General features: G+C 46.4%; 115 protein-coding genes, 1 pseudogene and 3 riboswitches (1 of these 119 only partly in view). Of the genes and pseudogenes, 72 read left to right on the top strand and 44 right to left on the bottom strand.

All coding sequences use genetic code 11. The features are described from left to right. From MJB10_RS21975 to MJB10_RS21950, 6 genes are all read right to left on the bottom strand, one after another. On the bottom strand, positions 1-208 hold the 5' portion of the coding sequence (locus MJB10_RS21975; RefSeq protein WP_314798478.1) for a hypothetical protein. It extends 11 nt beyond the left edge of the window; the window shows 208 of its 219 coding nt (coding positions 1-208); it begins with the start codon at positions 206-208; its stop codon lies off the left edge, out of view. A 78-nt stretch (positions 209-286) separates the two neighbouring features. Beyond that, on the bottom strand, positions 287-754 hold the full coding sequence (locus MJB10_RS21970; RefSeq protein ID WP_314798475.1) for an Hsp20/alpha crystallin family protein: 468 nt from the start codon (positions 752-754) through the stop codon (positions 287-289). 87 nt (positions 755-841) lie between these two features. Further along, on the bottom strand, positions 842-1,135 hold the full coding sequence (locus MJB10_RS21965) for an alpha/beta-type small acid-soluble spore protein (protein ID WP_314798473.1): 294 nt from the start codon (positions 1,133-1,135) through the stop codon (positions 842-844). Between the two features lie 17 nt (positions 1,136-1,152). Next, entirely contained in the window at positions 1,153-1,596 is a 444-nt protein-coding gene (locus MJB10_RS21960; protein WP_314798470.1) for a GtrA family protein, read from the bottom strand. Positions 1,597-1,599: 3 nt separating this feature from the next. Further along, entirely contained in the window at positions 1,600-2,613 is a 1,014-nt protein-coding gene (locus MJB10_RS21955) for a glycosyltransferase family 2 protein (RefSeq protein WP_314798468.1), read from the bottom strand. 133 nt (positions 2,614-2,746) lie between these two features. Beyond that, the gene (locus MJB10_RS21950; protein ID WP_314798466.1) at positions 2,747-2,845 is read right to left on the bottom strand and encodes a YjcZ family sporulation protein; all 99 of its coding nucleotides are present in this window, start codon (positions 2,843-2,845) and stop codon (positions 2,747-2,749) included. 202 nt (positions 2,846-3,047) lie between these two features. Between MJB10_RS21950 and MJB10_RS21945 the strand changes: the two genes are divergently transcribed. Together MJB10_RS21945 and MJB10_RS21940 are read left to right on the top strand one after the other, a co-directional pair. Then, the gene (locus MJB10_RS21945; protein ID WP_314798465.1) at positions 3,048-3,686 is read left to right on the top strand and encodes a futalosine hydrolase; all 639 of its coding nucleotides are present in this window, start codon (positions 3,048-3,050) and stop codon (positions 3,684-3,686) included. Between the two features lie 3 nt (positions 3,687-3,689). Next, entirely contained in the window at positions 3,690-4,526 is an 837-nt protein-coding gene (locus tag MJB10_RS21940; protein ID WP_314798463.1) for a 1,4-dihydroxy-6-naphthoate synthase, read from the top strand. 138 nt (positions 4,527-4,664) lie between these two features. Here the strand turns inward: MJB10_RS21940 and MJB10_RS21935 are convergent, their stop codons facing one another. Further along, a complete protein-coding gene (locus MJB10_RS21935) occupies positions 4,665-5,621 on the bottom strand; it encodes a D-2-hydroxyacid dehydrogenase (RefSeq protein ID WP_314798460.1) in 957 nt (318 codons plus the stop codon). Positions 5,622-5,642: 21 nt separating this feature from the next. Beyond that, positions 5,643-6,647, bottom strand: coding sequence for an RluA family pseudouridine synthase (locus MJB10_RS21930; protein ID WP_314798457.1), 1,005 nt, complete (start codon positions 6,645-6,647; stop codon positions 5,643-5,645). 184 nt (positions 6,648-6,831) lie between these two features. On the opposite strand from MJB10_RS21930, the gene MJB10_RS21925 reads away from it, so the two are divergent. Continuing rightward, positions 6,832-7,452 (top strand): hypothetical protein, encoded by a 621-nt coding sequence (locus MJB10_RS21925; protein WP_314798454.1) that lies wholly within the window; start codon positions 6,832-6,834, stop codon positions 7,450-7,452. 21 nt (positions 7,453-7,473) lie between these two features. Here MJB10_RS21925 and MJB10_RS21920 read toward each other — a convergent pair whose 3' ends face one another. Next, complete coding sequence (locus MJB10_RS21920; protein ID WP_314798451.1) at positions 7,474-7,965, bottom strand: substrate-binding domain-containing protein; 492 nt, start codon at positions 7,963-7,965, stop codon at positions 7,474-7,476. After that, a complete protein-coding gene (locus MJB10_RS21915) occupies positions 7,860-8,501 on the bottom strand; it encodes a LacI family DNA-binding transcriptional regulator (protein WP_314798447.1) in 642 nt (213 codons plus the stop codon). Before MJB10_RS21915 ends, MJB10_RS21920 begins: the two co-directional genes overlap by 106 nt. 152 nt (positions 8,502-8,653) lie before the next feature. Between MJB10_RS21915 and MJB10_RS21910 the strand changes: the two genes are divergently transcribed. Continuing rightward, the gene (locus tag MJB10_RS21910) at positions 8,654-9,997 is read left to right on the top strand and encodes an FAD-dependent oxidoreductase (protein ID WP_314798443.1); all 1,344 of its coding nucleotides are present in this window, start codon (positions 8,654-8,656) and stop codon (positions 9,995-9,997) included. Between the two features lie 182 nt (positions 9,998-10,179). On the opposite strand, the gene MJB10_RS21905 is transcribed toward MJB10_RS21910, so the two are convergent. Further along, on the bottom strand, positions 10,180-10,578 hold the full coding sequence (locus MJB10_RS21905; RefSeq protein WP_314798440.1) for a VOC family protein: 399 nt from the start codon (positions 10,576-10,578) through the stop codon (positions 10,180-10,182). Between the two features lie 173 nt (positions 10,579-10,751). Here MJB10_RS21905 and MJB10_RS21900 point away from each other — a divergent pair, with 173 nt between their 5' ends. The 4 genes from MJB10_RS21900 (at position 10,752) to MJB10_RS21885 (ending at position 15,027) form a co-directional block, all read left to right on the top strand. Continuing rightward, on the top strand, positions 10,752-10,976 hold the full coding sequence (locus MJB10_RS21900; RefSeq protein ID WP_314798437.1) for a hypothetical protein: 225 nt from the start codon (positions 10,752-10,754) through the stop codon (positions 10,974-10,976). Between the two features lie 104 nt (positions 10,977-11,080). Beyond that, on the top strand, positions 11,081-12,844 hold the full coding sequence (locus MJB10_RS21895; RefSeq protein WP_314798435.1) for a B12-binding domain-containing radical SAM protein: 1,764 nt from the start codon (positions 11,081-11,083) through the stop codon (positions 12,842-12,844). Positions 12,845-12,937: 93 nt separating this feature from the next. Further along, a complete protein-coding gene (locus MJB10_RS21890) occupies positions 12,938-13,363 on the top strand; it encodes a pyridoxamine 5'-phosphate oxidase family protein (RefSeq protein WP_314798433.1) in 426 nt (141 codons plus the stop codon). A 164-nt stretch (positions 13,364-13,527) separates the two neighbouring features. Further along, on the top strand, positions 13,528-15,027 hold the full coding sequence (locus tag MJB10_RS21885; protein WP_314798431.1) for an IMP dehydrogenase: 1,500 nt from the start codon (positions 13,528-13,530) through the stop codon (positions 15,025-15,027). A 65-nt stretch (positions 15,028-15,092) separates the two neighbouring features. Here the strand turns inward: MJB10_RS21885 and MJB10_RS21880 are convergent, their stop codons facing one another. The 3 genes from MJB10_RS21880 to MJB10_RS21870 form a co-directional block, all read right to left on the bottom strand. Further along, entirely contained in the window at positions 15,093-16,058 is a 966-nt protein-coding gene (locus tag MJB10_RS21880) for a type I phosphomannose isomerase catalytic subunit (RefSeq protein WP_314798428.1), read from the bottom strand. A gap of 75 nt (positions 16,059-16,133) precedes the next feature. Continuing rightward, a complete protein-coding gene (locus tag MJB10_RS21875) occupies positions 16,134-16,706 on the bottom strand; it encodes a class I SAM-dependent methyltransferase (RefSeq protein WP_314798425.1) in 573 nt (190 codons plus the stop codon). A 199-nt stretch (positions 16,707-16,905) separates the two neighbouring features. Continuing rightward, entirely contained in the window at positions 16,906-17,868 is a 963-nt protein-coding gene (locus MJB10_RS21870) for a TIGR01212 family radical SAM protein (protein ID WP_314798422.1), read from the bottom strand. Between the two features lie 170 nt (positions 17,869-18,038). On the opposite strand from MJB10_RS21870, the gene MJB10_RS21865 reads away from it, so the two are divergent. Next, complete coding sequence (locus MJB10_RS21865; protein ID WP_314798419.1) at positions 18,039-18,686, top strand: WGxxGxxG family protein; 648 nt, start codon at positions 18,039-18,041, stop codon at positions 18,684-18,686. 138 nt (positions 18,687-18,824) lie between these two features. After that, on the top strand, positions 18,825-19,583 hold the full coding sequence (gene trmB / locus MJB10_RS21860) for a tRNA (guanosine(46)-N7)-methyltransferase TrmB (protein ID WP_314798417.1): 759 nt from the start codon (positions 18,825-18,827) through the stop codon (positions 19,581-19,583). A 71-nt stretch (positions 19,584-19,654) separates the two neighbouring features. Here trmB and MJB10_RS21855 read toward each other — a convergent pair whose 3' ends face one another. Both MJB10_RS21855 and MJB10_RS21850 read right to left on the bottom strand, forming a co-directional pair. Beyond that, complete coding sequence (locus tag MJB10_RS21855; protein ID WP_314798414.1) at positions 19,655-20,782, bottom strand: MGDG synthase family glycosyltransferase; 1,128 nt, start codon at positions 20,780-20,782, stop codon at positions 19,655-19,657. Positions 20,783-20,785: 3 nt separating this feature from the next. Further along, on the bottom strand, positions 20,786-21,313 hold the full coding sequence (locus tag MJB10_RS21850; RefSeq protein WP_314798412.1) for a phosphatase PAP2 family protein: 528 nt from the start codon (positions 21,311-21,313) through the stop codon (positions 20,786-20,788). Positions 21,314-21,892: 579 nt separating this feature from the next. Here MJB10_RS21850 and MJB10_RS21845 point away from each other — a divergent pair. The 4 genes from MJB10_RS21845 to rplT all read left to right on the top strand — a co-directional run bounded on the left by MJB10_RS21845 (position 21,893) and on the right by rplT (position 24,504). Next, positions 21,893-23,128, top strand: a complete 1,236-nt coding sequence (locus tag MJB10_RS21845) for a glycosyltransferase family 2 protein (protein ID WP_314798409.1) — start codon at positions 21,893-21,895, stop codon at positions 23,126-23,128. Between the two features lie 230 nt (positions 23,129-23,358). Next, entirely contained in the window at positions 23,359-23,859 is a 501-nt protein-coding gene (infC, locus tag MJB10_RS21840; protein ID WP_167067530.1) for a translation initiation factor IF-3, read from the top strand. A gap of 30 nt (positions 23,860-23,889) precedes the next feature. Then, positions 23,890-24,093: a 50S ribosomal protein L35 gene (rpmI, locus tag MJB10_RS21835; RefSeq protein WP_314798402.1), complete on the top strand. Its 204-nt coding sequence runs from the start codon at positions 23,890-23,892 to the stop codon at positions 24,091-24,093. 51 nt (positions 24,094-24,144) lie between these two features. Next, positions 24,145-24,504, top strand: coding sequence for a 50S ribosomal protein L20 (gene rplT / locus MJB10_RS21830; RefSeq protein ID WP_028553998.1), 360 nt, complete (start codon positions 24,145-24,147; stop codon positions 24,502-24,504). Between the two features lie 52 nt (positions 24,505-24,556). On the opposite strand, the gene MJB10_RS21825 is transcribed toward rplT, so the two are convergent. From MJB10_RS21825 to MJB10_RS21815, 3 genes are read right to left on the bottom strand one after another with little or no spacing between them, the layout of a single operon-like run. Continuing rightward, entirely contained in the window at positions 24,557-25,660 is a 1,104-nt protein-coding gene (locus MJB10_RS21825; RefSeq protein WP_314798390.1) for a GerAB/ArcD/ProY family transporter, read from the bottom strand. 27 nt (positions 25,661-25,687) lie between these two features. Then, complete coding sequence (locus MJB10_RS21820) at positions 25,688-26,902, bottom strand: Ger(x)C family spore germination protein (protein WP_314798387.1); 1,215 nt, start codon at positions 26,900-26,902, stop codon at positions 25,688-25,690. Between the two features lie 24 nt (positions 26,903-26,926). Then, a complete protein-coding gene (locus MJB10_RS21815) occupies positions 26,927-28,456 on the bottom strand; it encodes a spore germination protein (RefSeq protein WP_314798384.1) in 1,530 nt (509 codons plus the stop codon). A gap of 503 nt (positions 28,457-28,959) precedes the next feature. On the opposite strand from MJB10_RS21815, the gene ilvB reads away from it, so the two are divergent. The 9 genes from ilvB (at position 28,960) to MJB10_RS21770 (ending at position 38,782) form a co-directional block, all read left to right on the top strand. Further along, the gene (gene ilvB, locus MJB10_RS21810; protein WP_314798381.1) at positions 28,960-30,705 is read left to right on the top strand and encodes a biosynthetic-type acetolactate synthase large subunit; all 1,746 of its coding nucleotides are present in this window, start codon (positions 28,960-28,962) and stop codon (positions 30,703-30,705) included. Continuing rightward, the gene (gene ilvN / locus MJB10_RS21805; protein WP_314798379.1) at positions 30,705-31,193 is read left to right on the top strand and encodes an acetolactate synthase small subunit; all 489 of its coding nucleotides are present in this window, start codon (positions 30,705-30,707) and stop codon (positions 31,191-31,193) included. Before ilvB ends, ilvN begins: the two co-directional genes overlap by 1 nt. A 134-nt stretch (positions 31,194-31,327) precedes the next feature. Beyond that, positions 31,328-32,320 (top strand): ketol-acid reductoisomerase, encoded by a 993-nt coding sequence (gene ilvC, locus MJB10_RS21800; RefSeq protein ID WP_314798376.1) that lies wholly within the window; start codon positions 31,328-31,330, stop codon positions 32,318-32,320. A gap of 121 nt (positions 32,321-32,441) precedes the next feature. After that, positions 32,442-33,989: a 2-isopropylmalate synthase gene (locus MJB10_RS21795; RefSeq protein ID WP_314798374.1), complete on the top strand. Its 1,548-nt coding sequence runs from the start codon at positions 32,442-32,444 to the stop codon at positions 33,987-33,989. 31 nt (positions 33,990-34,020) lie between these two features. After that, positions 34,021-35,217 carry an aminotransferase-like domain-containing protein gene (locus tag MJB10_RS21790; protein WP_314798373.1) on the top strand — a complete coding sequence of 399 codons (1,197 nt, stop codon included), beginning with the start codon at positions 34,021-34,023 and terminating at the stop codon, positions 35,215-35,217. A 718-nt stretch (positions 35,218-35,935) separates the two neighbouring features. Then, a complete protein-coding gene (locus MJB10_RS21785; protein WP_314798369.1) occupies positions 35,936-36,397 on the top strand; it encodes a DUF2269 family protein in 462 nt (153 codons plus the stop codon). Between the two features lie 206 nt (positions 36,398-36,603). After that, the gene (leuB, locus tag MJB10_RS21780) at positions 36,604-37,683 is read left to right on the top strand and encodes a 3-isopropylmalate dehydrogenase (RefSeq protein WP_314798367.1); all 1,080 of its coding nucleotides are present in this window, start codon (positions 36,604-36,606) and stop codon (positions 37,681-37,683) included. 160 nt (positions 37,684-37,843) lie between these two features. Then, positions 37,844-38,392: a peroxiredoxin gene (locus MJB10_RS21775; RefSeq protein WP_314798366.1), complete on the top strand. Its 549-nt coding sequence runs from the start codon at positions 37,844-37,846 to the stop codon at positions 38,390-38,392. A gap of 81 nt (positions 38,393-38,473) precedes the next feature. After that, positions 38,474-38,782 carry a glycine cleavage system protein H gene (locus tag MJB10_RS21770; protein WP_314798363.1) on the top strand — a complete coding sequence of 103 codons (309 nt, stop codon included), beginning with the start codon at positions 38,474-38,476 and terminating at the stop codon, positions 38,780-38,782. On the opposite strand, the gene MJB10_RS21765 is transcribed toward MJB10_RS21770, so the two are convergent. From MJB10_RS21765 to MJB10_RS21745, 5 genes are all read right to left on the bottom strand, one after another. Next, a complete protein-coding gene (locus MJB10_RS21765; protein ID WP_314798360.1) occupies positions 38,779-39,084 on the bottom strand; it encodes a hypothetical protein in 306 nt (101 codons plus the stop codon). The genes MJB10_RS21770 and MJB10_RS21765 overlap by 4 nt on opposite strands. A 206-nt stretch (positions 39,085-39,290) precedes the next feature. Then, positions 39,291-41,255 carry a glycoside hydrolase family 15 protein gene (locus MJB10_RS21760; RefSeq protein WP_314798357.1) on the bottom strand — a complete coding sequence of 655 codons (1,965 nt, stop codon included), beginning with the start codon at positions 41,253-41,255 and terminating at the stop codon, positions 39,291-39,293. A 179-nt stretch (positions 41,256-41,434) separates the two neighbouring features. Continuing rightward, positions 41,435-44,443: a 1,4-alpha-glucan branching protein domain-containing protein gene (locus MJB10_RS21755; protein WP_314798354.1), complete on the bottom strand. Its 3,009-nt coding sequence runs from the start codon at positions 44,441-44,443 to the stop codon at positions 41,435-41,437. Further along, positions 44,444-45,046: a DUF4912 domain-containing protein gene (locus MJB10_RS21750; protein ID WP_314798352.1), complete on the bottom strand. Its 603-nt coding sequence runs from the start codon at positions 45,044-45,046 to the stop codon at positions 44,444-44,446. It lies immediately after the preceding gene. Between the two features lie 83 nt (positions 45,047-45,129). Further along, entirely contained in the window at positions 45,130-45,342 is a 213-nt protein-coding gene (locus MJB10_RS21745; RefSeq protein ID WP_314805811.1) for a hypothetical protein, read from the bottom strand. Positions 45,343-45,534: 192 nt separating this feature from the next. Between MJB10_RS21745 and MJB10_RS21740 the strand changes: the two genes are divergently transcribed. Then, positions 45,535-45,957, top strand: a complete 423-nt coding sequence (locus tag MJB10_RS21740) for a hypothetical protein (protein WP_314798350.1) — start codon at positions 45,535-45,537, stop codon at positions 45,955-45,957. Between the two features lie 99 nt (positions 45,958-46,056). Here MJB10_RS21740 and MJB10_RS21735 read toward each other — a convergent pair whose 3' ends face one another. After that, positions 46,057-46,830: a LytR/AlgR family response regulator transcription factor gene (locus tag MJB10_RS21735; protein WP_314798347.1), complete on the bottom strand. Its 774-nt coding sequence runs from the start codon at positions 46,828-46,830 to the stop codon at positions 46,057-46,059. A 245-nt stretch (positions 46,831-47,075) separates the two neighbouring features. Between MJB10_RS21735 and MJB10_RS21730 the strand changes: the two genes are divergently transcribed. Beyond that, on the top strand, positions 47,076-47,642 hold the full coding sequence (locus tag MJB10_RS21730) for a hypothetical protein (protein ID WP_314798344.1): 567 nt from the start codon (positions 47,076-47,078) through the stop codon (positions 47,640-47,642). Here MJB10_RS21730 and MJB10_RS21725 read toward each other — a convergent pair. Then, on the bottom strand, positions 47,610-48,251 hold the full coding sequence (locus MJB10_RS21725; protein WP_314798341.1) for a helix-turn-helix domain-containing protein: 642 nt from the start codon (positions 48,249-48,251) through the stop codon (positions 47,610-47,612). The two genes, MJB10_RS21730 and MJB10_RS21725, sit on opposite strands and share 33 nt — an antisense overlap. Before the next feature lie 196 nt (positions 48,252-48,447). On the opposite strand from MJB10_RS21725, the gene sigI reads away from it, so the two are divergent. The 4 genes from sigI (at position 48,448) to MJB10_RS21705 (ending at position 53,300) form a co-directional block, all read left to right on the top strand. After that, positions 48,448-49,236 carry an RNA polymerase sigma factor SigI gene (sigI, locus tag MJB10_RS21720; RefSeq protein WP_314798338.1) on the top strand — a complete coding sequence of 263 codons (789 nt, stop codon included), beginning with the start codon at positions 48,448-48,450 and terminating at the stop codon, positions 49,234-49,236. 19 nt (positions 49,237-49,255) lie between these two features. Then, positions 49,256-50,599, top strand: a complete 1,344-nt coding sequence (locus MJB10_RS21715; RefSeq protein WP_314798335.1) for an anti-sigma factor domain-containing protein — start codon at positions 49,256-49,258, stop codon at positions 50,597-50,599. Between the two features lie 142 nt (positions 50,600-50,741). Beyond that, positions 50,742-51,755, top strand: coding sequence for an aldo/keto reductase (locus tag MJB10_RS21710; RefSeq protein WP_314798332.1), 1,014 nt, complete (start codon positions 50,742-50,744; stop codon positions 51,753-51,755). A 33-nt stretch (positions 51,756-51,788) separates the two neighbouring features. Beyond that, complete coding sequence (locus tag MJB10_RS21705) at positions 51,789-53,300, top strand: leucyl aminopeptidase (protein ID WP_314798328.1); 1,512 nt, start codon at positions 51,789-51,791, stop codon at positions 53,298-53,300. A 111-nt stretch (positions 53,301-53,411) separates the two neighbouring features. Here the strand turns inward: MJB10_RS21705 and MJB10_RS21700 are convergent, their stop codons facing one another. Continuing rightward, entirely contained in the window at positions 53,412-53,966 is a 555-nt protein-coding gene (locus MJB10_RS21700; protein WP_314798326.1) for a hypothetical protein, read from the bottom strand. Between the two features lie 140 nt (positions 53,967-54,106). Here MJB10_RS21700 and MJB10_RS21695 point away from each other — a divergent pair, with 140 nt between their 5' ends. Continuing rightward, a complete protein-coding gene (locus MJB10_RS21695; protein WP_314798324.1) occupies positions 54,107-55,390 on the top strand; it encodes an MFS transporter in 1,284 nt (427 codons plus the stop codon). Continuing rightward, positions 55,387-56,307, top strand: coding sequence for a Gfo/Idh/MocA family protein (locus MJB10_RS21690; RefSeq protein WP_314798320.1), 921 nt, complete (start codon positions 55,387-55,389; stop codon positions 56,305-56,307). The genes MJB10_RS21695 and MJB10_RS21690 overlap by 4 nt, the downstream gene beginning before the upstream one ends. Positions 56,308-56,777: 470 nt before the next feature. On the opposite strand, the gene gcvPB is transcribed toward MJB10_RS21690, so the two are convergent. Both gcvPB and gcvPA read right to left on the bottom strand, forming a co-directional pair. After that, a complete protein-coding gene (gene gcvPB, locus MJB10_RS21685) occupies positions 56,778-58,256 on the bottom strand; it encodes an aminomethyl-transferring glycine dehydrogenase subunit GcvPB (RefSeq protein ID WP_314798317.1) in 1,479 nt (492 codons plus the stop codon). Next, positions 58,253-59,611 carry an aminomethyl-transferring glycine dehydrogenase subunit GcvPA gene (gene gcvPA, locus MJB10_RS21680; RefSeq protein ID WP_314798314.1) on the bottom strand — a complete coding sequence of 453 codons (1,359 nt, stop codon included), beginning with the start codon at positions 59,609-59,611 and terminating at the stop codon, positions 58,253-58,255. The genes gcvPB and gcvPA overlap by 4 nt, the downstream gene beginning before the upstream one ends. A 174-nt stretch (positions 59,612-59,785) precedes the next feature. On the opposite strand from gcvPA, the gene MJB10_RS21675 reads away from it, so the two are divergent. Beyond that, positions 59,786-61,114 (top strand): IS3 family transposase, encoded by a 1,329-nt coding sequence (locus tag MJB10_RS21675; RefSeq protein ID WP_314798311.1) that lies wholly within the window; start codon positions 59,786-59,788, stop codon positions 61,112-61,114. Between the two features lie 39 nt (positions 61,115-61,153). On the opposite strand, the gene gcvT is transcribed toward MJB10_RS21675, so the two are convergent. Continuing rightward, entirely contained in the window at positions 61,154-62,215 is a 1,062-nt protein-coding gene (gcvT, locus tag MJB10_RS21670; protein ID WP_314798307.1) for a glycine cleavage system aminomethyltransferase GcvT, read from the bottom strand. Between the two features lie 94 nt (positions 62,216-62,309). Beyond that, positions 62,310-62,423: riboswitch (glycine riboswitch) on the bottom strand. 1 nt (position 62,424) lies between these two features. Beyond that, positions 62,425-62,521: riboswitch (glycine riboswitch) on the bottom strand. A gap of 163 nt (positions 62,522-62,684) precedes the next feature. Here gcvT and gcvH point away from each other — a divergent pair. From gcvH to MJB10_RS21600, 14 genes are all read left to right on the top strand, one after another. Then, on the top strand, positions 62,685-63,074 hold the full coding sequence (gene gcvH / locus MJB10_RS21665) for a glycine cleavage system protein GcvH (RefSeq protein ID WP_314798305.1): 390 nt from the start codon (positions 62,685-62,687) through the stop codon (positions 63,072-63,074). A gap of 24 nt (positions 63,075-63,098) precedes the next feature. Continuing rightward, positions 63,099-63,695, top strand: a complete 597-nt coding sequence (locus tag MJB10_RS21660) for a sulfite oxidase-like oxidoreductase (RefSeq protein WP_314798302.1) — start codon at positions 63,099-63,101, stop codon at positions 63,693-63,695. A 123-nt stretch (positions 63,696-63,818) separates the two neighbouring features. Continuing rightward, the gene (locus MJB10_RS21655) at positions 63,819-64,046 is read left to right on the top strand and encodes a spore germination protein (RefSeq protein ID WP_314798300.1); all 228 of its coding nucleotides are present in this window, start codon (positions 63,819-63,821) and stop codon (positions 64,044-64,046) included. Between the two features lie 135 nt (positions 64,047-64,181). After that, entirely contained in the window at positions 64,182-64,427 is a 246-nt protein-coding gene (locus MJB10_RS21650; RefSeq protein ID WP_314798296.1) for a hypothetical protein, read from the top strand. A 212-nt stretch (positions 64,428-64,639) separates the two neighbouring features. Continuing rightward, positions 64,640-67,033 carry a hypothetical protein gene (locus tag MJB10_RS21645; protein WP_314798294.1) on the top strand — a complete coding sequence of 798 codons (2,394 nt, stop codon included), beginning with the start codon at positions 64,640-64,642 and terminating at the stop codon, positions 67,031-67,033. Between the two features lie 158 nt (positions 67,034-67,191). Then, positions 67,192-67,971 (top strand): tyrosine-type recombinase/integrase, encoded by a 780-nt coding sequence (locus tag MJB10_RS21640; protein WP_314798292.1) that lies wholly within the window; start codon positions 67,192-67,194, stop codon positions 67,969-67,971. A 56-nt stretch (positions 67,972-68,027) separates the two neighbouring features. Beyond that, a complete protein-coding gene (locus tag MJB10_RS21635) occupies positions 68,028-68,312 on the top strand; it encodes a tyrosine-type recombinase/integrase (RefSeq protein ID WP_314798291.1) in 285 nt (94 codons plus the stop codon). Between the two features lie 746 nt (positions 68,313-69,058). Continuing rightward, positions 69,059-69,574, top strand: coding sequence for a hypothetical protein (locus MJB10_RS21630; RefSeq protein WP_314798288.1), 516 nt, complete (start codon positions 69,059-69,061; stop codon positions 69,572-69,574). Positions 69,575-69,843: 269 nt separating this feature from the next. Continuing rightward, positions 69,844-70,362 carry a hypothetical protein gene (locus MJB10_RS21625; RefSeq protein ID WP_314798285.1) on the top strand — a complete coding sequence of 173 codons (519 nt, stop codon included), beginning with the start codon at positions 69,844-69,846 and terminating at the stop codon, positions 70,360-70,362. A 271-nt stretch (positions 70,363-70,633) separates the two neighbouring features. After that, positions 70,634-71,059: a hypothetical protein gene (locus MJB10_RS21620; RefSeq protein WP_314798284.1), complete on the top strand. Its 426-nt coding sequence runs from the start codon at positions 70,634-70,636 to the stop codon at positions 71,057-71,059. A gap of 962 nt (positions 71,060-72,021) precedes the next feature. Further along, complete coding sequence (locus tag MJB10_RS21615; protein WP_314798282.1) at positions 72,022-72,441, top strand: hypothetical protein; 420 nt, start codon at positions 72,022-72,024, stop codon at positions 72,439-72,441. Positions 72,442-72,680: 239 nt separating this feature from the next. Continuing rightward, positions 72,681-73,379, top strand: a complete 699-nt coding sequence (locus tag MJB10_RS21610; RefSeq protein ID WP_314798280.1) for a DUF4145 domain-containing protein — start codon at positions 72,681-72,683, stop codon at positions 73,377-73,379. 2,287 nt (positions 73,380-75,666) lie between these two features. Then, a complete protein-coding gene (locus MJB10_RS21605; RefSeq protein ID WP_314798277.1) occupies positions 75,667-76,269 on the top strand; it encodes an HAD family hydrolase in 603 nt (200 codons plus the stop codon). A gap of 241 nt (positions 76,270-76,510) precedes the next feature. Beyond that, on the top strand, positions 76,511-77,443 hold the full coding sequence (locus MJB10_RS21600) for an RES domain-containing protein (RefSeq protein WP_314798274.1): 933 nt from the start codon (positions 76,511-76,513) through the stop codon (positions 77,441-77,443). 44 nt (positions 77,444-77,487) lie between these two features. On the opposite strand, the gene MJB10_RS21595 is transcribed toward MJB10_RS21600, so the two are convergent. Then, positions 77,488-77,658: a hypothetical protein gene (locus MJB10_RS21595; RefSeq protein WP_314798272.1), complete on the bottom strand. Its 171-nt coding sequence runs from the start codon at positions 77,656-77,658 to the stop codon at positions 77,488-77,490. A 1,315-nt stretch (positions 77,659-78,973) separates the two neighbouring features. Between MJB10_RS21595 and MJB10_RS21590 the strand changes: the two genes are divergently transcribed. The 4 genes from MJB10_RS21590 to MJB10_RS21575 all read left to right on the top strand — a co-directional run bounded on the left by MJB10_RS21590 (position 78,974) and on the right by MJB10_RS21575 (position 82,889). Continuing rightward, positions 78,974-79,360 carry a hypothetical protein gene (locus MJB10_RS21590; protein ID WP_314798268.1) on the top strand — a complete coding sequence of 129 codons (387 nt, stop codon included), beginning with the start codon at positions 78,974-78,976 and terminating at the stop codon, positions 79,358-79,360. 986 nt (positions 79,361-80,346) lie between these two features. Further along, positions 80,347-80,751 carry a VOC family protein gene (locus tag MJB10_RS21585; protein ID WP_314798265.1) on the top strand — a complete coding sequence of 135 codons (405 nt, stop codon included), beginning with the start codon at positions 80,347-80,349 and terminating at the stop codon, positions 80,749-80,751. An 886-nt stretch (positions 80,752-81,637) separates the two neighbouring features. Further along, complete coding sequence (locus MJB10_RS21580) at positions 81,638-82,114, top strand: hypothetical protein (RefSeq protein WP_314798262.1); 477 nt, start codon at positions 81,638-81,640, stop codon at positions 82,112-82,114. 232 nt (positions 82,115-82,346) lie between these two features. Continuing rightward, positions 82,347-82,889 carry a GNAT family N-acetyltransferase gene (locus tag MJB10_RS21575; protein ID WP_314798259.1) on the top strand — a complete coding sequence of 181 codons (543 nt, stop codon included), beginning with the start codon at positions 82,347-82,349 and terminating at the stop codon, positions 82,887-82,889. Between the two features lie 239 nt (positions 82,890-83,128). Here MJB10_RS21575 and MJB10_RS26760 read toward each other — a convergent pair whose 3' ends face one another. Together MJB10_RS26760 and MJB10_RS21570 are read right to left on the bottom strand one after the other, a co-directional pair. After that, positions 83,129-83,395, bottom strand: coding sequence for a type II toxin-antitoxin system RelE family toxin (locus tag MJB10_RS26760; protein ID WP_397386551.1), 267 nt, complete (start codon positions 83,393-83,395; stop codon positions 83,129-83,131). After that, positions 83,379-83,612, bottom strand: coding sequence for a hypothetical protein (locus MJB10_RS21570; RefSeq protein ID WP_314798256.1), 234 nt, complete (start codon positions 83,610-83,612; stop codon positions 83,379-83,381). The genes MJB10_RS26760 and MJB10_RS21570 overlap by 17 nt, the downstream gene beginning before the upstream one ends. A 313-nt stretch (positions 83,613-83,925) precedes the next feature. On the opposite strand from MJB10_RS21570, the gene MJB10_RS21565 reads away from it, so the two are divergent. The 11 genes from MJB10_RS21565 to sdaAA all read left to right on the top strand — a co-directional run bounded on the left by MJB10_RS21565 (position 83,926) and on the right by sdaAA (position 93,004). Next, on the top strand, positions 83,926-84,366 hold the full coding sequence (locus MJB10_RS21565; protein WP_314798254.1) for a hypothetical protein: 441 nt from the start codon (positions 83,926-83,928) through the stop codon (positions 84,364-84,366). 866 nt (positions 84,367-85,232) lie between these two features. Then, the gene (locus tag MJB10_RS21560) at positions 85,233-85,883 is read left to right on the top strand and encodes an HAD family hydrolase (protein WP_314798252.1); all 651 of its coding nucleotides are present in this window, start codon (positions 85,233-85,235) and stop codon (positions 85,881-85,883) included. Between the two features lie 265 nt (positions 85,884-86,148). Then, positions 86,149-86,712 carry a hypothetical protein gene (locus MJB10_RS21555; RefSeq protein WP_314798250.1) on the top strand — a complete coding sequence of 188 codons (564 nt, stop codon included), beginning with the start codon at positions 86,149-86,151 and terminating at the stop codon, positions 86,710-86,712. 280 nt (positions 86,713-86,992) lie between these two features. Continuing rightward, the gene (locus tag MJB10_RS21550) at positions 86,993-87,700 is read left to right on the top strand and encodes a hypothetical protein (protein ID WP_314798247.1); all 708 of its coding nucleotides are present in this window, start codon (positions 86,993-86,995) and stop codon (positions 87,698-87,700) included. A 215-nt stretch (positions 87,701-87,915) separates the two neighbouring features. Continuing rightward, positions 87,916-88,638 (top strand): hypothetical protein, encoded by a 723-nt coding sequence (locus MJB10_RS21545; protein ID WP_314798244.1) that lies wholly within the window; start codon positions 87,916-87,918, stop codon positions 88,636-88,638. Positions 88,639-88,910: 272 nt separating this feature from the next. After that, entirely contained in the window at positions 88,911-89,225 is a 315-nt protein-coding gene (locus MJB10_RS21540) for a hypothetical protein (protein WP_314798242.1), read from the top strand. 88 nt (positions 89,226-89,313) lie between these two features. Then, a complete protein-coding gene (locus tag MJB10_RS21535) occupies positions 89,314-89,466 on the top strand; it encodes a hypothetical protein (protein ID WP_314798240.1) in 153 nt (50 codons plus the stop codon). A gap of 632 nt (positions 89,467-90,098) precedes the next feature. Then, complete coding sequence (locus MJB10_RS21530) at positions 90,099-90,719, top strand: hypothetical protein (RefSeq protein WP_314798238.1); 621 nt, start codon at positions 90,099-90,101, stop codon at positions 90,717-90,719. 210 nt (positions 90,720-90,929) lie between these two features. Then, positions 90,930-91,331, top strand: coding sequence for a hypothetical protein (locus MJB10_RS21525; protein ID WP_314798235.1), 402 nt, complete (start codon positions 90,930-90,932; stop codon positions 91,329-91,331). A gap of 111 nt (positions 91,332-91,442) precedes the next feature. After that, complete coding sequence (sdaAB, locus tag MJB10_RS21520; RefSeq protein WP_314798231.1) at positions 91,443-92,138, top strand: L-serine ammonia-lyase, iron-sulfur-dependent subunit beta; 696 nt, start codon at positions 91,443-91,445, stop codon at positions 92,136-92,138. Beyond that, positions 92,120-93,004 carry an L-serine ammonia-lyase, iron-sulfur-dependent, subunit alpha gene (sdaAA, locus tag MJB10_RS21515; RefSeq protein WP_314798229.1) on the top strand — a complete coding sequence of 295 codons (885 nt, stop codon included), beginning with the start codon at positions 92,120-92,122 and terminating at the stop codon, positions 93,002-93,004. The genes sdaAB and sdaAA overlap by 19 nt, the downstream gene beginning before the upstream one ends. Before the next feature lie 70 nt (positions 93,005-93,074). On the opposite strand, the gene MJB10_RS21510 is transcribed toward sdaAA, so the two are convergent. Genes MJB10_RS21510 through MJB10_RS21490 form a run of 5 tightly spaced genes read right to left on the bottom strand, consistent with a single transcriptional unit; the run spans position 93,075 to position 98,180 of the window. Beyond that, the gene (locus MJB10_RS21510; protein ID WP_314798227.1) at positions 93,075-94,007 is read right to left on the bottom strand and encodes a TauD/TfdA dioxygenase family protein; all 933 of its coding nucleotides are present in this window, start codon (positions 94,005-94,007) and stop codon (positions 93,075-93,077) included. Between the two features lie 24 nt (positions 94,008-94,031). Then, a complete protein-coding gene (locus MJB10_RS21505; RefSeq protein WP_314798224.1) occupies positions 94,032-95,378 on the bottom strand; it encodes an LLM class flavin-dependent oxidoreductase in 1,347 nt (448 codons plus the stop codon). Positions 95,379-95,401: 23 nt separating this feature from the next. Further along, entirely contained in the window at positions 95,402-96,235 is an 834-nt protein-coding gene (locus MJB10_RS21500; protein ID WP_314798223.1) for an ABC transporter permease, read from the bottom strand. After that, on the bottom strand, positions 96,228-97,112 hold the full coding sequence (locus tag MJB10_RS21495) for an ABC transporter ATP-binding protein (protein ID WP_314798220.1): 885 nt from the start codon (positions 97,110-97,112) through the stop codon (positions 96,228-96,230). Before MJB10_RS21495 ends, MJB10_RS21500 begins: the two co-directional genes overlap by 8 nt. 27 nt (positions 97,113-97,139) lie before the next feature. Further along, positions 97,140-98,180 (bottom strand): ABC transporter substrate-binding protein, encoded by a 1,041-nt coding sequence (locus MJB10_RS21490; RefSeq protein WP_314798217.1) that lies wholly within the window; start codon positions 98,178-98,180, stop codon positions 97,140-97,142. A 175-nt stretch (positions 98,181-98,355) separates the two neighbouring features. On the opposite strand from MJB10_RS21490, the gene MJB10_RS21485 reads away from it, so the two are divergent. The 5 genes from MJB10_RS21485 to MJB10_RS21465 all read left to right on the top strand — a co-directional run bounded on the left by MJB10_RS21485 (position 98,356) and on the right by MJB10_RS21465 (position 106,262). Further along, positions 98,356-99,576 (top strand): helix-turn-helix domain-containing protein, encoded by a 1,221-nt coding sequence (locus tag MJB10_RS21485; protein ID WP_314798214.1) that lies wholly within the window; start codon positions 98,356-98,358, stop codon positions 99,574-99,576. A 77-nt stretch (positions 99,577-99,653) separates the two neighbouring features. Further along, positions 99,654-101,708 carry a molybdopterin-containing oxidoreductase family protein gene (locus MJB10_RS21480; protein ID WP_314798212.1) on the top strand — a complete coding sequence of 685 codons (2,055 nt, stop codon included), beginning with the start codon at positions 99,654-99,656 and terminating at the stop codon, positions 101,706-101,708. A gap of 182 nt (positions 101,709-101,890) precedes the next feature. Next, positions 101,891-105,292 carry a cadherin-like beta sandwich domain-containing protein gene (locus tag MJB10_RS21475; RefSeq protein WP_314798209.1) on the top strand — a complete coding sequence of 1,134 codons (3,402 nt, stop codon included), beginning with the start codon at positions 101,891-101,893 and terminating at the stop codon, positions 105,290-105,292. 68 nt (positions 105,293-105,360) lie between these two features. Beyond that, positions 105,361-106,068 carry a DNA alkylation repair protein gene (locus MJB10_RS21470; protein ID WP_314798207.1) on the top strand — a complete coding sequence of 236 codons (708 nt, stop codon included), beginning with the start codon at positions 105,361-105,363 and terminating at the stop codon, positions 106,066-106,068. A gap of 8 nt (positions 106,069-106,076) precedes the next feature. After that, positions 106,077-106,262, top strand: a complete 186-nt coding sequence (locus MJB10_RS21465) for a hypothetical protein (RefSeq protein WP_314798203.1) — start codon at positions 106,077-106,079, stop codon at positions 106,260-106,262. Here the strand turns inward: MJB10_RS21465 and queF are convergent. Beyond that, complete coding sequence (queF, locus tag MJB10_RS21460; protein ID WP_314798200.1) at positions 106,259-106,759, bottom strand: preQ(1) synthase; 501 nt, start codon at positions 106,757-106,759, stop codon at positions 106,259-106,261. The genes MJB10_RS21465 and queF overlap by 4 nt on opposite strands. A 10-nt stretch (positions 106,760-106,769) precedes the next feature. After that, positions 106,770-106,813, bottom strand: a riboswitch (PreQ1 riboswitch). A 75-nt stretch (positions 106,814-106,888) separates the two neighbouring features. Further along, positions 106,889-107,446 carry a DJ-1/PfpI family protein gene (locus MJB10_RS21455; protein ID WP_314798197.1) on the bottom strand — a complete coding sequence of 186 codons (558 nt, stop codon included), beginning with the start codon at positions 107,444-107,446 and terminating at the stop codon, positions 106,889-106,891. Positions 107,447-107,610: 164 nt separating this feature from the next. Between MJB10_RS21455 and thyA the strand changes: the two genes are divergently transcribed. Together thyA and MJB10_RS21445 are read left to right on the top strand one after the other, a co-directional pair. Beyond that, a complete protein-coding gene (gene thyA, locus MJB10_RS21450) occupies positions 107,611-108,405 on the top strand; it encodes a thymidylate synthase (protein WP_314798194.1) in 795 nt (264 codons plus the stop codon). A 17-nt stretch (positions 108,406-108,422) separates the two neighbouring features. Further along, positions 108,423-108,905: a dihydrofolate reductase gene (locus MJB10_RS21445; protein WP_314798193.1), complete on the top strand. Its 483-nt coding sequence runs from the start codon at positions 108,423-108,425 to the stop codon at positions 108,903-108,905. Positions 108,906-108,964: 59 nt separating this feature from the next. On the opposite strand, the gene MJB10_RS21440 is transcribed toward MJB10_RS21445, so the two are convergent. From MJB10_RS21440 to MJB10_RS21430, 3 genes are all read right to left on the bottom strand, one after another. Continuing rightward, entirely contained in the window at positions 108,965-109,591 is a 627-nt protein-coding gene (locus tag MJB10_RS21440; protein ID WP_314798191.1) for a YcnI family copper-binding membrane protein, read from the bottom strand. 129 nt (positions 109,592-109,720) lie between these two features. After that, positions 109,721-110,374 (bottom strand): response regulator transcription factor, encoded by a 654-nt coding sequence (locus tag MJB10_RS21435; protein ID WP_314805810.1) that lies wholly within the window; start codon positions 110,372-110,374, stop codon positions 109,721-109,723. Between the two features lie 8 nt (positions 110,375-110,382). Next, entirely contained in the window at positions 110,383-111,186 is an 804-nt protein-coding gene (locus MJB10_RS21430; protein ID WP_314798188.1) for a sensor histidine kinase, read from the bottom strand. Between the two features lie 171 nt (positions 111,187-111,357). Here MJB10_RS21430 and MJB10_RS21425 point away from each other — a divergent pair, with 171 nt between their 5' ends. From MJB10_RS21425 to phnE (MJB10_RS21410), 4 genes and pseudogenes are all read left to right on the top strand, one after another. Next, entirely contained in the window at positions 111,358-112,389 is a 1,032-nt protein-coding gene (locus MJB10_RS21425; protein ID WP_314798187.1) for a HoxN/HupN/NixA family nickel/cobalt transporter, read from the top strand. A gap of 170 nt (positions 112,390-112,559) precedes the next feature. Then, entirely contained in the window at positions 112,560-113,333 is a 774-nt protein-coding gene (gene phnC / locus MJB10_RS21420) for a phosphonate ABC transporter ATP-binding protein (protein WP_314798186.1), read from the top strand. After that, a pseudogene (phnE, locus tag MJB10_RS21415) lies at positions 113,330-114,088 on the top strand (phosphonate ABC transporter, permease protein PhnE); the annotation flags it as partial. The gene phnC and the pseudogene phnE (MJB10_RS21415), both read left to right, overlap by 4 nt. Before the next feature lie 36 nt (positions 114,089-114,124). Then, positions 114,125-114,904: a phosphonate ABC transporter, permease protein PhnE gene (phnE, locus tag MJB10_RS21410; RefSeq protein WP_314805808.1), complete on the top strand. Its 780-nt coding sequence runs from the start codon at positions 114,125-114,127 to the stop codon at positions 114,902-114,904. A 62-nt stretch (positions 114,905-114,966) separates the two neighbouring features. On the opposite strand, the gene MJB10_RS21405 is transcribed toward phnE (MJB10_RS21410), so the two are convergent. Next, positions 114,967-115,194 (bottom strand): hypothetical protein, encoded by a 228-nt coding sequence (locus MJB10_RS21405; RefSeq protein ID WP_314798183.1) that lies wholly within the window; start codon positions 115,192-115,194, stop codon positions 114,967-114,969. Between the last annotated feature and the right edge of the window lie 149 nt (positions 115,195-115,343).

Below are 115,343 nucleotides of genomic sequence, written 5' to 3'. Positions count from 1 at the left end.
GTTTATGCAAGGGGAAGTCAAATGTATCACGATCGAGAACGGCATGATTCCCTCCGATGACGACATTGCGCTCACCTGCGACCGCCCCTAGACCTTGATTTACCTTGACCGAATGCCGTCTGCCGCTAATATGATTCGTCCCCTTATTCACGCTAGCTAAGTCTGCTACATCATCAATGTGAATGGATTGAAATTGAATACGAACCATCGTCCCACCTCCGAATCTCTTCCCTTGCACGATTGCTCTCTTATTTATATGGGGACAAAGGCGGAATCATTTCTTTTTTCACGTAAATTGGATCGGAATCATTTTCTCGCCATCTGGCGGGGCAAGCGGAATACGAATTATGAGCAAACCATTGTGATACTGGGCTCGCATCCCATCGATCAAAGCGCGGCCAGGCAAACGAAGAGCTCGCTCGAAGGAGCCGAAATACCGTTCAGACAAGCGCATTTGCTCATCACTAACGCCATACGGACGTACGAGCATCCCGCGTATAAGCAAAGATTGGTCACGAAAGGAAAGTTGGATGTTCTCAGGTGAGGACAAGCCAGGTACCTCAGCGACCACAACGAGTTCTTGGGGGGTTTCATACATATCCACTCTCGGACCCGTTAGCGGAATTAGACTGGCAATATCCTGCCAGAACTCAGGGCCCAGCACATCGCCGGCTTGCGCCGATAACCCTTTCCAATCGGGCTTTGACGAACGGTTACCTGGAGGATTCATGGCCATCATCACCTGACTTTGCAATAAAAAAAGTAGCGCTGCAAGCAGCATGCTACTAGTTTATGTGCATAGACAGATTGTATATGACTGAGTGAGCCGAACGTCCTCGTCTCATTGACGAGATGTAGGCTTGTTGGCTAGCTGCTCCTGCGCCATCCGCACCAATTCACGGACCATGGCACCGCCGATCGGACCGCCGACGCGGCCAGCATCTTCTGAGCTCAATCCCCCGTTATAGCCTTGCTGCAGTGGAACGCCCAATGTACGGGCGACCTCATATTTCACCAGATCAGGGCGCTCAGGATTCACGGCATATCCTTGATTTTGCATGACATGAGCTTTGAGTAATCCTAGTCCGTGTTCAGATCCGGGCACCATGGCACGATTTCGTCTTCTTCTTGACATCACGATCACCTCAGAGGTTAGGATGCCCTGTCGGTTTTCGAAATAGTACGGAAAGTGAAATATTTATGCCCCGCATAATTGCCAATCGTGTACAAGCCATTCCCTGCCAGAATCGCGCCGTTATGCAGCCATCCAGGTTGAGCCTCTGGCCAATAGGCGCCAATCGCCACTGCCATGAGCCAACTAGCCCCATAGGAGAAGCCATAGCAGACCAAAATCACAAGCCCGAATTTCCACCAATTGCTCCCTATGCTCGCCGTAGAACGAAACGTAAACGTACGATTTAGAATGTAGCTCACGACGGCACCGATCCCATTACCTGCAAACGTGGATATCCAATAATTCAGATGCAAAGCATTGAAAAAAACGAAGCTGGCCGACAAGCCAACCAGCGTATTCAAAACACCGACTAGCAGGAAACGAACAAAGCTGCCAGTTAACAACGTTGTGACTGTTCTCATCGGTTACCGCCTTGCCCCCGCTGGCTGCTTGAGAGGTGAAGGGACCTCGTCCACATCTCGCGCAGACTCCATCAGGGCTTTCTCGATCACGAAGAGCGGACGATGCTTCACTTCTTTATAAATTTTGCCTATGTATTCGCCGATCAAACCGAGCGCAAGCAGCTGTACGCCGCCGATGAACCATACCGAAAGAATGAGCGATGTCCAGCCTGTGACATTGGCGCCTAAAATTTTCCCGATAATTGCATACAGGGCAGCCACAACACTGAGCGCGAAGAGCAGAAAACCCATGACCGTGACGAAACGAATCGGTGTTACGCTGAAGGAGGTGATGCCATCGAAGGCAAAAGCCAGCATTTTGCGCAGAGGGTACTTGGATTCACCAGCGAACCGTTCTTTACGAGCATAATAGACCTGCGTGGAGGGAAATCCGAGCAACGGTACTAACCCGCGCAGAAATAAATTGACCTCTTGAAATTTCTCCAAATTATCAAGCGCACGCTTGCTCATCAAGCGGAAATCAGCGTGGTTGTAGTGAATTTTGACACCGAGGGACGTCATCAGTTTATAAAAGCCTTGGGCCGTTGCCCGCTTGAAGAATGTATCGGCTGAGCGATCCTGACGGATGCCATAGACGATATCAAAGCCTTCATGGAACTTCACGAGAAACTCCCGTATGACAGAAGTGTCATCCTGCAAGTCCGCATCGATAGATACGACACAATCGGAGTACGATTTGGCATGTAAGAGTCCTGCGAGCAGGGCGCTTTGATGACCCGCATTTTTGGCCAGCTTAAGCCCTGTAATAAAGGTGTTGGAGGCATGGAATCGCTCGATGAGCGACCAAGTGGCATCTTTACTGCCGTCATCTACGAACAACACTGTACTGCCGTGAGCTACGAGTTCATCTGAGATTAAACCATCTAAAACCTCGCTTAATTGAAACACCGTTTCTGGAAGTACTTCTTCTTCGTTATAACAAGGGACCACGATGGTCAAAATCGGTTTATGCACCATTCCTCGTCTCCGTCCTGAATAGGTAATAGGAAAATCAATCGCTTAAGATTGCATTATAATTATAGCCTAAAAAGACGGAAAAAAGGTAGCGGCTGGAACGGATATCATCGCTCCAGCCGTAATGGTTATTCAATTACCAACCAAAGCCGAACGTGCTAAGCACGATAACCAAGAGGACATAAAGAACGAGAACTACTGCAGCGCTTGAACCAGTACCGCAACCACAACTCATGTTAATCCCTCCCTTCACAAAATTACTATATGTCATGTGACCAGAAGAAGTATGGATGAATGTCCTGCCTGTTAAATAAAAAATTGGGTAACGTGTCCTAATTGTTGGGACAGGAGTGGAGCTAATTGCAAGCGTGAAAGTTTCCTAATCCCTTTTCCTCATGTACAATACAGCTTAAAGAAGTGAAAAGGGGAATCGTTGTATGCGTATACTTGTCATGACAGCAGTGGCGCCTGAACGGGATGCCATTCAGCGGGGTCTTGGGCAGGATAACCGATTTGAATTTGCTTTAGCAGGTGTTGGTATTGCAGCCGCAGCGGTGCATGGAGCTATTGAGGTAGCTAAGGCTGACTATGATCTGCTCATTATTGCGGGCATCGCCGGCGGTTTTGTGGGACAAGCGGGGGTAGGCTCAATTGTTGTCGCCAGCGAGATTATCGCCGCTGATCTCGGTGTTGAGCTGCTGGACGGCTTCAGCAGCTTGGATGAGCTGGGCTTCGGCTCGACGCGCATCAGCGTCGAAGGTGAGCTGGCCCAGCGCGTGACGGCGGCGCTGCAAGCCGCGGGGTTGCAGGCGCAAGCGGCGCCAGTGCTGACGGTGGCGACGGCCACCGGCACGGCGGCTACTGCTGCTGCGCTGGCTCAGCGCGTGCCTGGCGCTGCGGCCGAAGCCATGGAAGGCTTCGGCATTGCGACAGCTGCGCAGCAGCGCGGGGTGCCTGTGCTGGAGATCCGCGCGATCTCCAACGCGGTCGGACCGCGCGACCGCGACGCCTGGCGGATCGGCGACGCTTTGAAAGCTTTAGAAGCAGCGGGCAAAGTTTTAGCGGAGGTGCTTTAAACGATGAAAATAGCGTTCTCACCGTGTCCGAACGATACGTTTGTGTTTCACGCCTGGGCGCACGGGCTTATCCCAGGCGCACCAGATTTGGATGTCCTCTACGCGGACATCGATATTACGAACCGCCTGGCCGCCGAAGGCACAGGCCCTGACGTGCTTAAGATCTCTTATGCAGCCCTGCCTTGGGTGCTGCAAGAGTACGCCCTGCTGCCCTGCGGCGGCGCCTTAGGCCGAGGCTGCGGCCCGCTTGTGCTCACAAGCGGGGGTGAGACGGACCCAGCCGCACTGAGCGGCCGCCGGGTCGCAGTGCCGAGCGAGCGCTCGACCGCGTACTTACTGTTCCGCCTCTGGGCGGAACAGAATGTGCCTGGCGGCGTAGGCGAGATCGTGGTCATGCCGTTCCACGAGATCATGCCCGCCGTGCGGGACGGCCTCATCGATGCCGGCCTTGTGATTCATGAAGCGCGATTTACATACCCGTCGTACGGGTTAGCGCTTCTAACGGATCTGGGCAGCTGGTGGGAGTCCGACACGGGGCTGCCAATCCCGCTGGGCGCCATCATAGCGCGGCGCTCGATGGATCTGAAGGCGCTCGCAGGCTGGGCTCGCGCCTCCGTCGAATACGCGTGGGCGCATCCCGACGCTTCGCGTGACTATGTGATGCAGCACGCGCAGGAGATGGACCCGCAGGTCGCGCAGCAGCACATCGACCTGTACGTCAACGAGTTCACCGCTGAGCTCGGCGAGAGCGGCTATGGCGCCGTCTTGACCTTGCTTCAGCGTGCGGCAGAAGCGGGGCTAGTGCCGCAGATGGATTATGCGGCACTACTGAAAACATAAAGCAGAAAGGCTCCCCATACGGTAACAAGTATTTTACTTGTTTACCGGATGGAGAGCCTATTTATTTATCCTGCGGAATGTATCATTCGGCCCCGAATTAATCGAAAAAATCGATTAATTCGCCACCACGCCGCGTCATCACCCAATCACATTCCTTGGCGCGCCTCCTACAAACCCGCGCACATTCTCCACCGCGACTCGCATCAATCTAGCACGCGCTTCTTTCGTCGCCCATGCGATATGCGGGGTGATAATCACATTTTTGGCATGGAGCAACGGATTATCTGGCTTCGGTGGCTCAATCGTGAGCACATCTAGACCCGCTCCAGCAATGCGGCCTTCGTTCAACGCCTGCGCCACATCTTCCTCATGAAGAAGCCCGCCTCTGGCGGTATTAATAAGCAGTGCCGTCCGCTTCATCCAACCAATGCGCTCTGCATTGATCAACTCGGTCGTCTCTGATGTCAGCGGGCAATGCAAACTAACAATATCGGCCTCCCGCAGCAAATGCTCCAACGAGACCCACTCTATACCCGCCACAGGTTCGGGAACACGTCTTCCGCTGCCTGCAGCAATGACTCTCATCCCCATCGCTTGAGCGATCAGTGCGGTTTGCATGCCAATTTGGCCGAGGCCGATGAGGCCAAGGGTTTGTCCGCTCAACTCCACCAACGGGGAGACGCTATAGCTGAAATCGATCGACCCTGTCCAATCGCCTTGCAGCACACTATCACTGTGGCGCTGCACGCGATGGCAAAACTCCAAAATCAACGCAAAAACCAACTGCGCAACGGAATGCGTACTGTAAGCAGGGACGTTCGTGACAAGAATGCCTTTCTCTTTTGCAGCAGAAACATCGACAATGTTGTAACCTGTTGCGAGAACTCCCACATAGCGCAGCTTGGGCAGAAGTCCTAATGTCCTCGCAGTAAGCGGCGTCTTGTTCGTTAGTACGACATCCGCATCCGAAGCGCGATCCACAATGTCGGACTCCGCCGTCCGATCATAAACAGTCAAGCTCCCAAGGGATTCCAGCCCGCTCCAATCCAAATCCCCAGGATTTAACGTATATCCATCAAGCACAACAATGTTCATTCGGTTGCTCTCCTAGCTGCTTTATTTTTTCACACCTGGCTCTTTAAAAGGATTCAAGAATGCCTTCGGAATGTGCGTCTCAAACCGCATCAATTGGCCCGTCGTCGGGTGTATGAAGGCGAGTACTCGCGCGTGAAGACCGAGTCGATTGATCTCCTTGGATTTGGAGCCGTACTTTTTATCGCCAGCCACAGGATGCCCGATGTCTTGCATATGTACGCGAATTTGATTTTTACGGCCTGTTTCGAGATTGACTTCCAACAGAGAGAATTGCTTGTTAGCCTGCAGTGTCGTATAGTGCGTCACGGCATGCTGACCGTCGTTCGGGTAGGGGGTGGAGAACATTTTCAGCGATTTCGGATTCTCCTTGAGCCACGAAGAGATGGTTCCCTCGGGTTTGCGCACCATACCTTCAACCAAAGCTACGTATGTCCGTTCTTTCACGCTCTCCTGCCACGTATTTTGCAGATGCTGCTGAACCGCTTCGTTTTTCGCAAACATCATGACACCAGAGGTGTCCCGATCCAATCGATGAACGACGAAAATTCGACCCTTCGGATCATGATTCCGAACATGCGCAGTCAGTTGGCGGTAAGCGGTAATTTGGTTCTCCTTATCATCCGTCGCGATCGAGAGAAGACCAGCATCCTTCTGAATGACAATCACATCCTGATCCTCATGGAGAATGGTCATTCCCGCAAGTGGGATATCCTCGACCACTTTTTCCTTCGAAATCGTGACGATCTGCTCAGGCTGCAAAGGGTAGTTATACGCTGTAACCGATTTGCCATTCACTGCGACTTGCCCGCGGGCAAGAATTGCTTTCACTGCGTTGCGGCCGAGGCTGGACAGCTTATCTAACAAGAAAGGAAGCAGCTCGCTAGGCTCCTTGACAGTGTATTGGCGTGTATTGGACTCTGGGCTGCTTTTCGTTTTGGCCCCTTGAGGTGTGTGCGATTTATGTTGGCCTGCCTTAGGCTTCTGGCCGCCTTGAGTTGTTGAACGTGAACTTGGCTTTTTGTGCATGGTGATGACCTCCTAATTACGATCGCTTACCTTCCGGTCAGATCTTTCAAGCTTCAATATACCATGTTCAGAAAAGCAAATGAAATGATTGGATGTATCAAGTTATCCTATATTCCCAACTATTTCCATGTTATGATAAGCGAGAAGTGTTTATTTTTAAAAATGTGAAGGAGCGAATCTTGCCATGATGGAATATGCACTAAGAAAAGATAAACTTACGGAAGTTCTGAAGCGCTCACTTCTCGTATCAGGTATCCCCTTAATGATTCCGATACTCTTTTTTTTCACATTTGCCTATCGAAAGGATTCGGATTTACCTGACTTTCTTCAGTATGTCTTTGTCCTCCTGTTTGTGTATTATCTTTATAAAGCAGTCCGCAATTTATTAAAAGTAAGAAGAGATTGGTATTCTTTTCGCATCGTATTATCCGATCAATCCCTTGTCAAAAAGCAACGTAATGTACCAGATACGACGCTCTCTCTGAATGATATCACCCGAATTGTCCAAGTGACGGGCGGCCTTTCAGTGGAAGCAAGTTGTAATGGAAGTTACGTATTTATCCCGAGTCACATAGAAAATTACGACGTGTTAGTTGAACGGTTGAGACCTCTTTGTGTGATCGAAACAAGCCCAGTCAGTTCGGTTGGCGTGCCCGCCGAGTTCGCATTGAAGCAGCATCAAACGTTAAACTCAACGTTAACCTCCATCTTCAAAAAGTTCCTGTGGGGCATTGGCATCATCGCAGGTATTTTCCTGCTTTTTTTTCTAGCGATCGCTGCTCTAATCTTCTTCCTATCTCATTAAGAGCCGCACAACACATAAAATCTATACTAACCTCTGTATCGTACTCCCCGCGAAAAAATCCCCCTGCAGCCGCACATGCTCAAAAGGCAAATGCGGATTGGCAATCCGCCAGAGCATGCGATCCGCTGCGCGGTAACCAGCCTCACGAATCGGCAGCTGCGGACGAGAGCAGAGCGGCAGCGTGTCGCTTTGCTCATTGAGCAGCGCGACGAGCGAAACTTCCTGCGGCACCCGAACCCCTAACCGACGCAGCGTATGGTAGACAGGCGCTGCTTCCTCGTCAATTCCGCAGATCACAGCCGTCGGCTTGCGCGTCTCATACAACCTTTCGAAATCCTTCAACCACCCCTCAGTCCCATCGCGCTCAATGGCGTGTTCCTTTGACTCCACTGGGTTGCCAGCCTCTTTCATCGCTTCCGCAAACGCCTGCCATCGAATAACAAAACCGCGTTGATCCAACGCATCCCCAACATAAAGAATGTTGCTGTGCCCCATCCGCACGAGCCTGCGCACCGCTTGAAACACCGCCTCATACACATCCCAGATGACACTATCCACCTTGGACTCTGGCGGGGGAAATTGAGCAGGATGCGAGGGAGGGGCAGCTCCAACAGTTTCTGCTCCAGTAGATCAAGGTTCATTCGTGGCGCGATAAAAACCCCCTCCGCATAGGGGAGCCCTTGCTCTTCGGCCCAATCCTCGAATTGAGAAGGTTTCAACTGAGGAGGGATGAGTATTGGTTGCACCGTGTGGCCGAATTCCATGAAGCGTTCATGCAGGCCTTGCAGCAGCAAACGATTGAAGTTCAAGGATTGCTTGTTTTGAATTAGTACGAACCTGCGCTGCACGACTGGGTATGGTGAAATATGATCCAATTGCAGCGTCTGTTTCTGATCCTTCGTCATGTAACCGAGCTCGCGTGCGAGCCGAAAAACTTCACTGCGTGTCTGCTCCGACATGCCGGGCAATCCGCGCAGCGCTTTGGAAACCGTTTGTATCGTTAGACCGAGCCCATCTGCTAGATCGTGGAGCGTTACTCGTTTGCGCATCTGATGGAGATATCTCCTTTTCGTAAGCAAGTTGTAACTCAAATTTTAAACTAAATTTAAACTAAAAAGAAGGTTAATTTTAAACTACACTGAGAGAGGAGCAAGGAATTGAGATAGTGATGAACCTAAAGGGGCAGAAGGAGCGAAATCAGATGAGCAAACGAATTGAGGCAGATGTAGTTGTAGTTGGCGGGGGTCCAGCAGGTGTGAATGCAGCGATAGCAGCAGGGCGAAGCGGAGCTAAAACTGTTCTTATAGAGAAATACGGATTTATCGGCGGGATGTCGACGGCAGCGCTTGTGTATCCTTGGATGACGTTTCATACAACAGAGGGCAAACAGGTGATTGCGGGGCTTGCGCAAGAAATTATTGATCGTCTCATGGCGATGAATGCGTCACCAGGCCATTTGCGCGATACCGTTGGATTCGTGAATACAATAACCCCGTATCATCCGGAGATTTACAAGGTGCTGGCTGTTGATATGCTAAAAGAGGCGGGCGTTAAGCTGCTTTTCCATAGTTTTGTGGATCAGGTTGAAACGGTCGATAATCGCATACAATCCGTTCAATTAACGTCCAAATCAGGTCGAATTGATGTTAGTGCCAAAGTGTTTATTGATACGACGGGGGACGCTGATCTCGCTTACCTGTCGGGAGCGCCATGCTTGAAAGGGCGTGATGGGGATAAACTCACACAGCCGATGACGATGAAGTTCCGAATGCGCGGTGTGGACTTGGCTGCCGTAAAGCAGTACATGATCGATCACCCAGATGAGTTTTATAAAAAGACGCCGTTCTCCGAGCTCGCTGATCTCCCTCTGTCTGGTGTCCTTGGCTATTTCAAACATTGGAAGGAAGCGAATCTTCCGATCAATCGGGACCAAGTACTGTTCTTCACAGGTCCTGAAGACGACGAAGTGTTGGTTAATACGACGCGTGTGCAGGGGCTTGATGGCACCAATGTAGAAGATTTGACCGAGGCTGAGGAGTTGGGCCGCAAACAGGTGCTGATGGTTGCTGATTTTATGCGAAATAACTTGCCTGGCTTTGAAAAAGCCTCCATTTCCAATGTCGGCGCACAAATTGGTATCCGTGAGACGCGCCGGATTGACGGCGTGTACGCGCTGCAAGTGGAGGATGTGGTGCAAGGCCGCCATTTTGATGATGTCATTGCGCGGAGCGGCTATCCGATCGATATCCATGATCCGTCTGGCAAGGGCGTAACTGCAGCTTGGGTGAATGGTGATGGCGCCTACGACATCCCTTACCGCTGTCTGCTCCCGCAAAAAATCGAAAACCTGCTCACCGCAGGCCGCTGCATCTCCACCACGCATGAAGCGCTGGCGACGACGCGTCTTACGCCAAGCTGCATGGCAACTGGGCAAGCGGCAGGTTCCGCAGCGGGGCTGGCAGTGAAGTATGGCGTGCTTCCAGCGGACATTGATGTTGCTGAGCTGCAAGCGGTCTTAGAGAAAGACGGAGCTTTGTTGAAATAAGGAAGAGGATGAAATCCAGCTACTGCCCCTGCTTCCGCTGCATTCGCAGTCGAAACAGGGGAGGGGCTGGATTTTTTGGCATTGTGTGTCGCGAGCCTCCCAATTTGGGAGGCTCAGGAGACTTAGGTAGCAAATTTGCACCTGAGCCGCCCAATTCAGGCACCTCAGCTTCACTTCCGCCCCTACAACCGAACACCGATTTCCCAATGGTAGCCAAAGGGGTCAACCACCCGCCCAATGCGCCAACCGTATCCCTCGCTCATCGCTGCGATCTCAGTTGCGCCAGAAGCAAGCGCCCGCTCAAATAAAGCATCTGGATTGTCGAGGGTGACAATCAAGCGAAATGAACCTTGCCGGACATACTCGGCGTCGAACTCAGGGTCCTCTTGCAGCCAGAACTCCGCGCCTAGCACGGAAAGATGAACAATGACGAGATGACCGTTATCATCTTCTAGTCGATACAGCTCACTCGCTCCGAAAGCCGACTTGTAAAAATCCGCAGCTTTGGCGGCATTATTTACCGCAAGCCACGGTGCAATTGATGCTTGTGGTACTGCTGAGTTTTCTCCAAGTATACTCATCCAAATCCTCCTATAAGTTGATATTGTCTAAGATCATCTTACCATCATTCTCGGCCAACACCGCATCTTTCTCCCACCTGAGCTAAGCCCGAGCCCGAATACACCCGCCAATTTCAGGGAACACTAGCCTGTACAGGCTATCATCCATCCTACTAGAAAAGGCGGGCAATCCCATGCTTTTATACCAGTTAACGCAGTGGTTTGAAGAACGCACATCCTTGCAACAGGCGCTGCAGCAGGGTCCAACAGAGAACACCAGCGAAATCCATCAGCGCATTCAAGCCGTTGAGCAGCAACTCATCTCCCACGCGGAGCGCTGGAAGCAGGCGATCGAAGAAGCTTCTTACTTACAATTTCCGTACGAAGCTCCGCATTTGGACGACGATATGGTGCTTTAGCTCTTGAATCTTTGCTTGAATCTCTGCTTCTGCCTTTGTATTTCCTTGGTTTTCGTGTAGAATTAGAAGGCACGATAACCCAGAATAAACGAGGTTTTAGGAACATGAAAGTACTTGTATCTACACTGAATGCCAAATTCATTCATACCTCCTTGGCGCTGCGCTACCTGAAAGCGTTCTGCGAGAAGGATTTCGATGTTGAAATTTCGGAATATACGATTAAAGATCCCGTCATGAATGTCGTCTCTGATATTTATCAGAAGGCGCCAGATGTGTTGGGCTTTTCGTGTTATATATGGAACATTGAAGAAACGATTCATATTATCAAAATGATCAAAAAAATCCGTCCCGAGATCCTCATTGTCCTTGGCGGGCCCGAGGTTTCGTATGACACCGACTACTGGATGAACCGTATCCCTGAGGTCGATTTCATTGTCATGGGCGAAGGGGAAGAAACATTCCACCAACTGCTAACAGAGATTTCAACAACGCGCAAATACCACTTTGTCTATGGCCTTGCCTATCGCAAAGAGCAAGAAGTCGTGCTTATGCCAAGCAGACCGAAGCTGAAGCTGGACGATATCCCATCACCGCATCGCTTTAAGGAGGACCTTCCGAGCCTAGCCAATCGTGTCGTATATTTCGAGACAAGCCGCGGCTGTCCGTTTTCTTGCCAGTTCTGCCTATCGAGTATTGAGGTGGGTGTGCGGTATTTTGACATGGAGCGAACAAAGTCAGATCTGCTGTACCTTATCGACTCAGGCGCGAAGCTGATTAAATTCGTGGATCGGACGTTTAACATTAAGCGGGACTATGCGATGGAAATTTTTGATTTCCTCATTCAGAATCATCGCGGCGTCGTATTTCAATTTGAGATTACCGCGGACATTATGCGACCTGAAGTGCTGGACTATTTAGCTGAAAATGCCCCTCCGGGTACGTTCCGTTTTGAAATTGGAGTGCAATCGACCAATGACACAACGAATGAACTCGTCCAGCGCCGACAAAATTTTGCTAAGCTCAGCCGTACCGTGTCCAAGGTGAAAAACAGCCTCAAAATCGACCAGCATCTCGATCTAATCGCAGGACTGCCGGAAGAGGACTACAACTCGTTCCGTAAAACGTTCAACGACGTGTTCGAGCTAGGTCCTGAGGAGCTGCAACTCGGTTTCCTCAAAATGCTGCGCGGTACCGGCATGCGCAACGATGCGCATAAATACGGCTACGTATACATGGACCATGCGCCTTACGAGATTCTTGGCAACGACATTTTGCCATTTACCGATCTCATTCGTATCAAGCGCGTCGAGGATGTGCTTGAGAAGTACTGGAACGCCCACCGGATGGATCATACGGTAAAGCATTTAATCGCGAATGAGTTCGCGTCCGCATTCGACTTTTTCCAAGAATTCGGGGACTTCTGGGAAGGCCGCGGGTGGCAGAAGATCGGGCATCAGCTCGAAGATTTGTTCACACGCTTGCGCGAGTTCCTACTCAATCGCAGCACGAAAAACCTGCACATCATCGAAGGCTTGATGAAGCTCGACTACTTCCTCGGCCATAAATATAAGCCACGCAAAATCTGGTGGGACTTCACCTTGGAGAAGTCCGAGCAGAATGCGTACCTCAAGCTGATCGCAGAGCAGCCTGAGCTCGTGAGCGGAGACTTTCACAGCCTCCGCATCAACGAGAAAGACCTGCACAAGCATGCCATGCTTGAGGTCATGCCGTTCGCTTTGCAGACGTACCTGCAAAGCGGCGTCATCGACGAAAGCAGCCGCGAGCTGCTCGTCGTGCACTTCCCGCCAGACGCGCAGAAGGCCGCGTCCTACTACACGATGCCGCTGCAGCAGCTGGCGACAATTTAATTTTTCATGCCCCTCACGGCCGCCGTGAGGGGTATTTTTCGCCCAATCTGGGTAATCTAGGGTAGTTCATGCAAATTGAAAGGAGATGTCACAATGATTGAAACAAAATACACACAGCTTGAAGAACAAATCATCCAGGTGCTGAGCGCCAATCCGGTTTGCTCCTTCGCGACAGTGGACGGCGACAAGCCCAAGGTCCGTTATATGGCCTTACTTCATGAAGGAATGACCATTTATTTAACGTCTAGCCGCAACACAGATAAGGTAGAGGAAGTAGCCGCGAATCCGCATGTCCACATTCTGGTGGGCTTTGACGGCAAGTCGACGCCGTATATTTTACAAATTCAGGCTACGGCCACGATCTCATCCGATAATGCGCTTCGTGAGAAGCTCTGGAAGGATGACATGAAGCAATGGTTCGAGGGTCCTCATGACCCTAACTATATCGTGCTGGACATTACACCAACCCGTATTGAGTATTCCAAAGAAGGTTCCGAGCCGCAAATTTGGACAAAATAAAAGATAATTCGGCTAGATTACCAGCCTTCTGAACATTTCCCTGAAAAACCCATTGACCACAGGTGCCGTTCAGTGATAAGATTTATAAAATTTATCTGTGGATCAATCAAATGAGAGACTTTGAGCTACACTCAAAGATCCCTATATTAGGAGGAAATTGTAAAGTGGCTACGTATTATATGGAACCGTCGCGTACGTTTAGTGAGTTTCTGTTGATTCCTAACCTGACGACGAAGGCATGTACACCTGCGAATGTGAAATTGAAGACACCACTAGTTAAATTCAATAGGGGTGAGGAGCCGGCAATCTCATTGAATATCCCGTTTTCTTCTGCTGTCATGCAAGCTGTATCCGATGATGGAATGGCGATTGCTTTGGCGCGTAGTGGCGGGATTTCGTTTATTTTTGGCTCGCAATCGATTGAGTCAGAAGCTCAGATGGTGCGCAAAGTCAAAGGGTACAAGGCTGGTTTTGTTGTAAGCCGCTCCAACTTGACGCCAGAACATACGCTCAGTGATATACTTGCTTTGAAAGAGGAGACAGGCCACTCTACAGTTGCGATTACAGACGATGGCACAGCGAACGGAAAATTGTTAGGCATCGTTACGGGCCGTGACTACCGGAAAAGCCGCGATTCCCAAGAACGCAGAATTTCGGAGTTCATGACACCGTTTGAGAAATTAGTATACGGCAAGTCTGGCATTACGCTTTCGGAAGCGAATAACCTGATCTGGGATCATAAGTTGAACTGCTTGCCGATCGTGGACGAGAATGGCAATCTGGATACACTTGTGTTCCGCAAAGATTATGATGAGCACAAAGAGAATCCCATGGAGCTTCTCGATAAGAACAAGAGTTACATTGTTGGTGCGGGTATCAATACGAAGGATTATACAGAGCGAGTTCCTGCGCTTGTTGAAGCTGGCGTAGACATTCTTGTTATCGATTCTTCAGACGGTTACAGCGAATGGCAGCGTGAGACGGTGCAGTATGTGAAGCAGAATTTTGATGTGAAAATCGGTGCGGGGAACGTTGTCGATCGTGAAGGCTTCCTCTACCTGGTGGAGTCCGGTGCGGACTTCGTCAAAGTGGGAATCGGCGGCGGTTCGATTTGTATCACGCGCGAGCAGAAAGGGATTGGCCGCGGCCAAGCATCTGCTATCATGGAAGTGGTTGAAGCGAGAGACGAATACTTCAGAGAAACAGGCACATACATTCCGATTTGCTCCGATGGTGGTATTGTACACGACTACCACGTGACATTGGCGCTGGCTATGGGTGCAGACTTCGTAATGTTGGGCAGATATTTCGCTCGTTTCGATGAGAGCCCAACTAGAAAGCTGAAAGTCGGCAACAATTTCGTGAAAGAATACTGGGGCGAAGGCTCCAACCGTGCTCGGAACTGGCAGCGCTATGACACTGGCGGCAAGAGCAAGCTTTTATTCGAAGAAGGCGTCGATTCCTACGTTCCATATGCGGGAAGTTTGCAGGAGAACCTGGACAAGACACTAGGTAAAATCAAATCCACCATGTGCAATTGCGGTTCGTTGACGCTGGACGAGCTCAAAAACAATGCGCGGATCGCGCTTGTTTCGGCGACGAGTCTGGTTGAAGGCGGCGCGCATGACGTTATCCTGAAAGAAAGCAGCCTTTCGGAAGAATAGGCCAGCCTAAATAAAAAGCTCTCTGACCATGCCTTTAAGGCGGGATCAGAGAGCTTTTTCATTTGTTATGGCAGATAACTGCGAATGACAGTCATGCTGCCTTCTAAGCAATAGCTGCCCAAATCAGCAGGAAGCAAGAAGCAGTCGCCAGGTTTTGTTGCGATTTGACCATCAGACCATTGAAGCGTTCCGTTGCCGTCCGCAATCACAAGGATTACGAAGCTGTCAGGAGTTGTAGTAAGCTCCCATTGTGGACCTACAAGTCCTTTTTCTACCGTGAAAAAAGGAGAGGACGCAAGCGTCAACCATGTGCCTGGTTCTGTCAAATTGGTTTTCATCCGCGTAGAGCCTGAGCCTTCATAGGCGATCACGTTAAGGGAATCCTCGATGTGCAGCTCACGCATTTTGCCATCCAAGCCTGGACGGTTATAGTCATACAAGCGGTAGGTCGTATCGGAGTTTTGTTGAATTTCGGCTACCAGAACACCCGCGCCAAGCGCATGTACCGTTCCAGCAGGTATGTAGAAAGAATCGCCAGCTTCAACAGGAACTTCTTGTAAACAGTCCATAATGCGGTTCTCCGCAATGGCGTCTGCAAGGCTTTCACGTGTTACGCCTTTATTCATCCCGTAGATGATTTTGGCACCTGGTTTCGCATCGAGAATGTACCACATTTCTGTTTTGCCTAGCTCACCTGGAGCAAGGTTCTCATAGTGATCGTTCGGATGAACCTGAACGGAGAGATCGTCTTCACAATCGAGCAGTTTGATTAGAAGCGGGAAACGACCATTTTTCTCGGAAAATCCTTTTGTACCGAACAGAGTTTTGCCGTAGTTTTCACGAATTTCATCTAGACCTAATCCTGCCAACTCGCCATTAACGACCTTCGTTGTGCCGTTCGGGTGATCTCCAATCATCCAGCCTTCGCCAATCGCGCCTTCTGGCAGCTCAAAGCCAAATCGTTCAAGGGTTCTGCCTCCCCAAACACGTTCTTTCATCTCTGGTTGAAATTGAAGCGGGTATGATTTCATAACGATCCCTACTTTCCCCTAGTCTCTTTATACAATCAGCCTATGATAATTACTCTCTAGCATTATATCATGCGGCTATCTTTTTTCTAGAGCTAAGAGATAGGGAGCGGATGCGCTGCGATTGGCAAATTGATACCGCAGCACTTGGAATGCTGCGAGCGGAAGAGCGGAAGCCCAGCGTTCCACCGCCGCGGCTTCTTCGGATCCGCCATCGTGCCCGCTGTACAGCACGATGGTCACGATGCCGCCTTTGCGCAGCAGGCGGAGCGCAGCTTCAAGAGCAGGAATGGTCGATTCCTGCTCGGTGATAATGCTAGTCTCGGCTCCTGGCAGGTAGCCGAGGTTAAACGTGACCGCCGCGACCTTGCCGTGGCGGTCTTGCGGCACCGCCGCTTCCATGAGCGCATGGCTGCATAAGCTCATGACTACGTGCGCGTCTGGCGATTCTTTCGCCAGACGCTGCCCCGTTTGATCCAGCGCGGCCTGCTGGATGTCGAAGCCGTACACGCTGCCGCGTGGGCCGACGAGCTTCGCCATAAAGGCGGCGTCTACGCCAGTGCCCAGCGTAGCGTCAATGACCGTGTCGCCAGGCTGGACACGCTGCTGGATGAGTTGATGTGCATAACTCAGAACAGATACGAAACCCATATATAAATACCTCCAATGTTAGGTGATCGTGTGAATTGCAGTCAGATCGGGCCCTAACGACGCACCAAGGCGCCATGCGCTCTACTTTAACGCCCAAAAAAGCGTTAAAGCTCTCGCTCTGCCCGTCCTGCCTCTCAGCCGCCACAGCTCTTCGCTCTACGGAAAAAAGAGCATCCTGCTCCAGAATGCTCATTTCGGCTTATTTAACATCCTTCCCCGCCCAATACTTCCCTTGCCACGTATTTCGCTCTATCAGCAGCTTATCGAACGCGTTCAAAACTTCCCATTTCTTCAAACTCCACATCGGTCCGATCAGCAGATCCCGCGGCGCATCGCCCGTGAGGCGATGAACGATCATCTCTGGCGGCAAAATCTCAAGTGTGTCGACAATCAGTTTCACATATTCATCCTTCTCTAAAAACTGCAACAGACCTGCTTCGTACTGCTTCACCATCGGTGTTTTGCGCATGAGATGCAGCAGATGAATTTTGATGCCCTGCACATCCATTTGGGCTACGGCTTTACCCGTGTCCAGCATCATCTCGTGCGTCTCGCCAGGCAAACCATAAATGATGTGCGCGCAGACGCGGATATTATGTTTGCGCAGCTTAGCTACGGCGTCGAGATAGCACTCACTATCATGGGCGCGATTGATAAGCTCGGAGGTGGATTCGTGCACGGTTTGCAGTCCCATTTCCACCCACAGATACGTTCGTTGATTCAACTCAGCTAGATATTCGACAACATCGTCAGGTAAGCAGTCTGGTCGTGTGGCAATTGATAAGCCGACAACGCCAGGTTGTTTCAGAATCACTTCATAATACTCACGCAGCTCCTCTACAGGCGCATACGTATTCGTATAGGCTTGGAAATAGCCGATATAGTTGGCCTCGGGCCATTTTTGATGCTGAAGATCCCTAATTTTATTAAATTGGGTAACAAGGTCGTCGCGGCGGCTTCCTGCGAAGTCTCCTGATCCGCGTGCGCTGCAGAACGTGCAGCCGCCGGTCGCGATTTTGCCATCGCGGTTGGGGCATGTGAATCCAGCGTCCAGCATAACTTTGAACACTTTGCCGCCAAAAGCTTCGCGCATTTCGTAATTCCATGTATGGAAACGTTTATCTCCCCAAAGTTGAGGCGATTCCTGAATGATTGTAGACATGGGTTGTATCCTTTCTATCCTTGCATCGCTATTCTTACCCTTTTATTGTATCGAAATTCAAGCATGAAAGCGACCCCTGCCTTTCCAACAAGTCCCCCGATAAAACCTTCTTCAAGGGAGCAAGATAACAAAGCACCACAATTACAGAGCTGAGAGGGGAAATGGACTACATGAAAAAGTTTCGTACGATAACTTTGGCGGTAGCATTGACAACAGCTTTAAGTATGGGGGCGGTAGGCGCACAAGCAAGTACGTTGAGTATGAACGTAGATACGGGAAATTCAGGCAGAACAACGACAGCACCGATTGGTACGCTTGGGACAGGGACGGGGTCTACGACAATCACGGGAACAGGAACAACAACGCCATCGGGCTATACGGGCAGCAATTATGATGCGACTGCTCCAGGCATGGGGCTGGGGACAGGTGTAAATACACCGAATTTTAGCGGAAATGGAACTACGGGCAATTATAATGGCAGTCTGACAACGCCGAATACGTATTCTGGCTATGGCACGACAAGAGGCACAGGTGTCATGGATCATATCAATGGATTTGGCACGAACGTAGGAGATAAAGCAGAAGATGTAGCTGAAAGGGCCCAGAGAGGCGTCAATCGCAGCGTGAATACGGTAGATAGGATGAGTACGAAGAGCTTATCTACGACACCTCCTAGCACTTATGGTACCTCTTACCGAGCATATTCAACAACGGATACATCCAAAGGGATGAACTGGGGATGGTTAGGTCTTCTTGGGTTGTTAGGTCTGTTTGGTATGAGAAGCAGCAACCGAGGTAGAGACGAAAGCTATAGATAAACCGAATTAACAGTTCTCAAGCACCTTCCATTCTGGAGGGTGTTTTCTTTCATAGATAACTAGGAAAGCTTTGATTTTTTTCATAGAATCGACTATGATTTGTATTCGATAGCATGTTCGTGTAGGAGGCAATGATTAATGCGTTTACGGGGTAGAAAAGGAATTAGAGAAGATATTGAACGTCAAAAGGAACTCGTTGTACTCAATGCCAAAGATTTTAAAGGCAAATGGGCCGAGTTATTCGGAAACAATAACCCGATTCATGCTGAGCTTGGCATGGGCAAAGGGCGTTTCATTAGTGAAATGAGCAAGAAATATCCGAACATCAATTTCATTGGAGTCGACATGTATGATGAGCTGATTCGGAAGGCAAGTGAGAAGGCGAAAGCCGCACACGAAGTAACTGCAGATGAAGAAGGCGTACTCAGCATTCCGAATCTACGGTTGATGCTTTTCAATATTGAGCACATTGAAGAAGCATTTGCAGAGGGTGAGCTGGAGCGCGTTTACTTGAACTTCAGTGATCCATGGCCGAAGAAAAAGCACGCACGCAGACGATTGACGCATCCAGGATTTGTGGCGAAATATCAACAAATTTTAAATGCAAAAGGTGAAATTCATCTAAAAACCGATTCCCAATCCTTATTCGAGTTCTCCTTGAATTCCTTCGCGGATATGGGGCTTAGAATGCGCAATATTTCGCTGAATCTTCATGTGGATGGCATTCATCCGGATCATGTCATGACCGAATACGAAACGAAATTCGCGGGTCAGGGCATGAACATTCACCGCTGCGAAGTGGTCATTGGACAAGATGCGCTTGCTGCTCATCAGCAATCTTTGCAAACAGCGGCATCTACAGCAGCAGCCGATCAAGAGACAGATACTGAAGAATGAATACAAACAGACTATTTCTGGCCGCCGCGCAGGCAGTTCAGAGTATAGTCTGTTTTTTGTTAATGGCCTAATTATCCAAGCAATTGAAGAATGACTTCTGAACCATCACCCGCGGGGAGACTGTCCTTTCGATGGTTATTCGAAGTACGTTTCGCCTGCACATCGGCAAATTGGCACGCCAGCATCGTTAACCAATTGGAAATCGTATCGGCCGATTGAATGGTTTCACCGAAACCGTGCCGTGTAAAATAGTGCACATTCTCTTCCTCTTGGCCAGGAATCGGATCATAGAACAACATAGGAATGGACTTGGCAAGTCCCTCTGAGCAGGTCATGCCTCCCGGCTTGGTAACAAGCAGGTCGGAAACCTCCATCAGCTTGCCAATCTCTTGTGTAAACCCTAGCAGATGAATATTCGGATGACAATAACGTGGATCTCCCGCGAGTTTGGCGCGTGCTTTTTCATTTTTACCTAGGCAAAAGATGAATTGGATCTGGTCCCGCCAGATCAGGAGATGCTCGCTCAAGGAATCGCCGCCTATGAGTCCCCATCCTCCACCCATCACAAGGACCGTCGGTAAGGAGGAGAGACCGAATTGCTGCCGAATGAGAGCCTTATCATGAACCTCCCTAAAGCTAGGGTGAACGGGAATGCCTGTGATTTCGACATGCGCTGGAGCAACCCCATGTACTAACAGCTTGTGTTTAACGTCCTCGGACGACACCATATATTTGTTTACTTCTGAGCTGACCCAAGTTCCATGCACATCATAATCGGTAATTACCGTGCATAGCGGAATGTGTAAGCCTGCCCGTTTCAATCGGGATACGACCACACTTGGAAATGGATGCGTGCACACGATAGCTTGCGGTTCCCACTGTCTAATAAACGCAGCTGTTTGTGCATAGAAAATGCGATGCAGAGCTAACTGTGTCAAGGGATTAAGCTTCTTCTGGTACTGTGAGCGATATAAGCGGCCATACAGCTTTGGTTGCGTGGAAATCGTTTTCTTATACGCGCTGAAAATCCACGGAGCCAGTGTGGGGTGAAGGAAGGCGCCAAGCTCTACAACAAGTGTCTCGATGGCGGAGCAGCGCAGCTCCAAGGAGCTGGCAAGTGCATACGCTGCTTGTGTGTGTCCCGCGCCGAAGCCTTCCGATAGGATGAGTACTCGTTTTTTTTGTGAACCCTTTTCCATGGTTTACCCCCAGAATGCGACTGTGGCTAATGAAGCGGTTGTACCAAGCAAGCATCCAACGATGCAGTCAGACGGATAATGCAGTCCGAGATAGATTCGTGATGTACCGACAATGAACGCTAGTGGGATCAGGATGAGCCCTGACAAGGGAAAGGCGAAGACGATCGGAACCATGAGTGAAAAAATAGCCGTGGTATGCCCCGAAGGGAAGGAGTGATCGGTTAAAGGATTTTTGTACGTGATCGTCTGAGGGTGGACGAGATAAGGGCGGAGTCTAGGGTAACGCTTTTTCATAATGGCGACTGGAATATGGCTGATGGTTAAGGCAAGCAACGCTTGAAGACCTGCAACTCGCAGGGAATCATGACCGAAGACAGCCAAGCACAAAGAGATCATAATGGTGGCGGTAGCGCCGCCTAAATGTGTGATTCTCGTAAAGAAATGGTTGAGATAGTTGTGTTGAATACGTTGATTAACGAAGTGGAACAAGCGTGTTTCATGATGCTGAAGCCAATGCACGACTTTGCTCATGAGAAGCTGCCTCCCTCTAGTTGGAGTTTCTATTCTCATTTCATTGTAGGTAGGAAATGTTAGAAGAAGATTAACCCTATGATAAATTTTTGGCGTTCCAAATTAATGTTGCACTAATCTAGCGTTAACATTTCTATGGTAGTATGACATCTAATTAACCAAACTTCGCACGGAAAGCATACGTCTATTCTTCTAGTGTCCCCCAAATGATGAACTTCTATCCGACGACGGACTCTAACCAACTTTTCGAAGCGAATAGTGTGATGGTTATTCCCTCTCATATAATCGGTTGTTCGTCTAAATGGTGAACTTTTCGTACACAATAGATGAAAAACGATGAAAACAAGACATTTTCGAACCGATTCCAAGCGCACGCTCTATTCGGCGACTGCGAACCTGCCAAATTTCAAAGAACTGGCGCTTTTTCGAAGTATGCTGGCTTTGACAAATAGGAGGAAAGAGAGGAAAATCAAAAACGATTGTTTTCCCGTTTGCTTAGACAACTGTATGACCTGTACATAAAAGCACGAGGCATATAAAAAGAGAGCTAACGTGCATAAAAAAAGGGGGACTTGTTTTATGTTTGACAAGATCATGCTGGCCGTTCAGATGTTTCTGGCCGTGATTGCAGCGTATCAGCTGTTTCTAACATTTTTTGGTTGGTATCGACCGAAAAACAAAAAGATGTATGCACCGCAGAAGTCGTTTGCTGTTTTGGTTGCCGCTCACAATGAGGAGCAAGTCGTTGGCGCATTGATTGAAAACCTGAAAGCTTTGGATTATCCGAAAGAGCTCTTTGACATTTTCGTCATCTGTGACAATTGTACGGATAACACGGCTGACATTGCGCGCCACCACGGCGTGTACGCGATGGAGCGCCGCAATCCGAACCTGCGAGGCAAGGGATATGCGATTGAATGGATGCTCAAAGAGCTTTGGAAGCGTGAGAAGCAATATGACGGAATCGTCATGTTTGACGCGGACAATCTGGTGGGCACAGATTTCTTAATTCATATGAACAATGATCTATGTTCAGGCTCCCGCGTGATTCAAGCTTATCTGGATACCAAAAATCCAAATGATTCCTGGATCACAGGCTCCTTTGCAATCTCGTACTTCTATGCGAATCGCTTTGTCCAAACGCCGCGTTCAAACCTCGGACTTGCGAATTATCTTGGCGGTACAGGGATGTGCTTCGATTCCAATTTGTTGAAACAGATCGGTTGGCGAGCAACAAGCCTTGTTGAGGATCTCGAGTTCTCCATGCGCTGTATTCAAATGGATATCAAGCCTACATTCAATTACGATACGCGTGTGTACGATGAAAAGCCGCTATCGTTTAATGCTTCCGCTAAACAGCGTTTGCGTTGGATGCAAGGCCACTTTGAAGTGGCTAAACGTTTCTTCTTCCCATTGTTGTGGCAGGGGATCAAAACGGGAAGTTGGATGAAAATTGATGCCGCCATTTATTCGGCGAATGTATATAATTTCTTCTTCGGTGCTATCCTAACGGTTATGCTATGGATCCAATCCATGACATCCCACGGGACGGCAGACTCAGCCTTGGTTCATGTGAATCCTGTAGTGATTAATTCACTGAGTTTGGCCATCTATGTGCTGCTTCCAGCGTGCATGCTGATTGAAAAGGCACATAAGAAGACGTATAAATATCTGTTGCTGTACCCGATTTTCATGCTTTCTTGGTGGCCCATCACGTTCTATGCTTTCTTCACGCAAAACAACAAGCAATGGAGCCACACCGAGCATACGCGTGTTATTCGATTAGATGAAATGAAAAGCAAACAAGTGAGTTGACTTTTTTTTCACGGGATGATATTATATTTCAAGTAAAAGCAGAAGCGCCCGCTTCTCACCTGACTAACGTATCGTTGGCTGGTCTGAATGAATCATCATGTACATGAAATGGGTTTGTCATGAACCTGTTATTGATGAAGATGTGGGCCCACTAGCGCCCACATCTTTTTTATATTTGTGAAAGAGATTTACATACTTTATGGAGGTGGAACACAATTAGCAAAGACCATATGATTAACGATGAGATTCGTGTGAAGGAAGTACGCCTGATTGGGGCGGACGGAGAACAACTCGGGATTACACCGATTCGCGAAGCTCTTCAAATTGCACTTGACGCGAACCTTGATTTAGTAAACGTTGCACCGACGGCGAAGCCGCCTGTCTGCCGCATTATGGATTACGGCAAGTTCCGTTACGAAACACAGAAGAAAGAAAAAGAAGCTCGTAAGAACCAGAAGATCGTGGACATCAAGGAAATCCGCCTCAGCGCGACGATTGATGAACATGACTTCCAAACGAAGCTTCGCAATGCAGTCAAGTTCCTTGGCGATGGCGATAAAGTCAAAGCCAGTGTCCGTTTCCGTGGTCGCGAAATCGCGCACTCGGAGATTGGCCGCAGAGTACTTGAGCGTCTTGCAACTGAAACTGCTGACATTTCCTCGCAGGAGCGCGCTCCGAAGCTTGAGGGAAGAAGCATGATCATGATCTTAACGCCGAAAGCAACAACTTAGGCGGTATACTAAATTAGGAGGAACAACACCATGCCGAAAATGAAAACACACAGCAGCCTGAAAGGTCGCTTCAAAATTACGGGCACAGGCAAAGTGATGAGATACAAACAAGGTAAGAACCACTTGCTTTCCGGTAAATCATCCAAGCAAAAACGCGTTTTGTCCACGAACCCAACAATGGCTCCTGGCGATGTACGTCGTTTGCAACAACAGTTGACACTTATCAAAGGTTAATTTCCAACAACAAATCGAACATCATTTATATATCCCAGGAGGTAGTTCACAATGGCAAGAGTCAAGGGCGGATTTATTCGCGCTCACCGTCGTAAGAAAATTTTGAAATTAGCAAAAGGTTATTTCGGTTCCAAACACCGCTTATTTAAAACAGCTAAAGAACAAGTAATGAAGTCTTTGGTTTATGCATACCGTGACCGTCGTCAAACGAAACGTAACTTCCGTAGACTTTGGATCACTCGTATCAACGCTGGTGCTCGTCAAAACGGCTTGAGCTACAGCAAATTGATGCACGGCCTGAAATTGGCTGGTATCGAGGTTAACCGTAAAATCTTGGCTGACCTAGCTGTTAACGATTCCAAAGCGTTCAACGATTTGGCAACAGCTGCTAAAGCGAAAGTAAACGCGTAAGCTTGGCTTTACGCCTTGGAGAGCTTGTCCCCGTTAGGGGGCAGGCTCTTTTTTATGCTTCAGGCGATGATTGCGGCGCCGGGATTTTGCGGATTTTGAGGAGAATATACATCATAAGCGGGATGATCACTTGAAACAGCGGATACACCTTCACGCTCACGATTAAACCGAGCCACGTATGGTAGGTGTAATTCGGTTCGAGGAAGGAAGTGATGAAGATGATGCTGCCGATCAGGAGCAGCCAATACCGCTTGGAGATCGCGGGGCATATATGCGCCATCGCATACACGGAGCCCCAATAGAAGGTCGTCATTTTAACAAATAAGCCTAGAAAAAGCAGTAACGTAACCAGCACATCAAGTCGTTCGAAAATATCGCCTACCTCAATAAGCTGAACCATTTCCAAGAGGGGGAGTGTACTGTTAGAGGCTAGTGTCGTTCCGAGCACAACAATATTCAGGATGTTCATGAAGATTAAGAAAACCGAAACCGACGTATAAGCGGCGAGACTTAGTCTCTTAATTTTTTGATCTCTAGGCAGCATGTGCCAGACCATAAAGAAGATCACCGTCTGACCGAAGGGGAAAGATACGATGTCTGGAAATGCTGCTTTGAGAACGGGCGTAGGCCCATTTTCCATGATGGGCAGCAAGTTGTCGAGATGAATTAATCGGGCGATGCAAATAAGGAAGATCAGGAAGCCGTAGCTGAACGCAACGATGGGCAGCAGTGCCTCTGTCACGCGAAATAAGGTTTCCACACCCATCACAATGGCATAAAACGCTAGCAAAAGGATGATAAACATCGTGATGTATTTGGGTGTGGTGCTAAGCAAGGTTAGATTGGCAATCTCACCAAAGTCACGAACATTTCGCATGGATTCATAGGCAAAATAACAGGCAAACCAGACACCTAGGCTGGTGCCAAGGATACGTCCGAAGCAAATCTTCAGCAGACCGATGAGGTCTTGATCTCTTGCCTTTTGCTGTATGGAGAGAAAGAGCAGGAGGAGTAAGAAGCCGGCAATGGCTGCAGCGGACATGGACAACCAAGCATCTTGTTTCGCACTGCTGCCTAACGCAAAGAGCGGTGTACTGCCAATTTCAAACAAAACAATCATCACAAATAGCTGAAATCGACTTATCTGGTTGATCAAATCTTCTCCCCTCCGTCCGTCCGATAACTACTCTTCGCCACCTTTAATGATCTCTCTGTATGCTTTGCCGCTCATACCGATTCTTGCAATTTTCACATCGACTTGGGGATCCATTTGGAGGTTGGCGAATTGCTGATCCCAGTCAGGCTTTAATTGGCGCCAACGTGTAGGGTCATGTTTGTGAATGAGATCGGCGAGATGAAAGATATCTACTTTCTTTTTAATGGCTGCCTGAAAGGAGTTTCCCATAATTCGGATAATTTCTGCACCAGCCGCTTGCTCGATCGCTTGAATATCTTTGGGTTGCGTAGGATCGGTTGGACACGCATTCTCGACAATATTACCAATTGCCTTGACATGGACTTGCATCATTAAGGGGCCATGATCAGAGAAGATTGGCTTTAATTTCGTTTTGGCGTGGTCAAATCGAATCGCCATGCGATACTCTGTGCTTTCTTTCGAGCATCCGAAGTAGAGCGTTGTTTTTTTAATTTGATTCGTGATCCAGTTATTACCGTATTCCTCATCCTTCGTAAACCAACCGACAAGCTTGTCCTTTTTGAAAATAGCGGTTCTCCCGAGTTTCAATTTATTCGGGAACGACGTGTTCTTCAGGGAGGCAATTGTGTTGTTATCGCCTTCGCCTGAGATGATGATTTCGGGTATCAAGGTGTAAGGTGCATCACTCGAGGATCCCATCATGAGTTGATAAAGCTTGACCTGCTTATTGTTAGAGCCGTTGTTATCCTCGTTACGAATCATATTCTGGATAGCTGAACCAGGAACTTTCTCTAGCGGGATAATTTGTTCCAGTATTTTTCGACCCTCGCCTCCCGTGACCAGAAGGTTCACAGTCTCGCGGGAATCGGGGTTGCGCAGATAGACATCCAACAGCTGAGAGATGCCATGCTCGGCGGCCTTTTCACCTATAATGACGATGCGATTATGGGCGAAAAATAAGGACCGCGGCATTTCCAGGCTCGACTTTTGCACGGTACCGCGAATCGTCCCGCCGCTTGTAGAGAAGACCATAACAGGGGCTTGTTGCCCCGAATTTCCTCCCGTATTCGTTATCGATTGCGGAATGACGACTTGGTAGGAAACCGTCCATACTTTGCCATCCCAATCAATCGCGGTGGCGGACGTGATGGCGAGTTGATTTAACTCTTTGCGGTCCCAGCACCCTGTGAGGAGTAAGCAGGTCGTCAGAAGAAGCAGGCATCGCTTAAGCGTTGGGCTCATATCGATAACCTCCAGCAAGATGTCTTACAAGCGATTTTTCGGGGGTGGTGAAGGCTTATCGTAAGGCTTTTGTCTCGTTCTGTTCGTTTTACTTAGCGGTCGAACCATCGCTAACCAGCGTGGTACTCGAATGAAGGTATCCAACAGTCGAGTCATGACTAACGGCGCAATAGGTGTCAGATAGGGAACCCCGAAGGAGCGAAGAGACGCGAGATGAATCAAAATAGCCATACAGCCTGTCAAGATGCCGAATAAGCCAAAGGTGCCCGCAAGCAGCATTAAACCGAAACGGATTAATCGAGCAGCTACGGCCATATTTAAGGCTGGTGTAACAAAATTTGATATCGCTGTAAATGAGACGATGATGACCATAGCAGCGGATACTAAGCCGGCTTGTACCGATGCTTGCCCTAGCACCAACGCCCCGACGATCGAGATGGCCGATCCAATGACACGCGGCATGCGAACCCCGGCTTCACGAAGCACCTCGAACGTGATTTCCATGAGAAATGCCTCGGCAAGCGCAGGCAGGGGAACGCCTTCCCGTTGCGCAGCTAAACTGATAAGCAGCGTTGTCGGCAGCATTTCCTGGTGAAACGTAGTAATGGCAATATAGAGAGCAGGAAGCAGCATTGAGACGAAAAAAGAGATATAGCGGATGATACGGATGAACGTCGCGATGTCAAAGCGCTGATAGTAGTCTTCACTCGATTGGAGAAATCGAAAAAACGTGACTGGCGCTTGAAGTACAAAGGGAGTCCCATCCACCAAGATGGCGATTTGTCCTTCCAATAACCCAGCAGCTGCCGAATCGGGCCGTTCCGTATTCATGATGGTTGGAAAAGGAGAATACGTAACGTCCTCGATGTATTCTTCGAGGTAGCCGCTTTCTAGCACACTGTCTGTATCGATACGGGCTAGGCGCTGTCTCGCTTCTTCGACGACCTTGGGATCTGTGATCCCCACTAAGTAAGCAATAACCACTTCGGTTTGGGTGACTCGTCCTATGTGTAAGCTGAGGAAGCGGAGCTGCGGAGACCGGATTTTCCTGCGAATTAGCGCCGTATTTGTACGCAAATCCTCCGTGAAGCCTTCTTTGGGTCCCCTTACCACCGTCTGCGTTTGAGGCTCATCGACCGCACGCTTTTCCCAGCCCGCAGTACCAGCAATAAGCGCTTCGTTATAGCCGTCCGCAAATAGAATAGTTTTGCCTTCGAGCAGAGCAGAAACGATTGTATCGCCATCAAAGCTGAGTGACAAATCGCTGATTGTGATTGCCTGGCACAGTAAGTCATGAAAACAGATATCTTGCCGCCAATAGCTCTCATTTTCTTGAGAAGAGAGCAGGGGTTTCGTTATATGTTCATTAATGATGTCATACTTTACAATTCCCTCGATGTAAAACATTGCAACCCCATTGGTGTCAGGATAGACGCCTAATTCGAATTGACGGTAGTTCATATCGGAACTCTCGCCTAGTTGCTGTTTCAACCATTTCACATTATCTTGCAAGTTTGTTGAGAGGGGGAAAGGGACTTGTAGAGACGGGTTCATGGATGGCCTCCTCAGAACTTTCCAAAGAATTGGTATTATCTTCTCTCCATCTCTATTTTTTTATTCGAAAGTTCCTATTGACTATTGTGATGCAGATGCATATAATAATCTTTAATCATACGAATGAATCGCTATGAAGAGGAAGAAGTAATAAGGGCACTTATGAGCAGAGAGCGTTGGACTTGCTGAAACCATCGCCTTAATCCCTTACGTACGAAGTCACCTCGGAGCTGTTTTCCTGAAACATGTCGAGTATCTGCATGTACTAGGGAGAATCGGAAGAGCACACGTTATCGTGCTGAGGGTAATGTTCATTCATGAACATACCTGCTAAGGTTATATGCTGTGAGGCATGTAGCAAATTTGGGTGGTACCACGGAAGCTTAAACCCCTTTCGTCCCGTTGAACACGTGTAGTGCGTGTCTGGGATGAATAGGGGTTTTTCTTATTTTCAAGGCATGGTAGACAATGACAGGAACTGACTTTTCGAGAGGAGGATCACAATGAATGTTCAAACTGAACCAAAACGCTCTAAAGAAGAACTAATTGATAAGCTGACGCAGCCAGACCTGATTACGGGTTCCGAAATTTTGCTAAGAAGCTTATTGCTGGAGGGTGTGGACTGCGTCTTCGGATACCCAGGCGGCGCTGTATTGTACATCTATGATGCAATGCATGGTTTTGATGATTTCAATCACTTGTTGACAAGACATGAGCAAGGCGCAATTCATGCGGCTGACGGCTATGCGCGTTCAACAGGCAAAGTTGGTGTATGTATCGCAACGTCCGGACCGGGGGCTACAAACCTTGTCACGGGGATTGCTACAGCATATATGGATTCTGTTCCTCTAGTTGTTATTACGGGTAACGTGGCAACGAACTTCATCGGTACGGATGCTTTCCAAGAGGCTGACATCACGGGCATTACTATGCCAATTACGAAGCACAGCTACTTGGTCAGAGACGTGAAAGATCTGCCTCGTATTATTCATGAAGCATTCCATATTGCGAACACAGGTCGTAAAGGCCCGGTTCTCATTGACATTCCTAAGGATGTCTCCGCTCATAAAACGATATTTAAACCTGTTACTGAAGTTAACATTCGTGGATACAATCCAACGGTGCAGCCGAACAAAATGCAGGTTGATAAATTGATTAAAGCGATTGAGGAAGCTGAACATCCGATTATCTTAGCAGGTGGCGGCGTTGTATATGCCGATGCTTCTAATGAATTGATCGAATTTGTAAATAAAACACAGATTCCTGTTGCGACGACCTTGCTTGGCCTAAGCGGCTTCCCAAGTGCGCACGAGCTATGGCTCGGCATGCCGGGGATGCATGGTACGTATACAGCGAATACGGCGATTCAGAATGCGGATCTGATCATTTCGATCGGCTCACGTTTCGATGACCGCGTGACAATGAACTTGAACGGCTTCGCGCCTAAAGTGAAAACGATCGCACACATCGATGTGGATCCAGCTGAAATCGGGAAAAACGTGAAAACGGACATTCCTTGTGTTGGCGATGTGAAAGCCGTACTGGAGTATGCGAATACGAAAGCCAAACCTGCGAACAACGCAGCTTGGATCGCGGAATTGCAAGAAAACAAAGTGAAATTCCCGTTGAAATACGATCAAACAGAAACGGAACTCAAGCCACAATTCGTTGTAGAAATGATTAGCGAAACAACCAAAGGTGAAGCGATCATTACAACGGACGTTGGTCAGCATCAGATGTGGGCTGCACAGTTCTACCGTTTCAAGAACCCGCGATCCCTCGTAACTTCTGGTGGTTTGGGTACAATGGGCTTCGGATTCCCATCCGCGATCGGCGCTCAAATGGGGAACCCTGATAAATTGGTTGTTTCTATTAACGGTGACGGCGGCGTTCAGATGTGTGCGCAAGAGCTTGCTATCTGTGCGATCAACAACATTCCGGTGAAAATCGTCATCATCAATAACCAAGTTCTAGGTATGGTTCGTCAGTGGCAAGAAATTATCTACGAGAACCGTTATAGCCACATCGATCTAGCTGGCAGCCCTGATTTCGTGAAGCTTGCAGAAGCTTACGGTGTGAAAGGTCTGCGCGCAACGACGAAGGAAGAAGCGAGAAGAGTATGGCAGGAAGCGCTCGATACGCCGGGGCCTGTCGTTATTGATTTCGTCGTACCAAAGGGTGAGAACGTGTTCCCGATGGTTAAAGCGGGCGATACAATTAGTGACATGTTAATGGGGGATTCGGAATAATGACAACTAAACATACAGTTTCCGTACTCGTAAACAATCAGCCTGGTGTCCTGCAACGTGTTTCTGGCTTGTTTGGACGCAGAGGCTTTAATATTGAAAGCATCACTGTAGGAGAGTCCGAAGAAAACGGACTTTCCCGGATGGTTATCGTAACCACAGGCGATGATAATACACTTGAGCAAATTTCGAAGCAATTGTATAAATTGGTTGACGTGATCAAGGTTGTTGATTTGAGTGCCAATCCTATGGTAGCTAGGGAGCTTGCATTGATCAAGGTAAATGCAGAGCCGATCATGCGTCCAGAAATTCTTGGCATTGTTGAAACGTTCCGCGCTGCGGTCGTGGATATCGGACCTGCTTCTCTGATTGTGCAAGTTGTTGGAGATTCCGATAAAATTGATGCGATGGTTGAATTACTTCGTCCATATGGCATTCGTGAACTTTCCCGTACGGGCGTAACCGCGATGATTCGCGGCTCCGTGAAATAAGTAGGCAGTAAGCTTCATCAGCAGTACCTCCCCTTGAGTAGGGGTTTCAGCGGAGTACCACGGTAAATCGTTGAAACACCCACTCAAGGGGTAGATAAAACGGATTCATCATATCAAAGGAGGATTTATTCGAAATGGCAGTTACTACTTACTATGAAAAAGATGCAGACTTAGCGGTACTTAAAGGAAAAACGATTGCAGTGGTTGGTTATGGTTCCCAAGGACACGCACAAGCACAAAACTTGCGTGACAGCGGACTAAATGTAATTATCGGTCTTCGTGAAGGCCGTTCATGGAACACAGCTAAAAATGATGGTTTCGAAGTTGTATCTGTTGAAGAAGCAGCACGTCGCGCTGATGTAATTCAAATTTTGATGCCGGATGAAACACAAGCTCGCGTTTACAAAGAGTCCATTCAACCGAACATGAAAAAAGGCGCAGCTTTGATGTTCTCCCACGGCTTCAACATTCATTTCGGACAAATCGTTGCTCCTGAAGGTACAGATGTATTCTTGGTAGCTCCTAAATCCCCTGGTCACATGGTACGTCGTACGTACGTTGAAGGCTTTGGTGTACCTGGCTTGATCGCAATCGAGAGAGATGCGACTGGCAATGCAAAAGCAATTGGTCTTGCTTATGCAAAAGGTATCGGCTGTACACGTGCAGGCGTTATCGAAACGACTTTCAAAGAAGAAACAGAAACTGATTTGTTCGGTGAGCAAGCAGTACTTTGCGGCGGTGCTTCTGAACTAGTTAAAGCTGGTTTCGAAACATTGGTTGAAGCAGGCTATGCACCTGAAATGGCTTACTTCGAGTGTCTGCACGAGTTGAAATTGATCGTGGATATGATGTATGAAGGCGGACTTGCTTCCATGCGCAGCTCCATCTCCAACACAGCTGAGTACGGTGACTATGTAACAGGTCCTCGTATCATCACTGCTGAAACGAAAAAAGCAATGAAAGCAGTTCTTTCCGATATCCAACAAGGTAAATTCGCTCGCGACTTCATCTTGGAGAACCAATCCAACTTCGCATTCATGAACGCAACGCGTCGTAACGAAGCTCAACATCCGATCGAAGTTGTTGGCGGTCAATTGCGTGAAATGATGCACTGGATTAAAAAATAAGAAATAGCCATCATTAAAATTATAGCTGTACATTCCACAGGGAGTGATTGAGGAGAATTTCCCAATTGCTCCCTGTGAATACTATAACGACTAAGAAAACTTACTTTCAGGAGGTGACATGGTGCGTAAAATTTATATTTTTGATACAACGCTGCGTGATGGTGAACAATCGCCAGGAGTGAATTTGAATACACAGGAGAAGGTCGAAATCGCGTTACAGCTGGAGAAACTGGGCGTAGATCGCATGGAGGCTGGTTTCCCTGCGGCATCCCTAGGTGACTTGGCAGCTGTGAATGCAGTCGCGAGAGCGGTTAAGAATGCTTCGGTTATTGGCTTGTCTCGTTCCAGAGAGCAGGATATCGAGGCTGTGCGTGAAGCGCTACAAGGTGCGCAGGATCCATGCATCCATCTCTTCCTTGCAACATCTCCGATTCATCGTCAGCATAAGCTGCGTATGGAGAAACACCAAGTGCTGGAAACAGCTGAAGCAGCGATCAAATATGCGAAGAAATATTTCAGCAAAATCGAGTTCTCCCTCGAAGATGCTGGACGTACGGAGCTGGACTTCATCGCTGAAGTGACCAATATGGCCATTCGCGCTGGCGCATCTGTCGTGAATATTCCAGATACGGTCGGGTATATGACCCCTTACGACTACGGTAATATCTTCAAAATGCTGAAGGAAACGGTTCCAGGTATTGAGAAAATTCAATTGAGCGCGCATTGCCATGACGACCTCGGCATGGCGACAGCGAACGCGCTCGCGGCTGTACTGAATGGTGCCGATCAAATCGAAGGCACGATTAACGGAATCGGCGAGCGAGCAGGGAACACCTCGATCGAGGAAGTCGTCATGGCGCTGGAAACACGCCAGGACTTCTACCAAGCGAAAACATCGCTTGTGTTGAACGAGATCTACCGCACTAGCCGTCTTGTCAGCAAGCTGACAGGCATGGTGGTTCCAGGCAACAAGGCGATTGTTGGCGCTAACGCTTTCGCGCATGAGTCTGGCATCCATCAGGATGGGATGCTCAAAGAGAAGACAACGTACGAGATTATGTCTCCAGAAACGATCGGCGTGAAGGAAAGCAAGCTCGTCATGGGCAAACACTCCGGACGTCATGCCTTCCGTGAGAAGCTTATTGATCTCGGCTACGAGCTGGGTGAGGAGCAGGTGAACGTGGCTTTTGCCAAGTTCAAGGATTTGGCTGACCGTAAGAAACAAGTCGAAGACGAAGATATTCGCGCGTTGATCGAAGAGAAATTGATCGAGACGCCGGAAGTGTTCGCGCTCGGCACGCTTCAAGTCGCTTACGGCAACCAAATGACGCCAACCGCAACCGTTCATGTTCGCATGCAAGATGGCAGCGAAGTAGCGGAGAGCGCAGTAGGAAATGGTTCCGTCGATGCGATTTATAACGCGATCGATAAGGTAACGAAGGAAAACGTTGAGCTGGATGACTATTCCATCAAATCCGTCTCTCACGGGAAAGATGCGCTTGGTGAAGTTCACGTCGTACTAAAGCAGGATAACATCTCTGTTCAAGGGCGCGGAATTTCAACTGACATTCTAGAAGCCAGCGCGAAAGCGTATTTGGACGCGGTGAATCGACTGTTAGATAAACGCAATAACCCGACAAGCAACAGAAGCAACGTCACGTTAATATAATCGCTAGCAATGCGAAAGGATGCGGCCCCGTATGAAATATCGATTTTCTAAATCGTTGGAAGGCTTTTCCTCATCAGCAGTAAGAGAAATTCTTAAGCTGACGCAGGGAAGCTCGATTATTTCCTTTGCTGGCGGACTGCCTGCTGAAGAATATTTCCCATTAGACGCTGTCAGCGATGCGTTCAAAAGGGTTGTAGAAGGCGGCAAATCTGCGCTGCAATATGGTTTGACTGAGGGATATAAGCCGCTGCGTGAATCCTTATGTAAGCGTATGGCGGCTAAGAACATGATCGTGACGCCTGATGAGATGTTGTTAACGACAGGTTCGCAGCAAGCGATCGATCTTTTGACTCGCGTGTACATTGACGAAGGCGATGTAATTCTTGTTGAACGTCCGACGTATTTGGCAGCGATCCAAGTGTTCCAAGCCAAAGGTGCGAAAATCTACTCCGTTGATAGCGATAGCGACGGTATGATTCTCGATGATTTGGCGGCCAAAATCGCGAAGCATAATCCGAAAATGGTCTATGTCATCCCAACCTTCTCCAACCCAGCGGGTCGGGCATGGAGCTTGGAGCGTCGTCAAGGCTTGCTAGATATTTGCCGCGGCGCGGATGTGCTCATTCTGGAAGATGACCCGTACGGGGAAATCCAGTTCGATGAGAGCGAAAGCTATCCGACAATCTTCTCGCTTGGCGGTAAAGCTGAGGGTGGCAATGTCGTGTATACAAGCACATTCTCCAAAACCGTTGCACCAGCTTTCCGTACGGGTTGGGTGATGGGCGACGAGTCGATCATTCGTCAAGTTGCTCGTTTCAAACAATCCGCGGATCTGCACTCTTCAACGATTGATCAGCAGACGCTGTATCATTTGCTTGAGCATTTTGATCTGGACGCACATATTTCCTTAATTCGTGAACAGTATCTGGATCGGATGAAGTTCATGTCAGGGCTGCTCGCTGAGTTGAACTGGCCTGGCCTGAAATATGAAGAGCCGAAAGGCGGCATGTTCATTTGGGTCGAACTTCCTGAGCAAATTAATGCTGCGGAATTGTTGAAAATCGCGGTCAAAGAGGGCGTTGCCTTTGTTCCAGGTGCTACCTTCTACGCGGAAAATCCACAGTACAACACAATGCGCTTGAACTACACGCACACAGACCGTGAAACGACGGTTCTAGGCATGCAGAAACTGGCGAAAGCGATGGAAGCTTATTTGCAAAATGCCTAGGGCATGAGCGAATCGGCAGCGCACGATTTGATAACACCCAAAGCTCATGGGCTTTGGGTGTTTTTTGCGTGCATCTGCGGCGCAGGGGGTACAGCCGCGGCAGTGGCGGGCGTCGACCCCAGCGCACCTGCGCGCCAATAAGGCCCCCGAGGGGACTTAAGGGTGCTGCACTGCCGCGACGCTCCCTTACCTAACCATCTGGAAGGAAAATGCTGGGTGCAACTGATAGGACCTGATTCGTTGCTGGCCTTCACCTACGGGAATCAAAAGTTCTTTTTCTTTCATCTTATGGAGGATGTTCCGTGACTTCTTAGTCCCGAATCGGAAAAGTTTCAGACACATGCGGGGAGAAATTGCTTGCCCACGCGATAGTGCTAATCGACAAATCTCTTTTTCGATAATAGTTAATTTCCCGAATTGTTCCTGATCCCTAGGCTGTTCGTTGAAATACTTTCCAAGCGTCTGGTACAATGCTGTTGTATAAATGTCTCATAAGATTTATCGCATATGACAATGTTCAATCTCGCCACTTTTTCAGAAACGTAAAGAGCCGCTCCCTAGCATCATGAAATAATCGAGTTAGAAAATTTGATAAAATCTTAATCTGAGTTTTGGAAAAAATATCCATAAATGGTGTGTGCCCACATAGAAAAACGAGAGAACGGATTGTATCTTTAACATTGTGTTGTTTTTATTTTACATAGTATCGAGAGGGTGGATGAATGTGAAGTTTCTTGTTCTGATTCATGTGTTATCGGCGATTATTGGGGTGGGCCCAACATTTTTTGCGCATGTGCTGCTTCGGAGAAATCAAACCTTAGAGGAACTGCGGATGTCCTTACGGGTCGGCAGGCGATTGGAGATTTTCCCGAAAATCGGCGGTTCGATCGCGGTGCTGAGTGGACTGTTGCTGATTTGGCTGGGCGATTACGGTTCATTCATGCAAATTTGGCTGCTTGGATCGCTTATCGCATATGTGTTGATTCAGATTATTGCAATCGGCTTTGCGACGCCTAACCAGAAAAAGCTGGGTGGCTGGGTACTGGATCCTACGAATCTGCAGGAAACGGCACTGCCAGGTGATCAGATCTTGCTATGGGCGAAGGCGCGAAATTACTTTTATGCCGCATCGACGGTGGGAGTCATTTTATTCATTTTCATGATACTAAAGCCAAGCTAATTAGCGTTATCCTGCCTCTTTACACTACTGTTCGTTGAAGGAAGGTGTAAGAGGTTTTTCTTTTTCATGTTTTATAGGTAAAAACTATTAAAGTGATAGATTTTATATCTAAAGTAGGGTGTCTAGTTATGTTACAATGGTGTCAGGATAGAATGAAAGAATAACGAACGAACTAGGTTTGCTAAAATAAGGAGTGAATGATTGTCATGGCAGATGTGAAAAAAATCGCGGTAATCGCTGGGGACGGTATTGGTCCAGAAGTCGTTGCAGAAGCAGAAAAAGTATTGAAACGTACCGAAGAATTGTTCGGCTACCAATTTGAAACAGAGCATGCGCTATTCGGCGGTATTGCGATCGATGAGAAAGGCACACCTCTTCCTGAAGAAACATTGAAGGTTTGCCAATCCGCAGACGCAGTTCTTCTAGGCGCAGTTGGCGGTCCGAAATGGGACAACAATTCCAAGGAGCTTCGTCCTGAAACAGGTCTTCTCGGTATTCGTAAAGCGCTTGGCTTGTTCTCCAACATCCGCCCTGCGTTCATCTTCGATTGCTTGAAAGAAGCTTCCACGTTGAAACCAGAAGTTCTTGAAGGAACTGATTTGATCGTCGTGCGTGAATTGACTGGCGGTATCTACTTCGGTGAGAAATTCCGTCGTGAAACGGCAAATGGTCAAGAAGCGGTTGATACTTGTGCTTACAACGTAAACGAAATCGAGCGTATCGCGCGTCAAGCGTTTGAGATTGCACGCACACGTCGCAAGAAACTTGCTTCTGTTGATAAAGCGAACGTTCTTGAAACTTCCCGCTTGTGGCGTGAAGTGGTCATCCGTGTTTCGGCTGACTACCCAGATGTAGAGCTTGAGCACGTATTGGTTGATAACTGTGCGATGCAATTGCTTCGCCGTCCGTCCAGCTTCGATGTTATCGTAACTGAGAATATGTTTGGTGACATTTTGAGTGACGAAGCAGCTATGTTGACAGGATCCATCGGTATGTTGGCATCCGCTTCCCTTGGTGAAGGCAGCTTCGGTTTGTACGAGCCAGTACACGGATCTGCGCCTGATATCGCGGGTCAAGGTATTTCCAACCCAATCGCAACGATCCTATCTGTTGCCTTGATGTTCCGTTTGACTTTCGGCTACCACGAAGCAGCCGATTCCATCGAACGTGCGGTAGCAGAAGTACTAGACGCTGGACACCGTACAGGTGATATCGCTGTCGATAAGAGCAAAGCGATCGGCACGATTGCAATGGGTCAATTGATTGTAGACGCAATGCGTAAATAATAAACAAAACTCGCACTCTCGCAGGCAGAAATGCTGGAGGATGCGAGTTTTATTTTTTAAAATAATTATTATCTAATATACGATCTAATTATTGACTTTCAAGTAGGTGGATGGTACCATTTTATACGAATAAAGATAGATTTGAGGAGGAATTATACCCATGGCAGAGCGTTTGGTTGGTAAACAAGCTCCTGATTTTACAATGGAGACAGCTACAGGTGATGGCACAGGTTTTGGTAAAGCATCTTTGTCTGATTACAAAGGAAAATGGTTAGTTCTTTTCTTCTACCCATTGGACTTCACATTCGTATGTCCAACAGAAATTACAGCACTTAGCCATGCAGCTGACCAATTCAAAGCATTGGACACTGAAATTCTAGGTGTTTCCATCGACAGCATCCATACACACAAAGCATGGATCAACACACCGGTTAATGACAACGGTCTTGGCAAATTGGCGTTCCCACTTGCTGCTGACATTACGAAATCCGTTGCTCGTGATTACGGCGTTCTAATCGAAGAAGAAGGTATCGCGCTTCGCGGTCTTTTCATCATCGATCCAGAAGGCGAATTGAAATACGAAGTTGTTAACCACAACGACGTAGGCCGCAGCGTAGAAGAAACACTTCGTGTGCTTCAAGCGCTTCAATCCGGCGGATTGTGCCCAATGAACTGGAAACCAGGCGACAAAAACTTGGTTGTTAAATAAGTTTTAACTACATAGGAAGGCCCCTCAGGTTAGCATGCGAATGCGGGCTGAGGGGTCTTTCTTCACTGAGGAGATAACAGGATGGATGTGATTACAACGGAAGATGTATTTTGGATTCGCCGAGAAGGAAATGAGGCCGTGATTGGTCTGTCTGAGCATGGGCTAGAGAAGTGGGGGATGATTCTATACATTGAGCTTCCTGAAAAGGGTGCAGAGCTAACCAACGGTGGCTTTCTCGGCTCTTTAGAAACAGCGACCCACGAATATGAGTTATTATCGCCCGTGTCAGGGAAAGTAATTGGGGTAAACATGTTGCTGGAACGGGCAACGATGCTGCTGTATGAATCGCCGTATGAGAAAGGCTGGCTATTTCGGGTAGCGTTGAATTAGTCCCCGCCACCACCGCCTCCTCCATCGCCGCCACCACCGCCAGAATCTCCGCCTCCGCTGCTCCCGCCACTGCTGTCGGAGTGACCATGACTGTCATGACCGCCATGATGTTGATGATGGTGGCCTCCGTGGTGATGGCGGTTCTCGTAAGAAGAATCACTCATGAAGCCGCTTGAGCTGCCAGAGTCGTAATGGCTATCTCCTTGTCTACGCCCATTCTTCTTATGAGAACCTTGAGAGAAGGCTGAAATTAGAGTTAGAATGGCTATCGCAATAAAGAAAAAAAAGATGAAACTCCCCATCGTGGACGCCTCCCTTCATAAATAAATCCATTTAATCGAAATTCATCGCTAATTCCAGCGAAATTAGATACATGTTTTCCATCTAAATAGTAGCTTTAGGAGCTGCATTCCTATATAAATGCTAGTATGTCGGCTGGGTTGATTACCACACACCACTTACAAAAAAATGCCGCCCTCCATAAGAGAGCGGCCGATGAAACAACCTATTATTTCCCTGAAAGTTGCTTATATTTGTTGAGATACTTCACAACGGTGAGCACGTAAGTCGCATGTGACCAGGTGAGCGGTGCAACAGAGACAGGCTCGCCAGAGAATGGATCTAACTGCTCGGATAACACGCCGCTTTCCATCGCATGCTTGACGACCCATTCGAGCGTTTGGCGAGGTGCTTCAAGATCGGCGATCGTTTTGGCGTACTCGATTTCCCATTCGGCAATCCAGAGTGTACAGATGATCCACGGATTCCCAGGCACTTTATCGATATCGGTGGAACGTTGGAAATAATAATCATGATGATAACGGGCGGAGCCGCCGACTTCGGTTTTGATCATGAGGCCAGCTTTATTCGCTTGCATCGTACTTACGACACGCGGGTCGTCAGCAGGCAATACGCCAAATTCGAAGATCCCGTACACGGAGCTTTCCAGCGTCATATCTTTGACCCACGCGCCGTCCTCCATACACAAGCCGCGAACGAAGCGCTGTTCCCCTTCATCCCATAGATGCTTGAGGATACCTGATTTAATTTTCTCCGCCGTATGCTTGTAACGATTACTCCGCTCTTCATCTCCGAAGAGATTACTGAAGTTCGAAGCCGCGATTAAGCCGCCATACACAGCAGAAGCTGTGAACGTATAAATCCCGTAACGCTCCTCCCACAGATCGTAACTCGGCTTCGGCAAGTTCAACTCTTGATCAATGTACGTGGACATGAATCGAGCTGCCCGACGAATAAGGTTGCGATAAAGCGATTGAGCGAATTCGAGGCTCCCATTCTTCTGGAAATCCTGCCAGAGCGCGTACAAGACAAGGGCTGTTTCATCTTCTTGAATCGGAAGCTGCACACGACCTGAATGAATATAAGGATGCCAGCTGGAGCCTACCGTGCCATCGGGATTGTATTTATGATGCAAATAACCTTCAGGTGACAGCACATTGGCGCAGAAATTGAAGAACGGGATGATCATCCCTTGGTAACCTGCCATCGACATGGAGTAAGCGATGAGCGCGCCGTCGCGAGGCCACATGTAGCTATAATGGTCGCGGTTGCTTTGCATGATGTCGGAGTCGTTCGCAGCGATAATAGCACCATTCACATCGGTTTGCGTGCGAACGAGCAGGAGGCTTTGTTTGAATAGTCGTTGGACCTCTGGTTTAAGATCGAAATAATCGCGATCAATTTTGTTAGCCCAGCGCTGCCAGTACACCGTTACGCGGTCGAGCAGCTTGCCAGGATGACTGTCTTTGACATAGGCGTCGAGCTTCTTGACTTCCTCTAAATTTTTGCCTGCGCCCATCCAGTAGTAGAGTGTTTGGTCGCCATTCGGCGGGACGAATAAACGGAAGGAGATCGTACTATCGACGGAGCCTTGTGCGATGGCATTCCCCATGAGGTGGCCATCCTCGGCGTCGCGCCAAGTACCTTCTGCGTTGTAGAAACGTTTGACACCTGTTGAGTATTGATAAATTCCCTCAGTGCCAGTACTGCCGTTAAACATGAAATAACGGTCTTTTTTATAATGAAATACGGTGTTCGTCGCAGGATAATAGGCCGCTGTGTCGCCAACTTCTGTCTCATTAATGAGCAAGTCTTGGTTGAAGAACATGCGGACTTCGCGAACCGTATTCGTGTGATTCGTAATGTGAATCCGTTTCAAATAAATATCCTCACGCTGGTGAACGCCGTCATTCATAAGCAGGGTAATACCGAGCCCTGGATGTGTAGCGGTCACTTCAGTGACGAGAGAATCTTCGACATAAGCGAGCTTGAATTGCCACTCAGGGGCATTCAACCATGCGAAGTCTCCATCCACCCATACACCAACACGGCATTGATAACCGCCAATATGGTTAAGCTGGCCTACGAAAGGATAGTACAGATCTCGCATGTAGGAATGCTGATCGAGGTTAATAAGGAATTTTCCATTTCCGATGACCAGATGTCTTGGCAATACAATCACTTCCCCACTTGTTTGTTTGATCGCGCAATTCAGCTCAGGCCAAGAGGTCTGAACGATGGAGCACAAGTCTTGCCAATAGGTTACCTAATTCTGACAAAGGAATCAATGATTCTTTGAAAAATTTCTGAAAATTCTTACTGGTCGCGCTTTCATTTGGTACAGATATCCAATTACTTCATTATTTCCTTCGGAGGCGTGGTGCTAAGGGATGGTGGCCGTTGGTCAGATCGTACTCGCTCATACAGCTCAGTTGTCAAAGAACCGATACGTGCCCAGTCATACATTGGATAAAGCGACTGCAAAGCGTTAGAAGCAAGTGCTTCAGCGACAGCAGGTTGCTCGAAAAGTTGAATGATATGCCGCGCTAAGGCGTCGCTATCATGGGGAGGGAATGTGCAGCCATTGCTGCCGGTGTTGACAATTTCCTTGAGACCGCCAACCTCAGAGGCAATCAGTGGCGTTCCACTAGCCATCGCTTCTAAGGCGACCAATCCGAACGGCTCGTAGAGGCTCGGGAAAATGCAAAGCGCAGCTGCCTCCAGTAGTATGTTTTTATCATTTTCATCTAGAAAGCCTGTGAACAGAATTCGCTCGTGATTAGGGGACGCAAGCGCCTCCAACGATTGTCGTTCAGGGCCTTCTCCAGCGATGATTAACGTCGTATCTGGGAATCGTTCCAGTACTAGCGGCATAGCAGCTAGCAGCGTGTGTACGCCTTTTTCATAGACAAGTCTCCCAAGAAAAGCAAGGAGCCGAGAGGAGCCGTTAACGCTGCTAATCGCCTCGTGAAGAAGCCGATTCGTCGCCTGATCGGTCTGTTTAGGCTTGCGGAAAGATGAAACCCCATTCGGGATGGTTGTGATTTGATGAGCGGGCAGATGAAAAAGTGTTCGAACTTCCTGCTGCATGGCGTGACTGCACACAATAACGTGGTCAGCAGTTTCTGTTAATTTACTTTCAAGTGTATGAATTCGCTTCTGCAAAGGTGATTCGAGCTTCCCGCGATTTCGACCTATTTCTGTGGCGTGTATCGTCGCAAGGAGAGGGACCCCTAGTTCCTGTTTAACGGACTGAGAGGCATAATACACGAGCCAATCGTGAGCATGAATGAGATCGATCTGAAGCCCCTGCCGGGATAAGGCAAGTACAACGTCTGTAAAGGCTAAATTCATTTGAAGGACGCGGTCTAGGAAATGAAGCGTATCCGCTGTCGGTAAAGCGGCAGCCCGATGAATATGGACACCCTCAACGACTTCATAAGAGGAACATCCGTGAGCTTGGCAGGTTACGACGTGGACGGTATGTCCCTCAGAAGCGAGCTGTTGCGATAAGTCACATACGGCTCTTGCGAGGCCGCCGATCACATGGGGCGGATACTCCCAAGCGAGCATAAGAATGTGCAAATGATGAGCGCTGGATGCTGTAAGAGCGGCTGTCACAGCGACTTCTTGCAGCGGTAGCGCGGTAGGTGTGCTCAAAGTTGACCCAGACGCGTTATGACTTGATGAATGGCCTAAAAACAGTCGGTAATCTAGCTCGGGCAGGAACGGAGACTTTCGCTCCAAGGCATGTACGAGTGTGGACAACTCCTTGTCGGAGGTAGGTTTTTCTAATATATGTAAAATAGAATGGCACCCCGCAAGATGCGTTTCAATGCGCTTCGTTGCGTAAGAGGTTACCGTGTCTGCGTCGAGAATAAACGTCCAATCGCTGCTCTGCGCGAGCATGAGCTCTCGCGCGGCTTGGTTCAGCGCCCGCAGCTGCAAGCTGCTCAGCGCTGCAGGATCACGGTGCCGCTGCGCAGCCTGCACCATCCGGTCCTCCGCGGCGTGCAACCGCGGCGTCACCCACTGGCTGCGCGGCTGCAGCCAGACATCGGCGTAGCCGCCGCGACCCCAGCTCGACACGGGAAGCGTAGCTTCCGTGGTCGGCGCATGGGCGGCTGCGTAGCCGCCAAGCGTAGTCGTGGACACGACTACGCCATCATCGCTGCGCGCGGCGAGGCCGCGCAGCACAGCTTCCAGCCACTGGTGGCCTTCGTACCACCAGTGCCCAAACAGCTCGGCATCGTAGGGACATACGATGACCGAGGGCTGCGCAGACGCAGAATCCGCTGCGTCTGCATCAAGACTCGAGCGCCGCTCCTCGAGGCGGCGCACCTGCGCCACCCGGCTGGCGATGAAATGCTCAGCATGGAGCTGAGCTTTCAACGCGGCGCGCGCCGGGTCGTAGGGAACTTTGGCGTCACCCTTGCCGGTGACGCTGTAGTACTTGAAGCCCGTGTTGATGCGTGCGCCAGTAGGCAGCACATAGGGCTTCAAGTACGCCCACTCGGCCCCGCCGTGCTGGCCGAGGTCGTGTCCAATATCGCGATAATAGTCGCGATAGTCAGGGTCGCCGGGGTATCCGGCCTCGGCGCTCCAGACCTGGGCGCCGGCCTCGGGGTCCCGGGCGAAGGCACAGGCGCCGCTTGCTGTGCGCAGCGGCAGCCCTGCGTGATCCGCTGCTTCATCCTGCAGCGCGAGCGTATGAGCGTGAGTGTCCACAACGAAGTAGTGAAGATCCAGTTCGCGGAGATGAGGCTCCAGCGAAGGAGTATAGCCACATTCCGGCAGCCAAATGCCAGAAGGGCTGCTACCAAAATGGCGGCGGAATTCGTGCACCGCGGCCTCGAGCTGTGCACGCATCACGGCATCATTCTTGACTAATGGCAAGAAGGCATGCGTCGCGGCGGACGTAATGAGCTCTAAGCAGCCTGTACTGCTTAAACTGCGGAACTTGGCAATGAGATCGCCATGCAAGCGATCATAGAGCAGATGGAGCCGATGGTAGTGATCGGCGTACAGCTTGGCTAAGGGGCCGAAGTGTTCATCCCCCCATAGCCGAATAACTTCACGTTGTCCCAACTCACAGAGAGTCGAGAGATGCTTGCGCAGCCTCATGTGAAGCCGGGAGTCCTCAAGCATAGCTAGCAAAGGCGGTGACAGTGAAAGAGTAAGCTGGAAGGGCACACCATCTTCGATAAGCCGATCCATCATGTCAATGAGCGGCAAATACGTATCGACAACCGCTTCGAAAAACCAACGTTCTTCAAGCGTAACCTCAGTTGCTGAGTGACGCACATAGGGAATATGAGCGTGCAAGAGCAGAGCAACATAACCTTGGACGGATGAACTCAATTACGTATCGCCTCCGGATTCCGTATCTAGCGAGTAAGCAGGCTTCGGTACATAAACCGAATAAGCTGAGAAATACGCGTGTGCATCAGGCGTGCGTTGCTTGACGACAAGGGTCGCAGGGAGATAGATGTAAGGTGAGACAACACCAACTGCAGATGAGGTTTCCCTCCAGTCGCCAGTTGGCGTTTCAATGGTATTGGAATGGAGCAGTGGAAGAAATTGACCTTGCTCATTATGAATGCCGAGACTTGCATAATAGGTACGTCCTGGGCATAAACCTCCGATAAAACATGATTCGCCTTGCGGCAGTGGAAGTTCTAAGATGCTCCCAATGGCTGGATCATCGGTGTTCTCAGCGTCCAGATCATCCGAAAAGGTATGAAAGCGTAACGCGGGGCTGAGCTCGCGCCAGTCTTTGTCATAATGCTCCTTCAGGAGCCTTTGTTTGCTTGATGAAAGTTGCCAATAAATAAATTGCGTAGAAGGGGATCGCACTAAGAAATGCAGTGTATCGCGATCAATTTGGAATAAAGGAGATTGGATAGAAATCAGACTCACCTTTTCTAGGGCATATGGAAATACGAAGGAGAACCATGCCAGCAAAACCTATCTCCAATTGTAGCATATGCGCCATATAAACCAAAAATCTCCACCCATCGAAACAGGAGGAGATTACTTGCAAATCTTCACTTCGTTGAAATGTTGCCCTCCATGAACCTACTTTCCGTAAGTCTCATTAAAGAGTCATACCGATTGGCCGATGAGAAGACCAACAAATACTCGTCTTGTTTGACATTGGTGTAAGAGGCCTTGAATCCGGTATGATACTGGACTGTCATGCTGGAGGATTGATCGTCATACTGCACAAAAGCAATCTGTCTGGAAACACTCGGAATCATGTTCACGCCGCTCTCCCCTTCACTTTAAAGAATTCGAAAACCACGTAATGGATCGATCTCTACAATATTTATGCTTATTCACACACATTTAGAATGATTTGACATAAGCTAGCTCTCATACGAAAAAGGAATTTCACACATTTGTAACGAATATATTAAAATAATCCGGGTTTATGAATAGGAGGGAATTCCATGAGCTTTTGCTGTGGAGCCAGTATGATTGGAACGAAAGGTACTTTGAAGCATATCCGTACACAAATTCACAATGTGCCCATTCTATTCTGTCCGGTGTGTCACCATATCGAGGTTCACTATTTGGTGGAAAACGAGTACGAAATTCTTGCCGAATATGCCCATGGCGATGGTGCGGTGGAGGTTGATTTCATCGAGTATGTCGATGGGAAGGATCATCTGCTGCATGATAATTGTGTGAATCACGAAGGCGAAGAGCCGATGGATATCGTACGATGTCAAATTGACATGGCGTTGGATTTGCTAGGCTTCGCGAAATCGATCGAGGATCAGGAATGGCAGGATCAACTGATGAAACGGTTGAAAATGCTGAGCGCGCGCCGCGATAAGCTAAAAAATAAAAAAACCTCCAAAAATTCATAGAGGTTCGATGATATCGAAACCTCCCGTTCATGGATAGGGTGCTGCGGAATTGACCGTAGAAGCCCATCCACGAACGGGAGGTTTTTTGCTGCATCATAATTATTTCAGTTCCTGCAATAACTTGGCAAAATCCTTTTGCAAATCACGGCTCAAAGGGATGGTGACCGACGTATGATTCAAATGTATCAGGAATCGGCGTGATGTTGGGAACCCGCTTTCCTTCACGAAGGAAACGACATGCCTTAGATTCACGAGAAAACCTTTGAAGGGACTAAACATATGTGGTGTGCTTTGCGCCAAAATTTCCGACAGATTGGTGCTGGATTCCATCTGAGCCCCGTTGACAAGATGAATCCGCGATAAGCGTTTCTCTTCCTTTTCAACATACAGAATAGCATCTTCTGAAATGGGGAGCTCTGATTTCTGACTTTTAACCGTGATCCAGGTGGACGCAGGTGCTGCTTGCTCTTGCAGTGAACGGCTTCGATCTAATTGAATCTGAGCTATGGTCTTCCGGATCGCAGCTTGGAATTTAGGCAGTATGACAGGCTTGGACAAAAAGTAAACCGAATCAAGATCGTGAAAGGCAGTCAATATATGATTTGTATCCGTTGTTCCGCTTACCATAATCACCTTCGGATGATAGCCTGCCTTCTGGATGGCTTGAACAACGGAGATACCGTCCATGTACCCTTCGAGACCAATATCCATCAGCAGGATATCGGGCTGCAGTTTATCATACACTTTTAGAAACTGCTCCCCATCGGGCATGATGCAAAGTACTTGCAAGCCGCATTGCTGACAGTAGCTTTCTAGCATTTGGCCAATCCAATAATTATCTTCTACAATGGCAACCGTGAAAAGGTGTTCCATTGATTGCTTTCACTCCATTCCTTACCGAAACATGACAAACTAGTGTCAACTGATACACAGAAACAGCCAACTTAGTCCAATTTACATGCAAAATTAACAATATGATGTATATTCAAATAAATGTAACATATCGTGGCAGTATGGTACAAACACATTGTTAAGAAATGAGGGACTCACAGTTGTTTACATGGGTGAAATGGATAACCGCACTTATGTATGTTTTTCCCATAATAATATGTGCACTGATGTTATTTCGACTTCGTATGAAGCCGTATTGGAAACAGATTTTGGCAACAGGACTTCTAGGATCCTTCGTTCTGCTTCTAAATACTTCACCCCTGCTCATTATAGGTATCCTGTGCGTATTGCTGAAGCTTGTCTGGCGTTATCGACTGGTACCAGCACTCCTGATCGCGCTTTCAGGCTATATCATAACGGCCATCCTAGGTACTTGCGTCCTGGTTTGTATGGAAATGATGAAAGTTGTTTCGTATCCTGAAGTGATGAACCGCCCCGTAGATGTCATTTTGATTCGAATTATTTCGCTGCTGGCCAAATGTGCCTTTTTCTTCACACTCTCTAAGTTTAGGCTGGGATTCACTTTTTTATCCAACTATACAAGTATTCCGTTCACACGAGAGAATGCAGGTGTATACTCGTTTATTCTAGTTGTATTGCTTGGAATTGCTTATCGACATGTATATCCTAACAGTGCTTACAGTGTAATAATGCCCATACAGATGCTAATTATGGCAACATTGCTTTTCATTTACGCTACGTTAAGTAAAGAAATTAGCTTTCATCGGAGATGAAGCGATTGTCGATGAATGGCTTACCATATGTCCATTATTTGCAGCAACGTGATCTAAGATCGTCTGATGATATTTCTTTTGCGGAATAGCCGCTGCCACAATGCATGGCGCATTTTCATAGATGTCGAAAAAAAGTTTGCCTTCTGATGGGGCATACTTTTTTATTTTTTTCAGATTTACAAAAAGGTGATTATCCAACTTCACGAAGTGCTGCTCAATTAAAGTTTCGATGAAAGACGTGAATGCGACGAGTGACTCCACTCTTTCTTCTTTCATGCCGTCTGCTGAGACATAAAGGATGGTCTGAATGCCAAACTCCACATACCAGACTTGATCTATTTGAATTTCAGGTGTGGAAGCCCATGTGACCGCTTCTTCTAAATAACCTGCTTTTTTTAATAAATCCGTATATGGATATTGATAGGCATGTGCTAGTTTTCTTAAAGTCTCAGGGGATGGCTTGATGATGTCATTTGTGGTACGATTACGCCCTAACTCCAGATCCCTAATGTAGGCGTGAGATAAACCGCTTTTATTTGCTGCTTTCCGTAGTGATGCTTTGCCTCTTAACGTTTCGAGGAACTTACCAAACTGATTGTTTGCTTCCATGTGAAACACCCCCTATCTTAATATTATAAAGGATTCATAAAGTAATTGAAACCGTAACCAAGGGTTTATTTGCCAGTAGGTGCTCATTTGGTGATCTATGTTATAATGAATCAGCATTTTATTTCAGATTTTATTCGGAAGTACCCCCTGAATTTAACTACTTAGGGACGAAACTACTATACTGTGAGGTGGAAAGGTGCTACTGGTACTATTCAAGAAGTTTCTGGGAAATAAAGAGTCCCACGGAAAAGATGAACCACAGGCCTCTTCCCTTGAGGTCATCATACATCAAATCCAATCAGGAGACCTACGACTTCGGAATCAATTTATTGCAGACTATCAGCCATACGTGGCTAAAGTAACAAGTCGATTCTGCAAGCGATTTATTGATCCAGCAAGAGATGATGAGTTCAGTATTGCTTTAGCCGCTTTTAATGAAGCTATTAACCAGTATTCCTCCGTGATGGGCAGGTCATTCTTAGGCTTTGCTGAAACGGTGATTAGGCGAAGATTGATTGACTTTATCCGTAAGGAACAGAGATTTAAAGGGCAGATTCCTTACAGTTCCTTCGATCAAGAGGATGAAGAAGATAATCTGATGAATCCGATCGAGGTCCATCAAGCCATTGAAGCTTATGAGAAACAGAAGGGTCTGGAAGAAAGACGGAGCGAAATTATTGATTTCAACCGCTGCTTAAGTGATTTTGAGATTAGTTTCTCGGAATTAACCGATGCCTCCCCCAAGCACGATGATTCGAGGCAAATGCTATTTGGTATTGGCCGAACACTTGCACACGACGCAGAGCTTATGCGCACTCTGCTGACGAAGCGACAGCTGCCAATTAAGGAGTTGCTCGAGCAAGTTCAAGTATCAAGAAAAACGTTGGAGCGAAATCGTAAGTACATTATTGCTATTGCACTTATTTTTAATGGTCCTTATCCGTATTTACGGGATTACTTACATATTCGCGATGAAGAAAGTTGAACGAAGGGAAGAACAGCGCATGAACAAGGGGATTGTAATGGAACTAAGCGAGAACTCCATTATTGTAATGAACGCTGAGGGGCGGTTTGAGAAGCTACCAAGGGGGACTCGCAGTTGTGAATTGGGAGAAGAGATTCTATATGCACCTGTGAAACGTCGATTACGCGTTCCGCAGATGGCCATTTTGTCGGGATTGGCAGCAGCGATTGTGGTATGTTTTGTATTAGTTTCAACGTTGACAGGAAACGGGCCTGGCAATAGTGTCGTTGCCTACGTAACGATCGATATTAATCCTAGCGTTGAAATTGGGATTGATAACAAGGAAGTTGTACGTGACTTGCATGGCTTGAATAGGGATGGAGAACAGCTGATTGAATCACTTGTGTTTGAGGGCAAATCACTTGCAGATGTCACCTCTGCGATTTTGGATAAGGCTGAACAAGGGGCCCTCGCGAAAGGTGAAGGAGATATTATTATCTCATCCACGGTTGTTGGTCCTAAGTCAAATGTCAATGATGAGGCGATTGCGTCGAAGCTGAAGGCGCAGGTAAATAAGCACATCGAGGACAGTCATCCAGACCAAGTGAAAAATTTCGAAGTTCAAGCGTTCGCTGCGCCGCAAGAAGTTCGCAAAGAAGCGCAAGCAAGCGGCATATCCGCTGGTAAATATGCGATCTATCTCAATGCGATGGATAATGGTGTGAAGGTATCCCTAGATGATATCAAATCCACATCCATCCATAATCTTGCCAAAGAAAACGGCGGCATTCAATCTTTCGTGAAGCCTGATCGTCCGATTGATAAAAATTCCTTGGAAAGACTGCTAGCGGATGAGAAATCTGGCAAGCTGTCGGAGAGAGTCCAGCAGATGGCGGAGAAGTCTGGATCGAATAACGGTTCGAATAAGGACAACGAGAAAGACAAGAACAACAATGGGAAAAACAGCAACAATGGCAATAACACAGGGAACACGTCCCATGGTCAAGTAACCAAGCCAACGGCAACACCGAAAAATAATCGGGATGATAGCAACAAGAACGACAACAACGGCAGAAATAATAGCAATGATCGTAATTCCAACAATAAAGATAATAAAGACAATAGTAAGGATGATCGCTCGTCGACCCCAAAGTCCGATCGGAAGAACGATGATGATGACGACAATGACAAGAAGTCATCCCTTACGAGCAAGCCAACACCAACCCTTAAGGCTACGGTTAAACCGACCATCAAGCCCACAAGCAAACCGATGGCAAAGCCAACGCTAACGCCTAAGGGCGATGGCAGATTTAACGGGATATCTTGGGGCTGGGGAAATGATGGTCGAACCCTTCGAGACATCACGGACTGGAAAAAGAATTGAATTTCGGCTAATTGGCTGAAAAGAGGAAGCATCTAAGGCGGAATGCCTTAGATGCTTTTATCTGTTCCTATGTGTAGGAAAATGGAAAGTGGAACAGAGTTGTATTACAATAAGTGTAATCAACCTAAGGGGGAATTAGGTCTTGCGATATTCGACGTTCGGTAAATCCGGTTATCAAGTTTCATCATTAGGTTTCGGGGCCATGAATTTACCCGGTGTGCCCATCGAGCAAGCTAGAGAAACGCTGAATTATGCCTTGGATCACGGCATTAACTATATAGATACAGCAGCAGCTTATCGCAATAGTGAAGAAATAATTGGGGAATGCATTTCCCATCGTAGAGATGAGTATTTCTTAGCGACGAAAACAGGGGCTCGCGATTATGCTACGGCAAAGGCGGAAATTGAGCGAAGCTTAGTTCGAATGAAGACGGATCATGTGGATTTGCTGCAAATTCATTATGTCAACGATGTCAAGGAATATAAAAAGGCAATGGAACCCGGCGGCGCCTATGAGGCAGCGATAGAGGCTCAGCGCGAAGGCAAAGTGCGTTTTATCGGTATTTCCGGGCACCGACCCGATCTGTTGGTGAAATGGATTTCCAAGGGGCAATTCTCGCAAATTTTATTCCATTTGAACTTGGCACAGCCTTTTGCCTTAGATGAACTGATTCCGAAAGCGACGGAAATGGATCTGATGAAAGTGGCCATGAAACCTCTATCCGGCGGCTTTATTCAACCTGTGGATCGAGCGATTCGCTATCCCTACAGCCAAGATGTCCATGTGACGATATCCGGGATGATCAGCATTAAGGAAGTGCAAGAAAACCTGGCAGCGCAAGAACAAGAAGTGGGTCCAGAGGAACGTCTGGAGCTGGAGCAGTTGGCGCGTGAGCTTGGCGAGCATGATTGCCGACGCTGCAACTATTGCTCCTGTCCGCTGGAAGTATCGATTCCAGATGTCATGATCGCAAGTAAATTCCGGGAGAAATTTGGGTTGCTGCCGAAGGGCGATGGTTTTTTCCAACGTCAGAAGGACAGAATAATTGGCTGCGCGGATCATGACCCGTGCAAAGAGACCCCGATCTGCGAAGCGAAGTGTCCGTATCAATTGCCGATGCAATCTGTGGTGCAAAAGGCGGCTTCGTTTTATTAATTGAAAATTAGATGAGAGTAGGGACATCTTTCGATGTTTACAAAAGTGACGGATATAACAACGGGTGTATACACTTCGTTGATGGATAATCGATCTGGGGCAGACGCTATTCTCGTCTGCCTCACCGAAGATGAGCTGCGCCAGGACGGCGTCCTCGGCCAGGCGCAGCTAGATCAAGCCCTTGCGCGCATGCGCGACAAGGGGCTATTCACCGGCGCCTCAGGCGAGCTCGAGGCGCTGCCGACTCACGGGCTGCTGCCGTACGCGTACATGCTCGTTGCGGGGCTCGGCCCCGCAGCCTCACGCGATACGCTGCGCGCAGCCGCGGTGTTTGCAGCGCGCCAGATGCTCGCGCTGCAGTTCGAGCGCTTGGCGGTGAAGCTGCCAAGCGGCATCGACAGCCGGTCAGCCGCGTTGGCGCTGACCGAAGGGCTGCTGCTCGGTACGTACCGCATCGCGGCGTACCGCAAGAACGACCCGGCGCGCGCGGAGCTGCGCCAGGCGGTGTTGCTTGCCGAAGCGGCTGCGGATGCAGCGCTTGTGGCGAGTGCGATCGCAGCCGCCGAGGCGGTTGCGGAGGGCACGAACTATGCCCGGGATCTGACGAACCTCCCGGGCAACAAGCTCGTACCGGCTTCCCTCGCGGAGGAAGCCGTTCGTCTTGCCCAGCACTATGGCTTCGCCTGCGAAGTGCTGGATGAGCACGAGATCGCCGCCCGCGGGATGGGCGGCCTCACAGCAGTCGGCGGGGGCAGCGTGCACCCGCCCCGCATGATCACCCTGCGTTACACGGGTGATCCAGACAATGCCGCCGACGTGCTGGGCCTCGTCGGCAAGGGTGTGACCTTCGATACCGGCGGTATCTCGATGAAAAAGCCCGACGGCATGGAAGAAATGATCAGCGACATGGGCGGAGCCGCTACATTGCTGGGAGCCCTGCACGTCGTGGGCCAGTTGAAGCCTAAGGTCAACTTGGTTGTAGTCATTCCAGCTGCGGAGAATATGACGTCGGGAACAGCTTATCGTCCAGGCGATATCGTGACGATGCTGAGTGGTCATTCCGTGGAGGTGCTTAATACCGATGCGGAAGGTCGTATTATTTTGGCCGAGGGAATTACGTATGCCAAATCACTAGGGGCGAATCGACTCATTGACGTTGCGACGTTGACAGGAGCGATTCTGATCTCCTTTGCAGATATTGCGACAGGAGCTGTAACCAATGAAGATGCGTTCTTGCAGCCGCTCCTTGGAGCAGCTGGCCTTGCTGGCGAGAAAGTTTGGCAATTGCCCAACTATCCCGAATATCGAGCCATGCTGAAGAGCGATGTGGCGGATATCAAAAATGCCACCTCCTCCGACCGCTGGGCTGGCGCGATTACAGCTGGACTGTTCATTGGCTATTTTGCTGAGAAAACGCCATGGATCCATCTCGATACTGGCGGCACCGCATGGCTGTGGTCAGCAAAAGGGATTGAACCCAAAGGAGCCACTGGCGTTATGGTCCGGACGTTAGCTGCGTATTTGTGCGGTGAACAACTCCAATAACACGATTGCTAAACAAAAAAATCACCCGCGTTGGGCAACTCTCCACCTGCTATAAGGAGCAGGCGGAGAAGTCCAACGCTGGGTGATTTTTTTCGTGAAGGTTATTCAATTCTAAGCGCCAACTTGTCGTCCAACAGAAGCTGGATGCTTATGATTGGATTGTTGCAGCTCTTGAATATCCGTAATGCGAATAATGAGGCGGTTCACTTCATTTGTTGTATAAGAGAGCTGCTCAGAGCGTTCTTGTAATTGCGCTAAGGAAATGCCGATCCAATTCTTCTTGCTGCGGTGCTTCAGCAGGTCATATTTGAGAACTGTCAGTGTCGCCGCATAAGGATCAGGCTTGACATACACATCTTTCATTTTATCTGCGAGATTAAAAAATAGCATACCGCCATTCCACTTCACATAGCCAGGTTCAAAAAGGATGACTAAGAAATCGGAATCGCCTCCGTCCTTATTCTCCATCGTGAGGAGGCGAACAGCGCCGCTGGATTTCGGTTTAATATATTGGTTGGAACGTATATCTGGGAGGAACGGTACGATTAGCAATGGAAAAACACTCGCGATATACAAATAAATGGTTGACTGAAACGAGAGAGAGAGTACAATGAAAGTCAAAAAGAGCAACGATGTTGCGAGTAAACCGATAAGTTTAGATTTCATATGGTTACGATGATCCCGCCTGACATGATAGATTAGGTAATCACTCTATTTTACCATAAGCAACCCATAGGTTGTAAACTATTAGATACTTCCACGCGATTAGACATCTTGCTAGACTCAACAAAGGAGGGTGTAGGCCTATGAAACATTCCGTTCTGAACATGCTTAAGCCGAAAAAGAAAATGTCCACCTATCGCAAAAGCTTATTGGTCGCGACATTCGAAGGATTTCCCGCAGTCATCATCTATCAATTATTAGGCGGCCCTTTCTTAACGGGCTATTTGATTTATTTGGGGGCAACATCAACGGAGATCGGCTTTATCTTGGCAATTACGACTGTCGTCAATATCGTTCAAATTGCGATGGCTGTTGTTATGCAAAAGTTTCGAAACCGCAAACGCATGCTCATTATTTTCGGCTCCATGCATCGGGTGCTTTGGTCGTCAGTGGGGTTAATTCCTTTCGTCCTGCCGCATGAATATTGGGTGGTTACCTATATTATTTTATATACCGCTGCTCACTTGGGGAATGCCGCTGCGGGAATTGTCTGGACCTCCCTCATTAGCGATGCGGTACCGGGACCGATTCGGGGGCGGTATTTTGGACTGCGCAACACCATTCTCGGCGGCGTCAGCTCGTTGGCTCTTTTTGCCGGTGGCCAAATCTTGGACCGATACCCTGGGGAGCAAGGCTTTAACTATATTTTCATGATTGTCAGCGTTTGTGTAGTGTTGAATATCGTGGCTTACTTCCTATATCCGAACCCACCTTTTGAGCCTTCAACGGCGTCAAATCCAGTAGGGATGATCCGAAAGCCCTTGATGGATCGCGCCTTTCTAAAAGCCATTATTTTTCTAGCGAGTTTCCTGTTCGTGCAAGGACTTACCGTCCCGTTGTTCTCCTACGTGATGTTGAAGCTAATGAACATTTCCTACGGCACAGTTTCCTATATTACAGTTGTACACACACTAGTCATGATGGCTAGTTATTACGTCTGGGGCAACTTAAATGCGCGCTTCTCCGCACAAACGCTTTTGTTATGGTCACTACCCATTATCGCGTTGGCCTGCTTGTTATGGGGAGCGATTGCTTTCATTCCAGCAGTTGTGGTGCTGTATGCGGTCCATATTGTATTGGGCATTGGCCTTGGTGGCTTCAATCAGATGGTTTTCGCGTTCACCATCGGAGACACACCGAAAAGTGAAAGACCCATGTATATTGCAACGTATTCGGCAATCACGGGATTTGCGGCTTTTCTAGGACCCGTTGCTGGCGGGAAAATTTATGCGCTGATTGCAAATGAACCCCTGTGGGTTCAGGTATATGGGGTCTCTACACTGGTTGGCGCGATTCTGCTTCTACTTGGTTTGACCATAGGGCGGTTCGTATTACGAGCTCAAATAAGGAGTGACATTTCTATATGAGTAGAAAAAGAATAGGCCTCATCGGCTTAGGTGATATTGCACAAAAAGTATACCTACCACTGCTATCTGTCCACGATGGCGTGGAGCTTGTGGGGATTACGAGCTCTACGGCGGCAACAGTTGAACGTTTGCAAAAGAAGTATCGCGTCCCGTTTGGAACGACCGTCTTGGAGGAGCTTTTGGCGCAGGGGTTGGACGCTGTCTTCGTACATAGCCCGACTCCTACGCATTATGGTATTGTGATGGCCTGCTTAGCTCATGGCGTTGCGGTGTATGTAGATAAGCCGCTTTCCTATACATGGGCGGAATCAGTAGAGATGGCGGCTTATGCGGAGCGAAAAGGCGTGCTGCTCGCAGCAGGCTTCAACCGCCGCTTTGCGCCGCTATATGTAGAGGCGAAGCAATGGCTGCAGGAATCAGGCGGTTTTGACGTGGCTTCGGCCGTGAAGCATCGGACCAAGCTGCAGGGTCATGGTGCCAAAGAGACTTTCTACGACGATTTGATCCACATGCTGGATCTTTTGCTTTGGCTGGGCGAGGCGCCTTATGAAGTAAAAGCATCACAGCAGCACGTGGACGGGAGCGGTAAGCTGCTCCATGCCTCTGGGATGTTGGGGTTTGGCACGAAGGTGGGCTCCTATAGTATGGTGAGACAAGCTGGCGTTGATTTGGAAAAAGTAGACCTGCACGGCAGTGGAAGATCCGTCGAGGTGACGAACCTTGAGTCAGCCGTCTTCTACGATCGACAAGCCGCTCCGCGCCTGCGTACCTTCGGCAGCTGGGACACCGTGCTGGAGCGCAGGGGCTTCGCAGGCGTCGTGCAGCATTTTATCGATAGCTTGGACAATCCTCAAAGTTGCAGCATACGCGCAGATCTTGTGTTGGAGTCGCACCAATTGGTGGAGCGGCTTATCTAGGGGCGGGAGCGTGGTGCACTATCCCATAGGCTCAGAAGTGAGTGGGAAGCTTGGTGATCTGAGTGAAGGGGACAGTGTGAATAGGTCGGAACATGGTGCACTATCCCTAAGGCTCAGAAGTGAGTGGGAAGCTTGGTGATCTGAGTGAAGAGGATAGTGTGAATAGGGGCAGGAGCATGGTGCACTATCCCATAGGCTCAGAAGTGAGTGGGAGGCTTGGTGATCCGAGTGAAGGGGATAATGTGAATAGGTCGGAACATGGTGCAGTATCCCTTTGGCTCAGAAGTGAGTGGGAAGCTTGGTAATCTGAGTGGAGAGGATAGTGTGAATGGGTGGAACATGGTGCACTATCCCTAAGGCTCAGGAGTAGCTGTAAGTTAGCTGGTCTGAGCGAAGGGGATAGCGCGAATAAAAGGCAGCAAGCACATGGTCTCCATGTGGTTTGCTGCCTTTATTAGTTCTTGTTTGATTTAACCGCAGGTACAGTTCAACACGGGCTTCCGCGCAGCCAATGCCTCATCCATACGACTCACGACGGTGGTGTAGGGGGCATTTTTAACCAAATCGGGATTCTCCTCGGCTTCTTGCGCGATGGCGATCATGGTATCAACGAAGCTGTCGAGCGTCTGTTTGCTTTCTGTTTCGGTCGGCTCAATCATGATGCATTCCTCCACGCTAAGCGGGAAGTAGATGGTTGGCGGATGGTAGCCGAAGTCGAGCAGTCTTTTGGCAATATCGAGTGTACGGATGCCGAGTTTCTTCTGGCGGTTGCCCGAAAGCACGAACTCATGCTTACAGAAACGAGGATGCGGTACATCAAAATATGGCGTTAAGCGAGCCAGCATATAGTTGGCGTTAAGCACGGCATACTCGGATACTTTACGTAGTCCTTGAGGGCCTAAGGTGCGGATGTAGGTATAGGCGCGCACGAGAATGCCGAAGTTGCCGTAGAAGCCTTTGACGCGGCCAATCGATTGCGGGTAGTTGTTGTCAAAATAGAAGCTGCCGTCCTCCCCCTTGGCGATAAGCGGTGTTGGCAGGAACGGAATGAGCCGTTCCTTGACGCCGACTGGACCTGCGCCAGGTCCACCGCCGCCGTGCGGGGTGCTCATGGTTTTGTGCAGGTTGAGATGGACGACGTCGAAGCCCATGTCGCCAGGCCGCGTGATGCCCATAATGGCATTGGCGTTGGCCCCGTCATAATAGAGCAGTCCGCCTGCGGCATGCACGATTTCGGCAATTTCGACGATCTGTTCTTCGAACAGACCGAGGGTATTCGGATTCGTCAGCATGAGTGCAGCGGTGTCGGGTCCGACAGCACGGCGCAGCTCCTCCAGATTGACAAGACCACGTTCATCCGATGGGATTGTGACGGTTTGGAAGCCTGCAACTGTTGCACTGGCAGGGTTGGTGCCATGCGCGGAATCCGGGCAAATAACTTTCGTGCGGTGTTCGCCGCGGCTTTCGTGATACGCACGAATCATCATGAGTCCCGTCCATTCGCCATGAGCGCCAGCTGCGGGCTGAAGCGTCACTCTGTCCATCCCCGTGATCGCTTCAAGATCATGCTGAAGGTTATAAAGCAACTCAAGCGCCCCTTGAATGGAGGATTCTGGCTGATACGGATGGATGTGGGCAAAGCCTGGGAAGCGGGCAACGTCTTCGTTGATCTTGGGGTTATATTTCATCGTGCAGGAACCTAGCGGGTAGAAGCCATTATCTACGCCGAAGTTGCGACGAGAGAGTGCTGTATAATGGCGTATGACATCGACTTCGTATACTTCTGGCAGATCAGGCGCAGCTTTGCGCTGGAATTTGGCAGGCAGCAGTTCATCCAGATTTTGCTCAGGTACATCTGATTCCGGCAAGGAATAGGCGACACGACCAGGGTGGCTCATTTCAAAAATAAGTGCTTTCCCGCTAGAAGCGGCGGCGATCGATGGGTTCATACAAGTTCCTCCAATGCAGCTGCGAAGTTCTCGATATCCTCACGTGTACGTTGCTCTGTGACGGCGATTAACATATGGCCTGCCAGCTCTGGATAGTCGCGGCCGAGATCGTAGCCGCCGATGATGCCTCGCTGGAGGAGCTGCTCGTTCAGCTCCGTGATGTTCGTGCCGTCTGGGAACTTGACGGCAAACTCATTGAAGTAGCTGCCAGCGAACGGCAGCGACAATCGATCCGAGGCGGCGAGGAGGTTCGCCGCGTAGTGGGCTTTTTGGACGTTGAGTTTGCCAACGTCCTGGATGCCTTGCTTGCCCATCGTGGACAAGTACACGGATGCGCAAAGCGCGAGAAGCGCCTGGTTGGAGCAGATGTTTGACGTGGCTTTCTCACGTCGGATATGCTGCTCCCGCGCTTGGAGCGTAAGAACGAAACCGCGTTTCCCAGCGCGGTCGACGGTTTGACCCACGATGCGCCCAGGCATGCGGCGCATCAAGCTCTCCGCGACGGCGAAGTAGCCGCAGCTCGGCCCGCCCAGCGCAGCTGGGATGCCGAGCGGCTGGCAGTCGCCGACGACGATGTCAGCGCCGAGCTTGCCTGGCGCTTCGAGCAAGCCGAGCGTGAGCGGATTCGCGCTCACGACGAGCAATGCGCCCGCGCCGTGCGCGAGCGGGCGGGCCGCCGCGACATCCTCCAAGCAGCCGAAGAAATTCGGCGATTGGAGGATGACGGCCGCGGGCTCGTCGCTCGCGATCTTGGACGCGAGGTCGCCAAGGTCCGTTACACCTTCGGGTGTAACGGCGATCTCGACGACGTCCAAGTTCAGCCCGCGGGCGGTCGTGCGCAAGACAGCGCGCGCCTCGGGGTGCACTGCGCGCGATACGAGCAGACGGCTGCGCTTCGTCGCTCCGCTGGCTAAGGCGCCTGCTTCGGCCAGCGCCGTCGCGCCATCGTACATCGAGGCGTTCGCTACGGCCATGCCGGTGAGCTCACAGATGTACGATTGAAATTCGAAAATCGCCTGCAGCTCCCCTTGGCTGATTTCCGGTTGGTAAGGCGTATACGCGGTATAGAATTCGGACCGCGAGATCACATGATTAATCACCACGGGGAGGTGATGATCGTAAATGCCAGCGCCGAGGAAGCTGGCGTAGCGCTGGAAGTCCGCGTTGCGCCCCGCAAGCTCGCGCATATAGCGGAGCAGACCTTGCTCGCTGAGTGCCTCGCCTACTTGCAGCTCACCTTGAAATCGGACTCCCTGCGGAATGTCTTGAAATAGCTCTTCCATGGAGGAAATGCCGATGGCACCTAACATTTCCTGTTGATCCTGTTCGGTAATCGGTAAATAACGATGCTTCATGACGTACAAGCTCCTTCCAGCCTTAGGGGGATATAGGATTCGCGTTTAGCGGTTTTTGCGATAAAAAGGGGTAGCCACAACTAAACTGGTACCCATGTACTAGACACTTTGAAAAAAAGTGTTTAGTGTATGGGTACCTTTTTGTATACTTGAGTGAACAGTGGGGGCGAGCTTATGAGTAAAAAACACTTTAATCATATCGAACGGGAGCAATTAACGAACAACCGATATGTCTTACGAGTCAGTGAAAAATCAATTACGTATTCAGATGAATTCAAACGTTTGTTCATCGATCAGTACCTGTTAAAGAGAACGCCTAGAGAGATATTTGAATTATGTGGGTTTCATGTGGAAGTCCTCGGGTTGAAGCGTATTGAACAGTGTGCAGATCGATGGAAGAAAGCCTACGAGAAAGACGGAATCATTGGACTTGCAGACTCACGTAAAGAAGCCGTGCTGCGTCCTTCAAGACGTGCCTTGTCGCCTGATGAGATCATTGCTAGACAAGAAGCGAAGATTAGACTTTTGGAGGCTCAATTAGAATACGTAAAAAAGTCAGACAGGAACGAAAGGAGGCTGTTAGCAAACGGGGAAAACCTAAACCAAAGTGAGTGTTTCAAACTGATTCAAGAGGCTGCCCAGCAAGGCTTGGGGCGAATGACACGTTACTTTTGCCAATTGCTTAATGTGTCTCGATCTGGGTTTTACAATTACCTGAACTCTGCGGACAAGCGCCAGAAGCGTGCGCTGGCGGACGAGCAAGCAGGTGCGCTCATTAAGAAAGCTTTTAACCGAAAAGGCTACAAAAAGGGCTCCAGATCCATTAAGATGACGTTGGAGAACGTATATAATACCTGTTACAACCTGAAGCGTATACGAAGGCTCATGAAAAAATTTGACCTCGTATGTCCTCATCGAAAGCCTAACCCGTATCGGCTTATGGCCAAAGCAACACAAGAACACCGCACGCTTCCCAATAAGCTACAGCGGAATTTCAAGAAAGGAATTCCAGGTCTTGTGCTGCTCACCGACATAACCTATCTTCCGTATGGCAAATCGCAGACGGCTTATTTGTCGACTATTTTGGATGCCTCCACAGGAGAGCTTCTAGCACATACCCTCTCCGAATCCCTCCATTTGCCACTAGCAACAGGAACCATTGAAACGTTAATGAGGCAGAGGCGTTTGAAGCTCCATAAGGATGCCTTCATTCACTCGGATCAAGGGAGCCATTACACGAGCCCGACCTACCAGAAATTATTGAAGACTAAAGGCATTGGACAATCAATGTCAAGACGAGGGAATTGCTGGGACAATGCCCCACAGGAGTCCTTCTTCGGTCATATGAAAGATCATGTAAAGAGCTTAAACTGCACAACTTTGGTAGAATTGCAACGAGAAGTTAACCGATATGTTCATTATTACAATCATCACAGATACCAGTGGGGATTAAAAAAGATGACTCCTGTACAGTACAGGAATCATCTCTTAAGTGCAGCATAGCTTCCTTTTTTTCAAAGTGTCCTTGACTAAGGGTTCAGTTTAAACAGCCGCCTTCACCTGCGCGCCTCTAATTTCAACATAGACTTCGGTTCCGAGTTCACTATAAGCGGTATCAATAAGTGCAAGCCCCACATTCGTTTTGTACGTTGGGGATTGAGTTCCTGTCGTGATTTCGCCAATCTGCTTCCCATTAGCGTGTACGGTGTAATGGGGGCGAGGGATGCCCCGTTCACGCATTTCGATGCCGACGAGCTTGCGCGGCACGCCGTTTTCCTTCTGCGCCTGAAGCGCGTCGCGGCCAATGAATTCTCCCTTATTCAGTTTGACAAAAGGGGAAAGCCCCGCCTCAAGCGGCGTGATCTCTGGCGATAGCTCCTGCCCGTATAATGGAAGGCGCGCCTCAAAGCGCAAGGTATCCCTGGCGCCCAGTCCGGCCGGAATGAGCCCATGGTCCGTGCCGGCCTCCAGCACCATTTTCCAAAGCGTAATCGCATCCGCCTGATCCACATACAACTCGAATCCATCTTCACCCGTGTAGCCTGTGCGGGATACCAGCGTTGTGACAGGGCCAATCTTCACGTCCGGCAGGAAGTGGAACGTTTTCAAGGTGTCTAGTGGAGCGTCGGTTAATTGGGCTAAAATCTGTTCAGCCTTTGGACCTTGCAACGCCAGCAAAGCGGTTTCATCCGAAGCGTTGGTCAGCTGTACGCCGTCGGTGACATGCTGCTGCAGCCAGGCGATATCCTTCTCGATATTGGAGGCATTGATGACGAGCATATAATTTTCCTCGCCGAGCTTATATACGAGCAGATCATCAACCACGCCGCCATTGTCATAGCAAAGCAGACTGTATTGGCATTGGCCTGGCGAAAGCTTCGCCACATCATTGGTCGTTAGCCGCTGTAAAAAAGCGAACGCATCTGGCCCTTGGACACGGACCTCGCCCATATGCGACACATCAAAAAGCCCCGCCTGCCCCCTGACAGCGTCATGCTCTTTCTGAATGCCAGTGAACTGCACCGGCAGTTCCCAGCCCCCAAAATCAATAATTCGCGCGCCATGCTCCGCATAAATCGGGTAGAGCGGTGTTCGTTTCCCCATGTGTGAACCTCACTTTCGATCAACTTATTGTCCGGGTGTCATTTTCAGAAAACGCAAAAAAGAGCAAAACGTATGCAACCCAAACATACCTTTTGCCCCTGTCCTTTGTACCTGAGAGTTGCCTAGATCGGATCGTTGCGTCCGTCCAGTTTCCCCTTGGGTGTTCAATTCCCTCGTCATCGACGAGATCATGAAGCTCTCCAGAGTCGCGTCCGACACAGGTCCTTTTGCCTGAGAGATTCACCGCTATGGGCTTACTCCTTCGGCGCTGCCAACTTACTCCGCAGTCTCTCCCTGTATCATCATTCGCATATTTAATTAACATTATTATATTCATTATGCGCCTAATTCGGTGTTATTTGTCAACAGTAACTTTTGGTGAAGGGGAGAGCGGACATCCTTCTTGACTTTGATGTTCCCAGTAGATTAAGCTAAAAGCAAAATTTGTAAGTAAGTGAGGCGTAGACTGATGAGCAACGTACAAGCCAATTTGTTATACACCAAGGAACATGAGTGGGTTGAGAAGCTTTCGGATACGGTAGTTCGCATTGGTATTACGGATTTTGCCCAAGATCAGTTGGGGGATATTGTCTTTGTTGAGCTTCCGAAAGTCGGTGCGGCTGTTACGGCGAATGAGAGCATTGGCAGTGTGGAATCGGTTAAAACGGTTTCTGATATTTTCTGCCCTGTATCTGGCAAGGTAACAGCGGTGAACGACACGTTGGAGGGCTCGCCTGAGCTAGTCAACAATGCTTCCTATACGGAAGGCTGGATGGTTGAGGTAGAAATTTCAGGCGCAGATGCGCTGGAAGGCTTGTTAACGGCAGCGGAGTACGGTGCTTATATCGGCAACGACTAAGGTTCCAAGGATGGAGGAAGATCCATGCAATTCGGGCAAAAGGGTCCTCGGGATCCGAATGATCGTGTCCCTCCTGGGCAAACGCTGACACAAGGCTGGCCTGTGCTGCACTATGGGTCTGTGCCCTACTATAACGACATGAGCAAATGGGATTTGCGCTTGTTTGGCTTAGTGGAGGAAGAGGTTACCCTTTCATATAAGGCTTTCATGGCGCTTCCGCGTAAGGAGTTCACCAACGATATCCACTGTGTGACAACTTGGTCCAAGCTGGATAATGTGTGGGAAGGCATTGCAGTCTCCGAACTCATGCAACTCGTGAAGCTGAAACCGGAAGTGACACATGTGATGCTGCATGCCGAGCATGGCTGGACGACGAATTTGCCGCTGGCGGACTTCTTGTTGGAGACGTCCTTCCTCGGTATCCGGCATAATGGCGTGCTGCTGACACCGGACCACGGTGCACCGGTACGGATGGTGGTACCGCATCTTTACTTCTGGAAAAGCGCTAAATGGCTGCGAGGCATTGAGTTCATGGCGAAGGATAAGCCAGGGTTTTGGGAGCGAAACGGGTATCATATGTACGGCGATCCATGGAAAGAGGAAAGGTACGATTTCGATTAGTACGAAATAGAAGTGACCCACTAAGGAGACCAACCTAGAAGTGGGTCACTTTCTTTTGTCCAAGTGACCAATAGGCACCCCAGCACATACAATGGTCTAGAGTTGAAAGGAAGTGTCTGGAGCATGCCAGCAATCATAAATGGTGGACTCAAAATCCTCAACGTCACTCAGGGCTCGAACGTCCAGATCGGCGATACCTTTGTTATTAGCCTAACGAGCAGCTCCAAAATCTTCGCGGGAGCCAACTCATTTTCACCGGGGGATAGCTTTGGCAGTTTGCAGAATGTACTGAATGGCAGCACGAATACCGTGGATCCTGATGTCGTGGATACGCCGAATACAACGGTATAGCGGAATTGGCTGACTTCCATAAATTGGACGATTCTTCGACCGTCGATGACGGTCTTAAAGTGAAATGGCGTTTCGAACGGTATACAGAACGTGAGAACGTACAACCATTTCATCGATAAATAGGGGTCGAGCAGCTTGTTAAAACAGAAATTAATTCGTGTATATATGGAAAATGTCATCTGGTTCATCCCTGTGGTTATACTGATTGCGGGAACGAATCCTTCCGTTAAAGAGAGTGTGTGGTGGAAAGTACTTGGTTTTGTACTTTTTATGGGGATTGTTCTTCTTTGCATACGTTCATGGCGTGAAGCGCATCGTGAACAACGCATTGAGGAAAGGCGCTATAACCATGAACCTATTGTTTTAAAACAGTTTAATTAAGGAAAAAGGTATAACACAACAGCCCTGCCGCAGTGAATGCGAGCAGGGCTGTTTTAGCTTCAATTCATCGAAGCTCCTTCAGTGAAGACATGTTATCTAATAAAGCTATCCGGCGAAAAAGTGTATATTGAGAAGCTAGCCTGATGTCCTTATGATCATCATGTAATGGAATACGAAATCGACGCTCATTTGGGGAAAAGGGTGTAATAAAAGTGAGAAACAAATTGTCTTTTCTTAGTTTTTGGTCCATCAACGATGCGTTGAACTTGGAGCAGCTGAAAGCGCAACTGGATGAGCTTCGAGTAGCAGGGCTGGATGGGGTTATTTTTCATCCTCGGTTTTATCCGAATGAACCTGTTTATATGAGTGAGGCTTATCTTCACATCCTCTCGGATTTGATAATGTATGCTAAACAGACGGGAATGATCTTCTGGCTTTATGATGAGAATGGCTGGCCTTCAGGAACTGCTAGCGGTGAAGTGATTAAGAGATTGCCAGACTCTACGTGTAAGTTCGTTAATTGGAATTTTGATGAGGGTGGAGGGCTGGTGTTCGGAGAGAAATCGGCTGTCTCCTCGTTAGATCCACTCGCTACAGCTACGTTCATCGAAATTACGCATGAAGGTTATCGGAAAGGTTTGCGTCCAGAAGCTTTTGATTATGTAACAGGCTTCTTCGCGGATGAAGTCGCTTTTCTTGATGGCCATGGCATCACGGTCAAAACAGGCGCGGTCCCTTGGGACGATCGTTTCCCTACGCAATATGAAGCGAAATATGGCGAAGCGCTGCTTCCGCAATTGCCGCTGCTGTTTACAACAGGCGAAGGGGATGAGAAATTTCGTGTTAGGTATTGGGAGATGTTGACGGACGTGCTTGTCTCGAACTTCTATCAGCCTGTCGCCGATTGGTGCAAGAAGCATGGCAAGAAATTTACAGCCCATCTGAAAGCGGAGGAAAGTCCGTTCTTTCAGCTATCCTATAGCGGTTCTGCATTTCAGGTGTTGCGCTGCGTTGAAACGCCAGCCATTGATGCGTTGGAGCGTTACCCTGGCAACAACTTCTATCCGCGCATTGCACATTCCATTGCGATGCAGCAAGGCAGAGAAGGCTCGCTCGTGGAGGCTATGGGCGGCAGCGGGTGGGGCGTTTCGCCCGAATCGTTCACCAACTACGTAATGTGGCTTGCTAGCCATGGCGTGGATCATTTCGTGTTTCACTTGAATCAGCTCAAGCTTACAACGCAAGCGATTCAAGATTGGCCACCTTCCATGCCTTGTCATCTCACTTGGAAGGAAGCTTTTCCAAGCTTGCTCGCCTCCATTCAGGAGCAGGCAGTCAGGTTGCCAGATTTGAGAAAGCAGCCAGATGTGCTTATTGTAACCCCAACTCGCGGCATTATGGCCACTTTCGAGACGTCGGACGCCATGCTCATGAATGAGCATGATGGCTCGCAAATTCCGTTGAGCACATCCGGTTTGCTTAATGCGAAGTTCCTCGCATTGGTCGAAGACCTCTATGGGGCAGGTGTTCACTATGAGTTGACCGAGGAGCGCGTGATTGAGCAATCGGGTATTCTCGTGGACGGTAGGCTGCGTATCGGGATCCGAGGTTATACCCATGTTTTGCTCGCTGAAGGCTGCCGATGGGAAGATCCTGACTTGGAGAATCGACTTCGAATGGCGGGGATTACGATCTGTACGCCTGAAGATTGGCAGCGAGTATTGTCTGCACAGGAATCGGCGGCAGTCTCGGCTGCGGAGTCGGTGCTTGTGAAGCAGACACCATGGGTGGCGGCGGCACCAGAGCGGAATCAGGTATATCTGGAGCTGGAGCAAGAGATTGGGCTGCTGAGAGCGGAACTGCAGCTCCGGCAAGCCGAGCAGATCGGTAATTTGACACTTTTTATACACGATGAAGTAAATGAAGTTAGGGTCAATGGTGAAGTGTTGAACATGACGCTAGCCCAAGATGGATTCGAGGCACTTGTCCCTGCGTCGCTTGTAGGAAAAGCAGCGAAGCTGTTGGTAGAAGTGGTGCCGCTGCCTAAAGGCGAAGTGTGTCCGATTGCCTTTCTTAGGGGGCGATTTGCAGTCAGCAGCCAAGCTCCACTCCTTGAAAAAGATGAGCATCAATGGGTGCTGGCAGGGCCATGGGTGCTAACGCCGTTGTCATCGGAGATTTCAAGTGATAACCTGATCTCAGCAGGATTTCCTTTTGGCGGTACTCCTATTACAGTTAGCAAAAGTATTACGCTGCTTGGAGACGAGGCTTATACAGCACTGGAGTTCACGGATCTATGGGCCGATGCGGCGCTTGTGAAACTGAACGGGAATGAGCTGGGTTGGTGCTGGGCGCCGAGGTGGTCTGTTCCGCTGCCAACGGGTATTCAAGAAGGCACACATGAACTCGAAGTGCTCCTCTATCCAAGCACGTATAACCAATACGGTCCGCATCGTCACGTGGATGGAGATCGCTATTTAACGAGTCCAGATCAGTATGCAGGCGTTAAAAATTTCGCAGATCGACCCGATGCTCCTGAACAAACGAAGGTGGATCATTACCATTTCGTGAAGTGGGGAATCTCTGGCGACGTTCGAGTAAAGTGATATACCGAACATACAATAATTTACATTTCCTTCTGTGTATATTATCATGGACGTATCCAAAAGAATTGGGACAGACATACCCTTCCGGTATATCTGTCCTTTTTTTGTATTTTAGAGGAATTTTTTGGGTTTAATCGAAATTGTTTGGAGGGGAATCCTTGTCTATTTATCTTAGAAAAATTAATTCGGCTATTGTTAGTATTGAATTTCCCAAAACTTTTGATCGGAAATGGGTTGAACTCACTAAGAAGCTTCCTGGTAGAAGATGGGTTCCTGAAAGAAAATATTGGACCATTCCCAATGAGAATCCTTGCGTTGAAGCGTTCACCAACTTATTTCAAGATTGTCAAGTGACAGTAGACCCTCATTTAATCGAACAATACCCAATACTTCTTGAACGGTATCGTTTAGTAATTCCAATGGATCCAAACGAGTTATTAGACAGGCTAAGAGGAGTGCTAAAGCTTAATGGGTTTAGTGTTCGAACGCAAAAAGCATATTGCAGCCACTGTTTGCGTTTATTAACTTTTTTAAAAGTTGATATTCAGCGAATTGAGCAAGAGCAGGTGGAACAATATCTCCTGCATTTACTTGAAAAAGAAAACTCGCATTCTTACGTGAACCAGGCGATTAGTGCAATCAAGTATTTCCTAAAAGAAGTATGTGCTCGACATGATTTAAATTACACGCTTCCCAGGCCCAAGAAGGAAAAGAAACTACCGGAAATTCTTCATCCAGAAGAAGTGCTTCACATTATTAATGCCCTCTCTAATTTGAAGCACAAGTCTCTGCTTTATTTGGCTTATTCATCTGGTTTAAGAGTAGGTGAAATTGTACGACTTCAAATTCGTGACATTGACAGTAAACGAATGGTGATTCACGTTCGTCAAGCCAAGGTAAGAAGGATCGCTATACAGTTCTTTCAGCTTCTGCTTTAGTACTTCTTCGAGAATACGTTCGTCAGAACAGACCTGAAAAGTAGCTTTTCCCAGGAATGGAACCTGGTACACATATAACAGAACGAAGTGTTCAAAAAGTATTCGAAAGAGCGAAACAAGTTGCCAACATTCGAAAGAAAGTAAGTGTCCACACTTTGCGACACTCTTTTGCCACTCATTTATTGGAAGGAGGTACGGACCTGCGTTATATCCAAGAGCTATTAGGGCATCAAAGTTCTAAAACAACTGAAATCTACACCCACGTTAGCATTAGGGACGCCAGACAAATACAAAGCCCACTTGAACGTATAATGGGTATCAATAACAATCCGCCAAAATAAATTTACACGAACCCAACTACGCATAACATCTCATTTTGGCATAAATAACGAAAACGGGTTCGTAAATTAGAAGTTATCTGAAACTCCTGAAGTGTAAATTATTCTAACCTGGAGCAAGCTTTATTGATTTTTTATAGCTGAATATATTCAGCTATGCAAAGGTTTCTCCCCCCTAAAAAACGAAAAACGAATAAATAGATACGGCGATGACATCAACTGTAGTGGAACGTTACGATTGACATTCGAGGATTGAGATCATTCACATCCGCCGAATTTAGAACTTAAATCCTTTTTCTTGTCGTGTGTAACTTCAACGGCGGCGGAACGTTGCGAACGATTCTCGAGGAGTAAGATCATTCACGTCCGCCGTATTTTTAGAACTTATGACCTTTAACTCGTTGTGCGTGACTGCTGCTGTAGTGGAACGTTACGAATAAACGTTGGCAGAGAGAGTCACTAAACGTCCGCTGGTATCATAGAAGATCAGAAAAACTATGAGAGCAGTTGCTAACGAGGGACGGGGGGAGAAACCAAAATCAATAAATCTTGCTAGGGCTAATCATCGGAGTATCAGATAACACCGTATTCACGCTGCGGGGCTACGCCCCTTGATCTGCCAGAGGGATTTCGAGGAAGTCGTATCAGGCAGACAACCCTGCGAGGCTAAGTCTTCGACCCGGCGCTGCCGCGCCTTAAGCCTCTCGGGTTCGTGAATACAACAACGTTAGGTGAAATTCGGGCAAATTATGAAAAATGATTCAATTAGTACTTTTACTAAGGGAGAATTAGATATGGAAATCTTAGTATTACCAGTTCTCGGTCTATGTTTCTATTTATACTTATCGGTCAGATCAATTGTAAATGACTATAAACTAAATAAATCAAAAACCATAAAAATGATTATAACTGGATTAGTGTATTTTCTATTAATGCTAATTTTAATAATTAAGCCCCTTTATAATCCGAAAATTATTCGAGATTTACATGTTATGATCATTCCCCCATTACTTATTGTATTAATAATATCAACAATTTGTTTTATTAGTAGGAAATTCATTGGATTTACACTATTGATGTTTGGATTAGTATTCTTCTTCAATCAAATTCATAGTTCTATTTTAGATCTTAAGAAAGATGATGTTGGTGCTGCTGGCTGGGCTGCAGTTTTTTTTATTATTTTAATAACTATCTTCACTGTATTAGCTATATTAATTGATTATGGATTCAATAAATTAAAAAATAGAAGAAAAGAAATACTGTGATTGTAATTCGAAGATGGCCCGAACATCACCTAACACCGTATTCACGCTGCGGTCGCTACGCTCCCTTGGTCTGCCCGAGGGATTTCGAGGAAGTTATTCAGGCAGACAATCCCTGCGAGGCTAAGTCTTCGACCCAGTCGCTAACGCTCCTTTAAGCCTCTCGGTTTCGTGAATACAACAACGTTATATGAAAGATTGGCCCCAAAGTGACTATTTGAAAGTATCTCGTTCGCAACGTCCTGTTGCTTGAAGAAAGTTGGAAAAGATTAATGCGAAAAAAACTGAAGATATTTGCAATTATTACGATCATCATCGTAAGTTTAGGAATCGGCATAAATTCGTACTTTGATTTGGGATTTAGGACATTAAAATATTATACAACGACCAGTACAGATCTTACTAACGAGAATATTTCGGGAGTAAAGTTAAATCAATCGATAAAGTCTGAGGAGTTCTTAAATAATGTCGGAGAACTTAAAAGTCTAGAAAATGCCTTATTTAACTACTATCGATCAAACAAAGGAATGGATGTAGCAACAGAAAAAAATGATGACTTGATTATAAGGATTGCAACTTATTCAAATAATTTTAAAACCAATAAAGGAATATCTATAGGAAATGATCTGAATACAATATTAGAACAGTATGGGTATCAATATTATGAAAGATTTGAACAAGGCTTCATGATTATAGGATATATAGATAAGAGAAATAAACGAGCACTAGAATTTTGCATGGTGGACAATAAGGTGTATTCAATAAGATTGGATAAATCAAGAATGTATTAAAACTCTTATAAGAATATAAATTCAATGTGGGCCGACGTCCTGTCTCTATTCAAAGAAGTGGGGCCAATCCATCATATAACACCGTATTCACGCCGCGGGGCTACGCCCCTTGGTCTGCCCGAGGAATTTCGAGGAAGTCGTATCAGGCAGACAACCACTGCGAGGCTAAGTCTTCGACCCAGTCGCTAGCGCTCCTTTAAGCCTCTCGGGTTCGTGAATACAACAACGTTATACGCAACCCCGAAACCCAATAAATTAAAAGGACTAAAAAATGAAATTAAAACCCACAAAGATATTCTTCAAAGTCTTGTTAGCTACTTTAATTACAGTCGTTGCAGTGTATTGCATTGCAGATAAGTATCTAATTCTTGATAAGAAACAAGTTACTTATGGTATATATGATTTTTTTCCAGCACAGATTGATGCTGAAGTAGAAGCAATAGGAACAGGAAAACAATTTATTAATGACAGAATGGTAGAAACTGAAATAACAATTCAAAAAATTATTAGTTCAAATAATGAAATCGTTTTAAAACCAGGAGATACAATTAGAGTACATGAATACTTCGATATAATTAATAATAGGAATATCTACCCTATACCGTTTATGCCAGGAAAGAGTATCGTGGGAATGGGAACTAACTATAAAAGACTTAAACAAAATGAAATCGGACAAATAAAATTGCAGTTTCAGTAAGGCAAACAATAACATTTGGATAGTACCAAGTTCAATGGCTGTAAAGAATTAAAACCCATGTTTTGAAAGTATACTCGAAGAAGTCGGGGCAGCGTATAACACCGTATTCACGCGGCGGGCCTGACGGCCCTTGGTCTGCCAGAAGTATTTTCGAGGAGGTAGAATCAGGCAGACAACTCCTGCGAGGCTAAGTCTTCGACCCAGTCGCTACGCTCCTTTAAGCCTCTCGGGTTCGTGAATACAACAACGTTATGTGAAATTCGAGCATATTATTAGAAACTATGAAGACCAAAAGTTATTCAATAATAAAAAAATAATTTAGAGGAGGACCTAATGACCCCTATTTTCAATATGTGGTTCACCGGATTACTTAAGCCACCCTTTGGTCTACTAACTTTTTTAGTTATATTGGCGGCTTTTAATGGCTACATTCTATCAAAGTCCTGGAGACGAAAATTTACGTATCCAATAGCGATTATACAAATTCCAACTATATGGATAATTGATATTTGGTATTTCCATAAAGTGCTTGGTTACTTGACCTATGATTGGGATAGTGCAATTTCTTTTTACACAGTGCCATTATTATGGTTATCCTTACCAGTAATTAATGGAATGGTAGTGTTTATCGTTAATCGAGTTAGGAAGAACAAAATACAGATAATAATATAGTTCTACGTAAATTCGAGAAGTAAAAAGGACGGTTGGTAGCAAACTCGAAGATGGCTCGAACATCACATAACACCATATTCACGCATCGTCGCTGACGCTCCTCGGTCTGCCCGAGGCATTTCGGGAAGCGGACTCAGGCAGACAACTCCTGCGAGGCTAAGTCTTCGACCCAGTCGCTTTCGCTCCTTTAAGCCTCTCGGGTTCGTGAATACAAGAACGTTATGTGAAATCCCTGTGAAACCCATATTGAATCAAAATAATCACAATAAATTTGAAAGGCTGAAGATGAGATGGAAGCAAAAACTGTAAGGATTAAGTATATAAACAATAATAAAGTTTCTGTCACTGAAATGATAATCTATGAAGAAGCTTGTACGAATAAAGATGAGGTCAAATTAGAACTAAATACAAACAATGATATTATTTCAATACAGAAAGAGTATTTCTTCGAAGCTCTAATAGAACTAAGAAGAATATTGGAAGACCAAGGGATGATATTGGAATGTAATGGAGCAGCAAGAAATGTCTACCCCTCCCCAATGCAGATTTCTATGGGAGGCAGTAAGGCATATAAACTATTGAAGGGCAAACAAGCTAAATTAACTGATGTAGTAGATATTTTTGACTATGACCCAAGTCTAGAATATGTAGCGATTGATGAACAATTAGATTTTTATAATGAATGGTTAGAAAGTCTAAAGAATAATTAGGTAACTCTAGGAAGACAGGGACTTCACATAACACCGTATTCACGCGGCGGCCCCTAAAGGGGCCTTGGTCTGCAAGAGGCATTTCGAAGAAGTGGAATCAGCAGACAACCTCTGCGAAACCTAACCGCGTCGCGGCCGGTCAGGAGCCAGCTTCGCTTTTGGCTCAATGCTTCCCTTAAGGTTCTCGGGTTCGTGAATACAACAACGTTAGATGAAACCATCTGAAAGGATAATAAAACATGGAAGATAAAAATTACACAGTAATCGACAAAAAGAAGATTGATTCATTGGATTTAACAATTCCTGACACATGTCCGTTTTGTCATCATGGAATTCACCCAGAGATTTTATTCGGATATGATTTTCATAAGAATGATTATTGGAACATAAGGGTTGTTTATGCATGTCCAAGAAAAGCATGTTTAGAGATGTTTTTTGGAATATATAGTAAGAATACATTATTCAATATATATGACAGTTCTTTACCAAAATATGTGGGATGTAGTCCTTTTAAATTTAAAGAAGAAGAATTTTCTGAACCCATCAATGAAATCTCAGAAAATTTTGTTAGTATATTTAATCAAGCCAAACAGGCTGAAGAGAGAAAGCTTGATCAGATTTGTGGTCTTGGTTATAGGAAGGCGTTAGAATTTTTAGTTAAGGATTATCTCATTATTAGATTCCCTGAAGAGGCAGAAAAGATAAAAAATAATCACAGATTCGATGCTGTAATTGAACAATACGTAACTGATGAAAAAGTAAAATTTTTAGCCAGAAGAGCATCATGGTTAGGGAATGACCATGCTCATTATACTCAAAAGTGGGAAGACAAAGATATATCAGATTTAAAGAGATTAATAAAGACAGCCCTATACTGGATATCAGCGGAGAAAGAATTAGAATACTACGAAAGTGAAATGAAAGAAGGAAGGAGATAATTATTGATTGTATATCAATGAAGTCAGATGGCATCATCTAACACCGTATTCACGCTGCGGGGCTACGCCCCTTGGTCTGCCCGAGGGATTTCGAGGAAGCGGAATCAGGCTAGACAACCCTGCACTGGCTAAGTCTTCGACCCGCCGCTGACGCGGCTTAAGCCAGTGAGGGTTCGTGAATACAACAACGTTATCTGAAACTCCTGAAGTGTAAATTATTCTAACCTGGAGCAAGCTTTATTGATTTTTTATAGCTGAATATATTCAGCTATGCAAAGGTTTCTCCCCCCTAAAAAACGAAAAACGAATAAATAGATACGGCGATGACATCAACTGTAGTGGAACGTTACGATTGACATTCGAGGATTGAGATCATTCACATCCGCCGAATTTAGAACTTAAATCCTTTTTCTTGTCGTGTGTAACTTCAACGGCGGCGGAACGTTGCGAACGATTCTCGAGGAGTAAGATCATTCACGTCCGCCGTATTTTTAGAACTTATGACCTTTAACTCGTTGTGCGTGACTGCTGCTGTAGTGGAACGTTACGAATAAACGTTGGCAGAGAGAGTCACTAAACGTCCGCTGGTATCATAGAAGATCAGAAAAACTATGAGAGCAGTTGCTAACGAGGGACGGGGGGAGAAACCAAAATCAATAAATCTTGCTAGGGCTAATCATCGGAGTATCAGATAACACCGTATTCACGCTGCGGGGCTACGCCCCTTGATCTGCCAGAGGGATTTCGAGGAAGTCGTATCAGGCAGACAACCCTGCGAGGCTAAGTCTTCGACCCGGCGCTGCCGCGCCTTAAGCCTCTCGGGTTCGTGAATACAACAACGTTATCAGAAACCGGTGTGGAACATTGTATAAATCCTATTAAGAAAGGAATGATTAAACATTAAAATTATAAATGATAAAGTAGAATTAGAAGGGACCTGTTACTTTGAAGTATTACCAGGGAAGTATGAAGGGAAATGTTGGAATGATCACTCTATTTTTTTTGATGAACAAGTATTTGCATACTTTGAACCTTCAATTGAAAAGGCATATAAAGATTATGATCATTATGGTTTCTTTAGCCTTGACTCTGTAGTATGGAATAGAATAATTTACAACCTAAATGAAGTAAAAGAATTCTTAAAAAATCCAAGAGAAGAAGAACTGGAGCATTATATACGCTTCCTTTTTAAAGATTCTAAAAGTATCTTTGTTAAAGATTTTGATAGGAATTGTAAGAATTTATATATGTTAATTGAAGAGTTTCAGACATGGATATTAAAGAACCTACAAGAATATAAAGAAATATCAATATTAGGAATATAGCAAACAAGATATGTAAGCATATTCGAAGAAGACACCGGCATCTGATAACACCATATTCACGCTACGGGGCTGACGCCCCTTGGTCTGCCCGAGGGATTTCGAAGAAGTGGAATCAGGCAGACAACCCTGCGAGGCTAAGTCTTCGACCCAGTCGCATTCGCTCCTTTAAGCCTCTCGGGTTCGTGAATACAACAACGTTAGAAGAAATTGGCGAAACACCAGTAATAAAAAATATTAAAACAAGCGATTGAAGTAATAATCGAAACTTTAAGCTGAATTTTAAAGAGACTAATTGGAGGGTGATATTTCGATGGGAAATAACTTCTATAAGAGTTTAGGTACAATATTAATTATCATTAGCGGGCTATTTTACACAATCGAGAGAATTTCGGCAAGAATTTCTTCTTCGATAATTGTAGCAGCGTATGCTTCACATGGGACAGGTGTCGATAATTCACCGAATTACCCTGGTTTCTTTGATAATTTTTATGTATGGTTCCTTTTCTTTGTTGGATTTGTACTATTAGTATATGGCTTTCCGAAGAAGGCCTAGTTGCAAAAAACGTAAAGTGACTTTTAAAAACCAAAATGACGAGGACAAGACTGCTTTTCGAACCGTTGCGAAACTTGGATAGGTTAACTGCTAAGTGACTATGAAGATTTTTCTCTCTTGGGTTAGACAGAAGTGCGATCATAGTCGGATATAGGAAAAAAACCGAAAAAATTATGAAAGATGAGAGATAGATACATTTGATAGTAATTCAGTGAAGGCGCCAACATCTTCTAACACCGTATTCACACTGCGGGGCTGATGCCCCTCGGTCTGCCCATTCGGGCAGACAACCCTGAGAGGCTAAGTCTTCGACCCGGCGCTGCCGCGCCTTAAGCCTCTCGGGTTCGTGAATACAACAACGTTATACGACAGAACCTGAAATTCATTAATAAGATTAGGAGACTAGAAGATGAATTCAAAACCTCAGCTTGTATTAGACCTAGCTGGTGTGTTAGTAAGCAATTTCTCATCAAGTTTTTGGCGTAGATTGTCCCAAAGTAATGACATTTCATTTCAAGATCTAAGAGAACAATTTGATACAATTCGAAAGGATCTTTGGACTGGGAAGATTAGAGAAGATCAATTTTGGACTTGGTTGAGTAATCGAATAGATCGAATAAATATAGAAGAAGCACGAGGGATGTTAATTGAATCGTTGGAGCCACTTCCTGCGATGGACTATTTGGCAAGTTGGAGTCGTATTGCTGATATTCATATTTTAAGTAATCACTGTAAGGAATGGCTTGAATCAACTTTATCTAGAATAGAACCATTTGTTAAGAGCATTACAATATCAAATCAAGTTGGGTTAAGAAAACCTGAACTTGAAATTTACAAACTTGTTGAAAGGAATATTGAAAATTACGAATTAAATCAGTGGATTCTTTACATTGATGACCAAGAAAAAAATTTCAAACCAGTAATAAATCTCGGATGGAAAACTTTACTTGCAGATAATGATCATAAATGGACTGAGGTAGTAGAACCAATAATACTAAGTAACAGTTTGTAGGTAGTTCAATGAAGAGGTTCCATCGTATAACACCGTATTCACGCTGCGGGGCTTACGCCCCTTGATCTGCCCGAGGGATTTCGAGGAAGTCGTATCAGGCAGACAACCCTGCGAGGCTAAGTCTTCGACCCAGTCGCTAACGCTCCTTTAAGCCTCTCGGGCTCGTGAATACAACAACGTTATAGGAAATCAGCGCTAAAAATAAAATACAATAGATTCAGATTATCGGAGGAGTGTTCGAATGAGTAAAAAGAATAAATCTCATAAAAATATAAGCAAGATTACAATCAATATGACCCCGCCTTCGCAATCAGTCTACCTACATCAACTAAAAGAAAAGCATGAATTGATTCAAGAATTAAGGAATACCGATTATAGTAAGATTACCAATGATGAACTCAGATCAAAGTTAACTAGAATACTATCATATAGCAATGGTAATGGGGCATATTTTATGCCTATGAACGTTCCAACACATCATATTCCATTAAATTCTCTTTTGTATCGAATTAGAACAATTGATTCTTCAATAGAATGTAATGATGATTTGTGGTACCCACCATCGAAAAATATTAGTAGACGAGGCCGTTTAAATGATATTAATGAGCCAGTCTTGTATGTTGCTGGTGATATTGGAACGACATTAGGGGAAATGAGAATTAAGGTTGGTCAGGAGTTTTATTTACTATTTTATAAAGTCAAGAACCCAATTAGTTTAATCGATATTTCTTCGAGTAGTGGAATGGACTCCCGGTATAAAAAAGTTGAAGAAATGGTTGGAAATTTTCTGATTGATGAATTTTCGATTATTGTTCCCGATAATGATAATGATAGGTATAAGATCTCAAATTTAATAGGGAAATGTTTTTATAATTATCAAGTATATAATCTTGATGGATGGATATACCCTTCGGCAGTCCGTTCAGGGAAAAAAAGCATTGCAATTGATGCATTAAAATGTAAAGAGAAACTTAGCTTTTTATTTGTTGCAAAGGGAACCTTGGAAACAGAAACTAACTTTACCTTGGAATTGCCTAAAGTACTAAATCAAGAAGATGATAAACTTTACTTACTATCAAATTTAATCGAAACTGGAGATATTGAATATTACGACTCCAAAGCACTAAATGATATTGAAACTATCTGGGGCACTCATTTTGAACAACTACAATAAATAATAACTGAATATGTTAGTAATTCAAAGAAGGCGCTGACATCCTATAACAACGTATCCAACGCTGCGGTCGCTGGCGCTCCCTTGGTCTGCCCGAGGCATTTCGAAGATGTGGATTCAGGCAGACAACCCTGCGAGGCCAAGTCCTGTCGGACCCAGTCGCTCCGCTCCTTTAAGCCTCTCGGGTTCGTGGATACATAAACGTTATACGACATTGCCTAGTCAAAGAAGTAAAGCCCATCAGGAATCAGGATCATGAAAAATAAATTGTCTAAGCAGGTAATTCGAAGAAGAGAATGAATCTTGAGCCCTCCCTAGTAGAAGAATTTGAGCATGAGCTCAATTTGGAGGGACTTAGATTCATATTCTGGCTGGACAATTTGTTTACATGATCTATAAGGATTCCTGACCGAAATCGTCAAAGTCTTTACCTATCTATAATTTTCAACATTCTTTTAAGGGCTATAAGGGATTCATCCGAATTAAAGACCTAAAGGGCGAAAAAACTAGAAACACGATTTAAAACCAGTAGGAAGCTAGTTTCCTCCTTGGTTACAATCGTATTTCTAGGTGCTTTTCGCCACACTGCTTAGAGCAGTGAAGAATCGGATGAACCCTAAAGCCCTATATGAACGACTATTGAAAAACTATAAAAGACGATAGGTAAAGACTATGAAAGACGATTTCTTGGGCTGATTCGAAGAGGAGGCAACGACGTATAACATCATATTCACGCTGCGGACTGACTGAAAGAAACTCGGGGAAGTAGCCCTTGGTCTGCAAGAGGAATTTCGAGGAAGTATATTCAGCAGACACACCTGCACCGACTAACCGCGTCGCGGCCGCCCTTCGGGCTTAAGTCGGTGAGGCGTCGTGAATACAGTAACGTTATCCGAAACTATTGCAAAAATGAATGAATATAAAAAAGGATGTGAGAATAATTTGAAGATGAAATCTAGAACGAAAAAAGAAGTGATTCTAACAATAATTAAAAGTATATTACTTTTAGCATTCACTACTTTATTCTCGTATGGGTTATATTCTTTGGATACATTTCCACCTAATAAATATTCAATCTATGTTTTTATCCTGCCTGTAATCATTCAAATAATTACGATGTTCTATGTGAAGAGAAAGGTAATATGGTTATTAAGTGCTATTGTAGCTTTTATTCTAACAATATTATTAATTTTCACTATTTTTATACTTACTTGGGATGGACCAGATATTTTGTAATAGAAAATTATGGAAAATTTGTTTGAATAACCGTTAAAGAGATATTGAATGAATATTCGAGGATGGCAATAACTTCAGATAACACCGTATTCACGCTGTGGGGCTACGCCCCTTGGTCTGCCAGAGGGATTTCGAGGAAGCGATTTCAGGCAGACAACTCCTGCGAGACTAAGTCTTCGACCCAGTCGCTGACGCTCCTTTAAGCCTCTCGGGTTCGTGAATACAACAACGTTATCGGAAATTCATGCATAAACTATTTAAGTTCACAATTAAAACAATTGGAGCGTTAAAACCATGATCAGTGTCCCATCTCTGGAATCATTAATTGAAATCGTTTCAAAAAACAACTTTGAAAATAACCTTGATGTAAATCCAATTGAAGGCTTTGAAGTATTTAATCAAGAAACAGAAAGTGGATTTATTGCAACCATCACTAAGGATTTTAGTTTAATTAGTATAGATCTTTATAAACCAAAACTAAAGAATGTAGTTGAAACCTTAAAGTCAGTACTAGAATTATATTGCCTACCTACAACTTATCTATACAGAGATATTGAAGATTTTAATATTAGACACACAGAAATAATTACAGAGTATGATGAATACTGGGTTCACTACAGAGATTTTGAAGAAGAGGAAGACTTAGTTTTAATAAGATATAGAAGATTTGTTGAGGAATAGAAGAATACTAGAATAGATTTTTTATTGTGTTTCTTCGAAGGCATGAACATCCGATAACACCGTATTCACGCTGCGGGCCTAACGGCCTTTGGTCTGCAAGAGGCATTTCGAGGAAGTGGAATCAGCAGACAACCCTGCACTGGCTAAGTCCGTCGGACCCGGGGCTTACGCCCCTTAAGCCAGTGAAGGTTCGTGAATACAACAACGTTATCTGAAACTCCTGAAGCGTGATTGCAAAGAAGTATAGCCCCTAGGTTAGATAAATTATTCTAACCAGGAGCAAGCTTTATTGATTTTTTATACCTGAATATATTCAGCTATGCAAAGGTTTCTCCCCCCTAAAAAACGAAAAGCCAATAAATATATACGGCGATGACATCAACTGTATTGGAACGTTACGATTGACATTCGAGGAATGAGATCATTCACATCCGCCGAATTTAGAACTTAAATCCTTTTTCTTGTCGTATGTAACTGCAACGGCGGCGGAACGTTGCGAACGACTCTCGAGAAGTAAGATCATTCACGTCCGCCGTATTTTTAGAACTTATAACCTTTAACTCGTTGTGCGTTACTGCTGCTGCAGAGGAACGTTACGAATAAACGTTGGCAGAGAGAGTCACTAAACGTCCACTGGTATCATAGAAGCTCAGAAAAACTATGAGAGCAGTTGCTAACGAGGGACGGGGGGAGAAACCAAAATCAATAAATCTTGCTAGGGCTAATCATCGGAGTATCAGATAACACCGTATTCACGCTGCGGGACTACGCCCCTTGGTCTGCCCGAGGGATTTCGAGGAAGTGATTCAGGCAGACAACTCCTGCGAGGCTAAGTCTTCGACCCAGTCGCTCCGCTCCTTTAAGCCTCTCGGGTTCGTGAATACAACAACGTTATACGACATCCATGCAAACCATAAACAAACATTCAAAATGGTATTCATTTGTAAGAATAATAGGATGATATTTTATTTGGAGGATTGATGAGATTGGATATTTTAAACAGGATTGATTGTAATTTTATACCTGTTATTAATATTTTGGAATCGATTGACTGGTATGTTAATAAACTTGGATGTAAATTTATGTGGCACGATGGAGGATATGCTGCATTAAATGTTACTTTAAATAATCCTATAGAAGGTCAAGGAAACATAAAACTTGGACAAGCCATGATTACATTGGTACAAGCTGATGAAGTAAACCCACTTTATTTTACATTTGATGGACGAAAGCATCCAATCATCAACTTTTATTCAAAGGATATTATTTATACACATCAAACACTAAAGGACAACGGAGTAGAAGTTAGTCCAATAAATGATTATGGATCATTAAAGGGCATGGACTTTGTAGATATTAATGGACATCTTATGGGAATTTGCAGTTTTTAATGAATGAGACTAGATGTAGATTAATTCAAACCTTATTAAGGATGTTCGCAAGTATTTCAAAGAAGGCAAGGACGTCGTATAACACCGTATTCACGCTGCGGGGCTACGCCCCTTGGTCTGCCCGAGGGATTTCGGGGAAGTAGGTTCAGGCAGACAACTCCTGCGAGGCTAAGTCTTCGACCCAGTCGCTACGCTCCTTTAAGCCTCTCGGGTTCGTGAATACAACAACGTTATACGACATTGCTTGAAGTAAATTCAAGAAGAAAGCCCATCTGAAAGCTCGATCTTAGAACCAAATTGTCAAGTGATGAAATGAACCGTACTTTGACTTAGGGTTGGCAGATTGCCAACGTTTTTGTGTACTTAGGTTCATTTGAATAGACAATTTGTTATAAGATCGGAGGGGCTTTCAGACCGAAATCGTCTCTGTTTTATCAGTTTAATTTTCCAATGGGGATAGGGTAGATTGGGTTCATCCGAAAGACAGGGGGCAAGAAAGAGAAAGGACTCTAATACTTGAATCAGGAGACGTGGCCGTCCTTTGATTCAAATGTTATTCAAGTCCATGAGACGCCCCCTGGATAGGAAAATAAAAAATCGGATGAACCCATAACCCTATGAAAACCATAGGAAAACCTGAAGAACTGATAAAAACAGAAGTGACGATTTCTTGGGCGGATTCGGGACGCAACATCGTATAACACCGTATTCAAGCTGCGGGGCTGATGCCCCTTGGTCTGCCCGAGGGATTTCAAGGAAGTGATTCAGGCAGACAACCCTGCGAGGCTAAGTCTTCGACCCAGTCGCTACGCTCCTTTAAGCCTCTCGGGTTCGTGAATACAACAACGTTAGGCGAAAGATTAGCTAAGAAAGGATGAAAAAGCATATGCAAACCGCAATAATAACTTCTTCACTTACTGTCGTTAGTGGAGTAATTGTTTTCTTTTTTAGTCAAATACTCCTTAAATATATTATTGAACCTATTTCAGACTTTCGAAAGATACGATCTCAGATTTCAGTTCAACTCATTTATTATGCAAACATTTATTCAAATCTATTTAAATACAATGAAGAGAATAAGAATAATGAAAAGCTAGTTGTTCGTCTTGATGAAGTTTCAAATACATTCAGAAAATTAGCAAGCGAATTAATTGGTATTTCTAATATAATTCCATTTTATTCACTGTTTTCAATAATGCGCTTAATACCGAGTAGAAAGAATATTCAAAGTGCATCTTCAAATCTAATAGGATTATCAAACTCTATTTGGACTAATGGAATCAATAATGAAGATAATAACATGAAATATAACCGTGAAAGAAAGAATGAAATTGTAAAGTTATTAAGAATTAAATCAATGTGAAAGTATTTCAGGAGGGCTAATCCATCGCCTAACACCGTATTCACGCTGCGGTCGCTTACGCTCCCTTGGTCTGCCCGAGGAATTTCGAGGAAGCGAATTCAGGCAGACAACTCCTGCGAGGCTAAGTCCTTCGGACCCAGTCGCTACGCTCCTTTAAGCCTCTCGGGTTCGTGAATACAACAACGTTATCAGAAAGATCTGAACAAATATTAATCAAATTGGAAGTGATACTATGAAGGCTTTGAACACCTTTTGGAAATCTGAAAGACTAATATTTGAAGACATCAAACTTCAAGAAATAGAAGAAGTACAAGATCTTTATGAATCAAGTAGTAACATAAGAATTTGGGATGGACGTGAACCTGATAAAGGATATTTAAAACAATGTTTCTTTACAGGAGATTTACCACCAGGAGGAAAGAAAGAGAATTATAAAATTCAAACGATAAGAACCAATAAAGATGCAAGTAACAATTTGATTGGAATGTTAAGTATATATCACGGATATCCGCTGGATGACACTACATATTTAGCTTTTATGTGTGTGGGAAATAACTATAAAAATCAAGGAAATGGACAAGAAATAATAAGTCAATTAATTATTGAATTAACTAGACTAGAATATAAAGAAATTAGAATTAATGTGGAATTAAAGAACTGGTCTGCCTTGAGATTTTGGAGTAAGTTAGGATTTGACAAGATTAATGGAATATTTGGAGACAAAGATTATTCTGATAGTACATATTCCAATATAGAATTAACAAGATTTTTGTAAGTAGTTCGAAGAAGCAGATTCCTTCTGATAACACCGTATTCACGCTGCGGGGCTAACACCCCTTGGTCTGCCCGAGGGATTTCGAAGAAGTTGTATCTGGCAGACAACCCTGCGTGGCAAAGTCTTCGACCCAGTCGCTCCGCTCCTTTAAGCCTCTCGGGTTCGTGAATACAACAACGTTAGCTGAAATTGCTGAAACCATAACAAAAAGCCTATTCTTTGAAAGAATAGACCAGATGCTAAGATTTATAGACATCACCACGAGAGCCAATTTTAATTACATAGATAAGTAATACAGCATCTTTCACAGAGTAAATAACTCTGAAAGAACCTACTCTCAAGCGATAATCTCCAGTAGTACCTTGCATTCTCTTGATGTCAAGTTCGGTGTGATATGGATTTTCACTAAGAATTTGTAGATGCTGTACGATCCGTGTGCGTGTAGGTTTATCTAGTTTTTGTAGGTACTTTAAGGCATCTTTGTTAAATTCAATTGAGTAAGTCATCTATAACATTCTTAAGTTTGATACCCTCACCACGAGCAAATGCTTCTTTGGCTTTTTTAATCGCGTCTAAGTCCTCTAGTGTTGTTGGTTCATCATCCCAAGGGATATGTTGATCTTTTCCAATTAGTAACTTTTCTAGGAAGTCTGCAGCTATAGGAAGGGCATCATCAGACAATTGTTGAATTAATTTGTTTAAGTGATCTTTAGAAACGGCCATATTTTCAGCTCCTCTTCATAAAAAACTATATAAGACATTATACCACGAAATAAATAACTTCATAAAGGGATGTGTATAACCATTGAGGGTGAAGTCGAAGAAGCCAGCAACATCAGCTAACAGCGTATTCACGCTGCGGGCCATTCTGCCCTGGGTCTGCAAGAGGCATTTCGAGGAAGCGGATTCAGCAGACAACCCTGCGAGGCTAAGTCTTCGACCCGGCTCTGCCGCGCCTTAAGCCTCTCAGGTTCGTGAATACAACAACGTTAGCTGAAATTACTGCAAAAAAATATATGAATACCTAGGAGCAATTATGAAACACATTGCATGGTTTGGATTTAATCTTGGTCTTATAGTAATCGGTTTTATTATTACCGTCTTTGCTTTTAGCTACTTTATTACAGCGGAAGAGTATACAACACATTCTGCAAGTTTTGTAGATGTTCAAGTGAACCCTACAAAAGATGCAATGATGTTTACTTTATTAAATATACTATCAGCAATACTTTATGTATCATTATCAAAATTTCAAATTGGAACATATTTAAGTAAAGCCCTTATATCTTTAGTAATCATTGTTTTACATGCAATAATAATGTTATATGGTTTGGTTCTATATGAGGCAGAGTTTCCTCTAACAGAAATGAGATTAGTTACAGAAATAATTGGAGCAATTGGTGTAATAATGAGCGGTCTTGATTTATTAAAGAATACCAAAAGAGTCAGAACATATTTTATAAGAATTAATGATTGAAGGATTAAGTTCATTTAAAAGTTAATTCATAGAAGGCAGTAACATCAGCTAACACATTATTCACGCTGCGGGGCTACGCCCCTTGGTCTGCAAGTGGGATTTCGAGGAAGTGTAATCTGGCAGACAACTCCTGCGAGGCTAAGTCTTCGACCAAGTCGCTCCGCTCCTTTAAGCCTCTCGGGTTCGTGAATACAACAACGTTATAAGAAATTGGCGCAAACCAATACAAAAATAAAAACATCTACAGTTGATGTGTAATATTGAATTGTAATTATATGGTGTAATCTGGAAAGAAACGATGTGAAGTGACTATATAAGAAAACGCTCTCGGGTCAGATATATGATTAAACATATGCGGAACCTGGAAAGAATCGACGCCAAGTAACTCTACAAGACTATACGCTCTCGGGTTAGGCAGATGTGCGTACATATACGGAATCTGGAAAGAATCGACGAGAAGTGACTATTCAAGACTATACGCTCTTGGGCTAGATAGATGTGCAAACATATGCTGAGTTTAGATAAAACTGATGTGAATTTTGACTTTACATACTATAAGATTTTGGGTAAGGGATGCACAGTGGACTGAGGAAATTTCGATTAGAATTGATAATGAACGATAAAGACTATTTTTAAGTATTTCAGAGAAGGCGCCAACATCTTCTAACACCCTATTCACGCGGCGGGCCTTATGGCCCTTGGTCTGCAAGAGGGATTTCGAGGGAGCTTAATCAGGCAGACAACTCCTGCGAGGCTAAGTCTTCGACCCAGTCGCTGCGCTCCTTTAAGCCTCTCGGGTTTGTGAATACAACAACGTTATACGAAATTATTGCAATATTTTAAAAACATGAAGGAGTTCATAATATATGTTTAGTACATTTATTTTTGATATGGATGGGGTAATTATTGATAGTGAGCCGCTTCATTTTAAAGTAGATGAGTATGTGATGAATACATTTGGAATTGACATAACCCAAAAGGAACTAGAAGAATTTGTTGGGATGACCAATCCTGAAATGTGGTCGAAGCTAATTGCTAAATACTCCTTAAGTCAAACTGTTGAAGAGATAATTAACTTGCAATTAAATACAAAGCTAGAATTACTTAAACAGTCAAACGAGCAACCAATAGAAGGAGTCAAGGAGTTAATTGTAACGCTGAAACAAAATCAGATTCGAATTGGCTTGGCATCTTCATCTCCTAGAATTTTTATTGAAGCAGTTTTGAAGAAGTTTGATATACGTCATAATTTTAGTGACATAATTAGTGGAGAAGAAGTATTGAAGGGGAAACCGGCCCCAGATATTTATCTAAGAATCGCAAAATTATTTGGCGTCAGAGTGGAAGAATGTATAGTCTTAGAGGATTCTAAAAACGGAATTGTAGCAGCTAAAGCCGCAGGAATGAAGTGTATTGGGTATAAGAATTTGAATTCAGGTAATCAAGATCTTTCAGCTGCAGACTACATAGTAAATAGAATTAAAGAAATAAATTATGGGACCTTAAAGAGTTTGTAAGTTTTTCAAAGAAGGCAATTACTTCGTATAACAACGTATTCACGCTGCGGGGCTATCGCCCCTTGGTCTGCCAGAGGCATTTCGAGGAAGGGGAGGCAGGCAGACAACTCCTGCGAGGCTAAGTCTTCGACCCAGTCGCTGACGCTCCTTTAAGCCTCTCGGGTTCGTGAATACAACAACGTTATAAAAGATTGGCCCTAAAGAGACTAATTGAAAGTATCTCGTTCGAAACGTCCTGTTGCTCGAAGAAAGTAGGAAAAGATTAATGCGAAAAAAACTGAAGATACTTGCAGTAATTACGATCATCATAATTAGTTTAGGAATCGGCATAAATTCATACTTTGATTTGGGATTCAGGACATTAAAATACTATACTACGACCAGTTCAGATCTGACTAACGAGAATATTTCGGGAGTAAAATTAAATCAATCTATAAAGTCTGAGGAGTTCTTAAGTAATGTCGGAGAACTTAAAAGTCAGGATAATGCTTTATTTGACTACTATCAATCAAACAAAGGAATGGTTGTAGTAACTGAAAAAAATGATGACAAGATAATAAGGATTTTTACATATTCAAGTGACTTTAAAACCGATAATGGAATATCTATAAGAAATGATTCAAAAGATTTCAAAACAAATAAAGGAATATCACTAGGAAATGATCTGAATACAATATTAGAACAATATGGGTATCAATATTATGAAAGATTTGAACAAGGTAGCATGATTATAGGATATATAGATAAGAGAAATAAACGAACACTTGAATTTTGTATGATAGACAATAAGGTATATTCAATAAGATTGGATAAATCAATAATGTATTAAAACTCTAATAAGAATAAGAATATAAATTCAATGTGGGCCGACGTCCTGTCTCTATTCAAAGAAGTGGGGCTAATCCATCATAAAACACCGTATTCAAGCTGCGGGGCTGGCGCCCCTTGGTCTGCCAAAACAGATTCCGGGGGAGCGGTTTCAGTCAGACAACCCTGCAAGGCTAAGTGGTAGAGCCACCCAGTCGCTACGCTCCTTTAAGCCTTTCGGGTTAGTGAATACAATAATTTTATCTGACATACTCGAAAGGACCAATTGGAGGTGATCTCATATGATGGTAAACGAATATGAATTAGTTCCACATATTGAAGGAACTTTTTATCTTAAGTTAAACGGTGTCATTATTGCAGATTACTTTTATCACCTCGAATCAGAATATGATTCGCTGATTCAGCTTGATGTATGTAGCCATTGCTATTATCCAGGATGTTCTGATTATGGGTATTTAGAAGTAATAGATTTAGATACACATATTGCTTGGAAAGAGCCAATGAAATCCAAGTACTCGTTTAGTAATCGTGACTTTGAACCAGTTCAAAGTCTTATTAATGGCACTATAGTATGGGCAAAGCCTAAATATAATGAGTTCGTTTCTGTACTGAATCAAATGAATCGAAGTACCATTAGATGTTTTGGTACAAGAGTTGAAGGAATTGATATTTTAGAAATTTGGAGAATAGAAGGATCAAGGCTCTATAGCCCAGGGGGCTTCTATACATATGATTTAGATCAGATATATCAGAATAGAATTGGAATCTATAGTGAAGATTTATCAGAAGAGCAGTGCGAACAAATATTTAATGATAATAGAAGTCTTACGAAATTCAATAAGATTGAAATCATTGAGATTAGTAATTTAATGAAACCAATTGTAATGATGTTCGATGTGCCAATTTACAAGGAATGGAGGTGTCTTTACTTATTAAATGAAGAAGTTCTATTCTCAATCGGTGAAGGACTAGTTGCAAGAATATCATAGAGGTCGAGTACGTCAGATAACACCGTATTCACGCTGCGGGGCTAACGCCCCTTGGCCTGCCCGAGGGATTTCGAAGTAGTGGATTCAGGCAGACAACTCCTGCGAGGCTAAGTCTTCGACCCAGTCGCTGGCGCTCCTTTAAGCCTCTCGGGATCGTGAATACAACAACGTTAGATGAAATAGCCAAGACATAATTATATTTGGGGGGCTTTTCAATGAAGTACGATAAAGAAACAATTAGTGCGTTTTCCAAAAACCCATTAGGAATCATTTCTTTATTTTTATTTATGATCTATGGTGTAGCAGCATTAGTTGTTGGAACTGGTTCTTTTGATGTTTTTTCACAGAGATTGTTAATATTTTTTATTGTCATATATCCACTTATAGTATTAGCGGTCTTCGTAAAGCTAGTGATTAGCCATCACGCTAAGCTGTATGCTCCGACTGATTATAGAGACGACAGTAACTTCTTAAAAGTAATTCAGAACCCAATGCATAATTACTTTGAAGAAATTGAACGGAAAAGAAATAATGTTATTAGTGACGTGGTTATGACAATAAGGGATGAAAAATCAATTGATAAAATGAAGAATGAAATTACTAGAGCCTTTATTAAATCAATGGTCATCACTAATATTCCAAGTATATTATTCGCGATTGCACACTCGATTAACAACAATACAAAAATTGCGCCTGACCCGGAGTTTGGGCATCCACAATTGATTGTTAAAGATGAAGTAATTGCAACATATGTTAGTAAGTACTTGATTAAAGAGTTAGAAGACTTGCATAACAAAGGAATTATTAATCTTCAAAATACTGATCCAATTTATTTTAGGGTAACTGATTTTGCTAAACCTTTTATAATGGAAATAGCAATGGAACTGAGAGAAAATGAAAGGAATATATTTGAAAGATTAATAGAAAAAGTTCAATAACATAAAGTTTAAAGTGCATATTTGCGTTTACTCGAGTTGTCGTCGACATCATCTAACACCGTATTCACGCTGCGGGGCTAACGCCCCTTGGTCTGCCTGAGGGATTTCGAGGAAGAGGGTTTCAGGCAGACAACACCTGGCTAAGTGGCGAAGCCACCTGGTGCTAACGCGCCTTAAGCCTCTCGGGTTAGTGAATACAACAACCTTATATGACATTCTCCAAAGAGCAAATGGAAATTAAAATCACCAATAAAAAAAAGAGGGGGATAATTTTGAAAATCAAAATGAAAAGATGTTTAAACTGTCAAACCTTAATGAGTAATTCGAGAACAGTATGCACTAAATGCAAAAGTACTCAACTCGAAAATGGTTTTTACACAGATGAATCAAATGAAAGTGTAATATTTAATAAGCATTTGATTGAATCCAAGAATTATTTTCATTGCCCGACATGCGGTGCTGGCATAACTATTAAAGATGGACAAGGAATATATGATTGTAGTGTATGCGATGATGAAGTTTCAATTAAGGGCGGTTCTTTTTATTTAGATTTTATTGATAATGAATTGAATAATAACAGGCGATAATATTGGTAATTCATCTCGGAAATTCGATAAAACAGAAAAAAATTTTATATTAGGCAGCATCTTTATTTAGAGAAATAAATAATTATTTTTGAGTAGCTCTAAGAAGTGGAGAACGTCATATAACATCGTATTCACGCTTCGGGCCATTCGGCCCTCGGTCCGCCAGAGGGATTTCGAGGAAGTGAATTCAGGCGGACCACCTGCGAGGCTAACTGCGCAAGCGCAGCTGGTCACTTCGTGACCTTAAGCCTCTCGGCGTCGTGAATACAACAACGTTATCTGCAATCTATGCAGATCTATTTGAGAGCGGTGAACCATGAAGATAAAACATTATTTACTCTCATTTCTAGTGGCAGTTCTAGTTTGCCCAACAATACTTCAACTGACAATTCTGATATTTATAGCGCATACCTTTTGAGAGCTTACTAGGAGTCGTATTGTTTATGATTGTTACCTTCCCAGTATTACTACTGATTGGAATACCTTGTTCTCAAATTATTAACTTAATGACAAGAAGAATTAATAAAGTGATATTATTGGTTGAAACTTTGCTGTACTTGGGATTTTCGATGATAGTGGTAATAGTGACGTATTTGGCGCTGAGTGATAATAAGAGTTTAAACCTGTTATTTCCTGATAATATTCTAATTTTTGGTTATTGGATACTGTGTGCTCTAACTTATCAATTCTCATTGAGGTTTTTCAGTAGAAAGAACTTGAAAGAGGAATATTAAAGAATAATAGATGTATAATCTTTTGTAGGTAGTTCAGGAAGGCCTAGACTTCAGTTTTCCTTTAAGTTTATCGGGTTCGTGAATACAACAACATTAGACGAAAGGGATGCAAACAATTTTATATGAGAGGAATCAGGTGATGTTTAACTTTTTCAAGCGGAATAAAAAAGAAAATCTAAAAGTAAACATAACATTAGAAGAACAGATAGAAACATTATGTAATCTAGGTATTTCTTTTGATGATTACGCATCAAGTAGCTTAGTGGAGAATCTATTATTCCATTTTGAACGAGAATGTTACGAGGAAAACCCTTTTATATTATTACTTACAACGATCGGTTCTGATTTATTTGATGAAAATGATAAGGAAATCAGAATGTCTAAGGATGTTTGGAATTTTGATACTGAATTTATTGAAGACGAGAGTATCTATAATATTTTAGTAAGAAATTTTGTTGAATTAACGCAAGGCGATTTGCCATTAAATAATATTGACAGTAGAGTCGATTTTGATCAAGAAGAAGCAAGTATTTCATTTGAATTAGATGGAAAGAACTATCATTGGCCAATAGAATTTAATGATGATTGGTTTGATTTTGAGCTAATAAGAATCTTGGCAAAACAAGCGAATAATAGGAATAAGAGTAAGATGTTTATTTATTTCACGGATGGCCAGAGTTTGACTATATTATATTGTGATAAGACAGTATTTAACAAACTGAATGATTTAACTGACAATAAATTCAATAAATTAGCGTAATCGAAGAAGGCATTCCCATCATCTATCACTGTATTCACGCTGAGGGCCTTACGCCCCTTGGTCTGCAAGAAGGATTTCGAGGAAGTATTTTCAGCAGACACACCTGCACCGAATAACCGCATCGCGGCGCCTCTAGTGGGGCCTAAGTCGACGTCGCGAATACAAGAGCTGAAATTATCTATTGAAAAAAATAAAGTAGGAGAGATCAATATGTGGGTTCCTTACGAAACAGAAAGAAAGCATCCACATGATTTTACTGTTCGATATAGATTTTATAGTGTTGAAGAAGGTGGGAGAAAACACCTTCCATATCAAGGTTATAGATCCGACTTCGCTTTTGTAGAAGATTTGTCAATCACACCAATATCACTTAGAGTGATCCACCCAGAATTTGAAGATGAGAATAGAGAAATTATTTTAGAAGATAGCCAATCGGTTCCGGTCTCGGGCACAGCTAGAATGTGGATACTATTTGCTGCTTCAAGAAGAGAAAGAGATGTAAAAACAATTAAACTCGGAATGAAAGGATATTTCATGGAAGGACCCAAAAGAGTTGCAAAAGCAGAAGTTATTGAAATTAATGGTTTATTTTCAAACCCAATGAATGAGTAATAATTAATATTGGTCTATTTTTAAAGACAATTTAAAGATTTGTCTTTTATTCATTCCGTTCCTACAATAGGAGAAGATAGGAAGTAACATCAAGGACGGGAGAGCTGTGTCATGCGTTTTAAAGATGTATTTTCCATCATTGGCCCCTCGATGATCGGCCCATCTTCCTCACATACAGCTGGCGCGATTCGTTTAGGTCGTGTCGCCAGACAGTTGCTAGGCGAGCAGCCGCAAAAAGCCGAAATCACTTTATACGGGTCCTTCGCCGATACGTATCGCGGGCATGGGACGGACCTTGCTCTGATCGGCGGCATACTCGATTATGATACCGATGACCCACGCATTCCTCAGGCGGCAGAAGAAGCGGAAGCGCTGTCGGTTGAGGTTGCTTTTCATATGAGTAAAGATAAAGCTGATCATCCGAACACGGTGGGTATTGTACTTATCTCAGAAGATCAACAAATTAGCATGAAGGGCGCGTCCATCGGCGGTGGCAATGTTGAGATCATTAGTGTCAATCAATTTGACGTCAAATTTACTGGAAATTATCCGACGCTTATTATTGCGCATCATGACCGTCCTGGGATGATCGCCGATATTACAGCTGTTCTTGGCCGAAGCTCAATCAATATTGGCTTCATGGATCTGGATCGGAAAGGCCGCAATCAAGCGGCAATGACGGTTATCGAAACGGATGCCGCTATACCCGATGGTGTTCTCGAGGAACTGTTGGCACTGCCGATGGTAGCGAGTGTCCGCAAAGTAGATCTTACAGAAAGAGGCGACGTATGCGATTCCGAACTTTAAAGCAGCTAGCTGAGGTATGCGCATCCGAAGGATTAACGATAGCAGACGTGATGTTGGCGGATCAGAGTGAAGAATCGGGCAAGCCGCCAGCGTACGTATTCAATAAAATGCGTGAGTATTATCAGATCATGAAAGAAGCGGTAGACAAAGGCCTCACCGAGGATACTACGTCACGAAGCGGACTCACAGGGAAAGACGCACAACGGGTAATGACCTATATGGCGATGCAGCCAACCAATCTCGGGGAAGAAGCTTGCAAAGCGATGGCCTATGCCCTTGCCGTCTCGGAGGTTAACGCCTCGATGGGGCGCATTATTGCGACGCCGACGGCAGGTTCCTGCGGGATCATTCCAGGTGTATTCATCAGCAGTCAGCAACGTTTCGGCTGGGAGGATGATCATTTGGTCAAAGGGTTGCTCTGTGCTGGCGCGATTGGCTATGTAATCGCCAACAATTCCTTCGTCTCTGGCGCCGAGGGAGGCTGCCAAGCCGAGGTGGGTTCGGCCATTGGCATGGCAGCGGGCGCGCTCGTTGAGCTGCGCGGCGGAACCCCAGAGCAAGCGATGCATGCCGTGGGGCTTGCACTAAAGAACACCCTCGGACTGATCTGTGATCCAGTCGGCGGTCTCGTCGAAATCCCGTGCATCGTACGCAACGGGTTCGGGGCGGTTAATGCCATGGCGGCAGCCGATATGGCCTTGGCAGGGGTTCGCTCGGTCATCCCATCGGACGAGGTCGTCCAAGTGATGTATGAGGTGGGCACCGCGATGCCCGAGAAGCATCGGGAAACCGCCAAAGGCGGCTTGGCTCAGACGCCGACTGGCCGCAAAATTATGAAGGAGCTCAACCTGAATAGGAAGCACTAAAGATAAAGACCCATTCTGACAGTGTGGTGAACTACCACAGCCACTGCCAGAATGGGTCTTGCTCATTCTTTTAAGCGCCAGCCTGCGTTATCGCATCATTTGGCTGTTTTTTGCGTGTAACGCTTTTCCGTCCATCGATACTGACGGGAACGTCACCATCCACGGTCACGCGGCGCACGATGCGGTGCTGGTCGCCATAATCATTGACGGCATAATGCTGCGTTGCCCGATTATCCCAGATGACGACATCGCCTGCGGCCCAGCGCCAACGAACTGTATTCTCTAGCTTTGTGATGTGGGCTTGCAACAGCGCGATGAATTGCGCCGAATCGGCGGAAGAAAGGCCGATGATTTGCTTGGCGAAATGGCCAAGCACTAAGGAACGTTCACCCGTCTCTGGATGGACACGAACGAGAGGGTGTTCGGTTTCGTAGACGGTAGAGACGAACACTTCCTTATGGTGCCGCTTCGCTTCTGGTGATACTTGAGCACGCTGCGCCGCATAATCATAATCATTGGTGTGCAGAGCCCATAAGGAATCGACAACTTGGCGAAGCTCTGCAGGCAAATGCTCATAAGCTGCAACGGTATTCGCCCAGACCGTGTCACCGCCGGCGTCCGGAACGACGACAGCACGAAGGACGGAGGCTTGCGGATACGCATCGACAAACGTCACGTCAGTGTGCCACGAATCTGCTCTCCCGCCATGGTTCGAATCCAACTCCAGCACGTAATCAGTACCCGATTTGATAGGCACGGTTGGATGGGCAATTGGATTGCCGAGGACGCGAGCGAAAGCTTCTTGTCCCGCATCATCTAATTGATGCTGCTCACGGAAGAAGAGAACTTTGTACTTTAACAACGCTTCACGAATGGCAAGAACCTTCTCTGGGGCGAGATTACCTTGAAGGCTAATCCCTCTGATTTCTGCACCTACGCGACCTGCAACTGGCAAAATCTCAAATCCCTTTACTGCTTCGTTTACTTGTTCATGTGTACTCATGTTCATAGCCTCCAATGATTATATTTATGCGCCGCCTCTTACGGCAGCAGTCGCATACTGATTAAGGGGTCTAGCTAATCCCAAATGTCCACGAAGCGTGGATCCCGAATATTCGGTACGGAACAACCCTCTGCGTTGCAGTTCGGGAATGACGAATTGCGCAAATTCTTCAATGCCCGCTGGCAAATATGGCGGCATCACGTTGAAGCCGTCCGCACCTCCATGCAGGAACCATTCCTCGAGTTGATCAGCGATTTGGATCGGTGTACCCGCGAAAGTGCGATGCCCGCGGCCGCCAGCCAATCGGTGAAGCAGACCACGAATGGTTAGCTTCTCTCGCTGGGCTAAGTCGGCGACAAGCTGGAAGCGGCTTTTGTTTCCATTAATTTCTGACAAGCTAGGCAGCTCTGGCAGCGGTCCATCCAGCGGATAGGAGAATAGATCAACGCCCAACATGTTCGAGAGCTGGTTGAGTCCATATTCAGGAACGGTTAATTCGTTGAGTTCCTGCTCTTTCTCTTTGGCTTCCGCTTCGGTCCGGCCAATAATCGGGCAGATGCCAGGCAATATTTTTAGCTGATCAGGGGATCGACCGTACTTCGCTAGTCTGGTTTTCACATCCGAGTAGAATTGCTGAGCTTCCAGCAGTGTTTGCTGTGCGGTGAAGATCGCTTCCGCATATTGCGCTGCGAATTCTTTGCCATCCTCGGAAGATCCCGCCTGCACAAGCACAGGATACCCTTGCGGTGATCTTGGAATATTCAAGGGACCACGGACTTTGAAAGCATCCCCGATATGGTTGATCTCTCGAACTTTGCTGCGATCTGCGAATGTTCCTGACGCGCGGTCAATAACAAGCGCTTCATCCTCCCAGCTATCCCACAGACTTGTGGTGACATCCAGGAATTCCTTCGCACGTTCATAACGCTTGCTGTGCTCCAAATGCTCGTCTTTGCTGAAATTGCTCGCTTCAAAGGAGCTTCCAGATGTAACAATATTCCAGCCAGCGCGCCCTTTGCTAATATGATCTAACGAAGCGAATTTACGAGCGACATGGAAAGGTTCGTTATAGGTTGTGGAGACGGTGCCAATCAAGCCAATATGTTCCGTAACGGACGCTAACGCCGAGAGTAAAGTGAAAGGCTCCAGGCCCACGAACGCGCCATGCTTAATATTTTGACTAACAGCTAGCCCATCCGCGAGAAAAAGGGAATCGAACTTCGCTTGTTCAGCAATCTTAGCAATTTTTTGGAAATATCGAATATCCGTAATGTGCTCAGGCTCGGTTTGATGATGCCGCCACGATGCTTCGTGATGACCGGTATTCATTAGAAAGACGTTCAGATGCAATTGTTTTTTAGATGGACTCATGTGGTTCACTCACCTTCACAGAATTATTCACTATACGTTTGTTTCCAGCCAGTTAATCGTTTCTCAAGCGTAACTAGTGCGAAATTGATAATCAGACCGATGACAGAAATCGAGATAATGCCTGCGTACATCGTTGGAATTTGAAAGCTGAACTGCGTGTATTGAATAAGATAGCCTAATCCTGACTTGGCCCCGACCATCTCCGCAGCGACGAGCACGAGAATTGAACTTGCACCAGCTTGCCGAATCCCGACGAAGATGGTGGGTGTTGCAGCAGGGATGATTACTTTGCGAAATAATTGGATGGGGGATAGACCCATCGAACGTGCTGATTTGATCAGGAGCGGTTCTACATTTTTCACGCCGCTAATCGTGTTCAATAGCAAGGGGAATGCACATGCGTAGAGCACAATCGCAATTTTGGAGGTTTCACCAAGCCCTAAGAGGAGGATGAAGACGGGCAAAATCGCCAACGCAGCGGTATTCCTCAACAATTCAAGTAACGGATTGAGGTATTCGGAGACAGGTTTCCACCAGCCGATGGCAAGGCCGAGCGGAATCGCAATCCCAATCGCGAGAAGGAATCCTCCTAACGAACGTGATAAACTGGCGACGGTATGGTCGAATAAATCACCCGATAACAGCAACTGCCACCAAGCGCTCGCGATTTCGGAGATAGGTGGAAAGAAAGTGGCGTCGACAAGACCCGCTCGGGGAGCAACTTCCCAGAACAAAAGCAAGGCGATGATCACAACGGACTGCTTCCAAGCGATTCTAAACTTCGTCAAGATCCAACCGAAGAAATCACTCTTCTCTCTAGGCAAAAGATAAGCTTTACTGGCATTCACACTAGCCATTGATAACGCCTCCTCGGGATAATGTTTTCGATTTATTGGGATCAAAACTATCCAGACTTTTGCTCTTCTCCTGCTCTTGCGCTCGGCTCACTTCATCTTTCAGCAAATCCCACACCTCGTGCCGCAGGCGGACGAATTCGGGGTTGGACCTGAGATCCTCTTCACTTCTCCGTGATACAAATGGAATATCCAGCACTTTCTTGATGCGTCCAGGGCGTGATGTCATGACAGCGACGCGCTGCCCCAAATAAACGGCTTCTTCAATCCCGTGTGTGATAAAAATGATCGTCTTTTTCGTCGCTTCCCAAATCCGTAGAAGCTCGCTTTGCAGTGTTTCTCTCGTCTGCGCATCTAAGGCTGCGAATGGTTCATCCATGAGCAGCACTTCAGGATCGTAAGCAAGGCTTCTTGCGATAGCGACCCGCTGTTTCATCCCGCCGGAAATTTCATGCGGATATCGATTCTCGAATCCAGAAAGCCCTACCAGCTGTATAAACTCCAGAGCAATTCGGCGCCGTTCCTTGCGAGGCACACCTTTCGCTTCCAATCCAAATTCCACATTGGCCAGCACCGTTTTCCAAGGAAAAAGCGCATATTGCTGAAAAACAATGCCGCGATCCAAATTCGGCCCTGTTATGGGGCTGCCATCGAGCAAAATCTGGCCGCTGCTGGGCTTCGTCAATCCTGCAAGCAGATCAAGGAGCGTCGATTTGCCGCAGCCGCTGGGTCCGACAATGACCATGAATTCCCCTTGCTTCACGTCCAAATTGATATCGTTGAGGGCGGAAATCGGCTGATCATCCTCCTTGAGATGTCCGAGATTACGTTGGATGCGAAACGATTTCTGCACATGTTGAATACTGATTTTAGCCGTCATGGACACGACCTCCTTGGCATGGTTTCCTTACTTTTTCTCTGTGGCAAATGGATTAAATTCGTTTGTATAAAGTCCTTTTAGCTGCAGCTGACCATCTTTGATCACGCCCTCATCGACAAGCCAATGGATCCAGGTATCGAATTCCTTATCAGAAATCACACCGCCTTTGCCGGCAATGCCCGTGCTTTTCCAGAACTTCACAGTGGACGTGTCTTCTTTGCGTCCGCGTTCATTGATGATCTTCTCGTATCGCGCCACGACTTCTTCGCGGGGTGTTGTTCGCGCCCATTCGATAGCTTTGGCTGTCGCTTCAACAAATTTCCGTGAGGCATTCGGATTGTTCTTAATGAACTTATCTGTCAGGACATAGCTGCCAGCACTGAAAATGCCGAACAGATCTTTATCACTGAACAAAGGATGAATGCCCCCGCGCTCAAGCGCCTTATCTCGCAATACTCCGCCTAGTGAGGCTACATCAACTTGTGCAGCGCGTAAGGTTTGCTCGGTCGTGACCGGCGGGACGACAACGAGGGTCACTTGCTTAATTTCCTCAGCTGTTAGGCCAGCTCGGTGCAAATATTCTTTGATCACGAATTCATGATGGGCGCCTAGTGTATTCACGGCTATTTTTTTGCCGATGAGATCTTTGGCCGATTTGATCGGACTGCCGTCCAAAACGTAATACCCCGTCCATGTCGCCTCATCGACGCCATAGTAAGAAATAACGGGCTTGATCGGCGCTTTAGCCGCGATCAATTTCACAATGGCTCCGTTGAAAGCCCCGCCGAAGTCGGTGTCACCCGTTACAACAGATTGGATATCTTGGGGACCGCTTATCGTGTTGCCAATAAACTTCAGCTTTAAAGGAGCGAGATACCCTAAATCCTCTGCTAATTCTGGATAAGTGACAGCGCCGACGGAGCCTTGATAGCGCAGCTCAGTCACTTCTGGCGTACCGCCTTGTGCGGTGACAACTTGATCCTTTTTGCCGCACGCTGTTACCAATAAGGATGAGGCAAGAACGAAGGAAAGTGCGGTTACGGTACTCTTTTTCGAAAACATGGTCATATGAATTCCCCCAATCGATAAAGTGTTAATAAACTTATAATTCCTATAGACTTACTATGTATTAGTTTCTATAATGGGACTATAAGATTTATCCCAGTATCTGTCAATATTATGGAGACATATGAAGCGGAATGACGAGGAATGACCAATTTGATCCCATTTCGGAGGTGACGTGATGTCCATTGAGCAATTTAATCTCATTTCCATGCAGGAGGCTCTCGATTTACTCGGTGTAAGCCGATCGACCTTCGATAGATGGCGGAAATGGAAGCAGCTTCCTTTTATGAAAATTGGCAAAGAGATCTTGATCGATAAGGGCGAATTAGAGAAGTGGGTACGCCACCATGCGGTAAGCCTGGAGAAGCCTGCTCTTGTATTAGGCGGTGCAACCTCGATGATGTCTACGCAAGAACGAGCTGCTACCATCACAGTTGGTTATCAAAGTGGAACTGCGCATATGTGGACCTCGCTGATCATGAAAGAACTAGGTTGGTTTGAAGAGGAATTGGCCAGCATCCCTGCCCGTCGTGCGATTCAAGTGAACTGGTTTGACGGAGCGGGCGGAACCGTTCTCGTCCAAGGGATACTTGGCGGGAGTGTGCAAATTGCGTCCTTAGGCGACTATCCGATTACTATTTGCAACTCGATGCGGCAGATGTTCCCTGGTTTTAGCCCCGTCATGCTAGCGTTTGATGGCAAAACATCAGGCGGCCAAGGCATCTCACTCGTTGTACGCAAAGAGCTGGAAATCAAGGATGTATCGGAGATTTGCAACTGGTCTCTCGCATCAGCCCCACAGACTAGTGCTGGCCGTCGCTTATCCAAGCTGCTGCGTTCTCTAGGCGGCAACGATCATCGAGTCGTACATCAAGGGATGGATGAAAGTATGGCCGGCATTGTAAAAAGAAAAATTGCAGGAAGTGCCATGTGGGAGCCGTATATTAGTCTGGCCAAGCATAATGGGATTGGGCAGGTGCTTTTTCAAGAAGGACTTGGCGAGGATTACTTAACAGGAGTTGTTGCGGATGAGCAGTGGGCGCTAAACCACGAGGCCGAAACGGTCGCTTATTTAAAAGCACATCTTCGGGTGCATCGCTTTATTCGAGAGGACACCGAGGCTGCTGCAAACCTCATTTCGCGGATCAAAGGAATCCCAGCTGATGTAGCGGGCCAAATTTTATCTAGAGTCAGATGGGATGCATCTTTCTATGAGAAGGATTTGCAAACGCTCGTTCATTTGCAGGAAGAAGATCAGATAGGGCAGACTGGGGCCTCTAAGCCTCCAGAAATTCACACAAATTGCTCTTATTTAATCCAAGCTGCGAAGGCATTGGGGCTACCTCCTCTTAGCCGTACACCGCTCCAACAAGGGTGGTCAATCGAACAATTGTACTGACGGGGCTAAGTTTCCCTTCGCCTCCAATTCGGTATATAGTAGATGTATCGACGTTAAAAGAAAGTAGGAAAACTGCGATGCGTACATCGATGATCGAACAACAACAAGGAATTTTTCCAGCCGTCTGCCCGTTGGATTGTCCAGATCAATGCGGACTGCTGCTCCATAAGGAACAAGGTAAAATTGTGAAAATAGAAGGGGACCCTAATCACCCCGTGACTCAGGGGGCTATTTGCAATAAAGTGCGCAATATGACTGCGCGTCTATATGATGAGAAGCGACTACAGTACCCGTTGAAACGAGTCGGTCCGAAAGGAGAAGAAAGCCGATTTGAGCGGATTTCTTGGGAAGAAGCGCTCGATACGATCACATCGCGCTGGAAAGCGCTCATTGCCGAGAAGGGCGCGGAAGCCATACTCCCGTATAGCTTCTATGGCAACATGGGCCGGATCGGCACAGAAGGGATGGATCGCCGCTTCTTCCATCGCATGGGCGCCAGCCGCTTAATGTATGCGATCTGTGAATCTGCCGGCACCGAAGGCTACAAATACACGATGGGCGGCAGCTATGGGACCGATCCTGAGGATACGGTGCATGCGAAGCTCATCATCATGTGGGGCATCAATGCCGTCAGCACCAATATGCATCAGGTCATGCTGGCGGAGAAAGCCCGCAAAAACGGCGCACAGATCATCGTCATCGATGCGCATAAGAACCAGACAGGCCGCTGGGCGGACTGGTTTATTCCGATTTTGCCTGGGACGGATGCGGCGCTTGCATTAGGGTTGATGCACATTCTTTTCGCGGAAAATAGGACGGACAGGGCTTTCCTTGAGCAATATACGGTGGGACACGAAGAGCTCAGAGAGCATGTGAAGCCGTATGATCCTGCATCAGTTTCGGCAATAACAGGTGTGCCTGTGGAGGACATCTACCGGCTTGCTCGGTTATATGGTCAGACCTCGCCTTCCTTTATCCGAATCGGAAACGGCATTCAGCACCATGATAACGGCGGGATGTGCGTGCGCACGATCGCTTGCTTGCCAGCCTTAACAGGGCAGTGGCTGCATCAAGGCGGAGGCGCCATTAAAGGGAACGGCGGCTACTTGGAGCATAATATTGCGGCGCTGCAGCGGCCGGATTTGCGTGCCAAAGATGCGCGCCTCATTAACATGAATTTGCTTGGCAGCGCGCTCTTAGAACTGGACCCGCCGATTCACGCGCTCTATGTGTATAATTCGAACCCAGCGCTGGTCGCTCCGCATGCAAATAAGGTGCAGGAAGGTCTGCTGCGTGAAGACTTGTTTACGGTCGTCCACGATCTATTCCTAACGGAAACTGCCAAATATGCGGATATTGTGCTTCCAGCAACGTCCTCTTTTGAAAATACAGACTTCTATCGTTCCTATTGGCACCACTATGTACACCTTCAACAACCTGTCATCTCGCCCTATGGGGAAAGCAAGTCCAATGTGGATGTGTTCCGCTTGTTAGCTGAGAAAATGGGATATGACGATGAGGCGCTGCGCGACACGGACGAAGCGATGATTCAGCAAGCGCTGGATCATCCTGGCAACCCTGCTTTATCGGACATTTCGTATGTCACGCTTTTGGAAAACAACGGATTTATGAAGGCGAACATTCACCCTTTGCTGTCAGGGAAGCTGCGTACGCCAAGCGGCAAAATCGAATTGTTTTCAGCAGATATGGCGAGCAAAGGGTACCCTGCACTGCCGACTTATATCCCACTCGTCGAGGAAAGTGATTTACCATTCCGCTTCATACCAGCGCCGAATCACAACTTCTTGAATTCCACCTTCGCTCATAACGAGAAGCATGTCCGCATGGAAAAGACGCCTAAACTGCACATGCATGAAGACGATGCGGCAGTTTTAGGGCTAGTGAACGGCGATGTGGCTCGTGTGTGGAATGAGCGAGGGGAGTGTGAGCTTGTCGTGGTGACAGGGCAAGACGTTCGCAGAGGCGTCGTTGTCAGTCAAGGGCTATGGGCAGATACGCCAGGCAGCAAAACGCGTGTGAACGTGCTGACCCCAGACCGCGTCGCGGACATGGGCGGCGGGGCAACCTTTTTCTCAGGTCGAGTTGGCGTAGAGAAATTGCAGCGGGGTTGAATTGGTGGTAATGAACCTAAACCGATCCGACATGGATCGGTTTTTTTCTGTGAAATCCTAATTTAGTCACTCCTTGACCTAAATAAATGACAATTAAATCGAGCAAAAAGCTTGTATGATTACTTTGTGTTTTGTATACGCTTACATTTTTGCAATATTATTATGATAAGGAGATATGCTACATGAAATTTCAAATCGTTCAAAGAAAGCTAGCGGTTATGCTGATGTTTTCAATAATATTCACCTTGCTTCTTCCTGCAGCGGGGATGGCGGCTGATGTTGAGGTTGTCGTGAGTGCCCTTCCTCCATCTGCAGATGCTGCGATTCAGTGGAAGAGCGGGGATACCGCGTCACCAACAATGGCGGATACGAACTATGATAAAAAAAATGGATCGACCGATGGCGTATTCAGTATCTCTTCAACGAGTACGCAAAAGAAACAAATGAATTTCAAATTTGATGTCGCAAGTGCTTCCGATCCCAGCTATAAATATGTGCTGCAGGTATCGGCAAAATTAGGGACCAATCAAACCACGGCAGATTTACAAGCGTTCGGTGTAAGCGATAATGCCTGGCAGGAAAGCACGCTGACATGGAACAACGCCAGCCCCCTTCAGAAAGATCTTCTGCAGATGGAGCAAGTAGGCCAATTTACGATAACGACATTAAATGGGGCTAAACCGATTTACCATGATATCGATGTTTCCGATTATGTGAGACGACATTTGGTGGATGGGGTTGTGACCTTTGTGGTTGCAGATTCACTGTCTTCAGGGAAATCCGTCAACATTTATGGAAAGGAAAATACATCTGTTTCTAATCCGGAAACACAGCTTCTTGTGAAGCGCATCGTACAAAGCGATTCGACACCGCCACAATGGCCTGCGGATGCTGCCTTAAAATCAATCAATCTTGGCACAGACTTTGTCCAACTTGCTTGGCCAGCGGCAACGGATGATAGCTCTGTTTCAGCTTATAAAGTCTATCAAAATGACGTTTATACAGCGAGTGTGACAGGTACTACTACGTTTACAGCTCAAGGCTTAACGCCGAATACGAAAGTTTCTTATGCTGTCTATGCAGTAGATGTCGCTGGAAACCAGGCTACACAGCCATTGACATATAGCACAACAACATTATCAGCACCTGTTACGCCGATTCCAGTCGTAGAAGTAAATGCCAGCAGCAGTGACGGAAACGTAGAGAGCAACACGTTAGATAACAACTTATTCAGTCGCTGGTCCGCTTCGGGTGACGGTCAATTCATCATGTTTGATTTAGGACAAACACAGCGAATTGGCTATGTCGGTATCGCCTTCTATAAAGGTGATCTACGTTCTACGCGGCTAGATATTGAGACCTCCAATGATGCGATTACATGGACGAATGTTTGGAGCGGAAACAGTCGTGCGACAACATTCAATATGCAAGCATTTGATATTCCAGATACCGATGCCCGTTTCGTTCGTATTGTAGGGCATGGAAATTCGGATGGCAGTACGTTCACCAGTTTAACGGACGTTATGATCTATGCTCCTTATGTAACGGGTGATACGCCGGTTGCCATTGTTCCGAATATGACACCAGCCCCGCCTGCTGGAACCGTTCCTTTCACCAAGCCTGGATTAACTAATCCAGATGGTACTGATCATGCTCTTCACACGCCGAATCCCGTAACTGGAGCAACGATCGATGTAACCAGCTATGGTGTAGATCTTGCAGATAATGCGAACGATGACCGTGTTGCCATTCAAAATGCCATCAATGCAGCTTCACCAGGCGACGAAGTGTACCTTCCAAATGGTATGTATAATTTAATTACTTCACCAGATGGCTTTGTCAATTTGAAGCTGAAGTCCGGCGTGAATTTACGTGGAGAAAGTGAAGCAGGCACCATTTTGAAGTCCAGTATTGATGATATTAAAAATAGCTCAGTTGTGAAAGCATCAAGTCAGCACGATATTGTAGTTTCTAACTTGACCATTACATCGACTTGGAACCGCTCCTTTTCACTCGAGCATGCAACGAATAATCCAGCTGCTGGAGGTCCTGATAGCAGTATCGCTATAGCTAACTACGGTGAGCTTCCTTCGTATAACGTAACGATTGATCATGTAACGGTAGAACGTTTCAGACGTATGGCCATTCGCATTGAAAATAGCCATGATGTTGTTGTACGCCGTAGTACATTCCGCAATGCAACAGATTTAGGCGGAGGCGGAGCTGGATACGGGACTTCTATTCAAGGAATGCCGAAGGTAGATCGACTTGGTTTTGCTAATGATACGTATTGGAATGTTGTGGAAGATTCTACCTTTGAAGGACCCTATTTGCGTCATGGATCACTCATTCAAAATGTTGCTCATAACAACGTCCTTCGGAATAATCATTATATCAATATCAAATTAGACGCCGTCGATCTTCATGGTGAGTTGGAATACCTGAACGACGTGTATGGCAATACCATCGAGAATATTTTGACTGGCGGTGGCGTAGGACTTGGGAATACGGGTGGAACGGCACCAACGAATCATAGTAAATCGGGGCCAAACAACTACATCCATGATAATGTAATCAGTAATTCGCGCGAAGGTATTGTGGTCACCATGGGTACGCCAGATACGCTTATTGAGAACAATCTGATTGAAAATACAACATCTGTGGATAATGCCGTAGGTATTAATATTAAGAATGGTCCAGGTACTCGTATCGTCAATAACACAATTCGTAATAATACCGCGAGCAACTACTGGGGAATTGTGCTAGAACATGACAATGGGGACCTAAATGCGAATAATGTCGGAGCGGGAGACCCTCAAAACGTTCAAATTAGTGGAAACAAATTGATAGGAAATACAAATGGTATACAACTACAGGCAGGTACAAACATTACTCTTATTAAGAATATTTTAAATAACATGGGAACTAATTATGATAAGGCTGCAGGTGTAAGTGCAACGGAAGAGTGGCCGTCATCGGACAACACGTTAAGTGGATTGGCGATCAGTTCAGGTACATTAAGTCCAATTTTTGATTCAGCGATAACCGAGTACACAGCTTCTGTTCCGAAAACAACGAGTGTAATGATCATTACGCCAACAACAGCAAATAGCCAAGCTGCGGTGACTGTAAACGGGGTGCCTCTTGTCAGCGGATCGGATTCCAATGGGATTGGGCTGCAAGTCGGTGAAAATGTCATTGAAATTATCGTTACCGCAGAAGATATGTCGACAAGAACATACCGATTAACGGTAACACGTTTATTGTCTGACAACGCAAATTTAAGTGCTCTTCTCGTTAGTGAAGAGTCATCAAATCTAACCTTAAACCCTGAAATAACAGCTCATACAGTTCAAGTGTCCAACGGAGTTCCGAAAATCAAAGTTATGCTAACAACCATGGATAGTAATGCTACTATGACTGTTAACGGAGAATCTGTCGTAAGTGGTTCAGCTTCAAAGACGATTAAACTTCGTTTGGGCGAAAATGTCATTGAGATCGTAGTTACTGCCGAAGATTCGTCTACGAAGACGTATCAATTAACGGTAATACGCGGCGATAATAGGGGGACTAAAGACAAGTAACCCCTTATTTCACAGGAGTAGGGCCACATGTTACACTATTGGAAAATCGATGGCAGGCAGGTGGCCCTATGACCTTGGATGAAGTAATGGCGCGACTTGAAGAACTCGGCAGTGAGCAGACGAAGAAAACGTTAAGTAAGCACGGCGCACGTGAGCCCTTTTTTGGTGTCAAAGTAGGGGACATGAAGAAGCTGGTCAAAGTTGTGAAAAAAGACCGTGAACTCGCATTGGCTCTGTACGCAACAGGCAACACGGATGCCATGTACTTGGCGGGACTTTCCATTGATCCGAAATCCATGACGAAAGATGAGCTTCAAGCGTGGGCGGGGCAAGCCTATTGGTATATGTTAGCGGAATTTGCTGTTGCAGGCGTTGCAGCAGAAAGCCCGTATGCGCTGGAACTTGCAAGGGAATGGATGCAGTCACGGGATGAAATGCTGGCGGCCTGCGGGTGGAGCACATACGCGAATTATATGTCCATCACACCGGACGAGCAGTTGGATTTGGCGGAGATTGCGGATTTGCTTGAACAGATTCGCAGTACGATTCATCAAGAGCGAAACCGCGTGCGTTATGTGATGAATGGGTTCGTCATTACGGTCGGTGCTTATTGTTTCCCGCTGCACGATACAGCGGTGAAAGTAGCTGCGGAGATCGGCAAAGTGCATGTCGATGTGGGCCAAACCGCGTGTAAAGTGCCACTCGCAACAGACTATATTGAGAAAATCGAGAGCATGGGACGTATCGGCAAAAAGAAAGCAACGTGCATCTGTTAACTATAAAGATGCGTGGGCATGCTGCACAAAATGCAACATTTTTGCGTCAAACTGGCTGGTTTGCGCTTCTTTGTTGTATTTTTGCAGCATTATTCAGTGCATTGGCCTTATGTGAGCTAAAAAACGAAAGAATGCAAAAAGCTTGGCCATTCACCAGTAAGTCACTGGGGACGGCCAAGCTTTCTTCATCTTAACGGTTATCGATTTTCTCGGGGTATAGGTCATGATTCATCAGACGGTGTTCAGCCATGGCTTCAAATTTCGTACCAGGCTGGCCCCAGTTGCAATACGGATCGATGGAAATCCCGCCGCGCGGCGTGAATTTGCCCCAAACCTCAATATAGCGCGGGTTCATTAGCGCGATCAGGTCATTCATAATGATGTTCACGCAGTCCTCGTGGAAATCACCATGGTTACGGAAGCTGAACAGGTACAATTTCAGCGACTTGCTCTCCACCATTTTGATCTCAGGAATATACGAAATATAAAGTGTCGCGAAATCCGGCTGTCCCGTTACTGGACATAGGCTCGTGAACTCTGGGAAGTTGAATTTAACGAAATAATCGCGATTCGGATGCTTATTATCAAATGCTTCCAGCACAGTCGGGTTATAGCTAAACACATACTGCGTCCCTTGATTGCCCAATAATGAAATGTCTTTCAAATCCTCATTGCTTCTTCCTGCTGACATGGTAAATCCTCATTTCATAGTTTTTTAGAGAGGGAGTTTTCGAACCTCTTCATTCATTTAAAAAATGTATCATACTCAGCCCCAAAAAGCATCTTTCTGAGGGGTGGGAATTATTGCAGGACGCGTCAACTACCCCAACAATTTCAAAAACTCGCGCATAAACCCTGGCAAATCAGGCCAAGCATGGCCGCTGACAAGCTTGCCATCAACATGAAGCGTGTCTTTTGCATAGGTAGCACCCAACGCTTCTACATCTAAGCGGCACGCGTTGTACGCGGTCAATGTACGGCCTTCGAAGAGGGAAGCATCTTTCAACGCGGCAAAAACTTGCACTCCATGACAAATCGATCCGATCGGTTTATCAGCTTCAAGGAAATGGCGAAGCAAGCGCGGTACATCCTCATTCGAACGGATATATTCAGGCGCACGACCGCCAGGAACGATCAGTCCGTCATACTGGCTAGGATCAACATCAGCGAAAGCGATATGCGAAGGAAGTGTATGTCCAGGCTTCTCCGTGTACGTTTCCCAGTCTTCAACAAAATCGTGAACAACGGTGCGAAGCACTTTCTTCGTCGGTGAAGCGATGACGGCTTCATAGCCAGCTTCTAGCACACGAAAGTAAGGATAGTACACTTCCAGAACCTCAGCCCCATCACCTGTAAGAATTAAGATTTTTTTGGACAAATGAATCACTCCTTGGAAATAGATGGTAATCCCATCTTCCATTATGGTGAAGCCTGGTCAACTTGTAAACGGGGTGAAATTGTAAAGAATTGTCGAAGTAAAACGTGCTATAATGAATCAATAAAATTCATAAAGTGGAACTGTACGAGGAGAATGGTGAACCTATGAAATCCTATTTAGACTTGCTTAAAGATATCTTGGATCATGGCGTGGAGAAAGGGGATCGCACGGGAACGGGGACGATTTCTGTTTTTGGCAGACAGATGCGCATGAACCTGCAGGATGGCTTTCCTTTGTTAACAACGAAAAAGTTACATATCAAATCAATTGTGCACGAACTGCTTTGGTTCTTGAGCGGAAGCACGAATGTCCAATATTTGCGTGACAATGGCGTTACGATTTGGGACGAGTGGGCAGATGAAAATGGGAACTTGGGCCGTGTCTATGGTGCGCAATGGCGAACTTGGCAGGCGCCGAACGGTCAAATTATTGACCAGATCGAGAAGTTGATTCATCAAATCAAGACCAATCCCGATTCACGCAGACACCTCGTCAGTGCTTGGAATCCGGCTGAAGTGGACAACATGGCGCTTCCGCCGTGCCATTATGCCTTTCAATTTTATGTAGCCAATGGTCGCTTATCCTGCATGTTCCAAATGCGTTCCGTGGACACCTTCCTGGGTCTACCCTTTAATCTGGCTTCGTACGCGCTATTGACGCACATGATCGCACAACAGTGTGATCTTGAAGTTGGGGATCTGATCTGGACGGGCGGCGACGTTCATATTTATCTGAATCATATCGAGCAAGTGAACAAACAATTAACGAGAGAACCGCAAGCTCTACCCACCCTTCATATCAAAAGAAAACCAGAATCTATTTTCGATTATCACTTCGAGGATTTCGAATTTTTGAACTATCAACCGCTGCCAGGCATTAAAGCGCCGATCGCGATTTAGGAAGGGATGATACGCGCATGAGTATCTCATTTATTTTTGCCATGGATCGCAATCGTGCGATCGGTGTGAATAATCAATTGCCGTGGCATTTGCCAGGCGATTTAAAGTTTTTTAAAGCGGTGACGATGGGGCATCCGATTCTGATGGGACGTAAAACGTACGAGTCCATTGGCAAACCGCTGCCAGGCCGACGTAACATTATCTTAACGCAGAATACAGCGTTCCAAGCGGAAGGTTGCGAGGTGATCCACTCCGTGCAGGAGGCGCTGGATGCTTTCCGTGATCAGGAGCTCTTCGTGATTGGCGGTGCCGAGGTGTTTAAGCTGTTTGCAGACAGTGTGGACCGCATGTACATTACGTTCATTGAGCATGAATTCGAGGCTGACACGTTTATGTCTGACCTGGACTTATCCGCATGGACACTCGTGTCGAGTGAGCAAGGCGAACGCAACGAGAAGAACCCGTACGAGTACTATTTCCGTATCTACGAAAGACAATAGAAGCGATATGAAAAAGCCCTGAGCCTGCAGTTTTCTGCATCTCAGGGCTTTCAATTATTCTACGCGCGTCTACGCACCAACGATACAACTAACGCCAATGCGCCAAACACGACTCCCGCAATGGAAAGGTAGAGGGATGTTTTCGATGATGAATCCTTGCCCGCCTCAGCGTGTGCCCCAGCGGTTACGTTGCCGTGGCTGTCCGTAGTTGCGCCTGCAGCAGCTTTCACCGTCGTAACGGAGGCTGGCTTATCCGATCCGTTCGCGCCAACCCATTCTACAACTGAACCATCTTTGTACGTTTGGTACGCTTTCCACACGATTTGCGTAGCGGCAGCAGCCACTTTACCTTGCATGCTGAAATCGCCAAACTCGGTGCTGCCCAGACCGTCACCAGTCGCCGTCCAAGTCACGCCAGTGATTTTCCCAGCAGAGTCTTTCGCGATCTCATATTTCCACCCTGCTTTTGGTTCGAAACGAGAAATGGCTACCGAATCAATCGGAAACTTCACTTCAACTTTCGTCGTAGCAATATCTTTCTCAGACGGTACACGAACAGTGAATACTTCATAGGTGCCTTGTGTCGTTTCTTTCGGATAAACAACAACGTGAGCGCTTGCGATCCCGACTAAGAGCATGGATGCGATCAACATGGAGCTTGCAGTCATCATAAACTTTTTAAACATGGAAATAATTTCCCCTCTCAAGTTCGACTCTTATCATGTTGTCCATATTACCCCATGTACAAGCGGTTGAGTATGACTCGAGTGGGCTATTTTTTCGACGAGTTTTGTCCAATTAGCAAAATATGCGTCTCACTTCCGCGTCAATCCATGCTTGATCGCAAAAGCGGTGAGCTGGACACGGTTCTCAAGTGACAGTTTCACGAGTATGTTTTTCATATGATTTTTAACGGTATGCTCTGAAATAAGCAGCTTCTCGGCAATCATCCGATTATTGTCGCCTAAGGCCACATAAGCCGTGATTTCTTGCTCACGGGTCGTAAGCATGTGAGGGCTGGGCCCTTCAGGCTGAGCACTCGCGGGGGACCGGAACCTGCTGAACAGCTTGTCCGCCATGCCGCGCGCGATTTCGGAGTTATCATCGAGCAAGGCGCGCAAATAACTGAGCCATTCGTCGGGATCCATGTTTTTGAGCAGATAGCCCTGAGCCCCGAATTGCAAGGCAGTGAAGAGGTCTGCCACATCATCCGAGACCGTCAGCATAACGATGCGGATGTAGCTATAGGCTTGCTTCATGAGCCGCGTCGTTTGGAGCCCGTCCATCGGGGACATGTGGATGTCCATTAAAACAACATCGGGTGCAACTTCGCCGCACAGTTGAATGGCATCCTCGCCGTTACTGGCCTCGCCAACAATGAGGAAGTCAGGGGCCGCTCCCAGCATACTGCGAATCGCTTTGCGGGCGAGAGGGTGATCATCGACGATTAATATACGGTAAGGCATGATTTGGGCCATCAGAGGTGCTCCTCTCTTTTCGCTGTAACCATCAAATTAGTTCCATCACCAAGATCACTACGTAAGCTCAGTTCTGCTCCGAGATCTCCCGCACGCTTCTGCATGAGCTTAATCCCATAGGTCGTGTCGTTAGCGTTGCCAAGTTGAAACCCGCAGCCATTATCCGTGATGTGAAGCTGCCAGCCTGTCCCATCCGCCTTCAGCAGCAGCGCAGCTGCCGTGGCCATCGAATGCTTGCGAATGTTCGTAAACGCCTCCTGGATAATGCCGAAGAGCTGGACTTCTTCCGAGGGGGTAAAGCTATCTTCCTTTAATTGTATCGTTGTTTCAAGTTCAATGCCTGTCACTAAGCGCCAGTTTTCTAAGTAGGTAACAATGCGTTGCCCCAAAGAAGTCCCTTCCTCAGGCGGCGTCCGTAAATTAAAAATCGCCTGCCGCAGCGAGTTATCGATCTCGGAGACAGCTGCTTTAGCTTCTTCCAGGTTGCCTTGCCGCAAAGTTACGTTCAGGAAGAAAAGCGTTTGCGCTAAATCGTCATGCAAATCTTGCGCCAAGCGTTCACGTTCTTCAAATACCGCGCGGCGAGCCTCGCTAAGGAGAATCATTTCATTGCTGCGCTCAATCCGATTAAACATCCAGGTAGCAAAAAGATAGGAAAGCAATAATGTAATGATGGTAATGGTAAAATTGCCAGCTTCCATCGTTAAATAACGAAGTAAATATGCATGACGGATGTACTCGAATCCTCCGATAATGAGGACCGGCAGCCCCACCGTAAAAAGCTTGTACGTTCGTAAAGTCATCCAGCGGATCTCCTCCTTTTTCAAACGATCAGCATTTGGAACGGTATCTATTATAGCAGATCTCTTTTAGAATTCTTTACAAAAATTCCGCGTTCATCTTCTCATTCATGCACACGTGTGCTACATTATTAATTATTCGTAACACGATTCGGGAGGGGATGATAGACAACCATGTGGAAATCTTTGCTGAAAGATCGGAAAAACTGGGGCGGGTATGTGTTCGTGATTATCCTTTTACACGTAGTAGGACTAATTGGACTTTACACCGTAGCCAAATCTTCACCAGCTTTCTGGGGCATTGGACTTCTAGCTTACACGCTCGGCATGCGACATGCGTTTGACGTGGATCATATTGCCGCGATTGATAATACGGTACGGAAACTGGTTCAGCAGAAAAGAAACCCGCTTGGCGTTGGCTTCTACTTCTCATTAGGTCACTCGTCGGTCGTATTTATTATGGCGATCGTGACGGCATTCTCGGTACAATGGGCAGAGCGCGAACTTCCTTGGATGCAGCGGTTTGGTGGGGTAATTGGCGCATCCGTGTCAGGATTATTCCTGGTCATCATCGGAATCATTAATCTTTTAATCCTTATCTCCCTGTATAAAATGTTTCTGAAGTTCCGCGGCGGCAAGCAAAACGAAAGTGAATTTGAAGAGCTGTTGGAGTCCCGCGGCTTCATCACCCGATTAATTAAACCGTTGTTCGGGTTCATCGGGAAAAGCTGGCATGTGTATCCGTTAGGCTTTCTCTTCGGATTAGGCTTTGACACCGCAAGTGAAATCGCGCTGCTCGCCATTTCCGCGCATGCGGCGAAGGATGCGATTCCGTTCGTCGGCGTCATCTCCTTGCCGCTGTTATTCGCAGCGGGGATGAGCCTTTTCGACACGGCAGACGGCATGTTTATGACCAAAGCTTACAAATGGGCGTTCCACACGCCGGTACGCAAGCTGTATTACAATTTGACAGTTACGGCTCTGGCGGTCATTGCAGCTCTCATCATCGGAGTGATCGAGCTCGGACAGGTGCTATCGGAAGAGTTCAGCATGGAGGGGACGTTCTGGACGTGGCTGCAGGAGATTGATTTTGGCACGTTGGGCTTCCTTCTTGTCGCGTTGTTCGTCATCGCATGGATCGTGTCCATTGCGGTCTGGAAGGGCATGAGGATTGAAGAGCGCTGGGGTGCGAAATATCATCCGTAATCAAAGGGGTCTCCATACGGGTGATGGAGGCCTTTTTCATTGTTGTGTACAAGGGCATAGTAATTTTTTCTAAAGGTTATGCTAGAAAAAAGGATTTTGTCGGCATCCGTGGAATGTAGTCAGTTGAATGTCGAATTCATTGAAAACTGTATAAAGAAAGTAGGACTTATATGATCGAGTTTAAACATCTATCCAAAGTATATCCGAATGGAACAATTGGTTTAAAAGATATTAATTTAACCATACATCCTGGGGAATTCGTCGTGATCGTAGGTCTATCAGGGGCCGGGAAGTCCACCTTGCTGCGTTCTATTAATCAGCTGCATGAGACGACGAGCGGCGACATTATCATCGATGGCAAATCCATCACGAAAGCGAAGGGCGCTGAGCTAAGACGCATGCGCAGAGATATCGGGATGATCTTCCAAACGTTTAATCTGGTCAAAAGATCAACCGTCCTCCGCAACGTCCTGTCTGGCCGTGTCGGTTATCATTCCACACTGCGCACGATGTTCGGATTGTTTCCCAAAGCGGACGTTGACCTTGCGCTGAAAGCGTTGGAACGTGTCAATATCCGTGAAAAAGCGTATTCGCGCGCCGATGAATTGTCCGGTGGTCAACAACAGCGGGTATCGATTGCCCGCGCACTGGCACAGGAAGCGAAAATTATTTTGGCGGACGAGCCTGTAGCTTCACTAGATCCACTAACAACGCGTCAGGTCATGGATGACCTGAAACGAATTAATCGCGAGTTGGGCATCACGACCGTCGTTAATCTTCACTTCCTTGATCTTGCCCGCGAGTATGCAACACGGATTATCGGACTGCGCGCAGGACAAGTCGTCTATGATGGACCTGTAGCGGCAGCGACAGACGATGTATTCTCTGAAATTTATGGCCGCGCCATTAAGCGGGATGAGCTTCTGGGGGTGCAGGAGGAATGAGTTCAATTGCAGTCAAAAAACCTCCTCGCACGAAGTTTTATGTGACACTTATTATCATGGTGCTGTTCCTGATCGGAAGTATCTATCAGACCGATGCGACACTGACCAGGCTGGTCACAGGAACACCAGAAATTCTTAAGTTCGTAGGTGAAATGTTCCCCCCAGACTGGGCCTTCTTTGCGGATATCTGGAAGCCGATGGCGCAGACGATCCAGATGTCGATTATCGGTACGCTTATTGGAGGCTTGTTCGCCTTTCCGATGGCGTTACTAGCAGCACGAAATGTGACGACATCGCCTTGGCTGTCGTATCCAGCACGATTTATTCTGAATTTCACACGAACAATTCCAGATTTGCTCTATGCCGCGCTGTTTGCTGTCGTTGTTGGCTTCGGTCCTACAGCGGGTACGTTGGCGTTAATTTTCTTCACGTTCGGGATTATCTCTAAGCTCTCCTATGAATCGACGGAAGCGATTGATCCAGGGCCGCTGGAAGCGATGACAGCTGTGGGCGCGAATAAGCTGAAGTTGATTCGTTTCGGTGTGCTGCCACAAGTAGCGCCAACGTATCTCGCGCATTTTCTGTACACATTTGAAGTGAGTATCCGTGCTTCTGCCATTCTCGGTTTGGTTGGCGCAGGCGGAATCGGTCTTCTGCTCAAAAATACGTTAGATTTGTTCCGTTATGATCAATCTTGTGCCATCGTGATTTATACGTTGCTCGTTGTTGTTATTATTGACTTGGTGAGCACGCGGTTCCGCATGTTCTTGCTGAAAGGCAGCGCCAAACCGATGTCGCCATCACGTGCCAAAGTGTACAAAATCATTGGCTGGGCTGCTGTGATCGGCCTCATCATCTGGGCTTTGACAGGACTTGAATTAACAGGCTTCCAACCGACAACGAAAGTATTAACCATTGCGATGCTGAAAGGTTTGGTTCATCCAGATTGGGCATATGTCTATATCCCTGAAGGAGAGGATTTGCTTCGCGGGTTGCTGGAAACTTTATCGATTTCCTACCTGGGGAATTTCGTTTCTGCGATTGTTTGTTTGCCTTTTGCCTTCTGGGCGGCGGCGAACATGAGTCCATTCCGTGCGGTATCGGCGACAGGCAAACTATTTTTAAGCATTGTAAGAACGGTTCCTGAAATCATTATGGCGCTGATCTTCATCAAAGCCGTTGGACCGAACGCCTACGCGGGTGTTATGGCGCTGGGGCTTCACTCTGTAGGGATGTTAGGCAAGCTCTATGCCGAAGCGATCGAGAACATGGATATGGGGCCTACAGAGGCAATGACGGCCGTAGGCGCGAACTTCTGGCAGCGTATGTCGTTCGCGGTAATTCCACAAGTAATTCCGGATTTCATCTCGTTTACCTTGTACCGCTTCGAGATCAATGTTCGCTCCGCTACGTTGCTCGGTATCATCGGTGCCGGCGGTATTGGAACACCGTTGATTTTCGCACTGAATGCAAGACAGTGGCCGCGGGTGGGTATTATTTTGATCGGGATTATCGTGATGGTATCCATCATTGATTTCATCTCGGGCGCCCTTCGAAAACGGATCGTGTAGCGCAAAGAAGGCTGTTTCTTAAGGGTTTTAGCCCCTGAGAAACAGCCTTCTTCTGCTGATTCTTATTGTGAAGCTCCAACTCGTTGGGTGACCAAGTGGAGAACGCGACTCTCACGCAATGGCGAATGAGAGCTGGTATCGTCAGGATTCATGATCTCAATTTGTTCAATGAGTCCGATGGGAATCATGATATTGTTAATTTTTAACAATTGGAATTCGGGGTAGTACTGTGCAATAACCCCTCGTACTTCATCTTTACCACATCGGATGATTACTTCGGTCTTACGCATAATTAGCATTTCAAACATTCCGTTTTTCACCCCATCATGAGTTATGACACGATCGGCCTAAGTTCAAATGTAAACAATTGTGCGACAAAAGTAAACAAGAAGCTTGTACGGGCGTGCCATTTTCATCTTATGCAAGGAAAGTCTGGAAT

The sequence above is a fragment of the Paenibacillus sp. MBLB1832 genome, from assembly GCF_032271945.1.
Lineage (GTDB): Bacteria > Bacillota > Bacilli > Paenibacillales > NBRC-103111 > Paenibacillus_E > Paenibacillus_E roseopurpureus.
This window is presented reverse-complemented; position numbering and strand designations above follow the sequence as displayed.

What these genes read in the sequence shown, in the direction of transcription:
- MJB10_RS21965 (WP_314798473.1), bottom strand. Translation starts at nt 1,135, where the DNA reads ATGTCAAGAAGAAGACGAAATCGTGCCATGGTGCCCGGATCTGAACAC.
- MJB10_RS21960 (WP_314798470.1), bottom strand. Translation starts at nt 1,596, where the DNA reads ATGAGAACAGTCACAACGTTGTTAACTGGCAGCTTTGTTCGTTTCCTG.
- MJB10_RS21955 (WP_314798468.1), bottom strand. Translation starts at nt 2,613, where the DNA reads ATGGTGCATAAACCGATTTTGACCATCGTGGTCCCTTGTTATAACGAA.
- MJB10_RS21950 (WP_314798466.1), bottom strand. Translation starts at nt 2,845, where the DNA reads ATGAGTTGTGGTTGCGGTACTGGTTCAAGCGCTGCAGTAGTTCTCGTT.
- MJB10_RS21945 (WP_314798465.1), top strand. Translation starts at nt 3,048, where the DNA reads ATGCGTATACTTGTCATGACAGCAGTGGCGCCTGAACGGGATGCCATT.
- MJB10_RS21940 (WP_314798463.1), top strand. Translation starts at nt 3,690, where the DNA reads ATGAAAATAGCGTTCTCACCGTGTCCGAACGATACGTTTGTGTTTCAC.
- MJB10_RS21935 (WP_314798460.1), bottom strand. Translation starts at nt 5,621, where the DNA reads ATGAACATTGTTGTGCTTGATGGATATACGTTAAATCCTGGGGATTTG.
- MJB10_RS21930 (WP_314798457.1), bottom strand. Translation starts at nt 6,647, where the DNA reads ATGCACAAAAAGCCAAGTTCACGTTCAACAACTCAAGGCGGCCAGAAG.
- MJB10_RS21925 (WP_314798454.1), top strand. Translation starts at nt 6,832, where the DNA reads ATGATGGAATATGCACTAAGAAAAGATAAACTTACGGAAGTTCTGAAG.
- MJB10_RS21915 (WP_314798447.1), bottom strand. Translation starts at nt 8,501, where the DNA reads ATGCGCAAACGAGTAACGCTCCACGATCTAGCAGATGGGCTCGGTCTA.
- MJB10_RS21910 (WP_314798443.1), top strand. Translation starts at nt 8,654, where the DNA reads ATGAGCAAACGAATTGAGGCAGATGTAGTTGTAGTTGGCGGGGGTCCA.
- MJB10_RS21905 (WP_314798440.1), bottom strand. Translation starts at nt 10,578, where the DNA reads ATGAGTATACTTGGAGAAAACTCAGCAGTACCACAAGCATCAATTGCA.
- MJB10_RS21900 (WP_314798437.1), top strand. Translation starts at nt 10,752, where the DNA reads ATGCTTTTATACCAGTTAACGCAGTGGTTTGAAGAACGCACATCCTTG.
- MJB10_RS21895 (WP_314798435.1), top strand. Translation starts at nt 11,081, where the DNA reads ATGAAAGTACTTGTATCTACACTGAATGCCAAATTCATTCATACCTCC.
- MJB10_RS21890 (WP_314798433.1), top strand. Translation starts at nt 12,938, where the DNA reads ATGATTGAAACAAAATACACACAGCTTGAAGAACAAATCATCCAGGTG.
- MJB10_RS21880 (WP_314798428.1), bottom strand. Translation starts at nt 16,058, where the DNA reads ATGAAATCATACCCGCTTCAATTTCAACCAGAGATGAAAGAACGTGTT.
- MJB10_RS21875 (WP_314798425.1), bottom strand. Translation starts at nt 16,706, where the DNA reads ATGGGTTTCGTATCTGTTCTGAGTTATGCACATCAACTCATCCAGCAG.
- MJB10_RS21870 (WP_314798422.1), bottom strand. Translation starts at nt 17,868, where the DNA reads ATGTCTACAATCATTCAGGAATCGCCTCAACTTTGGGGAGATAAACGT.
- MJB10_RS21865 (WP_314798419.1), top strand. Translation starts at nt 18,039, where the DNA reads ATGAAAAAGTTTCGTACGATAACTTTGGCGGTAGCATTGACAACAGCT.
- trmB (WP_314798417.1), top strand. Translation starts at nt 18,825, where the DNA reads ATGCGTTTACGGGGTAGAAAAGGAATTAGAGAAGATATTGAACGTCAA.
- MJB10_RS21855 (WP_314798414.1), bottom strand. Translation starts at nt 20,782, where the DNA reads ATGGAAAAGGGTTCACAAAAAAAACGAGTACTCATCCTATCGGAAGGC.
- MJB10_RS21850 (WP_314798412.1), bottom strand. Translation starts at nt 21,313, where the DNA reads ATGAGCAAAGTCGTGCATTGGCTTCAGCATCATGAAACACGCTTGTTC.
- MJB10_RS21845 (WP_314798409.1), top strand. Translation starts at nt 21,893, where the DNA reads ATGTTTGACAAGATCATGCTGGCCGTTCAGATGTTTCTGGCCGTGATT.
- infC (WP_167067530.1), top strand. Translation starts at nt 23,359, where the DNA reads ATGATTAACGATGAGATTCGTGTGAAGGAAGTACGCCTGATTGGGGCG.
- rpmI (WP_314798402.1), top strand. Translation starts at nt 23,890, where the DNA reads ATGCCGAAAATGAAAACACACAGCAGCCTGAAAGGTCGCTTCAAAATT.
- rplT (WP_028553998.1), top strand. Translation starts at nt 24,145, where the DNA reads ATGGCAAGAGTCAAGGGCGGATTTATTCGCGCTCACCGTCGTAAGAAA.
- MJB10_RS21820 (WP_314798387.1), bottom strand. Translation starts at nt 26,902, where the DNA reads ATGAGCCCAACGCTTAAGCGATGCCTGCTTCTTCTGACGACCTGCTTA.
- MJB10_RS21815 (WP_314798384.1), bottom strand. Translation starts at nt 28,456, where the DNA reads ATGAACCCGTCTCTACAAGTCCCTTTCCCCCTCTCAACAAACTTGCAA.
- ilvB (WP_314798381.1), top strand. Translation starts at nt 28,960, where the DNA reads ATGAATGTTCAAACTGAACCAAAACGCTCTAAAGAAGAACTAATTGAT.
- ilvN (WP_314798379.1), top strand. Translation starts at nt 30,705, where the DNA reads ATGACAACTAAACATACAGTTTCCGTACTCGTAAACAATCAGCCTGGT.
- ilvC (WP_314798376.1), top strand. Translation starts at nt 31,328, where the DNA reads ATGGCAGTTACTACTTACTATGAAAAAGATGCAGACTTAGCGGTACTT.
- MJB10_RS21790 (WP_314798373.1), top strand. Translation starts at nt 34,021, where the DNA reads ATGAAATATCGATTTTCTAAATCGTTGGAAGGCTTTTCCTCATCAGCA.
- MJB10_RS21785 (WP_314798369.1), top strand. Translation starts at nt 35,936, where the DNA reads ATGAATGTGAAGTTTCTTGTTCTGATTCATGTGTTATCGGCGATTATT.
- leuB (WP_314798367.1), top strand. Translation starts at nt 36,604, where the DNA reads ATGGCAGATGTGAAAAAAATCGCGGTAATCGCTGGGGACGGTATTGGT.
- MJB10_RS21775 (WP_314798366.1), top strand. Translation starts at nt 37,844, where the DNA reads ATGGCAGAGCGTTTGGTTGGTAAACAAGCTCCTGATTTTACAATGGAG.
- MJB10_RS21770 (WP_314798363.1), top strand. Translation starts at nt 38,474, where the DNA reads ATGGATGTGATTACAACGGAAGATGTATTTTGGATTCGCCGAGAAGGA.
- MJB10_RS21765 (WP_314798360.1), bottom strand. Translation starts at nt 39,084, where the DNA reads ATGGGGAGTTTCATCTTTTTTTTCTTTATTGCGATAGCCATTCTAACT.
- MJB10_RS21745 (WP_314805811.1), bottom strand. Translation starts at nt 45,342, where the DNA reads ATGATTCCGAGTGTTTCCAGACAGATTGCTTTTGTGCAGTATGACGAT.
- MJB10_RS21740 (WP_314798350.1), top strand. Translation starts at nt 45,535, where the DNA reads ATGAGCTTTTGCTGTGGAGCCAGTATGATTGGAACGAAAGGTACTTTG.
- MJB10_RS21735 (WP_314798347.1), bottom strand. Translation starts at nt 46,830, where the DNA reads ATGGAACACCTTTTCACGGTTGCCATTGTAGAAGATAATTATTGGATT.
- MJB10_RS21730 (WP_314798344.1), top strand. Translation starts at nt 47,076, where the DNA reads ATGTTATTTCGACTTCGTATGAAGCCGTATTGGAAACAGATTTTGGCA.
- MJB10_RS21725 (WP_314798341.1), bottom strand. Translation starts at nt 48,251, where the DNA reads ATGGAAGCAAACAATCAGTTTGGTAAGTTCCTCGAAACGTTAAGAGGC.
- MJB10_RS21715 (WP_314798335.1), top strand. Translation starts at nt 49,256, where the DNA reads ATGAACAAGGGGATTGTAATGGAACTAAGCGAGAACTCCATTATTGTA.
- MJB10_RS21705 (WP_314798328.1), top strand. Translation starts at nt 51,789, where the DNA reads ATGTTTACAAAAGTGACGGATATAACAACGGGTGTATACACTTCGTTG.
- MJB10_RS21700 (WP_314798326.1), bottom strand. Translation starts at nt 53,966, where the DNA reads ATGAAATCTAAACTTATCGGTTTACTCGCAACATCGTTGCTCTTTTTG.
- MJB10_RS21695 (WP_314798324.1), top strand. Translation starts at nt 54,107, where the DNA reads ATGAAACATTCCGTTCTGAACATGCTTAAGCCGAAAAAGAAAATGTCC.
- MJB10_RS21690 (WP_314798320.1), top strand. Translation starts at nt 55,387, where the DNA reads ATGAGTAGAAAAAGAATAGGCCTCATCGGCTTAGGTGATATTGCACAA.
- gcvPB (WP_314798317.1), bottom strand. Translation starts at nt 58,256, where the DNA reads ATGAACCCATCGATCGCCGCCGCTTCTAGCGGGAAAGCACTTATTTTT.
- gcvPA (WP_314798314.1), bottom strand. Translation starts at nt 59,611, where the DNA reads ATGAAGCATCGTTATTTACCGATTACCGAACAGGATCAACAGGAAATG.
- MJB10_RS21675 (WP_314798311.1), top strand. Translation starts at nt 59,786, where the DNA reads ATGAGTAAAAAACACTTTAATCATATCGAACGGGAGCAATTAACGAAC.
- gcvT (WP_314798307.1), bottom strand. Translation starts at nt 62,215, where the DNA reads ATGGGGAAACGAACACCGCTCTACCCGATTTATGCGGAGCATGGCGCG.
- gcvH (WP_314798305.1), top strand. Translation starts at nt 62,685, where the DNA reads ATGAGCAACGTACAAGCCAATTTGTTATACACCAAGGAACATGAGTGG.
- MJB10_RS21660 (WP_314798302.1), top strand. Translation starts at nt 63,099, where the DNA reads ATGCAATTCGGGCAAAAGGGTCCTCGGGATCCGAATGATCGTGTCCCT.
- MJB10_RS21655 (WP_314798300.1), top strand. Translation starts at nt 63,819, where the DNA reads ATGCCAGCAATCATAAATGGTGGACTCAAAATCCTCAACGTCACTCAG.
- MJB10_RS21635 (WP_314798291.1), top strand. Translation starts at nt 68,028, where the DNA reads ATGGAACCTGGTACACATATAACAGAACGAAGTGTTCAAAAAGTATTC.
- MJB10_RS21630 (WP_314798288.1), top strand. Translation starts at nt 69,059, where the DNA reads ATGAAAAATGATTCAATTAGTACTTTTACTAAGGGAGAATTAGATATG.
- MJB10_RS21625 (WP_314798285.1), top strand. Translation starts at nt 69,844, where the DNA reads ATGCGAAAAAAACTGAAGATATTTGCAATTATTACGATCATCATCGTA.
- MJB10_RS21620 (WP_314798284.1), top strand. Translation starts at nt 70,634, where the DNA reads ATGAAATTAAAACCCACAAAGATATTCTTCAAAGTCTTGTTAGCTACT.
- MJB10_RS21615 (WP_314798282.1), top strand. Translation starts at nt 72,022, where the DNA reads ATGGAAGCAAAAACTGTAAGGATTAAGTATATAAACAATAATAAAGTT.
- MJB10_RS21610 (WP_314798280.1), top strand. Translation starts at nt 72,681, where the DNA reads ATGGAAGATAAAAATTACACAGTAATCGACAAAAAGAAGATTGATTCA.
- MJB10_RS21605 (WP_314798277.1), top strand. Translation starts at nt 75,667, where the DNA reads ATGAATTCAAAACCTCAGCTTGTATTAGACCTAGCTGGTGTGTTAGTA.
- MJB10_RS21600 (WP_314798274.1), top strand. Translation starts at nt 76,511, where the DNA reads ATGAGTAAAAAGAATAAATCTCATAAAAATATAAGCAAGATTACAATC.
- MJB10_RS21595 (WP_314798272.1), bottom strand. Translation starts at nt 77,658, where the DNA reads ATGTCGTATAACGTTTATGTATCCACGAACCCGAGAGGCTTAAAGGAG.
- MJB10_RS21590 (WP_314798268.1), top strand. Translation starts at nt 78,974, where the DNA reads ATGATCAGTGTCCCATCTCTGGAATCATTAATTGAAATCGTTTCAAAA.
- MJB10_RS21580 (WP_314798262.1), top strand. Translation starts at nt 81,638, where the DNA reads ATGCAAACCGCAATAATAACTTCTTCACTTACTGTCGTTAGTGGAGTA.
- MJB10_RS21575 (WP_314798259.1), top strand. Translation starts at nt 82,347, where the DNA reads ATGAAGGCTTTGAACACCTTTTGGAAATCTGAAAGACTAATATTTGAA.
- MJB10_RS26760 (WP_397386551.1), bottom strand. Translation starts at nt 83,395, where the DNA reads ATGACTTACTCAATTGAATTTAACAAAGATGCCTTAAAGTACCTACAA.
- MJB10_RS21570 (WP_314798256.1), bottom strand. Translation starts at nt 83,612, where the DNA reads ATGGCCGTTTCTAAAGATCACTTAAACAAATTAATTCAACAATTGTCT.
- MJB10_RS21565 (WP_314798254.1), top strand. Translation starts at nt 83,926, where the DNA reads ATGAAACACATTGCATGGTTTGGATTTAATCTTGGTCTTATAGTAATC.
- MJB10_RS21560 (WP_314798252.1), top strand. Translation starts at nt 85,233, where the DNA reads ATGTTTAGTACATTTATTTTTGATATGGATGGGGTAATTATTGATAGT.
- MJB10_RS21555 (WP_314798250.1), top strand. Translation starts at nt 86,149, where the DNA reads ATGCGAAAAAAACTGAAGATACTTGCAGTAATTACGATCATCATAATT.
- MJB10_RS21550 (WP_314798247.1), top strand. Translation starts at nt 86,993, where the DNA reads ATGATGGTAAACGAATATGAATTAGTTCCACATATTGAAGGAACTTTT.
- MJB10_RS21545 (WP_314798244.1), top strand. Translation starts at nt 87,916, where the DNA reads ATGAAGTACGATAAAGAAACAATTAGTGCGTTTTCCAAAAACCCATTA.
- MJB10_RS21530 (WP_314798238.1), top strand. Translation starts at nt 90,099, where the DNA reads ATGTTTAACTTTTTCAAGCGGAATAAAAAAGAAAATCTAAAAGTAAAC.
- MJB10_RS21525 (WP_314798235.1), top strand. Translation starts at nt 90,930, where the DNA reads ATGTGGGTTCCTTACGAAACAGAAAGAAAGCATCCACATGATTTTACT.
- sdaAB (WP_314798231.1), top strand. Translation starts at nt 91,443, where the DNA reads ATGCGTTTTAAAGATGTATTTTCCATCATTGGCCCCTCGATGATCGGC.
- sdaAA (WP_314798229.1), top strand. Translation starts at nt 92,120, where the DNA reads ATGCGATTCCGAACTTTAAAGCAGCTAGCTGAGGTATGCGCATCCGAA.
- MJB10_RS21510 (WP_314798227.1), bottom strand. Translation starts at nt 94,007, where the DNA reads ATGAGTACACATGAACAAGTAAACGAAGCAGTAAAGGGATTTGAGATT.
- MJB10_RS21505 (WP_314798224.1), bottom strand. Translation starts at nt 95,378, where the DNA reads ATGAGTCCATCTAAAAAACAATTGCATCTGAACGTCTTTCTAATGAAT.
- MJB10_RS21500 (WP_314798223.1), bottom strand. Translation starts at nt 96,235, where the DNA reads ATGGCTAGTGTGAATGCCAGTAAAGCTTATCTTTTGCCTAGAGAGAAG.
- MJB10_RS21495 (WP_314798220.1), bottom strand. Translation starts at nt 97,112, where the DNA reads ATGACGGCTAAAATCAGTATTCAACATGTGCAGAAATCGTTTCGCATC.
- MJB10_RS21490 (WP_314798217.1), bottom strand. Translation starts at nt 98,180, where the DNA reads ATGACCATGTTTTCGAAAAAGAGTACCGTAACCGCACTTTCCTTCGTT.
- MJB10_RS21485 (WP_314798214.1), top strand. Translation starts at nt 98,356, where the DNA reads ATGTCCATTGAGCAATTTAATCTCATTTCCATGCAGGAGGCTCTCGAT.
- MJB10_RS21480 (WP_314798212.1), top strand. Translation starts at nt 99,654, where the DNA reads ATGCGTACATCGATGATCGAACAACAACAAGGAATTTTTCCAGCCGTC.
- MJB10_RS21475 (WP_314798209.1), top strand. Translation starts at nt 101,891, where the DNA reads ATGAAATTTCAAATCGTTCAAAGAAAGCTAGCGGTTATGCTGATGTTT.
- MJB10_RS21470 (WP_314798207.1), top strand. Translation starts at nt 105,361, where the DNA reads ATGACCTTGGATGAAGTAATGGCGCGACTTGAAGAACTCGGCAGTGAG.
- MJB10_RS21465 (WP_314798203.1), top strand. Translation starts at nt 106,077, where the DNA reads ATGCGTGGGCATGCTGCACAAAATGCAACATTTTTGCGTCAAACTGGC.
- queF (WP_314798200.1), bottom strand. Translation starts at nt 106,759, where the DNA reads ATGTCAGCAGGAAGAAGCAATGAGGATTTGAAAGACATTTCATTATTG.
- thyA (WP_314798194.1), top strand. Translation starts at nt 107,611, where the DNA reads ATGAAATCCTATTTAGACTTGCTTAAAGATATCTTGGATCATGGCGTG.
- MJB10_RS21445 (WP_314798193.1), top strand. Translation starts at nt 108,423, where the DNA reads ATGAGTATCTCATTTATTTTTGCCATGGATCGCAATCGTGCGATCGGT.
- MJB10_RS21440 (WP_314798191.1), bottom strand. Translation starts at nt 109,591, where the DNA reads ATGTTTAAAAAGTTTATGATGACTGCAAGCTCCATGTTGATCGCATCC.
- MJB10_RS21430 (WP_314798188.1), bottom strand. Translation starts at nt 111,186, where the DNA reads ATGACTTTACGAACGTACAAGCTTTTTACGGTGGGGCTGCCGGTCCTC.
- MJB10_RS21425 (WP_314798187.1), top strand. Translation starts at nt 111,358, where the DNA reads ATGTGGAAATCTTTGCTGAAAGATCGGAAAAACTGGGGCGGGTATGTG.
- phnC (WP_314798186.1), top strand. Translation starts at nt 112,560, where the DNA reads ATGATCGAGTTTAAACATCTATCCAAAGTATATCCGAATGGAACAATT.
- phnE (WP_314805808.1), top strand. Translation starts at nt 114,125, where the DNA reads ATGTCGCCATCACGTGCCAAAGTGTACAAAATCATTGGCTGGGCTGCT.
- MJB10_RS21405 (WP_314798183.1), bottom strand. Translation starts at nt 115,194, where the DNA reads ATGCGTAAGACCGAAGTAATCATCCGATGTGGTAAAGATGAAGTACGA.